The sequence below is a fragment of the Paraburkholderia haematera genome, from assembly GCF_905220975.1.
Classification (GTDB): domain Bacteria; phylum Pseudomonadota; class Gammaproteobacteria; order Burkholderiales; family Burkholderiaceae; genus Paraburkholderia; species Paraburkholderia haematera.
In genome coordinates, this window is record NZ_CAJNBK010000006.1 from 115,035 (window position 1) to 230,377 (window position 115,343).

General features: G+C 61.5%; 87 protein-coding genes and 1 pseudogene (2 of these 88 cut by a window edge). 50 read left to right on the forward strand and 38 right to left on the reverse strand.

What is annotated here, in order from left to right; all coding sequences use genetic code 11:
• A protein-coding gene (locus KHO23_RS13710; RefSeq protein WP_211611777.1) for a cupin domain-containing protein crosses the window boundary here: on the forward strand, positions 1-11 show its 3' end. Its footprint begins 424 nt before the window's first position; 11 of the gene's 435 nt are visible here — the last part of the coding sequence; its start codon lies beyond the left edge, outside the window; the stop codon is at positions 9-11.
• Positions 12-15: 4 nt separating this feature from the next.
• On the opposite strand, the gene KHO23_RS13715 is transcribed toward KHO23_RS13710, so the two are convergent.
• Positions 16-1,473 (reverse strand): polyhydroxyalkanoate depolymerase, encoded by a 1,458-nt coding sequence (locus tag KHO23_RS13715; RefSeq protein WP_211611778.1) that lies wholly within the window; start codon positions 1,471-1,473, stop codon positions 16-18.
• A gap of 219 nt (positions 1,474-1,692) precedes the next feature.
• On the opposite strand from KHO23_RS13715, the gene KHO23_RS13720 reads away from it, so the two are divergent.
• Positions 1,693-2,346, forward strand: coding sequence for a glutathione S-transferase family protein (locus tag KHO23_RS13720; RefSeq protein WP_211611779.1), 654 nt, complete (start codon positions 1,693-1,695; stop codon positions 2,344-2,346).
• Positions 2,347-2,406: 60 nt separating this feature from the next.
• Here the strand turns inward: KHO23_RS13720 and KHO23_RS13725 are convergent, their stop codons facing one another.
• The 3 genes from KHO23_RS13725 to KHO23_RS13735 all read right to left on the reverse strand — a co-directional run bounded on the left by KHO23_RS13725 (position 2,407) and on the right by KHO23_RS13735 (position 8,070).
• Positions 2,407-4,389, reverse strand: coding sequence for a methyl-accepting chemotaxis protein (locus KHO23_RS13725; RefSeq protein WP_211611780.1), 1,983 nt, complete (start codon positions 4,387-4,389; stop codon positions 2,407-2,409).
• 151 nt (positions 4,390-4,540) lie between these two features.
• The gene (locus KHO23_RS13730) at positions 4,541-7,165 is read right to left on the reverse strand and encodes a heavy metal translocating P-type ATPase (RefSeq protein ID WP_211611781.1); all 2,625 of its coding nucleotides are present in this window, start codon (positions 7,163-7,165) and stop codon (positions 4,541-4,543) included.
• 233 nt (positions 7,166-7,398) lie between these two features.
• The gene (locus KHO23_RS13735) at positions 7,399-8,070 is read right to left on the reverse strand and encodes an FMN-binding negative transcriptional regulator (protein ID WP_211611782.1); all 672 of its coding nucleotides are present in this window, start codon (positions 8,068-8,070) and stop codon (positions 7,399-7,401) included.
• 295 nt (positions 8,071-8,365) lie between these two features.
• Here KHO23_RS13735 and KHO23_RS13740 point away from each other — a divergent pair, with 295 nt between their 5' ends.
• Together KHO23_RS13740 and KHO23_RS13745 are read left to right on the forward strand one after the other, a co-directional pair.
• Positions 8,366-9,787: a DUF1254 domain-containing protein gene (locus KHO23_RS13740; RefSeq protein WP_211611783.1), complete on the forward strand. Its 1,422-nt coding sequence runs from the start codon at positions 8,366-8,368 to the stop codon at positions 9,785-9,787.
• A gap of 241 nt (positions 9,788-10,028) precedes the next feature.
• Positions 10,029-13,823: a DUF748 domain-containing protein gene (locus KHO23_RS13745; protein ID WP_211611784.1), complete on the forward strand. Its 3,795-nt coding sequence runs from the start codon at positions 10,029-10,031 to the stop codon at positions 13,821-13,823.
• Positions 13,824-13,878: 55 nt separating this feature from the next.
• On the opposite strand, the gene pdxR is transcribed toward KHO23_RS13745, so the two are convergent.
• Positions 13,879-15,432, reverse strand: coding sequence for a MocR-like pyridoxine biosynthesis transcription factor PdxR (pdxR, locus tag KHO23_RS13750; protein WP_211611785.1), 1,554 nt, complete (start codon positions 15,430-15,432; stop codon positions 13,879-13,881).
• A 130-nt stretch (positions 15,433-15,562) separates the two neighbouring features.
• Here pdxR and KHO23_RS13755 point away from each other — a divergent pair, with 130 nt between their 5' ends.
• The 7 genes from KHO23_RS13755 to KHO23_RS13785 all read left to right on the forward strand — a co-directional run bounded on the left by KHO23_RS13755 (position 15,563) and on the right by KHO23_RS13785 (position 22,982).
• Entirely contained in the window at positions 15,563-16,669 is a 1,107-nt protein-coding gene (locus KHO23_RS13755) for an ABC transporter ATP-binding protein (protein ID WP_211611786.1), read from the forward strand.
• A gap of 134 nt (positions 16,670-16,803) precedes the next feature.
• Complete coding sequence (locus tag KHO23_RS13760; RefSeq protein ID WP_211611965.1) at positions 16,804-17,853, forward strand: ABC transporter substrate-binding protein; 1,050 nt, start codon at positions 16,804-16,806, stop codon at positions 17,851-17,853.
• Positions 17,854-17,974: 121 nt separating this feature from the next.
• Entirely contained in the window at positions 17,975-19,252 is a 1,278-nt protein-coding gene (locus KHO23_RS13765) for an ABC transporter permease (protein WP_211611787.1), read from the forward strand.
• Positions 19,253-19,276: 24 nt separating this feature from the next.
• Positions 19,277-20,116 carry an ABC transporter permease gene (locus tag KHO23_RS13770; RefSeq protein ID WP_211611788.1) on the forward strand — a complete coding sequence of 280 codons (840 nt, stop codon included), beginning with the start codon at positions 19,277-19,279 and terminating at the stop codon, positions 20,114-20,116.
• A gap of 150 nt (positions 20,117-20,266) precedes the next feature.
• Entirely contained in the window at positions 20,267-21,322 is a 1,056-nt protein-coding gene (locus KHO23_RS13775; RefSeq protein ID WP_211611789.1) for an OmpA family protein, read from the forward strand.
• Between the two features lie 290 nt (positions 21,323-21,612).
• Positions 21,613-22,254 carry a response regulator transcription factor gene (locus KHO23_RS13780; RefSeq protein ID WP_211611790.1) on the forward strand — a complete coding sequence of 214 codons (642 nt, stop codon included), beginning with the start codon at positions 21,613-21,615 and terminating at the stop codon, positions 22,252-22,254.
• A complete protein-coding gene (locus KHO23_RS13785; RefSeq protein WP_236066836.1) occupies positions 22,251-22,982 on the forward strand; it encodes an Hpt domain-containing protein in 732 nt (243 codons plus the stop codon). The genes KHO23_RS13780 and KHO23_RS13785 overlap by 4 nt, the downstream gene beginning before the upstream one ends.
• A gap of 50 nt (positions 22,983-23,032) precedes the next feature.
• On the opposite strand, the gene KHO23_RS13790 is transcribed toward KHO23_RS13785, so the two are convergent.
• From KHO23_RS13790 to KHO23_RS13850, 13 genes are all read right to left on the reverse strand, one after another.
• Complete coding sequence (locus KHO23_RS13790; RefSeq protein ID WP_211611791.1) at positions 23,033-23,866, reverse strand: lytic transglycosylase domain-containing protein; 834 nt, start codon at positions 23,864-23,866, stop codon at positions 23,033-23,035.
• Between the two features lie 11 nt (positions 23,867-23,877).
• Entirely contained in the window at positions 23,878-24,618 is a 741-nt protein-coding gene (locus tag KHO23_RS13795) for a TadE/TadG family type IV pilus assembly protein (RefSeq protein ID WP_211611792.1), read from the reverse strand.
• Positions 24,619-24,707: 89 nt separating this feature from the next.
• A complete protein-coding gene (locus tag KHO23_RS13800; RefSeq protein ID WP_211611793.1) occupies positions 24,708-25,058 on the reverse strand; it encodes a DUF192 domain-containing protein in 351 nt (116 codons plus the stop codon).
• Positions 25,055-25,936: a type II secretion system F family protein gene (locus KHO23_RS13805; protein WP_211611794.1), complete on the reverse strand. Its 882-nt coding sequence runs from the start codon at positions 25,934-25,936 to the stop codon at positions 25,055-25,057. Before KHO23_RS13805 ends, KHO23_RS13800 begins: the two co-directional genes overlap by 4 nt.
• Positions 25,937-25,939: 3 nt before the next feature.
• Positions 25,940-26,788, reverse strand: coding sequence for a type II secretion system F family protein (locus KHO23_RS13810; protein ID WP_211611795.1), 849 nt, complete (start codon positions 26,786-26,788; stop codon positions 25,940-25,942).
• 10 nt (positions 26,789-26,798) lie between these two features.
• Positions 26,799-28,745: an ATPase, T2SS/T4P/T4SS family gene (locus KHO23_RS13815; RefSeq protein ID WP_211611796.1), complete on the reverse strand. Its 1,947-nt coding sequence runs from the start codon at positions 28,743-28,745 to the stop codon at positions 26,799-26,801.
• A gap of 22 nt (positions 28,746-28,767) precedes the next feature.
• Positions 28,768-30,444 carry a type II and III secretion system protein family protein gene (locus KHO23_RS13820; RefSeq protein ID WP_211611797.1) on the reverse strand — a complete coding sequence of 559 codons (1,677 nt, stop codon included), beginning with the start codon at positions 30,442-30,444 and terminating at the stop codon, positions 28,768-28,770.
• Between the two features lie 24 nt (positions 30,445-30,468).
• A complete protein-coding gene (gene cpaB / locus KHO23_RS13825) occupies positions 30,469-31,551 on the reverse strand; it encodes a Flp pilus assembly protein CpaB (RefSeq protein WP_211611798.1) in 1,083 nt (360 codons plus the stop codon).
• A gap of 20 nt (positions 31,552-31,571) precedes the next feature.
• Positions 31,572-31,784 carry a hypothetical protein gene (locus KHO23_RS13830; RefSeq protein WP_236066837.1) on the reverse strand — a complete coding sequence of 71 codons (213 nt, stop codon included), beginning with the start codon at positions 31,782-31,784 and terminating at the stop codon, positions 31,572-31,574.
• 1 nt (position 31,785) lies between these two features.
• Positions 31,786-32,439, reverse strand: coding sequence for a hypothetical protein (locus tag KHO23_RS13835; RefSeq protein WP_236066838.1), 654 nt, complete (start codon positions 32,437-32,439; stop codon positions 31,786-31,788).
• 56 nt (positions 32,440-32,495) lie between these two features.
• Positions 32,496-33,383, reverse strand: coding sequence for a hypothetical protein (locus tag KHO23_RS13840; protein ID WP_211611800.1), 888 nt, complete (start codon positions 33,381-33,383; stop codon positions 32,496-32,498).
• Positions 33,380-34,909: a pilus assembly protein TadG-related protein gene (locus KHO23_RS13845; protein ID WP_211611801.1), complete on the reverse strand. Its 1,530-nt coding sequence runs from the start codon at positions 34,907-34,909 to the stop codon at positions 33,380-33,382. The genes KHO23_RS13840 and KHO23_RS13845 overlap by 4 nt, the downstream gene beginning before the upstream one ends.
• Before the next feature lie 25 nt (positions 34,910-34,934).
• The gene (locus KHO23_RS13850; protein WP_211611802.1) at positions 34,935-35,216 is read right to left on the reverse strand and encodes a Flp family type IVb pilin; all 282 of its coding nucleotides are present in this window, start codon (positions 35,214-35,216) and stop codon (positions 34,935-34,937) included.
• A gap of 784 nt (positions 35,217-36,000) precedes the next feature.
• Here KHO23_RS13850 and KHO23_RS35660 point away from each other — a divergent pair.
• From KHO23_RS35660 to KHO23_RS13875, 6 genes and pseudogenes are all read left to right on the forward strand, one after another.
• Positions 36,001-36,099, forward strand: a pseudogene (locus tag KHO23_RS35660) (ESPR domain-containing protein); the annotation flags it as partial.
• Between the two features lie 324 nt (positions 36,100-36,423).
• A complete protein-coding gene (locus KHO23_RS13855; RefSeq protein ID WP_456238758.1) occupies positions 36,424-44,064 on the forward strand; it encodes a YadA-like family protein in 7,641 nt (2,546 codons plus the stop codon).
• Between the two features lie 96 nt (positions 44,065-44,160).
• Complete coding sequence (locus KHO23_RS13860; protein ID WP_211611804.1) at positions 44,161-45,294, forward strand: OmpA family protein; 1,134 nt, start codon at positions 44,161-44,163, stop codon at positions 45,292-45,294.
• A 484-nt stretch (positions 45,295-45,778) separates the two neighbouring features.
• Positions 45,779-46,387 (forward strand): response regulator transcription factor, encoded by a 609-nt coding sequence (locus KHO23_RS13865; RefSeq protein ID WP_211611805.1) that lies wholly within the window; start codon positions 45,779-45,781, stop codon positions 46,385-46,387.
• A 10-nt stretch (positions 46,388-46,397) separates the two neighbouring features.
• Complete coding sequence (locus KHO23_RS13870) at positions 46,398-46,709, forward strand: hypothetical protein (protein ID WP_211611806.1); 312 nt, start codon at positions 46,398-46,400, stop codon at positions 46,707-46,709.
• Between the two features lie 10 nt (positions 46,710-46,719).
• A complete protein-coding gene (locus tag KHO23_RS13875; RefSeq protein ID WP_211611807.1) occupies positions 46,720-47,073 on the forward strand; it encodes an Hpt domain-containing protein in 354 nt (117 codons plus the stop codon).
• Between the two features lie 1,207 nt (positions 47,074-48,280).
• Here the strand turns inward: KHO23_RS13875 and acnA are convergent.
• The 6 genes from acnA to KHO23_RS13905 form a co-directional block, all read right to left on the reverse strand.
• A complete protein-coding gene (gene acnA, locus KHO23_RS13880) occupies positions 48,281-50,998 on the reverse strand; it encodes an aconitate hydratase AcnA (protein ID WP_211611808.1) in 2,718 nt (905 codons plus the stop codon).
• 45 nt (positions 50,999-51,043) lie between these two features.
• The gene (locus tag KHO23_RS13885) at positions 51,044-52,495 is read right to left on the reverse strand and encodes a bifunctional 2-methylcitrate dehydratase/aconitate hydratase (RefSeq protein ID WP_211611809.1); all 1,452 of its coding nucleotides are present in this window, start codon (positions 52,493-52,495) and stop codon (positions 51,044-51,046) included.
• A gap of 25 nt (positions 52,496-52,520) precedes the next feature.
• Positions 52,521-53,018, reverse strand: coding sequence for a hypothetical protein (locus KHO23_RS13890; RefSeq protein WP_211611810.1), 498 nt, complete (start codon positions 53,016-53,018; stop codon positions 52,521-52,523).
• 105 nt (positions 53,019-53,123) lie between these two features.
• Positions 53,124-54,311 carry a bifunctional 2-methylcitrate synthase/citrate synthase gene (prpC, locus tag KHO23_RS13895; protein ID WP_211611811.1) on the reverse strand — a complete coding sequence of 396 codons (1,188 nt, stop codon included), beginning with the start codon at positions 54,309-54,311 and terminating at the stop codon, positions 53,124-53,126.
• Positions 54,312-54,471: 160 nt separating this feature from the next.
• Entirely contained in the window at positions 54,472-55,488 is a 1,017-nt protein-coding gene (locus KHO23_RS13900; RefSeq protein WP_211611812.1) for an HpcH/HpaI aldolase/citrate lyase family protein, read from the reverse strand.
• A gap of 273 nt (positions 55,489-55,761) precedes the next feature.
• Positions 55,762-56,745: a malate dehydrogenase gene (locus KHO23_RS13905; RefSeq protein WP_074289036.1), complete on the reverse strand. Its 984-nt coding sequence runs from the start codon at positions 56,743-56,745 to the stop codon at positions 55,762-55,764.
• A gap of 503 nt (positions 56,746-57,248) precedes the next feature.
• Between KHO23_RS13905 and KHO23_RS13910 the strand changes: the two genes are divergently transcribed.
• The 24 genes from KHO23_RS13910 to KHO23_RS14025 all read left to right on the forward strand — a co-directional run bounded on the left by KHO23_RS13910 (position 57,249) and on the right by KHO23_RS14025 (position 82,492).
• Entirely contained in the window at positions 57,249-58,049 is an 801-nt protein-coding gene (locus tag KHO23_RS13910; protein WP_211611813.1) for a GntR family transcriptional regulator, read from the forward strand.
• A gap of 156 nt (positions 58,050-58,205) precedes the next feature.
• Positions 58,206-58,622 carry a succinate dehydrogenase, cytochrome b556 subunit gene (gene sdhC / locus KHO23_RS13915; RefSeq protein WP_074289034.1) on the forward strand — a complete coding sequence of 139 codons (417 nt, stop codon included), beginning with the start codon at positions 58,206-58,208 and terminating at the stop codon, positions 58,620-58,622.
• A gap of 4 nt (positions 58,623-58,626) precedes the next feature.
• Positions 58,627-58,995, forward strand: a complete 369-nt coding sequence (gene sdhD / locus KHO23_RS13920; RefSeq protein WP_063498406.1) for a succinate dehydrogenase, hydrophobic membrane anchor protein — start codon at positions 58,627-58,629, stop codon at positions 58,993-58,995.
• A 4-nt stretch (positions 58,996-58,999) separates the two neighbouring features.
• Positions 59,000-60,775, forward strand: a complete 1,776-nt coding sequence (gene sdhA / locus KHO23_RS13925) for a succinate dehydrogenase flavoprotein subunit (protein WP_211611814.1) — start codon at positions 59,000-59,002, stop codon at positions 60,773-60,775.
• Positions 60,776-60,799: 24 nt separating this feature from the next.
• Positions 60,800-61,504, forward strand: a complete 705-nt coding sequence (locus KHO23_RS13930; protein ID WP_054034792.1) for a succinate dehydrogenase iron-sulfur subunit — start codon at positions 60,800-60,802, stop codon at positions 61,502-61,504.
• Positions 61,505-61,592: 88 nt separating this feature from the next.
• Positions 61,593-61,865 carry an FAD assembly factor SdhE gene (locus tag KHO23_RS13935; RefSeq protein ID WP_211611815.1) on the forward strand — a complete coding sequence of 91 codons (273 nt, stop codon included), beginning with the start codon at positions 61,593-61,595 and terminating at the stop codon, positions 61,863-61,865.
• A 92-nt stretch (positions 61,866-61,957) separates the two neighbouring features.
• On the forward strand, positions 61,958-63,259 hold the full coding sequence (gene gltA, locus KHO23_RS13940) for a citrate synthase (protein ID WP_211611816.1): 1,302 nt from the start codon (positions 61,958-61,960) through the stop codon (positions 63,257-63,259).
• A gap of 313 nt (positions 63,260-63,572) precedes the next feature.
• On the forward strand, positions 63,573-64,982 hold the full coding sequence (leuC, locus tag KHO23_RS13945) for a 3-isopropylmalate dehydratase large subunit (RefSeq protein ID WP_211611817.1): 1,410 nt from the start codon (positions 63,573-63,575) through the stop codon (positions 64,980-64,982).
• A 6-nt stretch (positions 64,983-64,988) separates the two neighbouring features.
• Complete coding sequence (locus tag KHO23_RS13950) at positions 64,989-65,147, forward strand: entericidin A/B family lipoprotein (protein ID WP_028196115.1); 159 nt, start codon at positions 64,989-64,991, stop codon at positions 65,145-65,147.
• 86 nt (positions 65,148-65,233) lie between these two features.
• Positions 65,234-65,887 carry a 3-isopropylmalate dehydratase small subunit gene (gene leuD / locus KHO23_RS13955; protein ID WP_211611818.1) on the forward strand — a complete coding sequence of 218 codons (654 nt, stop codon included), beginning with the start codon at positions 65,234-65,236 and terminating at the stop codon, positions 65,885-65,887.
• Between the two features lie 68 nt (positions 65,888-65,955).
• Positions 65,956-67,023, forward strand: coding sequence for a 3-isopropylmalate dehydrogenase (gene leuB, locus KHO23_RS13960; RefSeq protein ID WP_211611819.1), 1,068 nt, complete (start codon positions 65,956-65,958; stop codon positions 67,021-67,023).
• Positions 67,024-67,381: 358 nt separating this feature from the next.
• Positions 67,382-68,503 carry an aspartate-semialdehyde dehydrogenase gene (gene asd / locus KHO23_RS13965; protein ID WP_027805102.1) on the forward strand — a complete coding sequence of 374 codons (1,122 nt, stop codon included), beginning with the start codon at positions 67,382-67,384 and terminating at the stop codon, positions 68,501-68,503.
• Between the two features lie 139 nt (positions 68,504-68,642).
• Positions 68,643-70,883, forward strand: coding sequence for a FimV/HubP family polar landmark protein (locus KHO23_RS13970; protein ID WP_211611820.1), 2,241 nt, complete (start codon positions 68,643-68,645; stop codon positions 70,881-70,883).
• Positions 70,880-71,692, forward strand: a complete 813-nt coding sequence (gene truA, locus KHO23_RS13975) for a tRNA pseudouridine(38-40) synthase TruA (RefSeq protein WP_211611821.1) — start codon at positions 70,880-70,882, stop codon at positions 71,690-71,692. Before KHO23_RS13970 ends, truA begins: the two co-directional genes overlap by 4 nt.
• Entirely contained in the window at positions 71,689-72,402 is a 714-nt protein-coding gene (locus KHO23_RS13980) for a phosphoribosylanthranilate isomerase (protein ID WP_211611968.1), read from the forward strand. The genes truA and KHO23_RS13980 overlap by 4 nt, the downstream gene beginning before the upstream one ends.
• A 60-nt stretch (positions 72,403-72,462) precedes the next feature.
• Positions 72,463-73,656, forward strand: coding sequence for a tryptophan synthase subunit beta (trpB, locus tag KHO23_RS13985; RefSeq protein ID WP_211611822.1), 1,194 nt, complete (start codon positions 72,463-72,465; stop codon positions 73,654-73,656).
• Between the two features lie 11 nt (positions 73,657-73,667).
• The gene (locus KHO23_RS13990; protein ID WP_211611823.1) at positions 73,668-74,585 is read left to right on the forward strand and encodes a DNA-methyltransferase; all 918 of its coding nucleotides are present in this window, start codon (positions 73,668-73,670) and stop codon (positions 74,583-74,585) included.
• A gap of 31 nt (positions 74,586-74,616) precedes the next feature.
• Entirely contained in the window at positions 74,617-75,429 is an 813-nt protein-coding gene (trpA, locus tag KHO23_RS13995; protein WP_097394835.1) for a tryptophan synthase subunit alpha, read from the forward strand.
• 80 nt (positions 75,430-75,509) lie between these two features.
• Positions 75,510-76,382, forward strand: a complete 873-nt coding sequence (gene accD / locus KHO23_RS14000) for an acetyl-CoA carboxylase, carboxyltransferase subunit beta (protein ID WP_211611824.1) — start codon at positions 75,510-75,512, stop codon at positions 76,380-76,382.
• Positions 76,383-76,532: 150 nt separating this feature from the next.
• Positions 76,533-77,843, forward strand: a complete 1,311-nt coding sequence (gene folC, locus KHO23_RS14005) for a bifunctional tetrahydrofolate synthase/dihydrofolate synthase (RefSeq protein ID WP_211611825.1) — start codon at positions 76,533-76,535, stop codon at positions 77,841-77,843.
• A 29-nt stretch (positions 77,844-77,872) separates the two neighbouring features.
• Entirely contained in the window at positions 77,873-78,808 is a 936-nt protein-coding gene (locus KHO23_RS14010) for an SPOR domain-containing protein (RefSeq protein WP_211611826.1), read from the forward strand.
• Positions 78,809-78,815: 7 nt separating this feature from the next.
• Positions 78,816-79,310, forward strand: a complete 495-nt coding sequence (locus KHO23_RS14015) for a CvpA family protein (protein WP_211611827.1) — start codon at positions 78,816-78,818, stop codon at positions 79,308-79,310.
• A 146-nt stretch (positions 79,311-79,456) separates the two neighbouring features.
• The gene (purF, locus tag KHO23_RS14020; protein WP_211611828.1) at positions 79,457-81,007 is read left to right on the forward strand and encodes an amidophosphoribosyltransferase; all 1,551 of its coding nucleotides are present in this window, start codon (positions 79,457-79,459) and stop codon (positions 81,005-81,007) included.
• A gap of 294 nt (positions 81,008-81,301) precedes the next feature.
• Positions 81,302-82,492: an O-succinylhomoserine sulfhydrylase gene (locus KHO23_RS14025; RefSeq protein WP_211611829.1), complete on the forward strand. Its 1,191-nt coding sequence runs from the start codon at positions 81,302-81,304 to the stop codon at positions 82,490-82,492.
• 88 nt (positions 82,493-82,580) lie between these two features.
• Here KHO23_RS14025 and KHO23_RS14030 read toward each other — a convergent pair whose 3' ends face one another.
• Together KHO23_RS14030 and KHO23_RS14035 are read right to left on the reverse strand one after the other, a co-directional pair.
• Positions 82,581-83,369, reverse strand: coding sequence for an AraC family transcriptional regulator (locus KHO23_RS14030; protein WP_211611830.1), 789 nt, complete (start codon positions 83,367-83,369; stop codon positions 82,581-82,583).
• Positions 83,370-83,400: 31 nt separating this feature from the next.
• A complete protein-coding gene (locus KHO23_RS14035) occupies positions 83,401-83,742 on the reverse strand; it encodes an FKBP-type peptidyl-prolyl cis-trans isomerase (protein ID WP_211611831.1) in 342 nt (113 codons plus the stop codon).
• A 188-nt stretch (positions 83,743-83,930) separates the two neighbouring features.
• Here KHO23_RS14035 and KHO23_RS14040 point away from each other — a divergent pair, with 188 nt between their 5' ends.
• Together KHO23_RS14040 and KHO23_RS14045 are read left to right on the forward strand one after the other, a co-directional pair.
• A complete protein-coding gene (locus KHO23_RS14040) occupies positions 83,931-84,737 on the forward strand; it encodes a sensor histidine kinase (protein ID WP_211611832.1) in 807 nt (268 codons plus the stop codon).
• A 94-nt stretch (positions 84,738-84,831) separates the two neighbouring features.
• Positions 84,832-86,175 carry a hemolysin family protein gene (locus KHO23_RS14045; RefSeq protein WP_211611833.1) on the forward strand — a complete coding sequence of 448 codons (1,344 nt, stop codon included), beginning with the start codon at positions 84,832-84,834 and terminating at the stop codon, positions 86,173-86,175.
• A 44-nt stretch (positions 86,176-86,219) separates the two neighbouring features.
• Here the strand turns inward: KHO23_RS14045 and treY are convergent, their stop codons facing one another.
• The 8 genes from treY to KHO23_RS14085 form a co-directional block, all read right to left on the reverse strand.
• Positions 86,220-89,102 (reverse strand): malto-oligosyltrehalose synthase, encoded by a 2,883-nt coding sequence (gene treY / locus KHO23_RS14050; protein WP_211611834.1) that lies wholly within the window; start codon positions 89,100-89,102, stop codon positions 86,220-86,222.
• Positions 89,099-91,312, reverse strand: coding sequence for a 4-alpha-glucanotransferase (gene malQ, locus KHO23_RS14055; protein WP_211611835.1), 2,214 nt, complete (start codon positions 91,310-91,312; stop codon positions 89,099-89,101). The genes treY and malQ overlap by 4 nt, the downstream gene beginning before the upstream one ends.
• Entirely contained in the window at positions 91,309-93,228 is a 1,920-nt protein-coding gene (gene treZ, locus KHO23_RS14060; RefSeq protein WP_211611836.1) for a malto-oligosyltrehalose trehalohydrolase, read from the reverse strand. Before treZ ends, malQ begins: the two co-directional genes overlap by 4 nt.
• Positions 93,229-93,258: 30 nt before the next feature.
• Complete coding sequence (gene glgX, locus KHO23_RS14065) at positions 93,259-95,478, reverse strand: glycogen debranching protein GlgX (RefSeq protein WP_211611837.1); 2,220 nt, start codon at positions 95,476-95,478, stop codon at positions 93,259-93,261.
• A gap of 82 nt (positions 95,479-95,560) precedes the next feature.
• Positions 95,561-97,771 carry a 1,4-alpha-glucan branching protein GlgB gene (glgB, locus tag KHO23_RS14070; protein WP_211611838.1) on the reverse strand — a complete coding sequence of 737 codons (2,211 nt, stop codon included), beginning with the start codon at positions 97,769-97,771 and terminating at the stop codon, positions 95,561-95,563.
• Complete coding sequence (treS, locus tag KHO23_RS14075; RefSeq protein ID WP_211611839.1) at positions 97,764-101,225, reverse strand: maltose alpha-D-glucosyltransferase; 3,462 nt, start codon at positions 101,223-101,225, stop codon at positions 97,764-97,766. Before treS ends, glgB begins: the two co-directional genes overlap by 8 nt.
• A complete protein-coding gene (locus KHO23_RS14080; RefSeq protein WP_211611840.1) occupies positions 101,222-104,680 on the reverse strand; it encodes a maltotransferase domain-containing protein in 3,459 nt (1,152 codons plus the stop codon). Before KHO23_RS14080 ends, treS begins: the two co-directional genes overlap by 4 nt.
• A gap of 450 nt (positions 104,681-105,130) precedes the next feature.
• Positions 105,131-105,793: a DUF1345 domain-containing protein gene (locus tag KHO23_RS14085; RefSeq protein ID WP_211611841.1), complete on the reverse strand. Its 663-nt coding sequence runs from the start codon at positions 105,791-105,793 to the stop codon at positions 105,131-105,133.
• 356 nt (positions 105,794-106,149) lie between these two features.
• Here KHO23_RS14085 and KHO23_RS14090 point away from each other — a divergent pair, with 356 nt between their 5' ends.
• The 4 genes from KHO23_RS14090 to KHO23_RS14105 all read left to right on the forward strand — a co-directional run bounded on the left by KHO23_RS14090 (position 106,150) and on the right by KHO23_RS14105 (position 110,865).
• Positions 106,150-106,785, forward strand: coding sequence for a sugar dehydrogenase complex small subunit (locus KHO23_RS14090; RefSeq protein WP_211611842.1), 636 nt, complete (start codon positions 106,150-106,152; stop codon positions 106,783-106,785).
• Between the two features lie 109 nt (positions 106,786-106,894).
• Entirely contained in the window at positions 106,895-108,496 is a 1,602-nt protein-coding gene (locus KHO23_RS14095; protein WP_211611843.1) for a GMC family oxidoreductase, read from the forward strand.
• A 19-nt stretch (positions 108,497-108,515) separates the two neighbouring features.
• Positions 108,516-109,979, forward strand: coding sequence for a cytochrome c (locus KHO23_RS14100; protein WP_211611844.1), 1,464 nt, complete (start codon positions 108,516-108,518; stop codon positions 109,977-109,979).
• 148 nt (positions 109,980-110,127) lie between these two features.
• Positions 110,128-110,865: a metallophosphoesterase gene (locus KHO23_RS14105; protein WP_211611845.1), complete on the forward strand. Its 738-nt coding sequence runs from the start codon at positions 110,128-110,130 to the stop codon at positions 110,863-110,865.
• A gap of 13 nt (positions 110,866-110,878) precedes the next feature.
• Here the strand turns inward: KHO23_RS14105 and KHO23_RS14110 are convergent, their stop codons facing one another.
• Together KHO23_RS14110 and KHO23_RS14115 are read right to left on the reverse strand one after the other, a co-directional pair.
• Complete coding sequence (locus KHO23_RS14110) at positions 110,879-111,580, reverse strand: RES family NAD+ phosphorylase (protein WP_211611846.1); 702 nt, start codon at positions 111,578-111,580, stop codon at positions 110,879-110,881.
• Positions 111,577-112,014 carry an MbcA/ParS/Xre antitoxin family protein gene (locus KHO23_RS14115; RefSeq protein ID WP_328821975.1) on the reverse strand — a complete coding sequence of 146 codons (438 nt, stop codon included), beginning with the start codon at positions 112,012-112,014 and terminating at the stop codon, positions 111,577-111,579. Before KHO23_RS14115 ends, KHO23_RS14110 begins: the two co-directional genes overlap by 4 nt.
• A 169-nt stretch (positions 112,015-112,183) precedes the next feature.
• On the opposite strand from KHO23_RS14115, the gene KHO23_RS14120 reads away from it, so the two are divergent.
• Complete coding sequence (locus tag KHO23_RS14120) at positions 112,184-112,747, forward strand: hypothetical protein (protein WP_236066839.1); 564 nt, start codon at positions 112,184-112,186, stop codon at positions 112,745-112,747.
• A gap of 124 nt (positions 112,748-112,871) precedes the next feature.
• Here the strand turns inward: KHO23_RS14120 and KHO23_RS14125 are convergent, their stop codons facing one another.
• Positions 112,872-113,723, reverse strand: coding sequence for a LysR family transcriptional regulator (locus KHO23_RS14125; protein ID WP_211611848.1), 852 nt, complete (start codon positions 113,721-113,723; stop codon positions 112,872-112,874).
• Positions 113,724-113,823: 100 nt separating this feature from the next.
• Between KHO23_RS14125 and KHO23_RS14130 the strand changes: the two genes are divergently transcribed.
• Positions 113,824-114,207 carry a tautomerase family protein gene (locus KHO23_RS14130; protein WP_211611849.1) on the forward strand — a complete coding sequence of 128 codons (384 nt, stop codon included), beginning with the start codon at positions 113,824-113,826 and terminating at the stop codon, positions 114,205-114,207.
• Positions 114,208-114,299: 92 nt separating this feature from the next.
• The gene (locus KHO23_RS14135; RefSeq protein WP_211611850.1) at positions 114,300-115,136 is read left to right on the forward strand and encodes a TOBE domain-containing protein; all 837 of its coding nucleotides are present in this window, start codon (positions 114,300-114,302) and stop codon (positions 115,134-115,136) included.
• Here the strand turns inward: KHO23_RS14135 and KHO23_RS14140 are convergent.
• Positions 115,099-115,343: the final stretch of a sulfate/molybdate ABC transporter ATP-binding protein gene (locus tag KHO23_RS14140; RefSeq protein ID WP_211611851.1), read on the reverse strand. Its footprint extends 472 nt past the window's final position; only the last 245 of its 717 coding nucleotides appear in the window; its start codon lies off the right edge, out of view; its stop codon occupies positions 115,099-115,101. The two genes, KHO23_RS14135 and KHO23_RS14140, sit on opposite strands and share 38 nt — an antisense overlap.

Sequence of the window (115,343 nt, forward strand, 5' to 3'; positions counted from 1 at the left end):
CCGCGGCTTGACTCGCTATTGCGTCGCGGGTGGCCGTCGGCGCGGTGATCGTGACGCCTCCTGAGGCTTGGCGCCGGAGCTGGAACCGGCTTCGTTCGTCGCGGTAGTCGTCACGCCCGTATCGATCTCGACGTCGACCACCGCCGCCGCAGCCGGCGCTGCAGCGGTCACCTCAGAAGCCACCGCCGCAGCCACCGACATCGGCTGAATCGTGCGTGCCCGCGAACTGACCAGCACCGCCCGCGGCTCGTTATCGTAAATCACGGCTCGCACGCGCGGATAAATCTGCCGTTCCCACCGATGTCCGTTGAACACGCCATAGTGCCCCACACCGGTTTGCACATGATGCGTCTTCAGATACGGCCGCAGTTTGTCGCACATATCCTGCGCGGCGAGCGTCTGCCCGACTGCGCAGATATCGTCTTTTTCGCCTTCCACGGTCAGCAGCGCCGTACGGCGAATCTTTGAAGGCTCCACAAGCCGCCCCGCCACCTCGAGCTCATGCAGCGGCAGCGCGTGCCGCTGAAAAACCGTATCCACGGTTTCCAGATAGAAGTCGGCCGTCAGATCCATGGTCGCGAAGTATTCTTCGTAGAAAGTGCGGATTGCGTCGGCCTTCGCCGGATCGCCCTTGGCGCGCTCGTAATGCATGGTCTCGAACGAGTCGAGATGGCGGCCGAGGTTCATCGACATAAACGCCGTGAGCTGCACAAAGCCGGGATACACGCGACGATGCGCGCCCGCAAAACCGAACGGCACCGCGCCGATCAGGTTCTGCTCGAACCACTCGATCGGCTTGCTCTTCGCCAGTTCGTTGACGCGCGTCGGGTTGATGCGCGTGTCGAGCGGGCCCGCCATCAGCGTCATGCTGGCGGGCTGTGCGGGGTTGTCATCGGCGGCCATGAGGGCGACCGCGGCCAACGCGGCGACAGTCGGCTGACACACCGCCAGCAGATGCGTGCCGGGCCCGATCTTCTCGGTGAAGTCGATCAGGTGCCGCACGAATTCGTCGAAGCCGAAACGGCCCTGGCTTAGCGGCACGTCGCGCGGGTTGTGCCAATCGGTGATGTAGACGTCGTGCTCGGCCAGCATGGTGCGTACGGTGCCGCGCAGCAGGGTCGCGAAGTGGCCGGACATGGGCGCGATCACCAGCACGCGCGGCTGCGGTTGCGAAAGGGAGGCATCCTTACGGAAATGCAATAGCGAACAGAACGGTGTATGCGCTGCGACCTCCTCGACGATCCGGGCGGATTTGCCTTCCGTCACCACGCTTTCGATGTCGAATGGCGGCCTGACAGGCGTGAGTCCGGCGAGCGTCAGCAACTCGCAGGCCGCGCGAATCGAGCGTCCATGCGACGTCTCGCCAAACGCAGGCCACGCGTCGAGCGAATGATTCACCAGCGCAGCGCCGTGCCGCATCGGCAGCATCATGTCGGCGAAAGCCTGGTATGTGGGATATGCGAACAGGTTCATAACCTTCGCACGAGTGCAGGAAAGGAAGGAACCCGAATAGAGGCAAGTCATGTGCCAATCATGCGGTCGCACTGGCGCGGCCGTCCCTGCACGCTGGCATAGCATTTGCGCAAGTCATGGGAACGGGCCGAATTTGCCGCGCTTTGGTGCGCCCGCGCACGGCAACGTGCATGCGCAGCGTCAGGCGGCGGCGGAACGCCTCATCTGGAGGAGAATCGTATGGCGAATACCACGCTCACCATCAGCAGCAAGAATTATTCGTCGTGGTCGCTGCGCGGCTGGCTGCTGACGAAGTTCAGCGGCCTGCCGTTCGAAGAGATCGTGATGCCGATCGACGATCCCGCCGCGCGCGCCGAATTGCTGCTGCTGTCGCCGTCGATTCTGGTGCCGTGTCTCTTTCACGACGGCATCAAGATCTGGGATACCCTGGCGATTGCCGAATACCTGAACGAGGTGAAGCCGGGAGCGGAGCTGTTGCCGAAAGACATCCGCGCGCGAGCGCATTGCCGCTCGATTTGCGGTGAGATGCATTCGGGTTTTGCTTCGCTGCGCTCGGCATTGCCGATGAATCTGAAAGCGCATTTTCCGGGCTTCAAGGTGTGGGCGCGGGCGCAATCGGATATCGACCGCATTGTGACGATCTGGAGCGAGTGCCTGAAGCAGTACGGCGGGCCGTTTCTATTCGGCGAGCGTAGCGCGGCGGACGCGATGTATGCGCCGGTGGTGACGCGTTTCGTGACCTACGACGTCAAGCTGGATCCGGAGATTGTCGACTATGGGCAGCGCATCATGGCGTTGCCGGAAATGCAGCAGTGGATCGCGGACGCGCAGCAGGAAGTGGAAGAGATCGACGAGCTGGACGTGGAGTTTTGATGACGGGTTTTAATGACGGCGCACGACGCGGCGAGACCCGCCGCGCCGTTAAAAAACACTTTAATCCCGCCCCGCTTCCAGCTTGAACACGCTAACCACCTGCGCAAGCCGCGCCGCGTGATCGCGCAACTCGGCCGCTGCTTGTTCCGCCTCGCCGACAATCGTCGCATTCTGCTGGGTTGCCTCGCCGATCTGCGTGACGGCAAGGTTGACCTGCTCGATACCACCCGATTGCTCACGTGACGCAACGCTGATCTCCGCCATGATCGCGCGCACCTGGCCCACCTGGTGAACGATGCCCTGCATCGTCGAGCTGGCCTCTTCGGCGATCCGGAAGCCGTTCTGAACAGTCGCCGTGGAGGTGGCGATCAGGCCTTCGATCTCCTTCACCGAAGCCGCGCTGCGCTGTGCCAGCGCGCGTACTTCCGAGGCCACCACCGCAAAGCCCCGGCCGTGTTCGCCGGCGCGCGCCGCTTCGACGGCTGCATTCAACGCAAGAATATTGGTCTGGAACGCGATGCCTTCGATCACGCTGGTGATCTCGGCGATCTTCTGCGAGGAACGGCTGATCTCGCCCATCGTCGAGACCACGCGTTCGACGGCGCGACCGCCTTCGAGCGCGGCGTCCGCGGCATTCGTGACGAGCGTGTTGGCCTGCGCGGCATGGTCGGCGTTCTGCTGCACGGTCGACGTGATCTGTTCCATGCTGGCCGCGGTTTCTTCGAGGCTGCTCGCCTGCGTAGCGATACGCGCGGCAATGTTGCCGCTGCCGGCGGCGATCTTTTCGGTGCCTTCCGACATATCCGTCGACGCATTGCGCACTTGCGAAACAATGCGCGCGAGGCCTTCGCCGATGCCGTCGATCGACTGCATCAAGCGGCCGATTTCGTCGGCGCGCGCATTCGCACCGTTGCCGCTCTTTGCCACGCGCACGCTCAGATCGCCCGAGGCGAAGCGCTCGGACGCCTTGGCGGCTTCATCGAGCGGACGGCTCACCAGGCGGCGCACGGCGATCAGGAACACGATCGCGAACGCGCCGACCAGCGCGAAACCGATCACGAGGAATGTATTGCGTGTTGTGACGACGTCGGCCATCACTTCGTCGCGCGGTGCGACGCCGCCCACCAGCCATTGCCATTCCGGCACGGTGATGAAGGACACGAACTTGTCGCGCGCGTTGCGCTCGCCGAGCGTCGCGTCGGCGGAGCTGAATTCGAGCTGGCCTTCTTTCATGTCGAGCATTTGCTGATACGGCGCGTTCGCGTTGTCCGCGTTCTGGCCGGCGGCAGCAGGATGCACGATCAGCTTGCCGCGATCCGCGCCCTTCGAGGCGTTGACCACAAAGTAGTAGCCGCTGTCGCCGATTTTGAGTTTGCTGATGCCGTCTTCGACCGACTGGATTTCCTTGTCCACGTTCACGCCGACGAACAGCGCGCCGATCACGCGACCGCTCGCGTCCGTAATCGGCCGATATTGGGTAATCAGCCGTTTGCCGAAGAGCGCGGCAAGTCCCGTATAGGATTTGTTCGCGAGGATCAGCGCATACGCGGGCGCCTTGCGGTCGAGCAGCGTGCCGATCGCGCGCGAGCCGTCCTGTTTCTTCAGCGAAGTCGTCACGCGGACGAAATCGTCGCCGCTACGCGCGAACACGGTGGCCACCGCGCCGCTGCGTTCGAGAAACTGATCGGGGATCGAAAAGTCCATGTTCAGGACTTTGTCGCCGGCCTTGAAGGTCGGCGTGGCGACGCCGTTGACGTCGACTTTCTGGCTGTCGTCGAGCGTGTAGCTGGTGGGCAGGAAGCTCGCGAACAGCGACATCGAGCGATCGACTTCGGTCGACAGCGCCTTGTCGAACAGCGCGATCATGGCGGCGATCGAGCGGTCCTTATCGGCGATGCGTTCGAGCACCTGATCGCTGACCAGCTTGCCGGCGCTGCGCGTGAGCGCCCAGGTAAAGGCAGCGAAAATCAATGCCACCAGCACGCACGACAGCACGGCAAGCCGGGCGCCAACGCTGGCGCGGCGCAAAGAGAGAAGTTCCATGGACGCTCGGGGTAAAGAAGGACGTATGACGTGTAACCAATGCGAATGCATGGTTGACATCTACGTCATGATTACGGCCAATTTGCCCCTATCTTTAGCGCCTTAGAAAGCTTTGCGTAATATTGCGCCGAGTATCGTCGTCAACGCGTCGTCAACGCGCCGACACGCCGCGCCAGGTGCGCAGCAGGAGTGCATTGGTGACGACGCTGACGCTCGAAAACGCCATTGCGGCACCGGCCAGCATCGGGTTCAGCAAGCCGAAGGCGGCAAGCGGAATACCGATCAGGTTGTAGACGAACGCCCAGAACAGGTTCTGCTGGATCTTGCGCCAGGTCCTGCGCGAAATGTCGATCGCGTCGGCCACCAGCGCCGGATCGCCGCGCATCAACGTGATGCCGGCCGCCTGCATCGCGACGTCGGTGCCGGTCGCCATGGCGATGCCGATGTCGGCGGCGGCGAGCGCGGGGGCGTCGTTGATGCCGTCGCCCACCATCGCGACAATGCCGGCGCTGCGGATCTTCAGATCGCGAATCACGCGGGCTTTGTCGTCAGGCAGGACTTCGGCATGGAATTCGGCGATGCCGAGCGCCTCGGCGACGCTCGCCGCGCTGCCGTGGTTGTCGCCGGTGACGAGCACGCTTTTGACGCCCATTTGCGCGAGCCGTTCGACGGCCGCGCGGGCGGTCGGTTTGACGGTGTCGCCGAAGGCGATCAGCGCGAGCGCGGTGTGCGCAAGCGGTGTGCGCTCCATCAGCCACGAAACCGTGTTGCCGGCGGCTTCGAGCTGTTTTGCGCGCTCGGCGAGTTGTGGCGGCGATACGATGCCGAGTTCGTTGAGCCAGCGCGTGCTGCCGAGCGCCAGGGTGCGGCCATCCAGGTCGGCTTCTACGCCGCGGCCGGGCACCGCGCGTGCGGCGCTTGCTGTAGGTGTCGCAACCGGCGATTCCATCGCGACATTCGCCACCGCAACGGACGCTGAAGCTGCCCGCGCCTCAACACCGCCATTCGCCGGCGAGTCTTCAACCGCAGTGTCGTCTCGAAGCGTGCCCGCCTGCGCCGCTTCATACGCCTTGACCACTGCCCGCGCCAACGGATGATCGCTATGCCGTTGCACGGCCGCGGCGAGCGCTAATGCCTCGTCGCGTCCCATGCCGCCGATTGCCTCGAACGCCGTCACCGACGGTTGCCCGAGCGTCAGCGTGCCGGTTTTATCGAACGCGACGATCGTCACCCGATGCGCGGTTTCCAACGCCTCGGCGTCCTTGATCAGCACGCCGCGCCGCGCAGCAACGCCGGTGCCGGCCATGATGGCCGCAGGCGTCGCCAGTCCGAGCGCGCACGGGCACGCAATCACCAGCACGGCGACCGCATTCAGAATCGCGGTTTCACCGCCCGCGCCTGCAATCAGCCAGCCCACCAGCGTGAGCGCCGCAATCGCCAGGATCGCCGGCACGAAGATCTCGCTGACACGGTCGACCAGACGCTGGATCGGCGCCTTCTCGGCCTGCGCGCTTTCCACGAGGCGGATGATTCGTGCCAGGGTCGTTTCCGCGCCGATCGCGGTGGTTGTCACCGCAATCGCGCCTTCGCCGTTGATCGAACCGGCGGTAACCGGATCGGCGGCCTGCTTCGGCACCGGCAGGCTTTCGCCGGTAATCAGCGATTCGTCGATATGGGTGCGGCCTTCGAGTACCGCGCCGTCGACCGGCACGCGCTCGCCGGGACGCACGATCACTACCGTGCCGACCCGCACCTGCGCGAGCGGTACTTCCCGTTCGTCCGCGCCGACGCGGATGCGCGCACGGTCGGGGCGCAGCGCGTTAAGCGCGCGGATCGCATCCGTGGTCTGGCGCTTGGCGCGCGCTTCGAGCCATTTGCCGAAACGCACCAGCGTAATCACCACCGCCGACGCCTCGAAATACAGATGCGTCATGTCGCCTGGATGGGTTGCCAGTTCGTAGACGCTGATGCCATAAGCCGCCGACGTGCCGAGCGCCACCAGCAAGTCCATGTTCCCGGCGCCGGCCCGCACTGCACGGTAGGCCGCGCGATAGAAGCGCGCGCCGAACACGGCCTGCACGACGGTGGCAAGGCCGAATTGCAGCCACGGAGAAAGCATGGCGTGCAAGCCGAACCATTCCCCGACCATCGGTAGGATGAGCGGCAGCGTCAGCACAGCCGAAGCGAGCACGGCCGCCAGTTCACGGCGGGTCTGGTTGCGTTTGCTGTCGGCAGAGGCGGCCGTGTCGGAGACGGACGCCGGTGCGTCTGGCGGCACCATGAGCGTCGCCTCGTAGCCGGCTTTCTTGACCGCTGCGATGAGCGCGTCCGTGTCGGCTCCGGCGCTTGGGTCGGCTGGATGGACGGTCGCCGTTTCGGTCGCCAGATTCACCGACACGCTCGCGATGCCAGGCACCTTCGCGAGCGCCTTCTCCACGCGCATCGCGCACGAGGCGCAAGTCATCCCGCCGATCGCCAGTTCCGTGACGTGCGAAGTTTCCGCCGATGTGACGTCCGGGCGCGCCGACGGCGTGGCTTCGTAGCCCGCTTTGCGTACGGCGCTGGCGAGCGTTTCGGGGTCGACGGCAGCGTTGCTGTCGATGCTGGCTTTTTCAGTGGCGAGATTGACTGAGGCGCGCGTGACGCCCGGCACTTTCGCCAGCGCCTTTTCCACGCGCATCGCGCATGAGGCGCAGGTCATTCCGCCGATGTCGAGTTCGGTGGTTCTGGAGGGCAGGGCGTCCGCGGGACGCAGCGTTGTGGCAAGTTCGGTCATGGCAGGCAAGGCTCGTCGCGGCATTGGGCCGCATCATGAACCGAGTATTAACCTTCCCATGATGGGAAGGTCAAGGCTGTTTTTTGTAGCGCGTTGAAGCGCCGCCAACCGCGCCACCCTAATGCGTTGCCGAAAGCGCCCGGGATGTCCGCCAGTCGATCGGGTCCATGGCGCTAGCTGCGCAAACGGGGAACGGGCGCCTGAGTCGCGAGACGGTTGGCGAGCAAAAAAGCCTAGAACGCCGGCGGCGCGTCCAGCATCGCCTGGCCAACGGCCTTCTGTTCATCGGCGGTGCGGGCCAGCAGGGCTTCGGCCGCGCCGCGCCGGTCGGCGGCTTCCTTGTTCTGGCCGAGTTTCCATTTGCCGACCAGTCGTGTGACCTCGATCTCGAGACCGACGATCGCCCCCAGCATCTGGGCGATATAGTCGGCCGGCGCGTCTCCCATCTTCCAGGGCACCGCTTCGCCCGCTTCCATCTTGCGGGTTAGCCGCGCGACCAGGCCACGCACGAACGCCTCGTCGTCGCGCACGGTGATCCGGCCGTGCGCATGGACCACCATATAGTTGTAAGTCGGCACCTGGCGATGCGTCTCGTGCTTGCTCGGATACCAGGTCGGCGAAATATAGGCGGCGGGCCCCTGGAAAATGACGAGCGCTTCCGGGTTGGCGGCGACTTCCTGCCAGACTGGATTGGCACGAGCGACGTGGGCGCGGAGTATGCCGTGGGAATGCGCGGGCGCCGCGTCGCTCCCTCCGGGAACTGGCTGCGCGTCGAACTCGAATGGCAAATGGTTCGCGTCGAGCCCATTCGGCCCGTGCGTAATCAGCGCGCCGAACGGCTGCTCGGCGATCAGGCGGTGGAGAACCTCTGGACGATTCTCTTCAAAATGGGCTGGCATATACATAAAACGCTCCGGATACAGAAGGGCGGTGAGGAGTTGGAAAGGGCGGCCGGCCGGGCATGAACCCACGCGGGAGTGGCAAAAATCGTCAACCGTACTGTAAATGGTGTCCGCGGGCTCATTATCAGGCGCTATTCCTGCCTTTGCCCTTGCCTGGTGAGCAAGGATACGATACAACCCGATGTTGTCGGAACCGCGAGCCGCGGATTGGCTGCGCTGGGCTTAGGGAGGCCACGCAAACAGGTTCCGTCGCGCACCGACGTCTCCCTTAGGACCGCACGTTCTGCCACCTGAACGAATGATAAAAAATCGCCAAGAACTGTTTTCGCTTCACTGGACCTGCGCGTCGCTCGCAGGCCTCGCATTTCTGGCCGGTTGTGCGTCGACGCCTTCCACGACGCAAAAAACCACCGGCTGGATCAAGGATGAAGTCGCCGATTCATATGTATTCGGCTATCCGCTGGTGCTGATGGGCGTTGCGCGCGACGCGGCGGTCGGCACCGATCCGGGCCAGGCGCCGGTCAATACGCTGCGCCACGCGCAGGCCCTGCCGCCGATCGGCGCAGCCAATCCGCTGCAGCCGAGTCTCGACACGCTCGATTCGACCGGCTGGCTGGACGTCGGCAGCGAGCCGGTGATCGTGTCGCTGCCCGACTCGCACGGCCGCTACGTCGACGCCCGCGTGCTCGACATGTGGACCAATGTCGTCTGGTCGACCAGCTCGCAGTTCGCCACCCGCGCTGCGGGTATCAAGGCGCAAACGATTGCCTTCGTCGGCCCGGGCTGGCAGGGCGATTTGCCCAAGGGCGTGACGCGCGTCGCCGTGCCGACCCGCAACGCATGGGTGAGCGTGCGCATCCAGTCTAACGGCACCCGCGATCTGACGGCGGTGCGCAAGCTGCAGCACGCCATCCGTGTCGCGCCGCTGAGCGTCTACGCCGGCGACACGCGCTCGGCGCAGATTTCGCCGCCGCGCAGCAATGCCGCCGATGCCGCCGCCATGGCCGCTTCCGGCACACCGGCCGCGCGAGTTGCCGCGCTCGACGCGAACGGTTTCTTTAGCCGGCTCGCGCAGGCTTTGCCGGACAACCCGCCGATGCCGGCCGATCCGCACGCACTGAAAATCCTGTCTGACTTCGGCGTGACGCCCGGCGATCCGGTGAAGCTCCCGAACGCGCCGGAGGCGGTTGCCGCGGGTCTTGCCGACGGCCACGAGCGCGTCGTCACACCGCCGTCCAATCTGCTGAGCGGCAATGGCTGGAGCTGGTTCGGCGACGGCGTCGGCAACTACGGCCCCGACTACGCGATGCGTGCTTACGCCGCGGCCACTCAGCCGGGTATCGGCACCAAGGACGACGAAGTGCGCGCGGTCGTCACCCAGGACAGCGACGGTCATGCGCTCAACGGCGCAAACCGTTATGTGATCCATTTCGCGCCGAACCAGTTGCCACCGGTACGCGGCTTCTGGTCTATCACGGCGTACACGAAGGACGGCGCGTTAGGCGAAAGCGCGCCGGCGCGTCTGGCAGTTGGCGATCGCAACGGCGTGCGCCGCAATCGCGACGGTTCGCTCGACGTGACGGTGTCGTCGGTGCGCAGCAGGAGCGGCAACTGGCTGCCGGCGCCGCGCACCGATCTGCAACTGGTGCTGCGTCTGTACGCGCCGAAGCCGCAAGCGACTGACGGTAGCTGGCAACCGCCCGCCGTCGTGCGTCAGTAAATTGCGTCGGTGAAATGCATGCGTGGTGCTATGCGTCACGGCTGTGACAGCAATGCATGAGTGACGCATAAATCCACCCATGTCCGCCGCTTTGTGCCGGCGGACATGGGCTGCTGTAGCGTGCAACAATGTGTAAGCCACGGCTTACATTGCTATCCCGCGTAAGATTCACCACTTATACTGCCGCTTGCGGGATTTTCGTTTCGCGGCGGGCTTGCCGCCGCATTACCCAAGACCGAGCATGGCAAGCCTCAATAAAGCATCAATCGCCTCTTCCATGCAGACCATGCGCAACGTCGCGCAGTCACGCCGCACCCGGCGTGTCATCACGGGTCTGCTGATCTTCCTCGTATTGTTCGGTCTGCTGGGTTTTTTCGCGGCGCCGCCGTTGATTCGCCACATTGCCGAACAGCAACTCAGCAAGCAGCTCGACCGGCCTGCCACGATAGGCCGCATTGCGCTCAATCCCTACACGCTCAAACTCGAAGCCGATCGCGTGCATATCGGCGAGCGTGGCGGCGCGGGCGACTTCGTCGATATTTCGCGGCTTATCGTGCAGCCGTCATGGAGTTCGCTGTTTCGCGGCGCGCCGATCGTCGACGAAATACAACTCGATTCGCCGCGTTTTCATATTGTTCGCTACGATGCGCAGCGCTTCAATTTCACCGACCTGATCGAGAAATTCTCGAAGCAGCCGGCCACACCCAATAGCAAGCCGACACTCTTTTCAGTGTCGAACATTCGCCTCGAAAACGGCCAGATTACGTTCGACGACAAGCTGCTCGGCGTCATGCACGTGATCGATCAATGGAAGCTCGGCATTCCGTTCATCGCCACGCTGCCTTCGAAAACCGATATCTTCGTCGAGCCGTTGCTGCGCGCACGCATTGACGGCAGTCCGCTTGCTATCGACGGCAAGACCAAGCCGTTTGCCGCGTCGCGCGAATCGGAAGTGTCGCTGCGCTTCGACGGGCTCGACGTGCCGCGTCTCATGTCCTACGTGCCGACCAGGCTGCCCGTGATTGTGCAGAGCGGCAAGTTGTCCACCGATCTCAAGCTCAACTTCGTGATGTCCAACGACGCGCCTTCGCTGCGCGTGGCGGGCACGGTTGATTTGAACGACGTGGACATGCTCGATCAGGGCAAGGCGCCGTTCTTCGCCGCGCGCGCGGTGCATGTGGCTGCCGCGACGCTCGAGCCGCTGAAGAGCCTGTATCACTTCGACGACATCCGCATCGACGCACCCAGCGCCAATCTCGCTCGCGATAAAGAAGGTGTGTTGAGCGTCGAGAGAATGTTCGCGACTGCGCCTGCTGCGAAGGCGTCTGCCGTTGCGTCTGCCTCTGCGCCGGCTTCCGCGGCGGCCAAAAACGCGGCGAGCGCGCCGGCCGCGGCATCCGGTGCGGGCGTCACGGACAAGCCCGCTCAGCCTCTGGACCTGTCGATCAAGCGTTTCGCGCTCAATGACGGTACCTTGAATATTCACGACGAAGCTGCCTCACGACCGGTCGATCTCGGCCTGCAAAAACTGGCCGTCACGCTGACCGACTTCTCGACGCTCGCGACTGCTCCCGCGCAATACGCGCTCAATACCGACTTCAAGGATGCAGCCGGCTCGCTCGGCGTGGCCGGTGCATTCGGCCTGGTCACGAAGACTGCCAACGCAAAGCTCGATCTGAAGTCACTGCCATTGCCGCTGTTGCAGCCGTACCTCGACGCGACGACGGCGGCGCAAGTGGTCGACGGTGCGCTGTCCGCTAACGCGAACGTCGGCGCGAACTGGTCGAAGTCGCCAGCGGCTGTGATGGTCACCGATACGCAACTGGATCTGCAATCGCTCAAACTCGCGGCGCGCGGCAGCAAGGCGCCAGTCGTCTCGCTCGCGCAAGGCCAGGTGTCGATCAAGCAGGTGGACGTGGTGGGACGCACGGCCGATATCACCGGCGTCGATACGACCGGCCTGGTGGTCAACGCGCAGCGTCTGAAAGATGGCAGCATCGACCTCGCCGCGCTCGCCGGTCCGCATCAGGCCGAGCAGCAGCGCACGGCGATTCATGCGGTGAAGAAGGCGGAAGCAGAAGGGCCCGCCTGGCACTACAAGATCGGCGAACTGAACCTGAAAGACGCGACCGCCAATTTCACGGACAACACCACGCCGAGTCCCGTGAAACTGAGCGTGACGCCGCTACAACTGAAGGTGCAGCAGATCAGCGACGATCTGAGCAAGCCGCTGCCGGTCGATCTGCAAGCGACGCTCAACAAGAAAGGCACGCTCGGCGTAAAAGGCGCCGTCACGGCGGCACCGCTCAAGGTGGCCGTCAAGGTGAACGCGAACCGCCTGGATGCGGCGGCCTTCGAACCGTACTTCGGCAACAAGCTGAATGCGCTGATCGCGAGCGCGTTGCTCAACGCGAATGGCGATCTCGCGCTGAATCAGGCGAAGGCGTTGAAAGCGACGTACCGCGGCGACATGGCACTGGTCGACGTGCGGATGCTCGACAAGGCGACATCCGACCCGTTCGCGGGTTGGAGTTCGCTCGCGCTGACCAACCTGAAGGCCGATTACGACGAACACGGCACGGTGGTCGACGCGGGCCGCGTCACCTTCACGAAGTTCTATGGGCGTGTGCTGCTCGACGCGCAAGGCAAGTTGAATCTCAGCGAAGTGGTTGCGCACGAAAGCGGCGCCGCGCAATCGCTGACACGCGACAAAAGCGGCACGGAACCCGTGCCGTTGACGCCACAAGCTGCATCGGACGTATCGTTGGCTCAGGCGGCGTCCGCGCCGGTACCGGCGTCGTCTGCCACGCCCGCCACGGTCACGGCCGCAACGCCGCCGCAAAGTCCTGTCAAACTGCACTTTGGCCAGCTTGTGCTGCAACAGGGCCGCGTGACCTACACCGACAACTTCATCAAACCGAACTACACGGCGAACCTGGTCGGCATTCAGGGCACGGTCGGCGCGTTCGGCACGGAATCGACGACCTCTGCCCCCGTGGACATTGCCGCGAAGCTGGCGGCCAATGGACCGCTGTCGATTCGCGGCACGGTCAATCCGCTGATTGCAAAGCCGGCGCTCGATTTGACTGCGAGCGCGCACGATATCGAACTCACCAACCTCACGCCGTATTCGGCTAAATACGCCGGGTATCCGATCACCAAGGGCAAACTGAACGTCGATCTGCACTACAAGCTCGATAACGATCAGTTGAACGCCGACAACCACATTTTCATCGATCAACTCACGTTCGGCGATCACGTCGAGAACAATACGGCGACCAAGCTGCCGGTGCGTCTCGCGATCTCGCTGCTGAAAAATTCGCGCGGCGAAATCGACGTGAATCTGCCGGTGTCAGGTTCGTTGTCGAATCCGGAATTCAGCATTGGCGGCCTGATCTGGCATGCGGTGCTCAATCTGCTGCAGAAGGCCGTCACCGCGCCGTTCTCGCTGATCGCCAATGCCTTCGGCGGCAATGGCGAAGAATTAGGCTATGTCGAATTCGATCCGGGGTCGGCGAAACTGTCGGACGCTGCGGACAAGAAGCTCGACACCATCGTGAAAGCGCTCGCCGACAAGAGTTCGATCCGTATCGATCTGATTGGCCGCGTCGATCCGGCCGTCGACGAACCGGGCCTGCGGACGCAATACGTCGAACGCGAGGTTAAGCAGCAGAAGATCAAGGACGTGGTGGGCAATGGCGAGAGCGTGGATCTGTCGACTATTACCGTGGATCCGAAGGAATACGACAAATACCTGGCCAAGGCCTACAAGGCAGCCGACTTCAAGAAGCCGCGCAATTTTGTCGGCTTGACCAAGAGCCTGCCGGACGACGAGATGAAGGCCGCGATGGCCGCCAACGCTCCGATCGACGACGCCAGCTTGCGTCAGCTCGCGCAGCAACGGGCGCAAGCCGTGCAGCAATATCTCGAGGGCAAGATCGACAGCAGCCGAGTGTTTATCGTTGCGCCGAAGCTGACTGCAGACGGTATCAAGGACAAGGGCGCCACGACGCGGGTGGATTTCGGGTTGAAGTGATGTGGTGTGGTGTGGATGCACGCCGCCGCACGTTTCGTGTGTCGGCGGCATGCGTTCAGGCGGCGCGCGTCGGCGCCTTCTTCAATACCGTCTGCTCGATCACGCGCGCGAGCGTGTCGAATGCCGGGCCGATCTTTTCGTTCGCCACGCACGCGTATCCCAGCAACAGTCCGCGCCGTGCGGGCGTCTCGCTGCTGTAGTAGGCGGCGAGCGGCCGCACGATCACACCGGCGTCGTAAGCGGCGGCCGTTACCGCGCGATCGTTCGCATGATCGGGCAGGCCGAGCACCAGATGCAGGCCGGCCTCGTCGCCCATCACGGGAAGTTCGTCACCGAAACGCGCGGTGATCGCGTCGATCAGAATCTGCCGGCGCTCGCCGTATAACGCGCGCATACGGCGAACATGCGACGTGAGATGGCCGTCCATGATGAAGTCGGTCATCACGGCCTGCTGCATTAGTTGCCCCTCGCGATAAAGCTCGGCCACGCCCGTGCGGAACGTATCCACCAGATGCTCCGGCGCGATCATGTAGCCGATCCGCAAACCCGGAAACAGCATCTTCCCCAAGCTCCCCACGTAGATCACCTGGCCGGCGTCGTCGAGTCCTTGCAGCGACGCGAGCGGACGGCTGCCGTAGCGGAACTCGCTGTCGTAGTCATCCTCAATGATCCAGACGTTGTGCTGGCGTGCATACTCGAGCAGCGTGCGGCGGCGCGCGAGACTCATCACCATGCCGAGCGGATATTGGTGCGACGGCGTGACGAGCGCGAGGCGCGGAGGCTGTTGCAAATCCTGTTCGCGTGGGTTGAGGCCTTCGTCATCAACCGGCACGGGTACCAAGGTGATCCCCGACGATTGCAGCACGCTGCGCGCGCCCCAATAGCACGGCTCTTCCACCCACGCGCGATCGCCGACGTCGGTCAATAAACGCACCGCCAGATCGATCGACTGATGAATGCCCGTCGTGATGATGATCTGGTCCGGTGTGCAATTCACCGAGCGCGCGACCCGCAGGTAATCGGACAACGCGCGCCTTAAAGGCCGATAGCCGCCGCCGGGCGCATAGGTCAGTAGATCGGGATTGGCTTCTTTCCACAGCCTTGCCTGCAAGCGGCTCCATGTGCGCGCCGGGAATTCGGCGACGTCCGGCACGCCCGGCATGAACGCGCCCCACTGTTTGGCGGAGACGCCGGCCTGATCGATGAGCCTTCGCCCGCGCGTGGAGAGATCGCCCAGATCGCGTTTTGGCGGCTTTGAGGCCTCGGCAGCTTGATCGGCACCTTCCGCATCGACGCTCGCCACCGCCGGCTTCCTGCGCATATTCACGGCCGCCGTGTCCGGCCGCGTGTCGGCGACATAGGTGCCGCTGCCGGTGGTCGAGATCACATAGCCTTCGGCAGTCAACTGGTCGTAGACGTGCAGCACCGTGTTGCGCGCGATGCCGAGGTCCTCGGCGAGCATGCGCGAACTCGGCAGCTTGGTGCCGGGCGGCAACTGGCCGGTCAGGATGGCCTGCTGCATCAGCCGCAACGTCTGTCTGTAGACCGGTTCGGCGGCGGCGCGGTCGAGCCGTGCAGCAAGCCAATCCGACAAAATCACGGTGTCCAAGTGGTTCTATCCGGAATAATGAAATGGTTCCATATTGTAGAACCGTAAGAGACTATAGTGAGCCACGCAATAAATGCAATCCCGCTGTTTTGCAGGGGGAGCCGGCCGGACCGCAGAGGAGACTAGTGCGATGAAAACCGATGACGTGATCGTCAGCTTTCGAGGTGTACGCAAGACGTACGACGGCGAAACGCTGGTCGTCAAACAACTCGATCTGGATATCTATCAGGGTGAATTCCTGACGCTGCTCGGACCGTCCGGATCAGGGAAAACCACATGTCTGATGATGCTGGCGGGCTTCGAATTTCCCACCGGCGGCGAGATCTGGCTCGACGGCACGCTGCTCAATACCGTGCCGCCGCACAAGCGCAACATCGGCATGGTGTTTCAGAACTACGCGCTGTTTCCGCATTTGACGGTCGAGCAGAACGTCGCGTATCCGCTCACGGTGCGCAAACTCTCCGCCGAGGAGCGCGCGCACCGCACGAATAACGCGCTGAAGATGGTGCGCATGGAGAGCTTTGCAAAGCGTTATCCGGCGCAGCTTTCCGGCGGCCAGCAGCAACGTATTGCGTTGGCGCGGGCGCTCGTGTTCGAGCCGAAACTGGTGCTGATGGACGAGCCGCTTGGCGCACTCGACAAGCAGTTGCGCGAACACATGCAGTACGAACTTAAATCATTGCACGAAAAGCTTGGCGTCACCTTCGTGTACGTCACGCACGATCAGGGTGAGGCGCTGACCATGTCCGACCGCGTTGCCGTGTTCGATAAAGGCATCGTCCAGCAACTCGATACCGTGGACCGCCTGTACGAATCGCCGTGTAACGAGTTCGTCGCGAACTTCATCGGCGACAGCAACAAGCTGCGTGGCACGATCGCGAACGTCGACGGCGAGTACTGCGAGTTTCATCTGATTGACGGCACGCGCCTCACCGGCCGCAATATCGGTGGCGCGCGGGCGGGCACGCCGGCGGTCGCATGCATCCGGCCCGAGCGCATGAAGCTCGCTAACCTGGCGAATGGCGCCGCGCGGCCCGGTGCCAATGCGCTCGCCGGTGAAGCGCGCGGGCTGATCTATTTCGGCGACCACGTGCGGATGCGCTGCGGCCTGCCGGAGCAGGACGAGTGCTTCGTCAAGGTGCCGCTCGGTACTGACGCACTCGAAACCTTCGCACCCGGCGCGCCGGTCGCGCTGGAGTTCGCGCCCGAGCATCTGCGGGTGTTCGCAGGGGCGTGAAGGCGCTGTTGCAGGTAGTTCGACGTGAAGTGAGCAGCACATCGGCAGCACATCAGCAGCACATAAGAAGTCGCACCATACCTGGCTGAAGTTGAAAGCACACCACCAAAGGAGAGCAACACACCATGAGCACCATGAGCAAGATCGGGAAATCGCGCTGCGCCATCGCTGTCGGTGCTGTGGCGCTCGCGCTAGGCGCCGCGCAGGTCAATGCCGCTGAACTGACGGTCGTCAATTTCGGCGGCGCGAATGGCGACGCGCAAAAGGTCGCCTTCAACCAGCCGTTCGAAACGCAAACCAGCAACAAGGTGACCGCCGTCGAATACAACGGTGAGCAGGCCAAAGTGAAAGCGATGGTCGAAGCGAAGCATGTGAATTGGGACGTGGTGGAAGTTGAGTCGGGCGACATTGGCCGCGGCTGCGATGAAGGGCTGTACGAGAAGCTCGACTGGTCGAAGATCGGCAAGAAGTCGGATCTGATTCCTGAGGCGCCGCAAACGTGCGGCGTGGGTTTCTTCGTGTGGTCGACGGCGCTCGCGTATAACGCCGACAAGCTGAAAACCGCGCCGACCGGCTGGGCCGACTTCTGGGACGTGAAGAAATTCCCGGGCAAGCGCGCGATGCGCAAGGGCGCGCGTTACAACCTCGAATTCGCGCTGATGGCCGACGGTGTGGCACCGAAGGACGTCTACAAGGTGCTCGCCACCAAGGAAGGTCAGGACCGCGCGTTCAAGAAGCTCGACGAACTGAAGCCGAATATCCAGTGGTGGGAAGCGGGTGCGCAGCCGCCGCAATTCCTCGTTGCGGGTGACGTGGTGATGTCCACCGCGTACAACGGCCGGATCGACGCCGCGCAGAAGGAAGGCAAGAACCTTAAGGTTGTGTGGAACGGCAGCATTTACGACCTCGACTATTGGGCGATTCCGAAGGGCACGCCGAACAAGGCGCTGGCTGAGAAGTACATTGCCTATTCGATCTCGTCGAAGCCGCAGCAGGACTACGCGCACAACATCGCGTACGGTCCGGTGAACGTGGCGGCCATCAAGGCGCTCGATGCGAAGACGCTTGCCAATCTGCCGAACTCGCCGGCTAACGGCAAGAACGCGGTGCTGCAGAATCTTGCGTTCTGGACGGATCATGGCGATGAACTGGAGCAACGTTTTTCGTCGTGGGCTTCGAAGTAATTAGCTGGGTCTGAGGAGGCGCGGCTCGATTAAGTCGAGTTGCGCTTTGACGGAGTAACGCAAGGCGCGCGCATGTCGGTCCGACGTGCGCGCGGTACGACGCAAAAGCAGGAGACGAGGTGTGACTACGATGACGATCGCCGCCGATTCAACGCCTGAGTCGACTATTCGGCTCAAGCGAGAACTGAAAGCAGCGGAAGCGAAAAAGCGCGCAATGGCGCTGCTGCTGATCGCACCGCTCGCCATTTTTCTACTGCTGATTTTTGTCGTGCCTATTGGCGCGCTGCTGACGCGCGCCGCGCAAAATCCGGAAGTGGTGGGTGCCTTGCCACATACGCTGCAAGCATTGAGTGGTTGGGATCGCAAGACGCTGCCTCCCGATGCCGCCTACGCCGGATTGGCCGTTGACCTGACTGCGGTCGCCGATAGCGACGGCATGGGTGCGCTGGCACGCCGCCTGAACGTCGAAATTCCCGGCTACCGGTCTCTGGTAGCAAAATCGGCACACGCCATGCCGTTCGCCGACGACAACAGCAAGCCGCTTAACCTCACGCCTGCCCAGATCCACGCGAAGTTCGTCGAACTTGACGAGCGCTGGAACGACGTCGCGTATTGGCAGGCGATCGCAAAGAATTCAGGTGCGTATTCGCCGTTTTATCTATTGGCTTCTCTGGACCATAAGCAGGACGCGTTCGGCCATATTATTCCGACCGACCCCGACCAACAGATCTACCTCGCCGTATTCAGCCGTACGTTTGTGATCGGTGCAGCCGTCACGTTTTTCGCGCTCCTGCTCGGCTATCCGCTCGCTTACTGGATCTCGACGCTGTCCGACCGTCGCGCGAATCTGGTGATGATTCTTGTGCTGATTCCGTTCTGGACGTCGATCCTCGTGCGTGTCGCGGCGTGGATCGTGATTCTGCAAAGCGAGGGCCTGGTGAACAAAGCGCTGATCGCGAGTGGCCTGCTGCATGACCCGCTGTCGCTGCTGTTCAACCGCACCGGCGTGTACATCTCGATGACGCACATTCTGCTGCCGTTCATGATCCTGCCGCTGTACAGCGTGATGAAGTCCATCCCGCCGACGTATCAGCGCGCCGCGATTTCGCTCGGCAGCCATCCGTTTGCCGCGTTCTGGCGCGTGTACGTGCCGCAGACGTATCCGGGCATCGGCGCAGGCGCGCTGCTGGTGTTCATTCTGGCGATTGGTTACTACATCACGCCGGCCTTGCTCGGCGGGCCGGGCGATCAGATGGTCAGCTACTACGTCGCGTATTTCACCAACGTGACAATCAACTGGGGCATGGCGTGCGCGCTCGGCGGTTTGCTGCTCGCCGCTACGCTTGTGCTGTATGTCATCTACGGGCGCTTCACGCGTTCGTCATTGAGCCTCGGCTGATTGCCCGAACGGAGCCTACTCGCGATGAAACTTGCCAAGCCCTTGTTTGCGCCGCATACGTCTTTCGTTGAGCGCGTGTGGTACTTCACGCTGCGCGCGCTTGCCGTGCTCACGCTGCTGTATCTGATCCTGCCGGTGTTAGCGATCGTGCCGCTGTCGTTTTCGTCGAGCACGTTTCTGGTGTATCCGATTCCAGGTTGGTCGCTGCGCTGGTATGAAAACCTGATCGGCTCCGATGAATGGCGCATGGCAGCAAAGAATAGCTTTATCGTCGCGCCGTCGGCGACTGTGGTGGCGACTGTGCTCGGCACCTTGGCCGCGATCGGCCTGACTAAAGCCAACTTCCGTGGCAAGGCGCTGCTGATGGCAATCCTGATTTCGCCGATGATCGTGCCGGTGGTGGTGGTCGGTGTCGGCATGTATCTGTTCTTTGCGCCGCTTGGATTGGCGAATACGTATATCGGGCTGATTCTCGCGCATGCGTCGCTCGGAGTTCCGTTCGTTGTGACGACGGTGGCGGCGACGTTGCAGGGCTTCAACTACAACCTGGTGCGTGCGAGTTTGTCGCTGGGTGCGAATCCGGTGAAGACGTTTTTCCGCATCACGTTGCCGGTGATTGCGCCGGGTGTGATTTCGGGTGCGTTGTTTGCGTTCGCGACCTCGTTCGATGAGGTGGTCGTTACGCTGTTTCTGGCCGGCGCGGATCAGACGACGCTGCCGCGTCAGATGTTCACGGGTATTCGCGAGAACATCAGCCCGACTATTGCGGCGTTGGCCACGATTCTGATTGTGTTTTCCACCAGCCTGTTGCTCGCGTTGGAATGGTTGCGGGGAAGGAATGCGGCGCGGGCGGTGAAGGCGTAATTTTCGCACCGGGTGACAGCCGTTATGCAGCATGATTGTCAACGTGTAGATTTTCCGACGCGATTCTAAGAATGTTCCCATTCCGTCCCGGTCTGCGTCTCTTCATACTCGGAGCCTTCTTAAAGAAGATGCGCTCGACGCAGATAAGCGATGAATTTTCAGCTAACGGTGCTAGCTATTGCGCTGGCTTTGTCAGGCTGCACGGGTCATGCCGCGCGTGAGCGTCTCGGCATTGAAGATGCCACGGTCCTGAAGACGGGAATCGGCGCATCGCAAGACGAAGCAGCAGGCGCGGCGAACGCGCAATGGATCGGCGCATACGTCCCGATCGGCAACAGCCGCACTGCGCTGGCATCGTTGCAACAGCGGCTCGATCAATTGCCGGGCGACAAGACCGGCTACTTCCACGCAAAAGCACAATGCTGGATCGACGCCGCTCAGCAGGCACGGCAGGCCAACGATCACTGGGGCTTCGTTGAGGAAGCCATCGGCCAGGCTGCGGTGATCACAATGAGTCTCGAAAACGGCACGCCGTTGTCCGCTGCCAATCCAGTTTTGCGAACCGTGTCGACGGTGCGTCCTGATCTGTGGCAAATCGTTAATACCATCAAGGCCGACTCTGCCACCGCCCAATGTCCGGAGGCGCAACAGCCTCTCGCGTGTGCTGAAGTCGAATTGATTCAGGCTGGGCATGACGCATGGGCGCGTAATTTCGCCTCCGCTGAAAAGCGTTTACCGGAGATTCAGGGCAAGTTGCGCAAGTCGGCCGAGACAGCATTGCAATGCGTGCAAGCGAAGCAGGTGTCGGTAGCACCGATGCGAGCACAGCAAAATATCACGCTGCGAGCGGACTCCCTTTTCCGCTTCAATGGTGCTAACGAGGCAGCGATTTTGCCGGCCGGTAAGAAACACCTCGACGACGTGGTGACCGGGTTGAGCAAGGTTTCAGCTATTCGCGAACTGAAGATCACGGGCTACGCCGACCGCCTCGGCAGTGATGTGTATAACCAGAATCTGTCTTTGCAACGTGCACAGACTGTCATGCGTTATCTGCGCGGCCACGGTGTGACATTGCCGATAGTCGCGCTGGGTCAAGGCAGTGCGAATCAGGTGGTTACTTGTAAGCAAACAAAGCACGATGAACTGGTGAAATGTCTTGCGCCCAACCGGCGCGTGGAGATCCAGTTCCTGGTCGCCGGCTCGTAGCTTGCCTGTGTATCGGGAATGACGGTGGGTATCGACGGATGATGTCGTTGTTAAATCGGCCAACATGTCGACTACTCAACGTCATATCCCGGTGTTATCTCATGTCCCTTAATCTTTATTCCCCGTAATTAACAGCGAGAGGCTGGCAAGCCTACATCCGAAGATATTTGCGGCTGGAAATCTCCGATAGATGACGCAGCAGATTATTTCGTTCGATTGCGGATTCTTTGGAGTTGTTGCCAATGATCGTTGCCTTGGTAAGTGGAAAATTAATTAGGAATACAATATATATGTCTACAATTTTGATTATCGACGACCATCCAGCATTTCGACTGGTTATCAAGACGCAGCTCATGCAATTGCTTGGCATCGAAGAAGTAATCGAGGCCGACAATGGACAAACTGCTGTCGAATTGGCGCGTCAGTACACTCCAAAACTTGCAATACTTGATCTCGATATTCCGCGTATCAGTGGGCTTGATGTCATCCCGCGCCTTAAGCTGGCGCATCCGGGGATTCGCATGCTGGTGTTGTCAGGTCAGGATCCGGCCACGTTTGCGCCACGGGCAATGCGCTCCGGGGCGCAAGGCTTCGTCGCTAAGTCGCAGGAAATGAAGGAAATCATCCGCGGCGTGGAGGCCGTACTGGCCGGTTATACCGTGTTTCCCGTAAGCGCTGCGGTTAGTGGACTCTCGTCCAATTCGGATGGTGCGCAAGAGGAAGACAGACTTACCCTGTTATCGGATAAGGAACTCGTCATCTTGCAGATGCTTTCGAAAGGCATGTCGAACAAGATAATTGGTGACGCGCTGTTTATCAGCAACAAAACCGTGAGTAGCCACAAGACCCGTATCATGCAAAAGCTAGGGGTAAAGTCGCTCGTTGAACTGATCGATCTGGCGCGCCGCTGCCGGATCGCGTCGTCGCAGTGAGCGAGGATGTCACGGCTAAATCAATGCATCACGCCATTCTTGTAAGCACCGATTCCACATGGGGACAGGCGAGCGGCCTGAGTGCAATGCTGGCACGTCTTGGTTTCAAGCCATGCACAGACTCAGGTGAGAAATCGGGTCGGGCCGCATTGGCGCTGGTCCACTGTGCTGCGGAGGATCGAGGTGAGACTTCGGCCTTCTCTCATCCCGTGATGGGTCCGCATGGCCTGCGATTTGCAGTGGTGCCGGCCGACATCGGCCCGTCGACGCGTGCTGAACTAGCTGAAAAATTCGACTGTCTTCTGACCGCACCTGTCGATGAGGTTGCCTTATGTGAAGCGTTGGCTTTGCGACGATACATTGCGCTCGCCCCGGGCGAACGTGTATCGCTGCGCGCCAAAGTTCTTGAACTTGCCTGTGGCGACGATGCAACTGCAGTCTGCTTGCTGCGTCTGATTATCAACACCAATCGAACCACACTCGCGCAGCTGTGTGACAAGGTCAAGGCAGGTTCGTGGGAAGAGGTGTGTAGCGCAGCGCATCGGATCGTAGGGTCGGCACGGATGCTCGACTGCTTCGGGTTGATCGCTTTGCTGATGCGTCTGGAAGATGCCGCGCGGGAGCGTGAGGTTGCGTTGGCGACCGCGCTTCTGCCGCTGGTGGTCGATGCACTCGAAAGTCTCGACGTATCAATGCAGGAAGCACTCGAGGTTGCAGGGCAGCACTAAGTTGCGGTCACTTTGTCTTTGGTGGCACGTTTGTTTGCACGTTCGGTGATCTATCTGATCACCAAAAGACGTCCGCGAGAACCGTCAGCTATCGCCTGCCCGGATGCGATGTCAGTGGAAGACATGGCATCCCGATACCGCATATATCGTGCGATGACCTTGGGTACGTAGTTCATTGTCTCCGCATAGGGCGGAATCTGCCCACCGTATTTCTGCACCGCGCCCTCGCCGGCGTTGTAAGCGGCGAGTACGAGTTGCAGGTCTCCGAACTGGCGCATCAATTGCTTCAGATAACGCGCTCCCGCTGCAATGTTCTGGCGCGGATCGAACAGATTCGATGCGCCGTGTCGCGCACCCGTGCCCGGCATCAGTTGCATGAGTCCGGTGGCGCCTTTAGGTGAAACAGCCTGCGGATTGCCCCCCGACTCGACGTCGATTACCGCCATCAGTAGCGCGCCGTCCATATCGGTGGCGCGTGCGGCTTCGTTGATCACCGGCGCGAGTGCCATGACGCGAGAGGCGACCGAAGGGGAAGGGCCCAGCGCAGGGCCACTTGATTGAGGGTAGCCCGGCTGGATGACAACAGATAGTGGTTTCGAGTCGTCGTCTGCGGCATCCGGTTGCGGTGAGGCCGTGGGTGTTGTCGGCGAGACGGTATCGTCCGCACTCGTCATTCCTCCGACCATCATGGCCACGCTGGATGTACCGTGGACGCGCGCTACCGCCGCTTCGGCTGCCTCTGTGCAGGTCGGCAGGGAAATCGCCCCTGCTATCAGACCGACCAGGAGCGATCGATGAAGGCGTATGGCCGGAAGCACCTCCTTCTGACAGGAGCGAACTCGTTTCTCTACTGCATCCGGGAATGCCGACAGCCACTTTTTCATACAGCGTGCCATCAATTGCCCGTCGGATTTGGGGAGTCATTCGCCGCGGAAATCCTGAAGGGCGACTGCATGCGTACTATCGCCTCCGAATCCAGTGACAGCGGCCAGCGGCCCGTGGCGATGCCGTCCACGAGTTTGACTTTGCACAGCGCGTCGCCATTTTTTGGTGAACCGTAAGGATCTCTGACCAGGTTATCCGGCTCGCGCGTCAGAATGCCCATCGTGCCGATACTGCCGATCACGTTGACCGCGTAGTAGAGCACCTTGTTCACCAGCGGCACGTACATGTTGTAGCAGTAGTGCACATGAATCTTCAAGAGGTTCGCATCCTGAATGTTCATTTGAGAGGTGGGGCCTAGCGTGTTGGAATCGCGATACATCAACGAGTCGTTCGGGATCTCCATGATGGGATTGGATGGATCAAGATAGACGCGTGGTTGCGAAAAATCTCGCACGGCTTCTGTTGTGGGATTCAGCACGGTAATAACGCTGAAATTGACTGCGTCTGCCTGTGCCTTGGCCAGCGCTGCCGCTACTCCATCGGCGTCAGCATGGCGCGCGTAGATCGGCGTAAGACCGCGGGCGAGGCCTGCTTGCATCGCCTTCATCGAGCCGTTGTTGACCGCTCCCTCGCGGGCAGCCTCAAGCACGGCGACGTCTAACGTCGATTTCGCCTGATACAGCAGCACGAACTGCACGGTTGCAAATCCCACGAAAAGCAGTGCCGGCGCGATGATGATGAACTCCACCATTGACTGACCCGACTGTCTGAGTCTGCGGGCGCTTCGAGTCAATCTCGGGCGAAGCGACTTGAGGTTCTGCAACATGGAACGGGGGTGATTCACCGGATGGCCTCGAAATCAAGGGTATCGCCGCTTGCAAGACCGTGCAACCGTGCAGTGCCTGCAGGCATTTCCAGGGTTTGGGTCGCGCGGAGGTTAAACAACATACGTCGCTTCGACACGTTAGGGCGGATCGCGACGATACGCTGGTGCCGATCAAGAAAAAGCACGTCGATGGCAAAACGCATGCCGAACGTGTGCACGGATCCGCAACGCTTGAGAAGCAACGCTTCGTCGTGTGGAAGATGGTCGTGGTCAAGCAGTCCGCGCATGCGCTCACGCGTGGTTTGCGTGATCGACACCTTGACGCCAAGGTCGCGTCCGCGAACGTGAAGGCGGGTCAAAATCACAGCAGACCTTCCTGCACGAACTTCATTGCGATCGGGAAACCCAGCACGATGAAGGTGATCGGGAAAATGAAGACCAACAACGGGAACACCAGTTTCACCGGTGCTTCCATCGCCTGCTTCTCTGCTCGCTGGAAGCGTTCAGAGCGGCGTTGTTCAGATTGAAATCGCAACGATTTCGCAAGTCCGGAACCCATCCGTTCTGCCTGGACGACTGCGCCCACGAGATTCGTCACTTCCTTGATGCGCAGCCGGTCGTCCAGTCGACGCAGCGATTCGGTGCGGTTCAGGCCGGACTTCAAGTCGCGAAGCACATGTTCGAACTCCCAGCGCAGTGGACCATCCGGACCCTTTTCGACAGCCTTCTGCAGGGCGCCATTGATATTCAGCCCTGCTTCGACGGCAAGCGTCAGAAAGTCGAGATAGATTGGCAGGTGCTTCACAATCCGCGCAACACGGCGGCGCCGGACATCCCGCGTCCAGATACGCGGGTAGAAGTACCCGAGCATGGCCACTCCAACCAGCACCCAAAACGAGAACATGCCGAGTGCGAGCATCAGTAGGAGCGCGACAAGCGAAGCCACTACGGAGGCGATGATCGACAAGGACAGGAATTGACGCGCGTTCATCAGGAACACGAGCGACGTCAGCCGTAGTTGCAGATCAGTCTTCTCGACGAGTTTCGCACTGAATTTATCGCCGAAATGGAAGTCGACGAACTTGACGAGTGGCCAAAGTACCCGCAGCGACTTGGGTAACGGATCAAGAAAAGTACGGCTCTCTTCCGGCACGACGCCCGTCAATCCAGTAACGGACTTAAAAACGATGACCCCGAGGACAATCACGCCGAGACTGACGGCAAAAGCAATAAATAGCAGCATAGGTTACACGTCGATATTGGTGATCTTGGAGATGGAGACGTAGCCGAGGACTTCCATCACACCGATCACTGCCAAGGTGGCCCAGCCAACGGGTTCGCTAAAGAGCGGGGCCATCGCCTTGGGTTCCATGAAGCGCAGAACCAGCATCAGAAACAACGGCAGACACGTCATCACAATGCCTTGCATGCGGCCCTGCGACGTAAGCGCCTTGATCTTGCCTTCCATCTGCAGTTTTTCGCGCAGCGTACGTGCGACGGACTCGAGTGCCTCGGCGAGGTTTCCGCCCACCTCACGCGCGATAGTGACGGCGGCCGTTACCATCAAGAAGTCGGGAATGGGGATACGTTTCTCGACGTTGCGCATGGCGATATCAAGATCAATGCCCAGACGGATCTCTCGCATCAGCAGGTCGAATTCCTGCGAGATAGGTGCGGCGCTTTCTTGCACGACAGCTTCCAGTGCCGCAGGAAAACTGGCACCGGCCCGCAGCGCACCGGACATCATCAGCAAGGCGTCGGGCAATTGTTTCTCGACGGCCTCGATACGTTTCTTGCGCATCCGTGCCAGGTATTTCTTGGGCAACATCATCGCGAGCGGCACGGACGCCAGCGCGACCAGAATGTTATGGCTTAGCAGGAAAACAATAATCGGCAGTCCGACGATGGCCAGCATGCTCCACGCAGCCATCTTTTGCTGGTTCACGAACACGAATGCGTCGGCAAGTGACGATTCGATTTCACCTGCCATCTGGCGCGAACCGGCTTTGATAGTGGAGGTCCCCGTACGGATGGCCATCCAGATCAGGAAAACGCTGCCGAAGAACGCCAGCGCGAGAATGATGGGAAGACTCATGACCGCTCGCTCAATCTATTCGTGTGAAGATTTCTGTATTCACGGGGATCCGCCTGCGGATCAACTCCTGATAGAAGTCAGGAATGTAGGCTGTTGGCACAAACTTGCCCTGGATCTTGCCCTGCTCGCTGAACCCTTCTTCCTTGAAGACGAAAACGTCCTGAAGCGTGATGACGCCCGACTCCATGCCGCTGACTTCCGTCACGTGGGTGACGCGACGGGAGCCGCAGGAGAAACGGGACTGTTGCACGATAATGTCGACCGCCGAGCAGATCTGTTCACGAATAGCCTGGACGGGAAGGTCAAGACCAGCCATCAGCGTCATCACTTCGAGACGCGCGATACAGTCACGCGGCGTGTTCGCGTGCGCGGTGGTGAGCGAGCCGTCGTGCCCGGTGTTCATTGCCTGCAGCATGTCCAATGCTTCGCCGCCCCGGCATTCGCCGATGACGATCCGGTCAGGACGCATCCGCAGGCAGTTCTTCACGAGATCGCGGATGTGCACTGCACCCTTGCCTTCCATGTTGGCGGGGCGTGCTTCGAGCGAAACGAGATTAGGCTGCGAAAGTTGCAGTTCGGCCGCGTCTTCCACGGTGACAATCCGCTCGTTGTCAGGGATGTAGCTCGACAGCACATTCAGCAAGGTTGTTTTGCCCGAGCCAGTACCACCTGAAATAATAATGTTCGCGCCCTGTTCCACGGCGGTGTGCAGGAACTCGAGCATTTCCGGCGACAACGTGCCGAATTTGATCAGGTCCTCGCCTTGCAGCTTGCGTTTGGAGAACTTCCGGATGGTGATGCTTGGACCTTTCAGCGCAAGGGGCGGAATCACAGCGTTCACACGAGAGCCGTCCGCGAGACGTGCGTCGACCATCGGCGAGCTTTCGTCGATCCGGCGGCCGATCGGAGCAACGATCCGCTCAATCGCACCGAGCACAGCGCGGTCGTCGGTGAAGATCACTGGCGAACGGGTCAGTCGTCCGGACTGCTCGATGAAAATTTCGTTATGGCAGTTGACCATGATTTCCGTCACGCTCTCGTCCGCGATCAATTCTTCAAGCGGTCCGAGACCGATGATTTCATCAAAGATGCTTTTTTTCAGGATCTCAATTGGAATGTCGGGAGTCCGGAAACTGCTGTCGTGATTGAAAATTTCGTCGAGCGCGGTGCTGACAGTTTTGCGCAACTCGTCTTCTTCCATACGCGCGACGTTCAGGCGGCGCAGGTCAAGCGCGGCGATGACCTTCATATGCGCCAGCTTACGCAGTTCGATTCCGTGTGGACTATTGATTGGTGCCACAGGCAACTCTTCTGCTGCCGTTTTCTTCGCGTGCAGGGGTTGCATGCGCAGCGGGGCTTCGACAGGCGCTGGCCGTGGGGCAGGGGTGCTCTCGCGTGGCGCTGCCTGTTGAACGTTGAACTGCGGCGCGGCGAGCGGCGCAGCCGGTTCAGCCACGTGGGACGGCGCGACGGCTGACGTTTGCGATGCGGCGCTTGTCCCGTTCAATGACCAGGCGTCGGCAGCTGTCTCGCCAGGCGCGGAGGATGATTGCGCATGCGTTGGTATCGCTGTCGCCGTCTGCGAACCGTGTGATGCCGGTGGGCTGTTCTGTTGCGGCACGGATGCTGCCTGTGCCTGTGCCTGTTCCTGCGCCGCGCGCGCGGCGCTCACCGGACGCATGATCTTGAAGGTCGCCGTGCCAATTTCGATCTGGTCCACTTCCGTCAGGGGGCCATAGCGCGTGATTGGCGAGCCATTGACGAGTGTAGCCGCGATACCGCCTTGGTCCTCGATGTAGTACGCGTTGTGTTCCCTCACGATGCGAGCTTGTAGCTTGCCGACCAGCATGCCCTTAACCAGGATGTCACAGCTGGCGTCCTTGCCGATGGTGCAACCCTGATCGATCGCGAAAGCGCGTACTGGCGCGTTACGGGTGTGTACTTGCAAATTGAGCATCTAACTTCTCCACGAGGTCCGGTCAGTTGCCTGAGTTGCCAAGAACGCCGACCTGCGGCGGCAGCTTGCCGTTGCCGGCAGGTTGCGCTGCGTTGGACGGAGCGGGCGGCGCAATCGGCGGGTTCTGTGCAGCGTTCAACATGAGCAGCGCGTCCGCGACGCCCGGCGGCGGCGTACTCACTGACGGCTGCGGAGGTAGAGGTTGGGACGGCACGTCGTTGCCGGGTTGAGGCCGGGTCTGGCCTGGAACCGGCGTGTACGAGAACCCTTCTTCGACCGGCGCTTGCACGGGCCTACTGCGAACTGGCTCGGGAGGCAACGCAGGGGTTGGGCCGATGGGTTGACGCGGTGCCGGCGTAAGCGCCGCCTTCTCCTCATCGTCGAGCAACGGATTGGGATTGCCATATTCCTTGCGATATCGCTGATCCATTTTGTCCGCGCGCGCCAGCAGATCCGTGTTGGGCGCCAGGTCCGGATCGGAAATGAGCGGCGTCACAAAAATTACGAGATCGCTCTTCTTAGCGCGGAACTTGTCCGAACGAAACAATTGCCCGATGATCGGCAATTTGCCGAGGAACGGCATACCGACGCTGTCCGTGAGGGCATCCGCGCTGACCAGGCCAGAAATGGCGAGAGTTTCGCCGGGGCGCATCGAAATGTCCGAACTTGTGTTGCGAGTCAGGAAGCCAGGCATCCCGCCGTAGGTGACGCTAGGATCGATCTGGCTGATTTCGGTCGTCAGATGCGCGGAGATGATGTTGTTCGCATCGACAACGGGGATGATGTTCAGTTTGATGCCGTACGGCTTGTATTCGACATTGGTGGTGCCAAGTGCGCCGGACTGAGGAATCGGCACTTCGCCGCCCGCCAGGAAGCTTGCGGTGCCGCCGCTCTTCGTATTCAGTTCGGGTGCCGCGAGGATGTACGCGTCGCCGTTTTCAATGGCGAAGTTGATCTGCGAGGTGATGTTAGAGGCAATGCCCGCGAGGAAATAACTCGTGCCTGCCGTAACCGCTTTCGCGGCGCCCGTCGCGACGCTCGTGGCGCCGCCGATCTGCGGCCCCTTGAAGCTGCTGTCCCACGCAATGCCAAGGTTCTTCTGTGCGGTGCGCGTGACTTCCATGATCTGCACCTTGAAGTGGACGGTCTTCTTGAGCGCGTCTCCTTCATCGACCGTGGTGGTGTCGATTACGTTCTTCATGTCTTGGGTAGCGGACTTGACGATCGCTACCATGTCGCGATGCACGGTGCCCGACAACACGATATTGGAGCCGATGGAGTCGATGCGCAGGCCGGATACCGACTTCAGTACCGCGCGCAACTGGTCCACCGACGCATTGACTTCAGCCTTCGCGATACGCACTGTGGTCTGCAACGCAATACCTTTTTCGTTCCACACAACAAGGGACGTCATACCGTCCTGCTCGCCAAGCAGCATCAGGCTACCGTCGACCACATTCGCGGTAATCAGTTTGCCGTTGCCGATCGCGATCCGCTTGATGGTGCCGGGCAAATGCAGAATACGTACTTCGCCACGAAACATCTCGAGCACGCGGGTGCTGGCGGGCGCTTCGTCGTTGGCGGACGAGTAGGCGACTTGAGCGAGTGCAGCCGGAGCAGCGTCGCATAACAGAATGCCGATAAGAACGGACGGCAAGACCCGGCGGCGCAAATGCGTCGCATTGTGTGTGACTTTCATGATGTGAAACCTGTGCTCTGTACTTTAGTTCTGCTGTGACGCACTGGGCGCAACGGCTTTCTGCAGTTGTTGGGCGATTGCATTGGCCTGCTCATAGAGGCTTGGCCGGCGTGACGGCAAAGCTGCCGTTGGCTGCGCGGTATTGGCCGGTGCGGGCGCAGCAGTTGGTGTGTTCTGTGCCGTAGCGGACGGAAGGCCTTGGGGAACGATTACACCGCCAGTTGCTCCGCCGCCGGAAATGACTTCAACAACCGGACCGGTGGAATCCACCTTTTTCCGACCGGCGTCGATGAACACGTCGCTCTCTTTCACGAGCAACGGAACATCCGTACCCTTATCCTCAGAATTGCGCAGAATGAGGCGCAGACCGCCGATTTTTTGTGCAAGGGCGATCCGCGGTGCGTCCTCCACCGGAACCTGTAGCGTGACGGTGGTGTAGCCAATGCCTTCCTGTCGGCTCATCGCGCTGCTGTTGGCGTTGGCCTGGTCCTGCTCCTGAGCCTCGCCGGCGTCGCGCGGACGCATATCCTGTCCGGTGGCGAGAATCAGAACGTTCGGCATGATGAGTTGGGCCATCTTCGTGTCGTCGGAGCTCTGGCCTTGGTGGAAGACCTTGCCCACCCAATACACGTCTACCCGGTTACCTGGGCGGAGCATCAAAGCCGTTGAGTTGACCGTATCGATTTCGACGGTGACTGCGCGTTGCCCTTCAGCCAGGATGTCCGAAAAATCACGGCCCTTTAGCGCATCAATGTCGCCAGCGCGCAAAGGCAGACCACGGCGTACCGCTTTGACCAGATGCGAGCTGCGGTATTGCTGAAATGCGTCGGCGCGAATCATGTCGTCATAAACCAGATCGGGCGCAATCTCGCGAGAAACAAAGTCGCCGTTCGACAGCGGTGTGCCGATCGGTGAATCTTTTGCGGGCACAACGACCTCTATGCCGGCGCGCACGCGACGTGCGGCCATATCGGCTTTGAGCTTGTTCTCCCGATCAGTCAGGTAGGTATACAGAAGGAAAGTCAGGCCACCGGCGATCAACACAGCCAGGATCAGCAGTACCCATGAATTTCCAAGAAGCGAGCGAAGGTTAATTTTTTTAAGCATAACTATTTGACCTTGAAAGGTCAGGGAAGCGAGAGAGCGAAGCTATAAGCGCCAAACAAAGATCTGAAGGTGGCAGCGATAGAAGGGAAGAATGGCAAAGCCGGGTTTTCCCAGAACAACCCTATTGCCGCAATGAACACGAGAGCTGTGATGGTGATGTATTCCGCGTAGGCCTGACCGCGTTGCCGACTGAGCCGTACGACAGGTGTTTTCATAAGTCCCGGTTGTTTCATCTCAACGGCTCCTGATTGCATTGATGACCGCCACGGTCTTTCCATCGCGATCTGAAAAACTCGCGTCGACGCTATCCGCATCGCGCTGCATGACGAACGCCGTGCCTGCGACAGATCGCGCACCGCTGGATTGATAGTCAGGCTGACGGCCAACACTCGACCATCGCTGCGCTGCAAGCCTGTTGCGATATTGCAGCGCATTCCAGCGCGCGTCGCCTTGTAGATTGATCATCCACGTACGTCCGGTTTGACCGGGATCGCGACTTTCGATATCCGAGACGACCTTGCCGCCTTCAGGCAGCGGAATGGCTGCATCAGGAATACGATGGGTTACCTGTTCGTTGCCAACTCTGATCACGCTCATGAGTCCGCGCGTGCGGGATCCGTCCGGTTGTGGCGCGATGGTGAGCGTGTAAAGACACGGGCCGTCGAGAGCGCTGAGCAGCAGCCCCGAAGGGTTGTTCTGGCTCTTCGCGGGTACATTTTCGGCGGTCCAGAACTCGCGGAATGCCTTTGACACGTCGTCTGGCGTTCCGGCGTACTGTATGCCGACGATTGACGTCGCCACTCCATTCACGATCATGTCCCGGCCGATAGCCTGAACACTTTGCGGTTGCACTGGCTGCTTGTTGCACGCAGTGCCGGCCACCGCCACACCGGCGATCAACGCGCCGGCGAGGCAACCGCCGCGCGCAAGGTAATAGACTAGTTTCATTGACTCAAACGATTTGCGGGTACTACGTCTTGCTGAATAAGACCGAACTGGAGCGACGAGATCTCGGGCGCATATTTTTGAAGACCCAGATACCCGTAGGGCTGAACCAGCACGACATTCGCGGCCGGCACCGCCTGACTGAATACGGCCTTGGCGTTGTCCGAGCCGTCAGCCACCCATGCATTGGCCATCAGCACGTTCGTGTCGGAGAAAGTCAGGCCGCTGAAGGCGGGTAGTAAGTGATCCTTAGGCCAAAGCCGCTTCAATACATCGCTATCTCGTGCGATCGAAATGCTGAGAGTGCCGGATTGCAGCGTGCGTGTCGGCAGGTCTAGCTTCGACAGGTAGGTGCCGCCAGTGCCAGTACTGATCGTTCCGAAGGGCGTGACGGCGGCCCTTGCATTGCTGCTTGCGGGATTCTCGCTCGCAGTTGTGGTTGCAACGACATCGGCGGTTGAGGCGAGCAACGGATTGCCTCCGTAGTCGTCCCACATTGCGGGCCGGGAACCGAGCGACGGGCCATACTTTCGGTCGGTGCCGGAAACCGGGGAGCGGTCGCCCGCCATGACGCGTTGTATTACCTCTGACTTCAGTTCCTCATCCATCTTGTGCGCAGCTAAAGCAGCGCTGCCGTAGCTACTGGACCAGCCTTCCGTGGTGGACGGATCACTAATAAACCCCTTCTTGGGGACGGTGTCTGTCCACACGGTGCGTTCCCATGCGATGTAACGCGAGCCCATCAACGTTCGGTTACGGACGTCGTTGAACTTGCCAAGCATCGCAATGCCGAGCAATAGCACGCTCATCACCAGCGTCATTGAAATCAGGAATTCCGCCATGGCTTGACCAGACTGCGCGGATGTTCTTGGGGCGATTCGTTTCATTGCTGTTTGGCTTGAGTTGCTGTCGACATTTGGGTTGCCTGAGCAGCCTGACGTTCGCTGTCGCTGACTGGTGCGAGCGTGGCTTGCCAGTACGGACTGAACAGGCTCGGGTATTCGGTTTTGCGGTCGGCGCGCGCCCACTGGTTGGCGTTCACCAGGCCACCAATAATCGAACGACCGAAGGACGTTTCGTCAGGACGCACGAAATAGGCGTTAGCGCTCGACAATGCTCGCATCGCACCGCTGACAGCGTTGTCTTTCACTTCCATCCGACCGCCACCATGCAGCCCCACGGTTTTCACCAAGGTGTTGCTGTTGCGTGTCACTTCGATCGTGATTCGTGGCGCCTGGCTGGCGCGTTGTATGCCATTCACTTCCTGATAAGGCAGCAGGCCGCCGTTGGCGAAGTCAAGCGACGGGCCCGGACCAATTCTGAACTGTTCAGCCATGGCGTCCGGCACCTGCCAACCAGGCGTCTCGCTCCCTTGGTAGCCGAAATTGAAGTAGCCGCCGTAACCTTCCCAGTCTTGCCAGGCAGCAAAGGGAGGATGTGTCATGTAAGTGGTGACGTTACCGTTGGCGCTGCCGCCGAATCCTGCCTCGGCCTCGAGCGGGCCGATACAGGAAATGTTCACGTGCGCAGTACTTGCGTCGATGGATTCCCAACCGGTTTTGTCGTTACGTAACTGGGTACCACCGTCGTGTGTGACGTTGATCGTGAAGGTGCTGTTGGCACCGCATATCTTGTTGGCCGAGTCGTCGAGCTGCTGGAAATTCGGCGCGATACTTCGCACGGAGTTGCGATTCTTGATGAAACCGTCAAGCGTGCTCTGGTCCGTTACCACGTCAGCGAAATTGTCCTGCCCGAGACTTCCGGCAGGCGTGACGGTGGCCGTGTAGGAAGACCACGCCGCAAGTTGTGCCGCGTTACGGTCACTGATGAAGTATCCGGCTGTGACGCGCGTATCAGGCTGGTTCTGCTGCGCAATTGCGTCAGCAGTGTCTGGCACGGCGCTGAAGACAGCCGCGTGGTAGTTGGCCTGCGCATCGCTCAGCGCACGGTTAAGTGAGCCAATGCCTGCGGCTACACCGGGCAACAATGCGTCCAACGCTGCGCGCACCGGTGCAATGTCATTCTTTCCGATGCGTTTGGGCGTGTTCCATCTATCTGGATGATCCGCGATCCCATTGACGATGTCGTCGAGTTGCGATGTGCTGTAAGTCGAATCGAGTTCGTCAATCCAGGATTTCAGCGCAACTATCTGTGCCGCGGTGACCTGATTGGCGACCATTGCCCGGTTCGTATAGGCGGAGAAATTGTAGTCGCGTGCCTGCAGCACGGCTGCGCTGTACGCAGCGGCGTCGGCAGTGTTCTGGAGTTTGATTTTGGCGCTCGTCATCTGGAACGAGTTGAACGCCACGTAGAGGCCGATACAGCCAACCAGAAGAAACAATAGTGCAGGGACCAGCGCCTGCCCGCTAGCGCCGGCGACCCTGGCCCTGCCCTTACGGGCAGAGCTTTTCATGATGGATATCGTTAATCTGCAGAGATTAGTTGCCAGCGTTGTTGGCGTCGTTATACGTACCCATGTTCTTCGTCTTGTTGGCGTTGGTAGTCGCCGTATTCGCGTTGGTCTGCGCTGTCGTGATGTTGCCCTGAGCGTTTTGACCTGACATTTCCACCGCAAGACCGGCGGTCTGGTTACGCAGGGTTTGGCCGAACATCGAATACACGCCGATTGCCGATACGGCGATCAGGGCGACGATGATGATGTATTCCGTCATACCTTGACCGAGTTGCTTATTTTTGCGGCGAATTTGAGAAATTTTCATGATCTCTATTTCAAAAAAAGTTAATACAAAAGATTGAATGTTGCCTGGACACGGCTTTGCAAGCTTTGTTGTCTTGAACAGAAACAGAAATTAAACAATTCACTGCTCAAAACGCACGAGCAACAGTGCCGGGGCGAAGTATAGGAATGGAGTGACGTTGCAGGAGGGGGAAATTTCCGAACCTTTGCGGTGTAGTTCCCTATGTGGGGCTGCGCATCAAGCAATAGAGATTCGTTCCACTTTCCGCGAGAGCGGGTGACATGGACTGCTAGTCGACAGGGCGTTATTTAGGCGGGGTGGCTGTGTTGTCTGGCGATGCGTTTGTGCATGGAGAGGGGGCGAGTTGAAGGCCATGTGTCGTAACGTGAGTCGCTGTCGGAAACGGCTACAGCATGGTTCTCATAGTCGAGAACTGAGGCTAAGGTAGATCGTCATTAGTTAGATTTCCTGCGGAATGTAGTTGCCGACTCGATTTCGTTGCAACGGCACCACGACAGCAACGTATAACGTGGATTTCCAGCTACAGCCGAATTGGTCGGGATTCAAGCTGGCTGCTGACATTCAGTGTGCTGCTACTTCTCTCATGGTTATTCGGAAAATTCCCGCGAGCTTTTCGCTTTTCCTGATTTTTAGGGATAGAACCGCCAGTTAGATTTGCGACGCGTGAAAACTTTGGGTCGAGCCTTTAGGGTGAACGGCCAGTTTTTTGCGGTGACCGTTTTTCACGGTTTCTCAAATTGAACTGCAAGCGGGGCTCGCCCGTTATTTAGGGAATGCAACAAGAATGAACAAGGTATACAAATCGGTGTGGAACGCGGACGCGGGCACGTATGTGGCCGCAGCGGAAACGACTAAGGCCAAAGGAAAGAAAGCGCGCGGTGGTAGAAGTCTTTTAGCAGCGGGCGTGCTAGAAGCGGAGCGCGCTGGCAATCAGATATTGGAATCGAAAAGCAGTTTGAGCAGTAGGGGGATGACGGGAGTCCTGGGCGGCGCATTTGCAATTGCTGCAACAGGTTTAACGTTTAGCAGTCTGGCAAGCGCGGACGTTATGCCTGTCAACCCAGGTCCTTTCAGTCCTCTAGACGGGCAGGCTGGCGTGGAATTTTGCGCTTCTAGCAAAGCTTACGGTGTCAATACCTCTGGGTGTAGCATACCGGGTTCGATTGAGCAGGCACAAACGTCCACGACCCCTTATGTCGGAACTGGGGTGGACGGTTTCGGTCTGTTCGTCAGCTACGGCGACGGTTTCAGTAAGGTGAGTCAGCCAGCATTTGTTTATGGCACGAAGGCCGGGGATCTCGTTCTTCATGGCCAAAACGGCATTTCCATGCTGGACAACGTGCTCATGTATGGGAATCAGATCAAGAACCTAGGCGCGGGCGACGTGTCGCTTTCGAGTACAGATGGGGTTAATGGCGCGCAGCTGTATCAACGCACACGATATTTCAACGCAAATTCCCCGTCAGACGATCCGTCTACGGATGCTCGGGCGATGGGCGCCAGTTCAGTTGCTTCTGGACCGTCGTCGAAGGCGGTTGGAAGCAATTCCAGTGCTTACGGTGCTAACGCCGTTGCATTGGTGTCAAATTCAGTTGCACTGGGCGCCAACTCGGTTGCCAGCCGTAACGATAGCGTGTCAGTCGGCTATCTGACGGCGGATGGTAAATCGCAGTACACCAGGCAGATTACCAACGTGACGGCAGGCGCGGCGGGTACCGACGCAGTCAACGTTAACCAGCTGAACGCTGCCCTTGCCGGAATCACCGGTGGTAGTGGTGGTACTGTTCCCAACGCTGTGACGTATAACGACTCAGGAATGGGCCTGATCACGCTCAAGGGCTCGAGTGGTACGAAGATCACCAATCTGACTGCGGGCGACATCTCGTCGGCGTGGAGCACGGACGCGGTGAACGGTTCGCAGCTTTACCAGACGAACCAGAACGTCGCCAACGTAGCAGGTAATGTCACAAACGTGACCAACAACCTGAATAACGTCACGAACATTGTCAACAACATCGTAAACAACGGCATCGCAGGCTCGCCGCTCGTTGTGTTGTATGACACGTCGAGTCGCAACAGCTTGACGCTCGGTGGAGTAGGCAGCACGTCGCCAGTCAAGCTGACGAACGTAGCGCGAGGCGATATCTCGTCGGCCTCGAGCACGGACGCAGTGAACGGTGGCCAGTTGTATGACACGAACCGGAACGTAGCGAATGTGACGGGTGGCTTGATTGACCTGTCGGGTGGCGTGACGAACCTATCTCGCGATGTGGCAAACGTCACTAATACGGTGAACTTCATCACCAACGGTGGTGGCATCAAGTACTTCCACACCAATTCGACGCTGGCCGATTCGTCGGCAACCGGTACGGATTCGACAGCGATCGGTGGAGCATCGACGGCGACGGGCGTCAATTCGGTAGCGCTGGGCTCGAAGTCGATGGCGACTCGCGACAACTCGGTTGACGTCGGTTCACGCCAGATCACAGGCGTGGTAGCAGGCACGCAAAACACCGATGCAGTGAACGTGGCGCAGCTGAATGCGGCAATCGCTGGCGGGTCTGGTGGTGGCTCGCCTAACGCCGTTCTTTACGACGGCTCAGCGCACACCAAGATCACTCTCGGCGCCGTGGGTGCTCCCGCGCCAGTCGCACTGACGAACCTGGCAGCAGGTCAGGTCACGTCAAGCAGCACGGACGCAGTGAACGGCTCGCAGCTGTACAACACGGCAAACAGCGTTGCAGCAGCACTGGGTGGCGGCGCGAGCGTGACCGGCACTGGCACGGTCACGAATCCGAGCTACCAACTTAGTAGCGGGACGTACAGCGACGTCGGTCAGGCGCTCGCTGGCTTGGACGGCGAAATCGGGGCGATCAACACCAACGTCATCAACACCACTAAGTACATCAGCGTAGCGTCGACAGCAAGTGCTGCATCAGCAACCGGTATGGAGTCCGTAGCGATCGGCGGTGGAGCAAAGGCTTCGGGACAGAACTCGTTGTCGTTTGGTGTGGGTTCGAACACCTCGGCTAACAATTCGATCGCGATCGGTGCAAACTCGATCGCAAACGTCGACAACACGGTGTCCGTTGGTAAAAAGGGCAGCGAACGCAGAATCATGAATGTGGCTAATGGCGTGGCCACTACCGACGCAGTCACCTTCGGTCAGCTCAGCGCACTGCAGACAACTGTCACGCAGCTTGCGCAGCAATCGGGCGGTGTTAAGTCGATGCTTATGGTTGGAGCGGCGCCGCCTGTCACGAACTACATCGCAGTGAGCGCTAGCGTAACCCAAGGTACCGCGACGTCAACGGATGGTGCGATGGACGCCATGGCGATCGGGCCGACCGCGAAAGCGGGTGGCGCCAGCTCGTTGGCGGTCGGTAAGGGTGCGAGCACCTTCTACAAGGAGTCTACGGCTATCGGTGCCGGCGCAAATGCGGCGGCGGCCTACACCACCGTGATCGGTTCAGCCGCGTCGACCGGTACTTATGCCGACTATTCTGTTGCGGTCGGCTACAACGCTAACGTGGGCGGTACCAATGCACTCGCGATGGGATCGGCTGCCCAGGCTGACGCCACCAACGGCATTTCAATCGGTAACGAAGCGTTTGTTATTGGCGCTGCCGACAACGCGGTTGCCCTAGGCTACAATGCTACGGCCTCTGCTCTTAACTCCGTGGCACTTGGCGCAAATTCCGCCGCGGATCGGGCCAACACCGTTGCGGTGGGCAGCAGTTCAGCACAACGCCAAGTCGTCAACATGGCAGCCGGCACGGCGAATACCGACGCGGTGAACGTCAGCCAGTTGAAGGGCGTGACGGATGTGATTGGCGGTGGCACGGCCGTGAACGCTGACGGCACAATCAAGAAGCCCTCCTTTTCGGTGGGCGGTCAGACCTACACGGATGTCGGCTCGGCCATCGCTGCGGCGGCGTCCGGATCCGGCGGTTCGGCCAATTCAGTGCAGTACGACGACACGACGAAGAACACGATCACGCTGAAGGGCGCAAGCGGCTCGACGAAGATCTCGGGTCTCACGGCTGGTACTCTGTCCGCATCGAGCACGGACGCGGTCAATGGTTCGCAGTTGTACTCCACGAACCAGAACGTGGCGAACGTCACCGGTAATGTGATCAACATTACCAATACGGTGAACAACATCACCAACGGTAATGCTGGCGTCAAGTACTTCCATGTGAACTCGGGCATTGCTGATTCGACCGCGACGGGTTCGGATTCAATTGCTATTGGTCCGATGGCATCGGTCACGACCCAGCAAGGCATTGCGGTAGGCTACAAAGCTAGCGTGAGCGGGATGTACTCGGTTGCCATCGGCTCGAGTTCGGTTGCCGATCGTGATGGCACAGTGTCTGTTGGCTCGAGCACGTACCAGCGCCAGATCGTCAACATGGCAGCCGGCACGGCGAATACCGACGCGGTGAACGTCAGCCAGTTGAAGGGCGTGACGGATGTGATTGGCGGTGGCACGGCCGTGAACGCTGACGGCACAATCAAGAAGCCCTCCTTTTCGGTGGGCGGTCAGACCTACACGGATGTCGGCTCGGCCATCGCTGCGGCGGCGTCCGGATCCGGCGGTTCGGCCAATTCAGTGCAGTACGACGACACGACAAAGAACACGATCACGCTGAAGGGCGCAAGCGGCTCGACGAAGATCTCGGGTCTCACGGCTGGTACTCTGTCCGCATCGAGCACGGACGCGGTCAATGGTTCGCAGTTGTACTCCACGAACCAGAACGTGGCGAACGTCACCGGTAATGTGATCAACATTACCAATACGGTGAACAACATTACCAACGGTAATGCCGGCATTAAGTATTTCCACGTCAATTCGACGCTGCCCGATTCGTCGGCACCGGGTACGGATGCCGTGGCGATCGGCGGTAATGCTAAGGCGACGGCGAACAACTCGGTGGCGCTGGGTTCGAACTCGGTCGCCAGCCGCGCCAACACGGTCGACGTGGGTTCTCGCCAGATTACTGACGTTGCAGCGGGTACGCAATCCCTGGACGCGGTGAATCTCGCACAGCTCCAGGCGATGGGCGCAATCGTCGATTCCAGTGGCAACTTTAAGAACGCTTTTGTTTCGTATGACGACACGACGAAGAACACGATCACGCTGAAGGGTGCGAACGGATCGACGAAGATCACGGGTCTCACTGCCGGTGCGTTGTCGGCATCGAGCACGGACGCGGTCAACGGTACGCAGTTGTACTCGACGAACCAGAACGTGGCGAATATGGCCGGTAATGTGACAAACATTACCAACACGGTGAATAACATCACCAATGGTGGCGGAATCAAGTATTTCCACGCTAATTCGACGCTGCCCGATTCGGCTGCTACGGCTACGGATGCAGTGGCGATCGGCGGCAACGCGAAAGCGACGGCAGCCAACTCGGTGGCGCTGGGTGCGAACTCGACGACGGTGACCAACCTGAATGCTGCGGCGTACCTTTCGACAAGCGGCACGCTGTCTGGCACGGCGCCTGTAGGCGAAGTGTCGGTCGGTTCGGTGGGTAGTGAGCGCCGCTTGACGAACGTGGCGGCTGGTGCGGCATCGACCGATGCAGTGAACGTGAGCCAGTTGCAGGCAGCTGTGACTTCTGCTTCCAGCACGGCCTCGGCTAACGCGGTGCAGTATGACTCTTCGTCGCACAACAAGGTAACGCTGGGCGGTGCTAGCACGTCCCCGGCTGTGAAGTTGACGAACCTTGCCATCGGCACCGTTACCTCAACCAGCAGTGATGCGGTGAATGGTTCGCAGTTGTACAACACGGCAAACAGCGTGGCGGCTGCACTGGGCGGTGGTTCCGGCGTGAGCTCGACCGGTACGGTAACCAGTCCGACCTATAAGCTCAGCATGGGAACGTACGCCGATGTCGGCGCGGCACTGACCGGAATGGATGGTGTTGTCAGCTCGATCAACACGACTATCACCAACACCACGAAGTACATCAGCGTCGTGTCTACAGCGAGTGCGGCGATTGCATCTGGCGGTGAAGCTGTGGCGATTGGTGGCGGCGCAAAGGCTTCAGGGCTGAACTCATTGGCTTTTGGTTCGGGTTCGCTTGCGTCGGCTGACAACTCGATCGCACTGGGCGCAAACTCGGTCGCAAATGTGAGCGGCGTGATTTCTGTCGGGAAAAAGGGTAGCGAACGCAAGATCGTGAACGTGGCCAACGGCGTGTCGGCCACCGACGCTGTTACCTTCGGCCAGCTTCAGGCGTTGCAGACCACGGTCACCCAGCTTGCGGCGCAATCGAGTGGTGTTAAGTCGATGCTGCTTGGAGCCGGTCCGCTGCTTGGCGACGCGCTGCCAGTCACGAGCTATATCGCAGTAAGTCCTAACGTGACAGGCGGTACCGCAACGAGTACGGATGGCGCGATGGACGCCATGGCGATTGGGCCGACCGCGAAAGCGGCTGGCGTCAGTTCGTTGGCGATCGGCAAGGGTGCCAGCACGTTCCACGGTCAGTCTACGGCTATCGGTGCGGGCGCAAATGCGGTGGGTTCCTACACTACCGTGATCGGTTCAGCCGCGTCGACCGAGGACGGCGCGGATTATTCAGTTGCAATCGGTTACAACAGCAACGTGGGCGGCGTCAATTCGTTGGCAATGGGCTCGGCTGCTCAGACCGATACCTCTGGCAGCGTGGCAATTGGTAGCGACGCGTATGTGACGGGTGGTGAGAATTCAGTTGCTGTCGGCTTGGGTGCGACCGCTAGCGTGGCTAATTCCGTAGCGCTGGGCGCGAATTCGATAGCGGATCGTGCCAATACGGTTTCGGTCGGCGCAAAGGATGCGGAGCGTCAGATCGTCAACGTGAAGGCCGGCACGGCGGACACCGATGCGGTGAACGTCAAGCAATTGAATACCGCGATTGCCACTGTCTCAGGCGGCGGTGCACCTAATGCGGTGATCTACGACTCGGCGGCGCATGACAAGGTGACGTTTGGCAACGTGGGCACGCCGGTTGCGCTGACCAACGTGGCGGCAGGCCAGATTGTATCCAGCAGCAAGGATGCAGTGAACGGCGGGCAGTTGTATGACACAGCGAACAGCGTTGCGGCAGCACTGGGCGGCGGCTCGTCAGTGGGTACGGACGGCAAGGTTACCAAGCCGGCCTACGCACTTAACGGTAGCACCTACAACGACGTCGGCGCGGCACTGGCGGCAGTTGCAGCGGGTGGCAGCGGTGGTTCGGCCGATGCTGTGAAGTACGACACGACATCGCACAACAAGGTGACGTTGGGTGGTGCAGGTTCGTCGACACTGGTGACGGTGTCCAATGTGGCTGACGGTGTGGCCAACAACGACGCCGTGAACGTCAAGCAGTTGACGGAGCTGGGCGCGAAAATCGACAGCAACGGCAACGTGTCGGGTGCATTCGTCGCGTATGACGATAGTTCGAAGGGCAAGGTTACGTTGGGTGGCGTTGGTTCTACTACGCCGGTGAGCCTCACCAACATTGCAACGGGCCAAGTCACGCAGAGCAGCAAGGACGCGATCAACGGTTCGCAGTTGTACGGTACCGTGAGTAGCGTTGCTCAAGCACTGGGTGGTGGTTCCAGCGTGACGACGAATGGCACGCTTACGAAACCGAACTACACGGTTGGTGGCAACACGTACAGCGGCGTTGACGCAGCAGTGGCCGCATTGGACGCAAAGTCGAGCACCGGTTCGCCGGACGGGGTGGTTTATGACACGTCGGTGCACGACAAGCTGACGCTTGGCGGTGCCGGCTCGACGACGCCGGTGCAACTTTCGAACGTGGCTGACGCGAAGGTCGATAACGACGCAGTGAACTTCAAGCAATTGAAGGCAGCTGGTTTGACCGTCGATACGTCGGGTAACGTGACCAACTCGTTTGTCGCGTACGACAACCTTAGCAAGGATACGGTTACGTTCGGCGGTTTTGGTTCCACCACGCCGGTTCAGTTGAAGAACGTGGCTGTCGGTGATGCCCTGACCGATGCCGTCAACGTTGGCCAGATGCAGGCGTATGTCGCCAAGAACGCCGGTGGCGGTGGCACGGCAAACGCAGTGGCCTATGACGACACGAACAAGAACACCGTGACTCTCGGCGGCGCGGGTCATGCACCGGTGACGCTGACGAACGTGGCGGCGGGTTCAAATGGTACGGACGCGGTTAACTTCTCGCAGTTCTCGAGCCTCCAAAACCAGGTGAACAACATTTCCGGCGGTGGCGGCAGCACGACCTACGTCAACATCAACACGCCGAGTACGGGTGGTACGGCCGCGTCCGCGTCAGGTACGGATGCGATCGCGATCGGTAACGGTGCTATTGCATCGGGCACGGCAGCGATTGCAATCGGCAAGGACGCAGTGACGGCGGGTGACAACTCGGTTGCGATGGGTCAAGGTGCTTCGGCTCCGAACACCAACTCGGTCGCGCTGGGTTCGAATTCGACGACGGATCGCGACAACTCGGTATCGATGGGTTCCACCGGTCACGAGCGTCAGATCACCAACGTCGCAGCCGGTACGCAGGCAACCGATGCAGTCAACCTCGGCCAGTTGAACAACGCCATGGGCGGCATGCAGCAGTCGATCAACAACGTTGACCGCAGCGCGGCCAAGGGTATTGCATCGGCATCGGCGCTGAACATCGTCACGCCGTATCTGCCGGGCCGTACCACGCTGAACGCAGGTATTGCCAACTACCGTGGCTACCAGGCGCTTGGTCTGGGCGTGTCCCGCTGGAACGAAAAGGGCACGGTCAACTACAACCTTGGCGTGTCTTCTTCGGGCGGCAATAGCACCATCGTTCGCGCTGGTATCGGCATCGTCCTCGGCAACTAAGCAAAGGCCGCAAGGCCTTGAATAGAAGCTCGAGACGTTAGCTGTCTGGGTCGCACGGGAAGCTTCCGTGCGACCCTCTTTCCATGAGACACAGATATGAAGTATTCATTGATTGCCATCGCGCTGGCCGCGATGCTCGCGGGATGTTCGTCCTCCGCGATGCGCGATCGCCTGCAGATTCAGGACCCCACGGTCCTACAAACTGGTTTCAAGGCGTCGCAAGATGTAAACTCTGGCGCGGTCACGCCGCAGTGGATCGGAACCTATAGCAGCACGAAGAATGGTCCGATGCTGACCGCGGTTCAGACACGCTTGAACGCGCTGGGTGAGCGCAAGAACAACTATTTCGGCGATAAGGCCCAATGCTGGCTCAACGCCGCCAGCGATGAGCGCTCGCTTCACGACGGCTGGGGCTTTGTCGAGGAGGCATTGCACCAGGCCGATCATTTGACCACCGCACTCGAAACGGGTCAGGGACTCTCCGCTGATAATCCCGAGTTGCGAACCGCGTCGGTTATCCGGCCCGATCTGTGGAAGCAGATTCTTGCCGCGAAGACCTCGCAGCTTTTCCCGCAATGTCAGGAAGCGCAGCGTCTGACCGCCTGTTCCGAGGTCGAAATGATTCACGCTGGGCACGAAGCATGGACGCGTGATTTTGACGCGAGTCAGCGGATCGTTGATGGCGTAGAGAAGGGTATGCCCGGTATCGGAGCAGCCCTCGAAGCGTGCACGCCGCCGCCGGTGGCAGCGCCGGTCGTTTCGCCGATTCCCGAGAAGATGACGCTGCAGGCTGATGCAACCTTCAGATTCGATCGTTCGGATCTGGCCGGTATGTTGCCGAGCGGTAAGGCTAAGCTCAACGAACTGGTCCGTGGCCTGCGCCAAGTTGACGACGTAACGAGCATTCGCATTGAAGGCTATACGGACCGCCTCGGTAGCGACAGCTATAACCGTCAGTTGTCGGCAAAGCGCGCTGATACGGTGAAACGTTATCTGCAGAACGGTGGTGTTCGGACGCCGATGACGGCGCACGGTCGGGGTAAAGATGATCCGGTAGTGCAGTGTGACAACCGGAATCAGCAGGCGCTGATCGACTGTCTTGCGCCGAATCGTCGGGTGGAGTTGGATTTTGCGCGTAGCAGCGCGCCGATGTCTGCCGTGCATGAGACATCGCGACTACAACCGCAGCGACCGTTTCAGCAAAATCAGCAGGATCAGCAAGAGCAATAAGAAGGGCGGGAAATTCTAATTCGATGATTTTTTTGTGCGGTAGTAATGTAGTACACATCAATTGAAGTCGATGACTTCTTTCCGGCGCGCGAGAAAACGCGCGCGCCGCCACGAATCTTCTTTTCCAAGGAGCGCGAACAAGGTTCGCGCTCGCTTCTTATCCCATCTCCCTTTGTTCCGTTCTGAAGACTCGAGTGGACTATCCGTCTCTCAGCGCTCCTTTCCCGGAGAAATTAACCTAAAAAAGTAAGTACTTTGAATCTGAACTGCTGCTAATAGACGCAAGGCGATCGAAGGTAGTGCCTTTCGTGTAGGGGTTTCAAATTCATTCTGTGGGAAAAGTCGGACAAATATTGCGGAAGTATCGCCTGACGGCATAGAAGAAATGTTTCAAACATGTTGTTAGAATTTTCTTCTGTTTCTAGGGTGGCCTATTCGATGCGGTCTGTCGCCCATTTACTCATTTTCAATAATGGAGCGGCGTGTGAAAAGAATTGTGATTATTGACGACCACCCAATGATTCGGGGAACGGTGTCCGGCGTACTGAGTGCCGACCCAGAGCTGGAAGTCATCGGAGAATGCGGTGATGGTGAGGACGGGCTGGCGATGGTCCTCTCTGAGAATCCCGATCTGGTCATTCTCGATCTCGATTTGCCGAGCCTTGATGGTTTGGCCATGATCCGTCGTATTCGGGAACATAACGGTCAAATGTCAATTCTCGTGCTGTCCGCTAAACCGGAGCGCGTCATGGCTGGCTATACGCGCGTTGCCGGCGCAAATGGTTACGTGGGAAAAGGGCGGGAAATCGGTGAACTGATTACCGCCATAAAAACTGTTCTATACGGCTACGACTGCTTTCCGGCAGAGACAGCCAATTCAGCAACTGAAAATGGTTTACACCTCCTATCGGCGCGCGAAGTGGAGGTGCTGCAATATCTCGTGCGTGGTGTGAGCAACCGCGATATAGCAGCCCGGCTAATTTTGAGTGACAAGACGGTGAGCACGTACAAGAGCCGGATCCAGGAAAAGCTTGGGTTGACGTCGTTGGCCGGGCTGATCGAATTCGCATCGTTACACAGACTGGCCGACTGAGTTTTGCGCCATGAATAAAGTGGTTTTGTTTGGTTTTTCAGCGCACCGTCGTGGTCCAGTATCACGTATGGCTTGCACCGCACGCCTTGCTTCGATTCGATTTGCAACGGTATTCGGCGGACTCTGCGCGTTTGCTCTGCTGTGTGTGATCTCAATACGATCCAACGCTGCACCGCTGGCTGATAGCGTATCGCTCGTTGACAATTCGCGCCCCGCTCCGGCCATGATCGCCCATGACGCTCGGGAGCAGCAACCCATGCGGCAGGCCTGCAACCTGCAAGATGCGGAGGGAGAATCGGCCCGCCGTTGCCACACAACTTGAGGAAATCCTCGTGAGTACCTCGACTGAACCCTTCGACCACAACTATCTCAACGCGTTGTCGCGAGAGGGTATCGATCTCCCCACGTTCGTCCGCGGTTGGCGTTGTTCCATGGACGAAGATTTGGTGCGGCTGCACGGCTTGCGTGACCAGCACGACATTGAAGGTTTACGCGCATCACTGCACAGATTGAGTGGAACCGTCGGTCTCGTCGGTGCGCGCAGTTTGATGGAGGCGCTGCAGGGCGCGAGCGCCACTTTGCAACAATATGAAGCCGGCGCAATCGACGTGCTCGTAAAGCGCTCGAGGAACCTGATGATGCAACTCGACGAAGCGATCGGTCCCCACCGGAGCGCGGTACGATGAACCGACCGTTGGCCTTGATCGAAGGTGATCTTGCCATCCCGAAGCCGCTGCCATTCGACAGCTTGCCCCCGCCTTTTGGTTCGGGGCGGCGGGCGGCACATTCGCCATATGGGCTGGCACAGGGCGCCGCGCGGTTGGCACGACCCAGTCGGGTCTCCCAGGGTACGAAGCACATCCTGTTCTACAAGCTGCCGCCGAAACGCGTAGATTCGCATCGTTTCGATATGGCGATGGTAGAAGCGAAGCGCTATCTTGATAGCGGCAACGTTCTCCCGCGTTCATCGCGTTCGGATCACATACTCGGGGCGGCGATTTTCGCGGGTTGCAGCCTCGCGTTGGCATGGCTGCTTGTGACATGCACGGTGCGGGATGCCGGAAAAGCGAGGGAACTGACTGCGAAGCTTCCGTCAGTTCCTGCGCTCGACGGTACGCCCGCGGATCGTCCGCAACGGCCGGCGCCGTTGGCAGCGAAAGATAAGCAGGTGGTTCCGCAGAGTGTGGGCCCGGCTGCGAGCGCGGTGCCGGAGACAGCCATAGCAAACTCTACTGCGGCAGCGACGATACCTCGCTCAGGCTTGGCGACACGCAGTGTCGTCGTAGCTGTCGCACCGGCGAGTCCAGCGGCAAGTCACTCAGCGCCTACGCTGACGTCGGGGAGCCGTGCGAAGAACAATGACCGTACTCGGGCGGCGCCTCGAAACCAGCGGACGCTGCAATCGCAGGAAATCACGCCGCGGCTGACCGCGTTAGCGTCGACCCGCGAAGCAACGCGGAGTTACGCCGAAAAGGCGGGACACAAAGTTGCCGTCGCTCGCATGACTGCGACGAATGTCGACGATCGGCTCGCGTTAAGCAGCACCGCTGGTTCAGCCACGCGGCCCTCTGTGTCTAAGCAAGCTGAATGGCCCGGATCAAGCTCGTCGGCGCGAGATGGCGCGGTCGGCGACGCAGCGTGGGTCAACTGGGCCGTCCAGCAGTCGCGCACGCACGTCGCAACGCGTGCGTCAACGGCGGCGGACACCGACTGGAACACTCGCATGACTCAGCGTCGGGTCACAGACAACCCCGAGGCTTTCCGCGCAGGCGCCGGCACATCGCAAAAATAAAAAAAGCCCGACCAAAGTCGGGCTTCCAAAGTCGGCCGCGTCCTCCACAGGACGCGGCCCCTGCAAACAGCTCGCAGTTACAGCACGCGTTACCTAAACCCTTAAGCCGCCAGCAGCGAACGCAGCACGAACGGCAGAATCCCGCCGTGCTTGTAGTAGTCCACTTCGATCGGCGTATCGATACGCAGCAGCACGGCGACACGCTTCTCCTTACCGTCCTTGCCACGAATCACCAGCGTCACTTCCTGCTGCGGCTTGAAGTCAGCGCCAAGGCCTTCGATGTCATACGTTTCTTCGCCGGTGATACCGAGCGATTGCACGCTATCCGAGCCCTTGAACTGCAGCGGCAGAACGCCCATGCCCACCAGGTTCGAACGGTGAATGCGCTCGAAGCTGCGAGCAACCACAGCCTTCACGCCCAGCAATTGCGTACCCTTCGCAGCCCAGTCACGCGACGAGCCCGTACCGTACTCTTCACCCGCAAACACAACCGTCGGCGTGCCCGCGTCGATGTACTTCATCGCTGCGTCATAGATCGACTCTTGTTCGCCGCTCGGCTGGTGAATCGTCAGGCCGCCTTCCACGCGCGAGCCGTCTGCTTTCGCCGGGATCATCAGGTTCTTGATCCGGACGTTCGCGAACGTGCCGCGCATCATCACGTCGTGGTTGCCGCGGCGCGAGCCGTAGCTGTTGAAGTCGGCCTTCTGCACGCCGTTCGCCTTCAGCCACTTGCCTGCCGGCGAGTCTTCCTTGATCGAGCCTGCCGGGCTGATGTGGTCGGTCGTGACCGAGTCACCGAAAATGCCCAGTGCGCGTGCGTTCTTCACCGCGGCGATGCTGTCTGCCGGCGTCATCGAGAAGTCCTTGCCGAAGAACGGCGGCTCTGCGATGTAGGTCGACTTCGGCCAGTCGTAGACTTGACCTTCTTCGCCTTCGATCTTGCTCCACAGGTCGCCCTTCTTGGTCAGCGACGCGTAGTTCTTGCGGAACGCATCTGCGTCCAGCGCGAACTTGAGCAGGGCGTCGACTTCTTCGCTGGTCGGCCAGATGTCGCCCAGGTAGATGTCCTTGCCGCCCTTACCCTTGCCGACCGGTTCGGTCATCAGGTCACGCGTGATGTTGCCGGCGATCGCGTAAGCCACAACCAGCGGCGGCGAGGCCAGGAAGTTCGCGCGGATGTTCGGGTGAATACGTGCTTCGAAGTTACGGTTGCCCGACAGAACCGCTGCCGCGACGATGTCGTTCTTCGTGATCGCTTCGTTCAGTTCCGGCGTCAGGTCGCCCGCGTTACCGATACAGGTCGTGCAACCGTAAGCGGCCAGCGTGAAACCGAGCTTGTCGAGGTACTTCATCAAGTCGGTCTTCGTCAGGTATTCCGTGACGATACGCGATCCCGGAGCCAACGAGGTCTTGATGTGCGGAGCGACCGTCAGGCCGGCTTCAACCGCCTTCTTGGCCAGCAAACCAGCAGCCAGCAGCACGCTCGGGTTCGACGTGTTCGTGCACGACGTGATCGCAGCGATCAGGATGTCGCCGTTCTTCACATCGACGCCGTTGCTCGTCGTGTATTGCGCGTCCAGATCGGCTTCCTTCTTCGCAAAGCCGTTTTCTGCAACCGGCTTCGAGAACAGGTCGCTGAAGGTCGACTTCACGTGACCGATTTCGATACGGTCTTGCGGGCGCTTCGGACCTGCCAGCGACGGCGTCACCGTGCCGAGATCCAGCGTGACGACCTTGGTGTAGTCGATCTGGCCAGCCTTCGGAATACCGAACAGACCCTGCGCCTTGAAGTAGTTTTCGAAGGCGGAGATTTCTGCGTCAGTACGGCCCGTGCCCTTGAAGTAGTCGATGGTTTTTTCGTCGACCGGGAAGAAGCCCATGGTTGCGCCGTATTCCGGCGCCATGTTGCCGATCGTTGCGCGATCCGGCAGCGACAGCGACTTCGTGCCTTCGCCGAAGAACTCAACGAACTTGCCGACAACCTTTTCCTTGCGCAGCAGTTCGGTCACGGTCAGGACCAGGTCGGTCGCCGTCAGGCCTTCGCGCAGCTTGCCCTTCAGTTCGACGCCCACCACGTCCGGCGTCAGGAAGTACACCGGCTGGCCGAGCATGCCGGCTTCAGCTTCGATACCGCCCACGCCCCAGCCCACCACGCCAATACCGTTGATCATGGTGGTGTGGCTGTCGGTGCCGACCAGCGAATCCGGGTAGTAGACCGTGTCCGCGCCTTCTGCCTTCTTGTGCACGCCGCGTGCGAGGTATTCCAGGTTCACCTGGTGAACGATACCCACGCCCGGCGGCACGACCTTGAACGTGTCGAATGCTTGCATGCCCCACTTCATGAACTGGTAGCGCTCGTTATTGCGCTGGAATTCCAGTTTCATGTTCAGGTCGAGCGCGTTCTTTTCGCGGAAGTGATCGATCTGCACCGAGTGATCGACGACCAGATCGACCGGGACCAGCGGTTCGATCGACTTCGGATCCTTGCCCATGTGTTTCGCAACGCCGCGCATCGCAGCGATGTCGGCGAGCAGCGGCACGCCGGTAAAGTCTTGCAGCACAACGCGCGACACGACGAACGGGATTTCGTCGACGCGTGCAGCCGTCGGCTTCCAGTTCGCGAGTTGCTCGATGTGTTCTTCGGCGATCTTCTTGCCGTCGTAGTTACGCAGCACCGATTCCAGCACGATACGGATCGAAACCGGCAGGCGGTCGATCTTGATGTTCAATGCCTTGCCGAGTTGCGGCAGGGAGTAGAACTTGCCTTTGCCGGAACCGCTGTCGAATTCCTTGAGCGTTTTGTGGAGGTTGTGGGCCATGGTGTTTTCCTTGGTTTGATCGCGGAACTACGTTACTTAACTTGACTAGATGACGTACAGATCGACGTACTCATTGACCGGCATGGCTTCAAGCCTTACCTGATCCAGCGACACGTCGAGAATCGCCAGTTGTTGCTTGACCGGAAAGCGGCGCGCGAGGTTGGTCTTGAACTTCTCGACCAGCAACGGAATCCCGTCTTCGCGACGACGCTTATGACCGATCGGGTATTCGACTACAACTTCGTCGAACGTCGAACCGTCGTTGAATTCGATCGTCAGTGCATTGGCGATCGAACGCTTCTCCGGATCGTGGTAATCCTTCGTGAACTGCGCGTCTTCGACACATGCCATCTTGGCGCGCAGCACATCGATACGCCCATCCTGCGCGATCGAATCTTCATAGTCCGCGGCCGTCAGGCGGCCATGGATCAACGGCACGGCGATCATGTATTGAATGCAATGATCGCGGTCGGCCGGATCGTTCAGGGGGCCTTTCTTGTCGATGATGCGGAGCGCGGCTTCGTGGGTGCGAATCGTGATCTTGCTGATGTCTTCGATGCGCTTGCCTTGAGCAGCGAGCTGCGCGTGCAGCTTCATGGCCGCTTCCACTGCTGTCTGTGCGTGGAATTCTGCCGGAAATGAAATTTTGAAGAGCACGTTTTCCATCACGTACGAACCGTACGGACGCTGAAACTTGAACGCATTGCCCTTGAACAGGACATCGTAAAAGCCCCACGTCTTAGCGGTGAGCACCGACGGATAGCCCATCTCGCCGGTTTTCGCGATCAGCGCGAGCCGCACCGCGCGCGAAGTCGCATCGCCCGCCGCCCACGATTTGCGCGAGCCGGTATTCGGCGCGTGACGATACGTGCGCAATGCATGCCCATCGACAAATGCCTGCGAGACCGCGTTGATCAGCTCGTCGCGGGTCAAACCAATCAGTTCGCCGACCACTGCGGTGGAAGCCAGCTTCACCAGCAGTACGTGATCGAGCCCGACCTTGTTGAACGAGTTCTCGAGCGCGATACAGCCTTGAATTTCGTGCGCCTTGATCATGGCGATCAACACGTCTTTCATCGTCAGCGGCTGTTTGCCCGCTGCGATGGCGCTGCGCGAGAGCCAGTCGGCTGTCGCCAGAATCCCGCCGAGGTTATCCGACGGATGCCCCCATTCGGCGGCCAGCCAGGTGTCGTTGAAGTCCAGCCAGCGGATCATCGCGCCGATGTTGAAGGCGGCCTGAACCGGGTCCAGCTGGAACGACGTGCCCGGCACCTTCGCGCCGTTGGGGACGATCGTGCCCGGCACGATCGGTCCCATCAGCTTGGTGCAGGCCGGGTAGGTGAGCGCCTCGAGTCCGCAACCGAGCGTATCGATCAGGCAGTTACGCGCGGTGTCCAGCGCGAGCGTGCTGTCGATCGGGAAATCCAGCACGTAATCGACGATATCGACCAGGACGCGGTCCGGGGCGGGTCGTACGTTGGAAATCGGAGCGGACATCGAGGTGCTTTCCTGATGTAACGGATTAGTTCGTCTTGTTGATCGCGTTCGATTGCGTCGGAGCCGGTGCGCCTTGAATCATGGCTGCCGTCTTGCATTCGTCGGCCAGACGCGAGCTGTCTTTATCCGAGAACAACATCGCCTTCGTCGGGATCACGACCAGGTCCATACCCGTTGCGGCGTCGTGGAAACGGTCTGCGCCCGTGGTGGTCGCTTCGCGCGGCAGATTGTAGTTTTTGTTCGCCCAGTGAACCGTGACGATCTGGTCACGCTTCATGTCGCCCTTCAGGTCGAATGCCAGACCTTCGTTGCACGACCACTTTTCCGCACCTTCCGGTACCGGATCGACCTTCGCTTCCTTGGCCGGGTTCGGTTTGCGCTTGATCAGGCGTTTCGGCTGCGGCTTCTTCGGCACGGCCTTGGCAGCCGGCGTGGTGGTGGTTTGCGCAGCGGCTTCCGTCGCAACGGTCAGCATCGTCGTGGACAAAGCGCCGACTACAACGGCGATCAACAGCTTATTCATGGTGGAGAACCTTTCTATCTAATTTCAGTTAAACATTACGCGGGCTACCGGTCCCGGCATCCGCGAGGGTTGAACTGCACGCGCTTCGAAAGCGCACAGCGACCGCTATTTTCTCCTATTTAGCGGCGCGAACTTCAAATTCTCTGGACCGGTGTAATTGGCGCTCGGACGGATGATCTTGTTGTCGATCCGCTGCTCGATAATGTGCGCGCTCCAGCCAGCCGTGCGGGCGATCACGAACAGCGGCGTGAACATCGCCGTCGGCACGCCCATCATGTGATACGAAACCGCGCTGAACCAGTCGAGATTTGGAAACATCTTTTTCACATCTGCCATCACTGTTTCAAGTCGCTCGGCGATGTTGAACAGCTTCAGGTTGCCCGCTTCCTTCGAAAGCTTCTTCGCGACTTCCTTGATGACCTTGTTGCGCGGGTCGGAGATCGTGTACACCGGGTGACCGAAACCGATCACCACTTCCTTGTTTTCGACGCGACGGCGGATGTCGGCTTCGGCCTCATCGGGCGTCTGATAGCGTGACTGGATCTCGAACGCGACTTCGTTCGCGCCGCCGTGTTTCGGACCGCGCAATGCGCCGATCGCGCCGGTGATCGCCGAGTAGATGTCTGATCCCGTGCCCGCGATCACGCGGCCGGTGAACGTCGAGGCGTTGAATTCATGCTCGGCGTACAGGTTCAGCGACACATGCATCGCGTCGACCCATGCCTTCGACGGCGCCACGCCGTGCAGCAGGTGCAGGAAGTGGCCGCCGATCGAGTCGTCGTCGGTTTCGACCTCGATGCGCTTGCCGTTGTGCGAGTAGTGGTACCAGTACAGCAGCATCGAGCCGAGCGAGGCCATCAGCTTGTCGGCGATGTCGCGCGCACCCGGCAGGTTGTGGTCGTCTTTCTCCGGCAGCACGGTGCCGAGCACCGACACGCCGGTGCGCATCACATCCATGGGGTGGGCGGCGGCCGGAATCCATTCCAGCGCGGCCTTCACATTCGCGGGCAGGCCGCGCAGCGCCTTGAGCTTCGTCTTGTAGGCGCTCAGTTCGGCTTGCGTCGGCAGCTTTTCGTGGACCAGCAGATAAGCGATCTCTTCGAATTCGCACGCACCGGCGATGTCGAGAATGTCGTAGCCACGGTAGTGCAGGTCGTTGCCAGTCTTGCCGACCGTGCACAGCGCGGTGTTGCCCGCCGTCACGCCGGACAGGGCGACGGATTTCTTCGGTTTGAAACCGCTTTTAGATTCGTTCTCGCCTTGTGCACCGGCGGTTTGCGTCGTCTCGCTCATCTCCCGCAATCTCCTTTGTGCCTGCTCGATGCTTCTGATTGAACCGCGCATTCGACCTCTGTTTCCTGCTGCGCGAGGCGGTGCAGCGTTTCGCTCGCACGAGGCCATGCGCGGGCGCCGGCCAGCACTGTCACGCCGGCTGCTGCGTTGACTTTCGCGCTCATGATGCGGCTTGCCGGTTAGCGCCCACTTTCGTGAAGAGCGGCGCGGCGTCTTGCGGAACGGCGCGGCCGGTGGATTGCGCGCGACGCAGCACCGACCAGTAATAGCGATAGCTTGCCCGGTCGTGCAGCGTGTGGTGATGGCGCGTTGGTCCCCATTGCGCCGACTGCGCGGCCAGCAGAATTTCGGTAGCGGTGGCGATTTCTTCGTCGCGCGGGGCAAACGCGGCCACGATCGCCTCGATCTGCGCCGGGTGGATGCTCCACATGCGCGTGTAGCCGAACTCGTTGCGGGCGCGGGCGGCGTCGTTTGCAACCACGCTCATGTCGCGCACTTCGGTGCTGACGTTATGCGATGGCACCTTGCCGTACGCGTGGCAGGCCGCCGAAATCTCGAGCTTCGCGCGCCGCACCAGCGGGTGATCGAACTGACCGGGCGAGCGCATGGCGGTATCGGGAATCGCGCCGTCGTGTGCGGAAACGAAGTCCATCAGACCGAAGCTCAGCGCCTCGACGCCGGGCAGCGCGGCCAGATCGAACACGCGCGTCAACGCGCCATGCGTTTCGACCAGCAGTTGCACCGGTACCGGTTGCGCAATGCCGAGCTCACGCCGCGTAGCCTCGATGAACGCGACCATTTCGGCGGCATCGGGGACGTTGCGGATCTTTGGCAGAGTGATGTAAGCGGGCGCTCGCTTCGCGGCGCGCAGAATGAGGCGGACGTCGTCACGCCAATGCGCGTGATCGAAGTCGTGAATCCGCACGCCGACGCGGCCGAAGTGGTCATGCTCGCTACCCAGCAGCGACGCAACCAGCTGCGCGTGTTCGGCTTCCCGGCCGACCTGGGCGCCGTCTTCACAATCGAGCGTGATGTCGAACACCGGGCCGAGTTGCTGCTGCAATGCGAGTGATTTCAGCATCAGCTTCTCGCTGCCGGCGTAGTGATCGCAGGCAGGCAGCACAGCGGGCGGCACTTCGCCGTCAAACAGCACTTCGGCGGGTGTGAGGGCGCGCATCTTCGGCGTCAGGCGTGTGGATGGTCGTTAGGGGATCTGATGCGGATGCGCTCTGTTCGGCCATCATTGGGCAGCCGTACAAAAACGCGTTCGGATCAGATGCGAATGCTGGCGTTCGCACGCAAATTCGCACGTAAAAAACCGGAACCCGCCGCGATAAAGCCTGGGAGCGCCCCAGGCCTGTCGCTTCGCGCCAGGCCCCCCCAAGGGGGTGAGAAACCTTGGGGCGGCCCGGCGTTTTCTCACGAGTTCCGGTTCGTCTGCATCAGGCGCTTAGCCGAGCAGGTGTTGAACGCCTTCGCGTTCTTCGAGCAGCTCGTTCAGCGTGCCGTCCATCTTCTCGCGCGAGAACGCGTCGATTGCCAGACCTTCAACGCGCTTGTACTCGCCGTTCTCGCACGTAACCGGCACACCGTAGATGATGTCTTCCGGGATGCCATACGAACCGTCCGACGGGATACCCATCGTGACCCACTTGCCGTTCGTGCCGAGCACCCAGTCACGCACGTGGTCGATTGCGGCGTTAGCCGCCGACGCTGCCGACGACAGGCCGCGCGCTTCGATGATCGCGGCGCCGCGCTTGCCGACGGTCGGGATGAACGTGTTGCGGTTCCATTCTTCGTCGTTGATCAGCTTGGTCAGGTCTTGACCTTCAGCCGTTGCAACGCGGAAGTCCGGGTACATGGTCGGCGAGTGGTTGCCCCACACAGCCAGCTTTTCGATCGACGCGACCGGCTTGCCCGACTTGGCGGCCAGTTGTGACAGCGCGCGGTTGTGGTCGAGACGCAGCATGGCGGTGAAGTTCTTCTTCGGCAGATCCGGTGCCGACTTCATGGCGATGTAAGCATTCGTGTTGGCCGGGTTGCCGACCACCAGCACCTTCACGTCGCGGCTTGCGACTTCGTTCAGCGCCTTGCCCTGAACCGTGAAGATTTCGGCGTTTGCCGACAGCAGGTCTTTACGCTCCATGCCTTTCGAACGCGGACGTGCGCCGACCAGCAGGGCAACGTCTGCATCCTTGAATGCAACCTTCGGGTCGTCAGTGATCACGACACCCGACAGCAGCGGGAATGCGCAATCATCCAGTTCCATCACGACGCCTTTGACGGCGCCTTGCGCTTGCGGCAGGTCGAGCAGTTGCAGGATGACCGGCTGATCCTTGCCGAGCAGATCGCCATTGGCGATGCGGAACAGCAAGGAGTAAGCGATTTGACCTGCGGCGCCGGTGACGGCAACGCGCTTTGCGGGCTTAGCCATTGAGAAATCTCCAGGACGATGCGTTAGACGCTAGGGAAAACGCCATTCTATATGCGCGTTCAGCGAAGCGTTGTGAAACACGGCGGAATTCACTGTTCGCGTACAGCCTCGGAATATGCCGGGCCGTGCGGCGCGTTGCGGCAAAACCGCCATGCCGGAAACCTGTACTGCAGAGCGGGGAGCGGAACATCAGGCGCCGGGTAGCCACTGCACGGTGCGGGCTCCTGCAAACAGCGCGTTTCGGCAAGCGTCTGACCAACGAATGGCGGCGAATCGAAACCTGGACTGCGTGGGAACAGCATGGTGCAGAGTGGCTGCCGGTGCGTGGCGGCGCTGCATAACACAGTGCAAAACAGCCGCCGAAAACCCCGCAAACCCTTGCTCGACAGGGAGTGTAGGAGTCGTCTGGCACAAAGTCAACATTATCTTATGTCTTATATAAGACATATCTGTTGCGGGGAAAACCCTAGACGCGACCCAGCCCTTTATGATGAAATGCGCGGATGAATTCGAACCCGGCGAACACCACGAATCCGAGCGGCCAAACAGCTGCGGGAGAGGGTGTATCCGCTGCCGCTCCCGCTGCGTCGCCTACTTTCAGTCCTTTGTATCAGCAGATCAAGGGCTTGATTACGCAGAGTCTGGAAAACGGCGAATGGAAACCCGGCGAGATCATTCCTAGTGAAGTCGAATTGGCGGCAAGATACAAGGTCAGTCAGGGGACGGTGCGCAAAGCGATCGACGAGCTTGCCGCCGACAACCTGCTGGTGCGCCGCCAGGGCAAGGGTACTTTTGTTGCAACGCACAATGAAGACCGCGCCCAGTTTCGTTTTCTCAGGCTACTGGCCGATGACGGCGCGGAGCACCCGCACGTCAGCCGCCTGCTTGAATGCCGGCGCTTGCGTGCTTCGGCGGATATCGCCCGGCAACTCGATCTGAAGCCTGCCGATCCGGTGGTGCTGATCAAGCGTTTGCTGCAGTTCGACGGCGAAGTCACCGTACTCGACGAAATCTGGTTGCCCGGCGCGGTGTTCCGCGGGCTCACGCTTGAACGGCTGTCGGAGTATAAAGGTCCCCTCTACGCCATGTTCGAGACTGAATTCGGCACTCGCATGATCCGCGCAACGGAGAAGATCCGGGCGGTTGCGGCCGAGCCTTCAGTGGCTGACCTGTTGAATGTGCCGGCGGGTTTTCCGCTGCTCTCGGTCGAGCGCGTGTCCTATACATATGGAGACCGGCCGGTTGAGGTGCGCCGTGGTTGGTATGTCACAACCGGGTATTACTATCAGAACGATCTGAGCTGAATCGGATGAAAAAAGGCGTCGCGTCCCACGCGCGCGCCTGTTTGAAGGCGTCTTTATCGCGCGTGCTGTAACGGACCTGTCGTGGTTTTCGCTGCAGCGCGATATAAAAAGGCGCTAAAATTGCGGATTAGTGTGACTACATAGTAGGGGTCTAGCATGGCTGAAGCCGTAAAAAAACCGAGGCCGGAATTCCGGAACATCGGTATCGGGCAGATTTTGACGGCATACCGTCTCCCGCTAGCGGGGCGCGTGTCGATCTTGCACCGCTTAAGCGGTGGGCTGCTTTTTGTTTTTCTTCCGTTCCTGCTGTACCTCTTCGATCAGAGCCTGACTTCCGAACTCAGTTTCGAAGTCTTCAAGGGCTTCCTCTCCAACATCGTCGTCAAGCTCATCACGCTCGTTCTCGCGTGGGCCTTCCTGTTCCACTTCTGTGCAGGCGTGCGTCACCTGTTCATGGACACAAGCCACGGCCTCACGACTAAAGAGAAGGGCAAGCAAACCTCCATCGTGGTGCTGGTCGTGTCGTCGCTTCTGACGATTGCTTTTGCGCTCAAACTCTTCGGAGCATTCTAAAAAAATGGCAGCTAATAACCGAATCGGTCCGAAGCGTCTCGTCGTCGGCGCTCATTACGGCCTGCGTGACTGGCTTGCCCAGCGCATTACCGCCTGCATCATGGCGGTCTATACCGTCATCCTGCTCGCCTGGTTCTTCGGCGCGCGCGATTTCTCGTACGACGGCTGGGCCTCGATCTTCGCCACGCAATGGATGAAGCTCGCCACGTTTGTCACGCTGCTCTCGCTGTTCTATCACGCGTGGGTTGGTATCCGCGATATCTGGATGGACTATGTGAAGCCCGTTGGCATGCGCCTGTTTCTTCAGGCGCTGACGATCGTCTGGCTGCTCGCATGTGCGGGCTACGCTGCGCAGATTCTCTGGAGAGTGTAAAAGAATGGCTGCAATCAAGAATTCTCTGCCGCGTCGCAAATTTGACGTGGTTATCGTCGGCGCAGGCGGCTCGGGGATGCGCGCTTCGCTGCAACTCGCGCGCGCCGGTCTGTCGGTCTGCGTGCTATCCAAGGTGTTCCCGACGCGTTCGCACACGGTTGCTGCCCAGGGCGGCATCGGCGCATCGCTCGGCAACATGAGCGAAGACAACTGGCACTATCACTTCTACGACACGATCAAGGGTTCCGACTGGCTCGGCGACCAGGACGCGATCGAATTCATGTGTCGTGAAGCACCGCACGCTGTCTACGAACTCGAACACATGGGCATGCCGTTCGACCGCAATGCGGACGGCACGATCTATCAACGCCCGTTCGGCGGCCACACGGCCAACTACGGCGAAAAGCCGGTGCAACGCGCTTGCGCGGCCGCTGACCGTACCGGTCACGCGCTGCTGCACACGCTGTACCAGCAAAACGTTGCTGCCAAGACGCAGTTCTTCGTCGAGTGGATGGCGCTGGATCTGATCCGCGACGCCGAAGGCGACGTGCTCGGCGTGACCGCGCTGGAAATGGAAACCGGCGACGTCTATATCCTCGAAGGCAAGACCACGCTGTTCGCTACGGGCGGCGCGGGCCGGATCTTCGCGGCATCCACGAATGCGTTCATCAACACCGGTGACGGCCTGGGCATGGCTGCGCGTTCGGGCATCGCACTGCAAGACATGGAATTCTGGCAATTCCACCCCACCGGCGTGGCCGGCGCGGGCGTGCTGATTACCGAAGGCGTGCGCGGTGAAGGCGGCATTCTGCGTAACTCGAACGGCGAGCGTTTCATGGAACGCTACGCGCCGACGCTGAAGGATCTGGCGCCGCGCGACTTCGTCTCGCGTTCGATGGACCAGGAAATCAAGGAAGGCCGCGGCGTGGGTCCGAACAAGGATCACGTGCTGCTCGACCTGTCGCATATCGGCGCCGAGACGATCATGAAGCGTCTGCCGTCGATCCGCGAAATCGCGATGAAGTTCGCGAACGTCGATTGCATTAAAGAGCCGATTCCGGTTGTGCCGACCATTCACTATCAGATGGGCGGTATCCCGACGAACATCAACGGCCAGGTCGTTGGCACGTCGAAGGGTCACAAGGAAGTCGTCAACGGTTTCTATGCAGTGGGCGAATGCTCGTGCGTGTCGGTGCACGGCGCGAACCGTCTCGGCACGAACTCGCTGCTCGACCTGGTGGTGTTCGGCCGCGCGGCCGGCAACCACATTGTCAAGCACGTGAAGGAAATCAAGGAGCACAAGCCGCTGCCGGCCGACGCGGGCGAATTCTCGCTGGCTCGTCTGAACAAGCTGGACAAATCCACGTCGGGCGAATATTCGCAAGCCGTTGCAGCCGACATCCGCTCCACGATGCAGGCGCACGCCGGTGTGTTCCGCACGTCGAAGCTGCTGGCCGAAGGCGTCGAACGGATTCGCGAAGTAGCTGAACGCGTCGACAACATCTATCTGAAAGACAAGTCGAAGGTGTTCAACACGGCACGTATTGAAGCGCTGGAAGTGGAGAATCTGATCGAAGTGGCGCGTGCCACGATGATTTCTGCTGAAGCGCGTAAGGAAAGCCGCGGCGCGCACGCGCAAAACGACTTCGAACATCGCGACGACGAAAACTGGCTGCGCCATACGCTGTGGTTCAGCGAAGGCGATCGCCTCGACTACAAGCCGGTTCACATGCAACCGCTGACCGTCGAATCGGTGCCGCCGAAAGCGCGTACCTTCTAAGGCACAAGTCAAAGGAATTCAGAAATGGCCAAGCGTACATTTGAAATTTACCGCTACGACCCGGATAAGGACGCAGCGCCGCGCATGCAAACGTACGAGATCGAAATCGACTCGCACGAACGCATGCTGCTCGACGCGCTGCTCAAGCTGAAAGCGATGGACGAAACCTTGTCGTTCCGCCGTTCGTGCCGAGAAGGCGTGTGCGGTTCGGACGCGATGAACATCAACGGCAAGAACGGTCTGGCCTGCTTGCAGAACATGAACGACCTGCCGCAAAAGATCGTGTTGCGTCCGCTGCCGGGTCTGCCGGTCGTGCGCGACCTGATCTGCGACTTCACGCAGTTCTTCAACCAGTATCACTCGATCAAGCCGTACCTGATCAACGATACGCCGCCGCCGGAAAAAGAGCGTCTGCAGTCGCCGGAAGAACGCGACGAGCTCGACGGTCTGTACGAATGTATCCTGTGCGCTAGCTGCTCCACGTCGTGCCCGAGCTTCTGGTGGAATCCGGACAAGTTCGTCGGCCCGGCTGGCCTGTTGCAAGCCTATCGTTTCATCGCGGACAGCCGTGACGAAGCGACGGGTGAGCGCCTGGACAACCTGGAAGATCCGTACCGTCTGTTCCGTTGCCATACCATCATGAATTGCGTCGACGTTTGCCCGAAGGGTTTGAACCCGACCAAGGCGATTGGCAAGATCAAGGAATTGATGGTTCGCCGCGCAGTCTAGGATGAATGAGCAACCCCCACGCTCCCTATCGTTCGCTGCCCCCGAGGGGGCGGTCAGTACGCTTGGGGGCGGCCCGGCGCGTACTGACATGAACGAAACATCGCATCAGTCCGACCCTCTTCGCCGCGCGCGCCTTCGCTGGCGCGCGCGGCGCGGCTTGCTGGAAAACGATCTGATCTTTGAACGTTTTTTCAGCCGATATGAGCATGACCTCAGCGATGCCGACGTAGGCGCACTCACCCGCCTGCTCGAGCTGAGCGATAACGACCTGATGGACTTGCTGCTGGTCCGCAAGGAACCGGAAGGCGACCTTGGCGACCCGGATGTGATCCGGGTGCTGGAGCTGTTGCGGAATGCCTGAGCGCCGCTGACGTCTTGAGCGCCGCTTGCCCGTTGTTCCCAGGCGTGCAAATTATCGAAACCCTGTTTCCATACTTCGATTGAGGATGTGCTATGACCCCGTCAGATGTTAAAGCCACGCTATCGTTCAGCGACAATTCGCCGAGCGTTGAAATGCCGATTTACAAGGGCACTCTCGGCCCGGACGTGATCGACATCCGCAAACTGTACGGCCAGACTGGCAAGTTCACGTACGACCCGGGCTTCATGTCGACGGCGGCGTGCAATTCGGCAATCACCTACATCGACGGCGACAAGGGCGAGCTGTTGTACCGCGGCTACCCGATCGACGACCTCGCGCAAAACGCAGACTTCCTCGAAACCTGCTATCTGCTGCTGAAGGGCGAACTGCCGAACGCGCAGCAGAATGCGGAGTTCGTGGGCACGGTCACGAAGCACACGATGGTGCATGAGCAAATGCACTTCTTCTTCCGTGGCTTCCGCCGTGACGCGCACCCGATGGCGATTCTGGTTGCTGCAGTCGGCGCACTGTCGGCGTTCTATCACGACTCGCTCGACATCAACAATCCGCGTCACCGTGAAGTATCGGCTATTCGTATGATCGCGAAGCTGCCCACGCTGGTCGCGATGGCGTACAAGTACAGCATCGGCCAGCCGTTTGCGTACCCGAAGAACGACCTGTCGTACAGCGCGAACTTCATGCACATGATGTTCTCGAACCCGTGCGAAGAGTACAAGGTCAACGACGTGCTGGTGCGCGCACTCGACCGTATCCTGATCCTGCACGCTGACCACGAGCAGAATGCGTCGACCTCGACGGTTCGTCTGGCGGGTTCGTCGGGCGCTAACCCGTTCGCGTGTATCGCTGCTGGTATCGCCTGCTTGTGGGGCCCGGCGCACGGTGGTGCGAACGAAGCCGCACTGAACATGCTGGAAGAAATCGGCTCGGTCGACAACATTCCTGAGTTCATCAAGCAGGTGAAGGACAAGAACTCGGGCGTGAAGCTGATGGGCTTCGGTCACCGCGTCTACAAGAACTACGATCCGCGTGCCAAGCTGATGCGCGAAACCTGCCACGAAGTGCTGGAAGAATTGGGCCTGCACGACGACCCGCTGTTCAAGCTGGCCATGGCACTGGAAAAGATCGCGCTGGAAGACGAGTACTTCGTGTCGCGCAAGCTGTACCCGAATGTCGACTTCTACTCGGGCATCGTGCAGCGCGCGCTGGGCATCCCGACGTCGATGTTCACGTGTATCTTCGCGATGGCACGTACGGTCGGCTGGATTGCACAGTGGAACGAAATGATTGCCGATCCGGAACAGAAGATTGGCCGTCCGCGTCAGCTGTTCGTTGGCGATACGCCGCGTGTAGCGAAGCCGATTGGGCAACGCTAAGCGGTAGTCTGCCTCACGTTTTGCATGGCCCACTGGGTCGTGGAACGCCCGAGGCAGGATGGATTGAAAAACGCCCCGACGGGTTGACCGTTGGGGCGTTTTCTTTTGGCCGCGCGTAACATCCCGTCGTGCCGCTGTTCGAGCGCAGCGCCACGCCACACCATGCCGGGTAACGCCAATACAGGTATCGTCACTACCACCCAACTCCCTGTTTTTTATCGGTTTTTCCATGATTTCGTGGGCCAAAGCGCGGCTCTGCGTGGCATAATCGATCGAACACAGTCAGCCCGCAGTCATTACTACCCCGCATACCATGGCACAGACTCTCTACGACAAATTGTGGAACACACACGTGATCCACGCGGAAGAAGACGGTACGACGATTCTCTATATCGACCGTCACCTGCTGCACGAAGTCACCAGCCCTCAGGCGTTCGAAGGCCTGAAACTGGCTGAGCGTCCGGTGTGGCGTATCAGCGCGAATCTGGCGGTGTCGGACCACAACGTCCCCACCACGGATCGCAGCCACGGCATCGCTGATCCCGTCTCGAAGCTGCAGGTCGATACGCTCGACAGCAACTGCGACGCGTACGGCATCACGCAGTTCAAGATGAACGATCTGCGCCAGGGCATCGTGCACATCATCGGGCCGGAGCAGGGCGCCACGCTGCCGGGCATGACGATCGTCTGCGGCGACTCACACACGTCCACGCACGGCGCGTTCGGCGCGCTGGCACACGGCATTGGCACGTCGGAAGTCGAACACGTGCTGGCCACGCAAACGCTCTTGCAGAAGAAGAGCAAGAACATGCTGGTGAAGGTTGAAGGCCAGTTGCCGCGCGGCTGTACAGCGAAAGACATTGTGCTCGCCATCATTGGCAAGATCGGCACGGCAGGCGGCACCGGCTACGCAATCGAATTCGGCGGTTCGACGATTCGCGCGCTGTCCATGGAAGGCCGCATGACGGTCTGCAACATGGCGATCGAAGCAGGCGCGCGCGCCGGCATGGTCGCCGTAGACGACACCACCGTCGACTACCTGAAGGGCCGCCCGTTCTCGCCGGAAGGCGTCGAGTGGGATCACGCGGTTGAGTACTGGAAGCAGTTCAAGTCGGACGAAGGCGCGCAATTCGATCGCGTGGTCGAATTGAACGCCGCGGAAATCGTGCCGCAAGTCACATGGGGCACGTCGCCGGAAATGGTCACGGCAATCGACGGCCGCGTGCCGGATCCGGAACGCGAAAAAGACCCGGTCAAGCGCGACGCCATGGAACGCGCGCTGAAGTACATGGCGCTCGAACCGAACGCGCCGATCGAATCCATCAAGCCGGATAAAATCTTCATCGGGTCGTGCACCAACGCGCGCATTGAAGACATTCGCGCTGCGGCATACGTCGTGAAAAAGCTCGGCCGCCGCGTCGCGCCGAATATCCGTCTGGCCATGGTCGTGCCGGGTTCGGGTCTGGTGAAGGCGCAAGCGGAACGCGAAGGCCTCGACAAGGTCTTTACGGATGCCGGTTTCGAATGGCGTGAGCCCGGTTGCTCGATGTGTCTCGCGATGAACGCCGACCGGTTGGATCCGGGCGAGCGTTGTGCGTCCACGTCGAATCGTAATTTCGAAGGTCGTCAGGGCGCCGGTGGCCGTACCCACCTCGTGAGCCCCGCGATGGCTGCCGCAGCGGCTATCGAAGGGCATTTCGTCGATATTCGCAAGCTTGGATAAACACGCATGATGAAGAACATGAATCGCACCACTCTATTGCGCCGCTTCGCACTCGGTACCTTGGCCGGGCTCCTGCTCGGTCTGGCCGGCTGCAATACGGTGCACGGATTTGGCGAGGACATGTCGCACCTCGGCAATTCGATCAGCAATCACGCTGACAAATAAGCGATTTTTGATTTTTGCCGGCGATGCATGTGGCGGCCTTCCGGTCGCCACGGGCATCGCCCGGTCTTGAAACAGGCGCAAGCGTCATGGATAAATTCATCGTACACACCGGCGTCGTGGCGCCGCTCGATCGCGAGAACGTCGACACGGACGCGATCATTCCGAAGCAATTCCTGAAGTCGATCAAGCGCACGGGTTTCGGTCCGAACGCGTTCGACGAATGGCGTTACCTCGACCACGGCGAGCCGGGTCAAGACAACTCGAAGCGTCCGCTGAATCCGGATTTCGTGCTGAATCAGCCGCGCTATCAGGGCGCGTCGGTGCTGTTGGCGCGCAAGAACTTCGGTTGCGGCAGTTCGCGTGAGCATGCGCCGTGGGCGTTGGAGCAATCTGGCTTCCGCGCGATTATCGCGCCGAGTTTCGCCGATATCTTCTACAACAACTGTTTCAAGAACGGCCTGCTGCCGATCGTGCTGACCGAACAGCAAGTCGATCACCTGTTCAACGAAACCTACGCGTTCAACGGCTTCAAGCTGACCGTCGACCTGGAAGCGCAAGTCGTGCGCACGTCGGACGGTGGCGCCGAATATCCGTTCGAAGTGGCTGCGTTCCGCAAGTACTGCCTGTTGAATGGCTTCGACGATATCGGCCTGACGCTGCGTCATGCCGACAAAATTCGCCAGTTCGAAGCCGAGCGGATCGCAAAGCAGCCGTGGCTGAATCACCGTATCGTCGGATAAAGGCTGACAGGCCTGAGAGCCCGATGGCTCGCTGAATCATCTCGAAGAAAATCATCAAGGAAATTCGCATGAAGATCGCAGTCTTGCCGGGCGACGGCATCGGTCCCGAAATCGTCAAGGAGGCCGTGAAGGTCTTGAACGTGCTCGGCGAAAAGTTCGAACTCGAAGAGGCGCCGGTTGGCGGCGCCGGCTACGAAGCGAAGGGTCATCCGCTGCCCGATTCGACGCTGGCGCTGGCGAAAGAAGCCGACGCGATCCTGTTCGGCGCCGTCGGCGACTGGAAATACGACTCGCTCGAACGCGCGCTGCGCCCGGAGCAGGCGATTCTCGGTCTGCGCAAGCACCTGCAATTGTTCGCGAACTTCCGTCCGGCAATCTGCTATCCGCAACTGACGGGCGCTTCGTCGTTGAAGGAAGAGATCGTTTCGGGCCTCGACATCCTGATCGTGCGCGAACTGAACGGCGACATTTACTTCGGTGCGCCGCGCGGCGTGCGTTCGTCACCGGATGGGCTGTTCGAAGGCGCGAAAGAAGGCTTCGACACGATGCGTTATTCGGAACCCGAAGTGCGCCGCATCGCGCACGTCGCGTTTCAGGCCGCGCAAAAGCGCCAGAAGAAGCTGACAAGCGTGGACAAGGCCAATGTGCTCGAAACATCGCAGTTCTGGCGCGACGTGATGATCGACGTGTCGAAGGAGTATGCGGACGTCGAGTTGTCGCACATGTACGTCGACAACGCGGCCATGCAACTGGTCAAGGCGCCGAAGGCGTTCGACGTGGTCGTCACCGGCAACATGTTCGGCGACATTCTGTCGGACGAAGCCGCGATGCTCACGGGTTCGATCGGCATGCTGCCGTCGGCTTCGCTCGACAAGAACAACAAGGGCTTGTACGAGCCGTCGCACGGTTCGGCGCCGGATATCGCCGGCAAGGGCGTGGCGAATCCGCTGGCAACGATCCTGTCGGCCGCGATGATGCTGCGCTATTCGCTGAACAAGGCGGAACAGGCGGATCGCATCGAAAACGCCGTAAAGAACGTGCTGGAACAGGGCTTCCGGACGGGCGACATTCTGACGCCGGGTTGCAAGCAGGTCGGCACCGTGGCAATGGGCGACGCCGTGGTCGCCGCGCTGTAAGGCGCTTTGGGGCAGGCGGTAGTTCGGTTGCTAACCAGTCTTCAAAGCGGCCTTTAAAACGCGAATTGGCCTCGAAAGAGGCCGATTCGCGCGTAATACGGGCGATAGCGGCGGATGACGTCGCCAGATTCCGGTTTTCGTGTATATTGTAGCGATGGCGCATATAGCTCAAATCTCCTCGATTTCGAAACTGCACGGCAAAACGGCCCGTGTGGTTGAGCTCGCCATGACTACCACCAAAACGATTACCCCGAAAACGATCACGAAACGCTGATCGTCCGTCGTGCCCGCTCATCTTCCCCGCGCGGTCACTGCGGGCAAAGATGCGGGGAAGTTTCCATTCGAAGGGTATGAAGTCATGAACGTAGGTCTCGTAGGTTGGCGCGGTATGGTCGGCAGCGTCCTGATGCAACGTATGCAGCAGGAAGGCGATTTCGACTTGATCGAACCGGTGTTTTTCAGCACCAGCAACGCGGGCGGCAACGCGCCGTCGTTCGCCAAAAACGAGACCAAGCTCAAAGATGCGACAAGCATCGAGGACCTGAAGAAGTGCGAAGCGATCATCTCGTGCCAGGGCGGCGATTACACGAATGAAGTGTTCCCGAAGCTGCGCGCAGCGGGCTGGAACGGCTACTGGATCGACGCGGCTTCGTCGCTGCGCATGAAAGACGACGCGGTCATCATTCTCGATCCGGTCAACCTCGACGTGATCAAGAACGCGCTGGTCAAGGGGCAGAAGAATTTCATCGGCGGCAACTGCACGGTCAGCCTGATGCTGATGGCGCTGGGCGGTCTGTTCCGCGAAAACCTCGTCGACTGGATGACGGCCATGACGTATCAGGCCGCTTCGGGCGCGGGTGCGCAGAACATGCGCGAACTGCTGCAGCAAATGGGCACGCTGTACGGCGCCGCCAAGGAAGACCTGGCTGATCCGTCGTCGGCGATTCTGGACATCGACCGCCGCGTGCTGAGCGCAATGAACAGCGATCGTATGCCGACCGATAACTTCGGCGTACCGCTCGCCGGCTCGCTGATTCCGTGGATCGACAAGGATCTCGGTAACGGCATGTCGAAGGAAGAGTGGAAGGGCGGCGCGGAAACCAACAAGATCCTCGGCAAGCCGGCCATGGGCACGCCGGGTTCGATCCCGGTAGATGGTCTCTGCGTGCGGATCGGCGCAATGCGCTGCCACTCGCAGGCGCTGACCATCAAGCTGAACAAGGACGTGCCGCTGGATGAAGTGAACAGCATCCTCGCGTCGGGCAACGACTGGGTGAAGGTCGTGCCGAACGAGCGCGAAGCCTCGATGCGCGATCTGTCCCCGGCGGTGGTGACGGGCACGTTGACCGTGCCGGTCGGCCGGGTGCGCAAACTGGCGATGGGCGGCGAATATCTGTCGGCCTTCACGGTCGGCGATCAGCTGTTGTGGGGCGCGGCGGAACCGCTGCGTCGCATGCTTCGCATTGTGCTCGACAAGTAAAGTAAACTACGCGCTCACGACGCGTAGAAAACTTAAGAAGCGTCGCGCTTGCGCGGCGCTTTTTTCATTGTGTGCTCCGATTATCTTGTCTCTTTCCAACCGCAAAAAAGGGCTGCGCGCTGACGCGCCAGGGGTCCCGATGAACCTTCGACTCTCATCCCTTCGGGCTATGTTTATGCATCAAGGTACGGACCGGCTGACGGCCGCAGCTGGTTTGGCGCTCGCGCTGGCCTGCGCCGGCGTTGGCAGTGCGGTGGCCGCGCCCGGCGACGCCGCGAGCGCGCCGGATGGCGCCTCCGTTTCCTACGCCGCCGGGAGTCAATATACGGTGCGGCCCGGGCAATCGTTGAACGACGTGGCGATCGCCGTCACGCAATCGCACGACCGGGGAACGCTCGCACGCGCTTCGCGCGCGCTGTTCGATGCGAATCCGAATGCCTTCATGAGTCATGACCCGAGCCGGATGCGCGTAGGCGCGCTGCTGACGGTCCCGGCGCTGGATGCGTCGGGCGCCCCGGCGGCTTCTGCGCCGGTTGCAGGCTCTGCGTCTGTCGCGCCATCGGCCGCTGCAGCGACTGCTGCACCTGCCTCCGCGCCGAACGCGGCGGCAGCCGGTGCCGCGAGTGCCGCAGCGCCGGCCACGCCTGCGGTGTCGGGGACGGCCAGCTCAACGGCCGAAGCAAGTCCGGCGACACCAGGTAGCGCGACAGCGGCCAGCGCTGTCGCGACGGCGCCCGTAGCGGGCTCACAGGCTGCAGGCGCGTTGTCGGGCAGCCAGGCCCACGTCTGGTCGGGCGCGATCCAGCCCTCGGCCAGCGAGCCTGCGGAAGGCGCGTCGGTGGCGGCCACCGCACAGCCGGCGTCGCAACCGCGTGCGCAGGTGTCCAGCTTGCAGCAATTGCTTGCGCTGAAAAACCGTGTGCTGATGGAGTTGCAGAAACATGGCATCGGCGGTTCGCCGGTCGCGACGGTCAAGCCTGCGACGAGCGGTGCGCAGCCGGCTGCCGGCGTTTCGTCTGCGGCGGCCGGTTCCGGTCATGGCGGCGCTGCGATTTCCGCGTCGAACGACATCGGCATCTCGCAGACGAATTTGAGCGTGGCGGCGGCGGTCGGTGCGGCGTTGGTCGTGCTGCTGGGGGCTTGGCGTCTGCGTCGGCGTAAGCGCGCCAGGGTTGCCGCGGCTGAAGGCTCGTTGGCAAAGGACGCAGCGGCGGCTGCCGCGCGGGCGGCTGGGTCGCAGGATATCGATTCGACGCCGGAAGCGGTTCCTGTGCGTGAAGCGACGGACGTGGTGCCGGAACAGGCAGCCGCCGCACGCGCGGCCGAAGAACGTGCACAGGCGGAGCGTGGGGCAGCAGAACAGGCTGCGGCAGAACATGAAGCCGCTGCCCGCGAACCGCACGCAGACCGGCCTGCGCAAGATCGCAATGCGTCCCAGCACGCAGGGCAGGAAAGCCATGCGGCACCCGCGCCGTTCGAACCTGCGCAACCGGGCCCGGAAGTAGAGCCGGCCGCCCAAAGCGGGTTCACGTCGGAATCTCTTCCCGCCGCTCATCACGAAAATCTCGACGGAGCGACCACGGCTGCGAGCCTTGCTGCTGCCGCGGAACTTGGCGCTGAGGCATTGCCGCGCACGTCGCTTGAACCGGTCAACGACACCTTGCCGGAAGAGGTGCCTCCGCACCGCCTGCAATGGGACGACGAACCGGCATCGGGCGCGCGATTGGCAGAGCCGACGTACCAGCCGTCCTATGAGCCGCAACCGCAACCGCAATCGCAGTCGCAGTCACATCAGCAAATCGAAACGGCGACGCCCGGCGGCGCACCGGATTTCGAGCCGGTGGCACCCGTTGCGCCAATCCAGCCCGCGCTGTCCGTACCGACCGAGTTCCCGCGCGACGCCGTCGATGCATTCAGCAGTCTGGACATGCCCCTGCCGCCGCGCCTCGAATTGACCGACGCGGCAGCCGTGAGCGCACCCGGATCGCTGGCGACACAACCGGTTGCATCACCGGAAACCACCGCGCAGCAAGCCATTGCGCCGTACGATGCGGACGACGCCCCGCACATCGCCGATGAAATCGCTGCCGGCACTGCGGGCCATGCAGCCGTCGCGGGTCTGGGCGCGGCGGGCTTCGGCGCGTTGAAGCTCGATTTCGACCTCGAATTGCCGCCGAGTCCGGCTCAACCCTTGCCCGCCTTCACGCAGGCCGATCTCACCCGTATCGCCCGGAACAAGCTCGATCTGGCCGCGGAATACATCGACCTCGGCGATCTGTCCGGCGCACGCGTGCTCATCAACGAAGTGATCGAAGCGAACGATCCGGCCACGCGCACCGAGGCCCGCGCGCTGCTTTCGACGCTCGCGCCGTTGTCGTGAAGCGTATTGCGCTAGGCGTCCAGTACGACGGCTCGGCATTCTGCGGCTGGCAGTCGCAACTGCACGGCAAGACCGTGCAGGACGAACTCGAACGGGCGTTGCGCGAATTCGCGCAAACGCCCGTGCAAACCGTGGTGGCGGGCCGTACGGATACCGGCGTGCACGGCCTCGGCCAGGTCGTGCACTTCGATACCGAACTCGATCGCACGGACTTTTCATGGATTCGCGGCACCAACGCCTTCCTGCCGAAAACAATCGCCGTGCAATGGGCCAAGCCGATGCCCGACGAGTTTCACGCGCGTTTCTCGGCGTTCGAGCGGACTTATTACTACGTCCTGTACGTTCATCCGTTCCGCTCGCCGATGCAGGCTACTCGGGCCGGCTGGGTGCACACGCCGCTCGACGTCGACGCCATGCGGACCGCCGCCGCCCATCTGATCGGCGCGCACGATTTTTCCGCGTTTCGTTCGTCGCAATGCCAGGCGAAAACACCGGTCAAGCACCTCCATCAGATCGACATATTGCGACAGGGCGACTTCATTCATTTCCGTTTTCGGGCGAATGCGTTCCTGCACCATATGGTGCGTAATCTGATGGGCTGTCTCGTCAATATCGGACAGGGACGCCATCCGGCCGAATGGATGGTCGAGGTTCTCGCGAGCCGTGATCGCGACTGCGCCGCGCCGACTTTCATGCCTGACGGCCTGTACCTGGCGCAGGTGGGCTATCCTGAGCAATTCGCCGTGCCCGCGCCACAAATAGGCAGCGTGCCGTGGAGCACCGTATGGACCGAGCAAGCGCAAACATGAAATCAACCGAAAATCTGGCAGCCGAAGCTCCAGTGGACGCATCGCAACATGCCATGCCGCATCGCACGCGTATCAAGCTGTGCGGTCTGTCGAAACCGGAAGACGTGGCTCAGGCGATCGACCTCGGCGCCGACGCGATCGGCCTCGTGTTCTATCCACCGAGCCCGCGCTCGGTGAGCGTCGCGCAGGCCGTCGAGCTGGTGCATGACGTTCCGCCGTTCGTGTCGGTCGTCGGCTTGTTTGTGAACGCAACGCAGGACTGGATTCGCGAAGTTGTCTGCAATGTCGGGCTTACGCTGCTGCAGTTCCACGGCGACGAGACCCCGGAGCAGTGCGAATCCCTTGCCGGCATTGCGGGTTTGCCTTGGTTGCGCGCCTTGCGAATCGCGGCGGATACTCAACCGGCAGATTTGGTAAAATCAGCGCTTAACTATTCAGCAGCCAGCGCCCTTCTGTTCGACACCCATGTCGAAGGCTATGGCGGCGGCGGGAAGGTTTTCGATTGGTCACTTATTCCAGCAGAGCTCGCGCGTCGGGCCGTTTTGAGTGGTGGGTTGAACGCGCAAAACGTCAGTGACGCGATCCATCGCGTGCGCCCGTACGCGGTCGATGTCTCGAGCGGCATCGAAGTGCCGGGCGCCAGGGGCGTGAAAGATCACGCCCGGATGGCGGCGTTCGTGCGCGCAGTGCGCGCAGCGGACGCTGAATGATTCAGGCGGCGCGGTTTTTTCATGTCAAAACCGTGCGCCACACTGAGAAGAGTGATCACCATGTATAACTTGCCTGACGAAAGAGGCCATTTCGGCCCATATGGCGGCGTGTTCGTCGCTGAAACGCTGGTTCACGCACTTAACGAGCTGCGTGCCGCATATGAGAAATATCAGAAAGACCCGGAATTCGTCGCCGAATACGAGCGCGAACTAAAGCATTTCGTGGGTCGTCCGTCGCCGATTTATCACGCTCAACGCTGGAGCGAAATGCTCGGCGGCGCGCAGATTTTCCTCAAGCGCGAAGACCTGAATCACACCGGCGCGCACAAGATCAATAACGTGATCGGCCAGGCGCTGCTCGCCAAGCGCATGGGCAAGCCGCGCGTGATCGCAGAAACCGGCGCGGGCCAGCACGGCGTGGCGACCGCAACCATCGCGGCGCGCTTCGGCATGGAATGCGTGGTCTACATGGGCGAGGAGGACGTGCGCCGCCAGGCCGCGAACGTGTACCGGATGAAGTTGCTCGGCGCGACCGTCGTACCCGTGTCGTCCGGTTCGCGCACGCTGAAAGACGCGCTCAATGAAGCGATGCGCGACTGGGTGACCAACGTTGAAAACACCTTCTACATCATCGGCACGGTGGCGGGACCGCATCCGTATCCGATGATGGTGCGCGACTTCCAGCGCGTGATCGGCGACGAGTGCAAGGTGCAGATGCCTGAAATGGTTGGTCGCCAGCCGGACGCCGTGATTGCGTGCGTTGGCGGCGGTTCGAACGCAATGGGGATCTTTTACCCGTACATTGACGACACTTCGGTGCAGTTGATCGGCGTCGAGCCAGCGGGCGACGGGATCGAAACCGGCCGGCACGCAGCCTCGCTGATCGCCGGCACGCCGGGTGTGCTGCACGGCAACCGCACGTATCTCCTGCAGGACGAAAACGGTCAGATCATCGAAACACATTCGATCTCGGCCGGTCTGGACTATCCGGGCGTAGGTCCCGAGCATGCGTGGCTAAAAGACAGCAAGCGCGCGCAATACGTCAGCATCGACGACGAAGAAGCGCTCAAGGGGTTCCACGATTGCTGCCGCATCGAAGGCATTATTCCGGCGCTGGAATCCAGCCACGCGCTGGCCTATGCGGCGAAACTCGCGCCGACACTGCCCAAGGACAAAGTCCTTCTGGTCAATCTGTCGGGCCGCGGCGACAAGGACATGCATACGGTCGCTGAGCGATCGGGCATTCAGTTCTGAGCGCCGCGACGATGCGCGACGAGTTCGACGAGCCGCAACCGGCGCTTGAAACAAGCCCGGTCGCCGACGTAGTGGCGGCCGAGGCGCCTGCACTCCTGTTACCGCAGGTGCCCGCCGGCATCCGGCTGTTGAACCGCGATTTTCTGTCCGATGTGGCGAACATCCCCGACGGGTCGATCGACCTGATCCTTTGCGATCCGCCTTATGGGCTCGGCAAGGATTATGGCAACGACTCCGACATGCGCTCCGGCGAGGACTTCCTCGCCTGGACGCGTGGCTGGCTCGAGCTGGCTATTCCGAAGCTCAAGCCGTCGGGTTCGCTGTATATCTTCTGCACGTGGCAGTACGCGCCGGAAATCTTCAGCTTCCTGAAGACAAGACTCACGATGATCAACGAAATCATCTGGGACCGGCGCGTGCCGAGCATGGGCGGAACGGTGCGCCGTTTCACCTCGGTGCATGACAACATCGGCTTTTTCGCGGTGTCGAAAGACTATTTTTTCGATCTCGATCCCGTCCGCATCCCGTACGATGCCGTCACGAAGAAGGCGCGTTCGCGTAAATTGTTCGAAGGAAGCAAGTGGCTGGAGCTTGGCTATAATCCGAAGGACGTCTGGTCGGTATCGCGGCTGCATCGGCAACACGCCGAGCGCGTCGATCATCCGACCCAGAAGCCTCTGGAAATCGTCGAGCGGATGGTGCTGGCAAGTTGTCCCAAGGGCGGGCGCGTGCTCGACCCGTTTATGGGCAGCGGCACCACCGCAGTCGCTTGCGCCCGGCAGCAGCGCGAATTCGTCGGCTATGAGATCAATGAAAGTTACTGCGCAATAGCGCGCGAACGCGTTAGCTTGGCCGCGTCGTCGCCCACTGTCGCTCGCAAAACTCGCAAGCTCGCGGCCAAAGCTGAGCAGCAAACCGAGTCGCAATAAGCGCAGTAGCTTAAAAATCCGAGAATATTCCATGTCCCGTATCAAGAACACGTTTGCCGCGTTGTCCGCCCAGGGTAAAAAAGGCCTGATTCCGTTCATGACGGCCGGCGATCCGGATCCGGCGCGCACGGTCGAATTCATGCACGCGCTCGCTGCCGGCGGCGCCGATGTGATCGAACTTGGCGTGCCGTTTTCCGACCCGATGGCCGACGGCCCGGTGATTCAGCAATCGTCCGAACGCGCGTTGGCGCATGGCGTGTCGCTGCGCCACGTGCTGGCCGACGTGAAGCGCTTCCGCGAAACCGACGACAAGACGCCGGTGGTGCTGATGGGCTACGCCAATCCGATCGAGCGCATGGGCACCGAGGCTTTCGCCAAAGCGGCGAAGGAAGCTGGGGTGGACGGCGTGCTGGTTGTCGACTACCCGCCCGAAGAGTGTGTTAACTTCGCCGAACAGATGCGATCTGCCGGCATCGATCCGATCTTTTTGCTTGCGCCCACTTCGACGGATGAGCGTATCGCGGAAGTCGGCAAAATCGCTAGCGGCTACGTCTATTATGTGTCGTTGAAAGGCGTGACCGGCGCGGCAAATCTGGACGTTTCCAGCATCGCGAGTAAAATCCCGGCCATCAAGTCGCGCGTACCCCTGCCGGTGGGCGTCGGTTTCGGCATCCGTGACGCGCAAACAGCGCGTTCGGTGGCGGAAGTCTCCGATGCCGTCGTGATCGGCAGCCGTATCGTGCAATTGCTCGAACAGGCGGCTCCCGAAACCGCCGCCGAGACGCTCACGCGCTTCATCGCCGAAGTGCGCGAGGCGCTCGATAGCGTCGCGACTGCCCGATAACAGTTATTTTTGTCGTCTGTAGTGTGAACGGCGGGTTCATCCCGCCGTTTGCGCAACCGCTGACCCCAGAAGGATTCAATATGAGCTGGCTCGATAAGCTGCTGCCGCCGAAAATCAAACAAACCGACCCGAAGAGCCGCAAGGGGATTCCGGAAGGCCTGTGGATCAAGTGCCCGTCGTGCGAAGCCGTGCTTTACCGCAATGACGTCGAGGCCAATCTGCACGTTTGCCCGAAGTGCGACCATCACATGCGTATCGGCGCGCGTGAGCGGCTCGACGGCCTGCTCGATCCGGAAGGCCGCTATGAAATCGGCCAGGAAATCGTGCCGGTCGACGCGCTCAAGTTCAAAGACAGCCGCAAGTACCCGGATCGCCTGAAAGAGGCGATGGACGACACCGACGAAACCGACGCGATGGTCGTGATGGGCGGCGCCATCCACACGCTGCCGGTGGTGGTCGCGTGTTTCGAGTTCTCGTTCATGGGTGGCTCGATGGGTTCGGTGGTCGGCGAGCGTTTCGCGCGCGGCGCGCAGAACGCGCTCGAACAGAAAGTGCCGTTTATCTGCTTCACCGCTTCGGGCGGCGCGCGGATGCAGGAAAGTTTGCTCTCGCTGATGCAAATGGCGAAGACCACCGCGATGCTGACCAAGCTCGCCGAAGCCAAGCTGCCGTTCATTTCCGTGCTAACCGATCCGACCATGGGCGGCGTGTCGGCGAGTTTCGCGTTCCTCGGCGACGTGGTGATCGCCGAGCCGAAGGCGCTGATCGGTTTCGCCGGTCCGCGCGTGATCGAACAAACCGTGCGTGAAAAGCTGCCGGAAGGCTTCCAGCGCGCCGAGTTCCTGCTGACGAAGGGCGCGGTCGACATGATCGTCGACCGTCGCAAGCTGCGTGAAGAAATCGCGCAATTGATGGCGCTCCTGAGCCATCAGCCGGCGGACGCAGTCGCGTAAGCCTTCGCGTCACTGCCGTTGCGCGCCCCGACGGGCGCGGCAGCCGTCAGAAAAGCAGTAAAAAAACATAGCGCGCCGCGAGAGTCATCAAGCGGCGCGCTGTCATTTCCGGGATAATCACGGTCTCGCAACGCAGCACAGATTCATTCGATGACCACATTCCCCACCCTCGACGCGTGGCTCACGCACCTTGAATCCGCGCATCCGGTCGGCATCGACATGGGTTTGGCCCGTATCACCCAGGTGCGTGACGCGATGCAGTTGTCGTTCGCGTGCCCGATCATCACGGTCGGCGGCACGAACGGCAAGGGTTCGACCTGCGCGATCCTTGAATCGATTTTGCTGCGCGCGGGTTTCACGGTCGGCTGCCACACGTCGCCGCATCTGCTGTCGTTCAACGAGCGGGCACGCGTGAACGGTGAAATGGCGAGCGACGCAGATCTGCTGCCGCATTTCGAAGCCGTCGAAGCCGCGCGCCTGAGTCTCGGCGAACCGGTCACGCTGACTTACTTCGAATTCACTACGCTGGCGATCATGAGCCTGTTCGCTTCGCGCGGGCTGGACGCGGTGATCTTCGAAGTCGGCCTGGGCGGCCGCCTCGACGCGGTCAACATCCTCGACGCGGACTGCGCGATCATCACCAGCATCGATATCGACCACACCGAATATCTCGGCGACACGCGCGAGAAAATCGGCTTCGAAAAAGCCGGTATTTTCCGTCCGGGAAAGCCTGCGATCTGCGCCGATCCGGTGCCGCCGCAAACCCTGATCGATTACGCCGAAGAGATCGGCGCCGAACTGTGGCTATTCGGCCGCGATTTCCGTTATGAAGGGCAGGCAGGCAGCGAGCGCCAGCAATGGAGCTACGTGGGCCCGACCATGCGCCGTTCCTCGCTCGCCTATCCGGCGTTGCGCGGCGCGAATCAGTTGATCAACACGTCGGCGGCACTGGCCGGTCTTGAAGCGCTGCGCGACCGTTTGCCTGTGTCGGCGCAAGACATACGGCTCGGTCTCGCCAACGTCGAATTGCCGGGGCGCTTTCAGGTGTTGCCCGGCAAGCCGGCCATCGTGCTCGACGTCGGCCATAACCCGCACGCCGCGGCGGTCTTGACGCAAAACCTCGGCAATATGGGCTTTTTCCCGTACACGTACGCCGTGTTCGGCGCGATGCGCGACAAGGACATTGCCGGCGTATTGACGCACCTGAAAGGCGAAATCGACCACTGGTGCGTGACCGATCTGCCGACCCCGCGTGCGGCTTCTGCGGAACAACTCGAAGCGGCTTTGCGCGAGCAGGGTGTGAGCGACGGCAATGACAGCAGTGTGACGCGCTACGCAACACCGGCAGAAGCATTCCAAGACGCGCTAAAACGAGCGTCAGAGAATGATAGAATCGTGGTTTTCGGCAGTTTCTATACGGTAGCAGGCGTTATGGCCTACCGTAAATCGCAGCAACACTGAACGGGCGCCAGGCTCGAACCAAGCGATTCATGGGAATTTTCTCGTTCGGCAAGAAAGACGACGCGCCCAGCCGGCGCGGCGCAAACACCAGTTCCACCCGGGCCGCCCGTGGCGAGCGTGTGGAGCGGCGAACCCGCCGCACGGAGCGCACCGTGGATGCCGATGCGATGCTGCTCGACCCTACGTTGCCCGAAAAGCAGCGTGCGCGACGCAGGCTCGTCGGCGCGATCGCGCTGGTCGTCGCGGCGGTGGTGATCCTGCCCATGGTGCTGGATTCACATCCAAAGCCCGTCACAGACGACATCTCGATTGACATTCCAAGCCGTCCCGCGCCGAAGCTCGCCAAGACCGACGAAGACACGCAGGCGGGCGTAGCACCGGATAACCCAGCGCCCGACGCGGCACTTGCCGCTTCCGGCCTTGCGCCGACAACGGCAGCCACGCAAGGCCAGTCTGGCGCCGCTCAGCAGCAGAGCACGGCTACGAGCACAGCGCCCGCAGCCAAGCCGGCTGTGAAACCGCAAGCGCCCGCCGTCGCCGCCAATACGGCACCTGCAGCGCCCGCCGCGGTCGTCAAACCGGCCAAGCCAACCAACACGGCCAAACCGACCAACCCACCCGCCACGCAAAGCGTAGCGAACGCTCCAGCACCGGGCGAAGACAGCGCGAATACTGCCGCCGCAAGCGCGGACGCCAATTCCGGCACGCCGGCATCGCCGCCGGGCAGCCGCTTCGCCGTCCAGCTGGGCGCATTCGCGAACGACGCCAACGCGCGAAGTTGGGCCGCCAAGTTGAAAGCAGCGGGAGTGCCCGCATATACCGAACATCGGAAGCAGGCCGACGGCTCGACACTCACGCTATTGCGCGCCGGACCGTTCGCCGATCGTGCAGCGGCTAGCGCCGCGATTGCGAAGGTTCGTGAGGCCGGCTTGACGTCGGGCGCGAACAGCGGCGCTGCACAGTAAGCGAGCGATGTTCACTGCCTTCGACTACGCTGTAATGGCGGTGATCGGTTTGTCGGCCTTGCGCGGCACATGGCGCGGCTTTTTGTCTGAGATATTCGGGCTGATCGGCTGGATCGCGGCGTTTTTCATTGCTTGCCGCTTCGTCGGTTATGTCGTGCCGTTGATTCCCGCCACGTGGCCGGGCGGCGCGCTGACCCAGTGGCTCCTCGCGTTCGCGCTGGTGGTGATCGGCGTGGTGCTGGTGGCAAGCGTGCTGAACGCGTTGCTGAGCCGCATCGTGCAGGCAACCGGCTTGAGCGGCGTGGACCGCTCGCTCGGTTTGATGTTCGGCCTCGTACGCGGGGTCATTCTGGTGCTGATTCTGGTCGCCCTCGCAGGCTTGACCGAACTGCCCCAACAGGAATTCTGGCGCAACGCCTTGCTTCGGCCCTATGCGGTCGAGGGCGTGCACGTAATGAAACCGCTGCTTCCCGAGACGCTCGCTGCCTACGTCCGCGTGTGACGATCAGGTGAACGGTTAGAGGAGCGCAGCAGGACTCCGGCGCAATCCGGTTGCCTTTATGCACCACCGCGTACCGTTGCGTACCCTCGCGCAGCACCGCAGGCACCGGCCGCCGTTACGAATTTCGTACCTTTGAAGGACATGCCATGTGCGGCATCGTAGGCGTAGTTTCCCACTCTCCGGTCAATCAGCTGATCTATGACAGCCTGCTGCTTCTGCAGCACCGCGGTCAGGACGCCGCCGGCATCGCGACAGCGAACGGCAGCAACTTCCACATGCACAAGGCCAACGGCATGGTGCGCGACGTGTTCCGCACGCGCAACATGCGCAGCCTGCCCGGCACCACCGGTATCGGCCAGGTCCGTTACCCGACCGCCGGTTCGGCGTCGAGCGAAGAAGAAGCCCAGCCGTTCTACGTGAACGCGCCGTTCGGCATCATCCTCGCGCACAACGGCAATCTGACCAACTGGCAGCAACTGAAAGATGAGATGTTCCGCATCGATCGGCGCCACATCAATACCAACTCCGACACCGAAGTGATGCTCAACGTGCTCGCGCACGAATTGCAGCTCTCAAGTTCGAGCCTGCAGCTCGATCCGGCCGCGCTGTTCAACGCCGTGTCGGGCGTGCATCGCCGGGTGCGGGGTTCGTACGCGATCGTTTCGTTGATCGCCGGCTACGGCCTGCTCGGTTTCCGCGACCCGTTCGGCATTCGCCCGCTGTGTCTCGGCAAGCAGGAAACATCGGAAGGCGTCGAGTGGATCCTGGCGTCGGAATCGGTGGCGATTGAAGGCATCGGTTTCGAATTTGTGCGCGACATTGCGCCGGGCGAAGCGATTTTCATCGACCTCGAAGGCAATTTGCACTCGCAGCAATGCGCGACGAATCCGAGCTTGAACCCGTGCATTTTCGAACTCGTGTACCTCGCGCGTCCGGACTCGGTGCTCGACGGCGTGCCGGTCTACAACGTGCGTCTGCGCATGGGCGATTACCTCGCCGAAAAGATCAAGCGTGAATTGCCCGACGTCCCAATCGACGTCGTGATGCCGATTCCCGATTCGTCCCGTCCGGCCGCGATGCAGGTCGCGAAGAAACTGGGCGTCGAGTATCGCGAAGGCTTCTTCAAGAACCGCTACGTGGGCCGCACCTTCATCATGCCGGGCCAGGCGATGCGCAAGAAGTCGGTGCGCCAGAAGCTGAACGCGATGGGTATCGAGTTCAAGGGCAAGAACGTGCTGATCGTCGACGATTCGATCGTGCGCGGCACCACCTCGCACGAAATCGTGCAGATGGCGCGCGATGCCGGCGCGAACAAGGTGATCTTCGCTTCGGCAGCGCCGCCGGTGAAGTACCCGAACGTCTACGGCATCGATATGCCCACGCGCGGTGAGCTCGTCGCCCATGGCCGCACGGACGACGAAGTCGCGCGCATGATCGGCGCCGACCATCTCGTTTATCAGGACGTTGACGCCCTGAAGCAGGCGGTGCGCGACATCAACCCGGCGCTGAAGGAATTCGAAGCCTCGTGCTTCGACGGCAACTACGTGACCGGCGATATCACGACCGAGTATCTCGACCGCATCGAAACCGCGCGTCTCGCACCGGCTTCGCAATCGGATCGCGACGCCGCGAGCGAAGCGGCCGACGGCGGTGGTCCGGCGCGTTCGCAACTGCATCTGCAATTGTCGGTCGGTTGAGTGATAGCGCTCACGGTGTGGCCTGCTGCACGCCACGCCGCGAGCGTGTTAGCATGATGGCTTGCGTCGATTTGATCTCAGCTTGCGGACGCGGGGCAACCCAAAACAGCTAAAGCGACAGGTGGAAATACCGCAGTCATCCGCCTCCGCTCCAGCTTTCCCCCGCACATGAAGCCCGCTTATGCCGACGCAAAAGCGGGCTTTTTTGTTGCTGTCGTTTGGCGTTGTTGTGCTCGTTTCACGTGAGCCGTCGACGCCGAACCCAGCCATGGAACATTGGAAACCAGAACTAACATGGACGACTCACTGAACTTCGACACGCTGGCAGTCCGATCGGGCACCGTGCGCAGCGACTTCAACGAACATTCGGAAGCGATTTTCCTGACCTCGAGCTTCGTCTTCGCAAGTGCCGCGGACGCCGCCGAAAAATTCAAGAATTCCGAAGACAACTATACCTATTCGCGCTTCACGAACCCGACCGTCACGATGTTCCAGGACCGTCTGGCCGCGCTCGAAGGCGGCGAGGCGTGTATGGCGACGGCTTCGGGGATGGCCGCGATCATGTCGGTGGTGATGTCGACGCTGCAGGCCGGCGACCATCTGGTCAGCTCGCAAGCGCTGTTCGGTTCGACGCTCGGCATGTTCTCGCAGATCTTCAGCAAGTTCGGCATCACGACGACCTTCGTCGATCCGACTGATCTGGACGCGTGGAAAAACGCCGTGCGCCCGGAGACGAAAATGTTCTTCCTCGAAACGCCGTCGAATCCGCTGACCGAAGTCGCGGACATCGAAGCGATCAGCAAGATCGCGAAGGCGGCCAATGCGATATTCGTGGTCGACAACTGCTTCTGCAGCCCGGCGTTGCAACAGCCGCTGAAGCTCGGCGCGGATGTGGTGATGCATTCGGCCACCAAGTTCCTCGACGGCCAGGGACGTGTGCTTGGCGGTGCGCTGGTCGGCTCGAAGCAGTTCATTATGGAAAAGGTGTTCCCGTTCGTGCGCAGTGCCGGGCCGACGCTGTCCGCGTTCAATGCGTGGGTGCTGCTCAAGGGCATGGAAACGCTGACGCTGCGGGTTGAAAAGCAGTCGGCGAATGCGCTCGAAATCGCGCGCTGGCTAGAAAAGCATCCGGCCGTGAATCGCGTGTTCTATCCGGGCTTGGAATCGCATCCGCAGCATGCACTGGCCATGCGCCAGCAAAAGGCGGGCGGCGCGATCCTGTCGTTCGAGCTGAAGGGCGATACGCCTGAACAGATGCGCGCGAATGCCTGGCGCGTGATCGATAACACGAAGATCTGCTCGATTACCGGCAATCTCGGCGATACGCGTACCACTATCACGCATCCGGCCACCACTACGCATGCTCGCGTGACGCCCGAAGCGCGCGCGGCGGCGGGCATTAGCGAAGGCCTGATCCGGCTTGCGGTGGGTCTGGAAAACGCCGGCGATATCCGCGACGATCTGCAGCGCGGTCTGGCGGGTTGATCACGCCGGGCACTTGCAGAAGTGGAGTAGCAAAAGAGCAGGAAGAAACGCGGGCTGCCTTTTCAGGTGGCTCGCGAACGGCACGAACTCAATGGCGCAACGCGCGCCATTGACCGGGCGCCAGCCCGAAGCGCCGCGTGAATGCGTGGGTGTAGGCGCTCTGATCGCCAAAGCCGATTTCCAGCGCGATATCGCTGAGCGATAGACGTGGATCGGACAGCAAGCCAAGAGACGTATCGAGCCGCAGACGCTGCAAATAGCGATGGGGCGTTTCGCCGAAGGCCTCGATAAAAAGCTGATGAAAACGGCGCATGCCGAAACCGCAGTGCGCGGCAAGGTCGGCAATACGCAGTGGCTCCGAGAGATGCGCGCGCAGCCAGCGGTCGATGCGCGCAAAGTCGAGGCCGGCGCCGTATGCCTGTGCCCCGGCCACCGTGCCGGAGTCGGCGACCAACGCAGCACCCAATCGTGCGGCTGCATCCCATTGAAAACGCCGGGTATCCAGATCGTCGGCTTGTTCACCGCCTGCGCCGCCTGCGGCGTGCGCGGCAATCCGATAGACGAGCTGCGTGAGCGAGGCATCCACCGTCACTGCCCGCGCGCGGTCGAACAGACGTTCCGGCACGGCCAGCGAGGCGGCCGGCAAATCCAGCACCAGTTGCCGGTTCTCGCCGATGCCCGCGTAATCGTGCCGCGCCCCGGCCGGAATGAGCCAGGCTGAGCCGGCGTCGATCTGATGCGCGACGCCGTCTACCGCCATCACCATTGCACCGTCGAGTCCGAGCACGACCTGGTGAAAGTCGTGCACGTCCGACGCTTCGATCGCGCCGTACCGGCGCAACGAAACGCTAGGTGCGGTGACGGCGGGGTGACTCATTGGCGCGGCCCGATTGCAAAACAGCGAAAACTTAGACGCCGAGCAGTTCGACTTCGAACACGAGCGTTGCGTTCGGCGGAATCACGCCGCCTGCGCCACGCACGCCGTAGCCGAGTTGCGGCGGAATCGTCAGCTTGCGCGTGCCGCCGACCTTCATGCCTTGCACGCCTTCGTCCCAACCCTTGATGACCATGCCGCCGCCCAGCACGAACGCGAACGGGTCGTTGCGGTCCTTGCTCGAGTCGAACTTCTGGCCGTCGGTCAGCCAGCCCGTGTAGTGCACGCTGACGGTCTTGCCGGCAACCGCTTCGGCGCCGTTGCCTTCAACGATGTCTTCATATTTCAGGCCGGATTCGGTAGTCACAGTCGACATGTGTCGCTCCTTAGGTCACGTCATAAAAACCGACATTGTAGGCGTGTTGGCGTTGCGTCGCCGAGGATTCCCGGGTGGCATGCCGTTTGCGGCGACGTTAGCCATCCGGCCAGGCTGGTTGCGTCGGGCGGCATGCCTATAATGGGGTTCCGTTCAATATTTCATGTACCGCCTGAGAGGGCTCGATCGTGACAACGTCTTCCAACGGGACCGTCGGCGCAAATCCCGTTCTTTCCGGCTTTGCCGTCTCCGAACGCACCGCACATCTGCGCGCGGAGACCGCGCTGTTCATGCGCGACCACGTACTCTCGTTGGTGTCGCATGACCTGCGAGGCCCGCTGAACGCCATCCATAGCTGGGCGTACGTGCTCGAGCGCAAGCTCGATGCGAACGACCCCAACTCGCAGCGCGCCGTCACCGGAATTCGCAACGGCGTGGACCAGCAGGTGAAGCTGCTGGAGACGATTGTCGATGCCACGCGTGCCGGGACCAAATCGCTGCCGCTGGCTCATGCTTCGTTTCCGTTGCATCCGCTACTTGATGAAACCGTTGAAGAAGTCCGCTCCGGGTTGGCGCGCGCGCGCGGCGTCGAGGTCACGGTCGATTCGCAGCTCGCTACGGAGCAGCTCAACGGCGACCGTGAACGCCTGGCCGCCGCGCTATGGGTAATGCTCACGTTTGCCGTGGAGGCGGGCACGGAGGGTGCCGTCGTCACGCTGGCCACACGTGCGGATGCCACCAGGTGGTACGCCAGCGTCACCTTCAATCAGAGCGCCGCGGCACTGGACGACCCTTCGTTGCCGCATTTGCTGGAAGCCTTTGCCCGCAAACAGGCGCGCGAGCCGCGCGAAGCCAAACGGATCGCGTGGGTGTTCGCGCTGTGCAAGCGCGTTGCCGAAGCGCACAGCGGTAGCTTCGAACAAAGCGAGGCACCTGAGAGCGAAACTGTTACGCTCGCACTGCATGTGCCACTGACGGCGTCGACCCCAACGTGAGCGGCGGCCCCCGGCACGCGTTCCTGTACGCGATTAACTTTCATCTCGCTTTCGCCCTCTATACTGACAACTTTTGTTGCCGGAGCCCTTCGCTTTGATCCAGGTAGTCGCCCTTATCGGTGCATTGTTTCTCGTCGCCCTCAACGGTTTTTTCGTCGCCGCCGAATTCGGTCTGGTGAAGCTGCGGCAGACCCGCGTGCAGAGCCTTGCCGCCAAACACGGCATGCGTGGGCGTTTGCTGGCGAAGGTGCACGGACGGCTCGACGCGTATCTGTCCGCCTGTCAGCTCGGCATTACGCTGGCGTCGCTCGGACTCGGCTGGATCGGCGAGCCGGCGTTCGCGGAACTGCTCACGCCGGTCTTCAGTCTGCTGGGCGTGGAATCGGAGAAGCTGATTCACGGCATCTCGTTGTTCTTCGCGTTCTCGTGCATTTCGTTCCTGCATATCGTGGTGGGCGAACTGGCGCCGAAGTCGCTGGCGATTCGTGAAGCGGAAAAGGTTTCGTTGTGGGCTGCTACGCCGCTGTACGGTTTCTACTGGGCGATGTATCCGGCGATCTGGGTGCTCAACTCGAGCGCCAATGCCGTGTTGAAACTCGCCGGCCTCGACGCGGACCACGGCCACGACTCGCATTACTCGACGGACGAACTCAAGTTGATCCTGCGTGGCCGCCACGCCAATGTCGCGACCGGGCTTGGTGCGCCGGATGGCGCGTACAGCCAGGACGAATGGAACACGATTGCGCATTCGCTGGATTTCTCGCGCATGACCGTCTCGGACCTGATGCGTCCGTCCCATGAGATGGTCGGCATGCGGCGCGATGTGCCGTTGCGCGAAAACATGCAAGTGGTGGCGCGGCACCGCTTCAGCCGCTATCCGTTGTTCGAAGACGCGTCCGGCGAGCGCGTGGCCGGCATGATTCATTTGAAGGATTTGCTGCTGGCGAGGCATGCGGGCAGCACGCTCGACGACCTCTCCAAATACGCGCGGCCCGTGCAGTATGTGAAGCCGGACATGCCGGCGCTCGAACTGTTTCGCCGCTTCCGCAAGGGTGCGCCGCATTTCGCGCTAGTGGGTCATAAGAACTCGAAGCCGATCGGCTTTCTGACACTGGACAATCTGCTCGGCGCACTGGTTGGGCAAATCCACGACGAATTCCGCCAGGGCGACGCCGACTGGACGCGCATGGACGACGGCACGTTGATGGGTAAGGGCAGCTTGCCGGTGGTGTCGCTGGAACGTGCGCTCGGGATCGACATCGACGAAGGCAAGGCCGAATCGGTCGGCGGTCTCGTGATTCAGGCGCTCAACGATCTGCCTAGCGAAGGGCAGCGCGTCGAGTTCGATCGCTTCGACGTGGTGGTCAAGAAGATGAAGGGACCGCGCATCGTCCTCGTGCGCGTTTATCCGAAGATATTCGACGACGAAGGCGGTTAAAGCACAGGTACTTTAACCGCCTGCAACTCGCTAAAAATCGCGGATCAACTGCGTGGCACACCGTCCTCCACCAACACGGCGACAGGCATCGCACCCAACGCATCGCGCAGATAAAGCAAGCCGTTTTCATCGACTTTAGGCGCCGCCGGACTCAACCAGTCGAACAGCGCCCGCGCGGCCAGATCCGCAGGCATCGCGATTGCCGTATCGCCCCACTTATCCGGATCGACCATCGGCAGATCGCCGCTTTCGCCGCTTTCGCCACTATTACCGAGCAAGCCGGCAGCAAGCCGGCTCGCCACCACCACAGCCCACGCATTCCCATGCCGCCGCGCAAACGCGATCACATTCGACGCATGCGCACCGCGCACCTCGAGCGGCAGATAAGTACTCTGACTCAGCAACTCCGGCAAATGCGCGCGCAACGCCAGCACGCGCTGCACCACCGCGAGTTTCACCCGGCCATCGCGCCAGCTTGCCAGGAACTCCGAAGGCGGTGTCTGCACCAGCCACGCCTCACGCTTGGCAAAGTCGACGGGCCGGCGATTGTCAGGATCGACCAGACTGAAATCCCACAACTCAGTGCCCTGATAAAGATCGGGAATCCCAGGCGACGTGAGCCGCAACACCGTTTGCTGCAAGCTATTGAGCGCACCGGCGCGTCCAATTCGCGCGACGAAAGCGGACAACTCGCGCAGGAAACCGTCGCGCCGCTGCGGTGCCAGGATATCGAACAGGAAATCGCGGCAACCGGCCTCATAGGCTTCGTCGGGAGCGAGCCAGTTGGTCTGCAGCTTGGCTTCCCGCAGCGCTTTCAACTGCCATTGCGCGACCCGCTCGGCCAGTGCCTTGACGCCGGCTGCATCGTCCGGCTTTAGATCCGGTGGCCAGCAGCCCACCAGCGTCTGATACAGCATCGCCTCGGCGGCGGGGCCCGGCGCCCAATCGTAGCTGCTTGCGTCCTTGCCTGCGCTGCTGATCGGCTTACCGTCGACGGCGCGGCGAAGCGGCGCGTTCAGTGTCGACCACGCGCGCAACCTGACGCTCCATTCATCCGGGATTTCGCTCAACACGGCAAGCCGCGCGCGCACGTCTTCGCCACGCTTATGGTCATGCGTCGCCGTGGCGAGCATCGCGTGAGGAAAGCGCTGCGAGCGCGCGAGATTCGCCGCATGAAATTGCTCGACTGACAACGCAAACTCGCCCGGGTCCGAGCCGACCTCATTGCGCGACAGCAAACGTCCATAGCGATAGCACGCTGTATCTTCAATCGCCTTCGCCGCGACCGGCGCGGTCAATTGCGCAAACAGCGTCTGCGCGGTGCGGCGCGCGGAACCGGCATGACTCGGCGGCGCGCCATTCGGTCCCTGCTGCTGTGAAGGGGCGTTGCCCCGTGCGTTCGGCACGTCTTCGGCGCTGCCGCCGAGCCACGCATTCACGCGGTCGAGCACCCCATAGTCCGCGCGCGAAAGCGTCTGCCTCGCGCCTGCCAGCGCCTGCTCGAAATACGCGTTATCGGCGGCGCTGCGCAGCCCGTTTTGTGGATAGATCCGATACACCGGAAAATGCACGACCAGTTCGGTCAGCACGCGCCGCAGCGCAGTGAAGGTGAAATCGCGCGTCGTCAGCGAATCGCGGGCAATCCGATGCAACGCGCGCGCTGCACGATCCAGTTCCGCCGCGAGGTTCTCCGCGAGAATCTTCCGGCGCGCGGCCAGGGCTTCGTGGGCGAAGCGCGGGCTGCCGCCGGTGAGTTCGGCCCACGTCTGCGCAAGCGGCTCGGCGCCGGCCGGATCGTGCAGCAGCGCGCCCACGTCGTTCATGAAATCGTAGCCGGTGGTGCCGTCCACGGGCCAATCGTCGCGCAGCGGTTCGTCGCGTCCGAGAATTTTTTCGACGACCACATACGGCGCCGTGTCGCGCAATTCGGTGAGGCGCTGCCGCAGGCGCTGACAGTACTCACGCGGTTCGGCGAGACCGTCGATGTGGTCGATTCGCAAACCGTCCACCACGCCTTCCTGATACAGACGGAAAACCAGCGCATGCACGGCCTCGAACACTTCGGGCCGCTCCACGCGCACGCCCGCCAGCGTCGAGATGTCGAAGAAACGCCGCCAGTTCACCTCGTCCGAAGCGGTGCGCCACCATGCGAGGCGGAAGTGCTGCCGTTCGATCAGACGATGCAAACGGTCACGCGCTACCGGATCCGCGGGTGCATACGCTTGCAGCACCGACTCGATCGCCGCGGCGCCGTTTTGCGCGACGAACTCGCGCAGCATGTCGCGTCCTTCGGCGGCGCGCGGCTGGTCGGCCGGTTGCGTCGTCAGGCCCTGGAAACGTTCGGCCTGTGCGCTGAGATCGGCACGGTCGCCGCTTTGCAGAATCGTCGCGTAATCGATTGGGCACACCGGAAACACGTGCGGCCCGTAGCCGATATAAAAGCGCCCGCTGTCAGCCGCAAAACGCAGCGCAATCCGCCCTGCCGCGAGTTCCTCGCCGTAAGGTGCGCCGAGTGCCGGCACCAGCACCTTGCCGCGCAGGGCCGGATCGGGCGAGTGCCAGTCAACATCGAAATGGCGCGCATACGTGCTGTGCCGGCCCCATTCGAGGATGTCGAGCCACCACGCATTGCTTGGGCCGCTGACGCCCATATGATTCGGCACCACGTCGACGATCAACCCCATGTTGCGCGCGCGCAGTGCATCGACGAGGCGTTTCAGGCCAGCCTCGCCGCCGCATTCGGCGTTGACCTGGGCGTAGTCGGCGGTATCGTAGCCGTGCATCGAACCCGGCTCGGCAGTGGTGATAGGCGACGCGTACAGGTGGCTGATGCCGAGCGCGGCGAAGTAGTCGACATGCTTCGCGGCATCGTCGAAGGTAAAGCCCCGATGGAATTGGAGGCGGAGCGTGGAGCGCGGGACGGTCATGGCGTATCCGGGTCCGAAGAAGCGCTGGATGAGGAAGCAGGAACGGCCGTTGCGCCGCGGCGCGCGCGATCGACGGCCAGCAGGCGATCGCTGAAGGTGTCGTCCTGGAACAATTCGTCGATGGGCAAGCTCACGCGGCGGCGCCAGTTCGGATGCTCGTCGATCGAACCGGGCAGATTCGGCTGCTCGACGAGCGCGAGCAAATCTTCGAGCGGGAGTGTGACGAGCGGCCCGGGCGTAGCGGCGACGAAGGCGAGTGCCTCGTCCACGGGCGCCTTGTCGGGCGGCGGCGCTCCCACGTCCGGCACGGCGACGCCGGCGTCCTGAAACGCGCGCCAAAGCAGAGCGCGATCGGTGGCGCGTTCTGCCTGGGCCACTTCCTCCGCGTCGCGGCCGTCGGCGCGCGCCATCGTCTGACCGATCCGGTTGCGCCACGTGATGTCGCTGCCGCGCCACCAGCCCGCCACGGTCGGCAGATCATGGGTGGTCGTGGTGCCGACGGCGTTGCGGTCCCACGCGTGCGGCGGCTTGAAACCGTTGCCGCCTTCCGCGCCTTCGAACCACAGCACGCGAATGCCGGCGAGACCGTGTTCGTCGAGCCGCTCGCGAAAACCGTGCGGCACGGTGCCGAGGTCTTCGCCGATCACGATCGCGCGATGCCGCCACGATTCGAGCGCGATCAGCCGCAGCAGATCTTCGAGCGGATAGCGCAGATAGGCGCCGTTGCGCGCGCTTTCGCCTTCGGGCACGAGCCACAGGCGCCGCAAGCCGAGAATGTGATCGATGCGGATGCCGCCCGCATGCGCGAACGCCGCACGCAGCATGTCGATGAACGCGGAGAAGCCTTGCGTGCGCATCGCGCGCGGCGAGAAGGTAGTGAGCCCCCACGCCTGGCCGGCCTGGTTGAACAGATCGGGCGGTGCGCCCACTGAAATACCTTGCAGCATGTCGTCGCGATACGACCATGCATGGCTGCCGGCACTATCGCACCCGACGGCCAGGTCCGCGATCAGGCCGACGGCCATCCCGGCGTCGGTCGCGGCACGCTGCGCGTGCGACAAACCCTTGGCGGCGAGCCACTGCAAGAACAGATGAAAATCGACTTCATGCCGATGCGCTTCGGCAAAGGCCTCAACTTCGGGGCTGCGTGGATCGCGCAACGCTTCAGGCCAATCGCGCCAATGGCCATGACCGCCCTTTTGAGTCAACTGCACTGCCTGCAGCGCTTCGAAACGCGCGTGATCTTCGAGCGAACGGCCGGCCCGTTCGCAGAAGCCATGAAATTCGAGCGCACGCGGCGTGTCCTGCGTGCGTTCATGTGTGCAGAAGTTCTCGTACAGCATGCGTAAAACCTTCAGCTTCAGCACGACCGCGTTCGGCCAATCGATCAGCGGCAAGGCTTCGAGTGCGGACCATGTGCCGGTGCCCTGTGCGGCTTCGAGCGCGGTGCGCGCGGCGTCCGTGCCGAACACCGCAGCGGGATCGATATGCGTGACGTTCAGCCACAAACGCGACGACGGCGAATACGGACTGAAGCGATTCGGCTCGGCGCTGAACATCGCGTGTGTCGGGCTGACCGCGAGCGCGTGCGCGCCACGCCTGGCGCTTTCAATCGCCATCTGCGCGAGGGCCGTATAGTCGCCGATGCCGCCATCGCCCGTGCGGCGCAAGCCGTATAACTGTGCGGCAATGCCCCACAGCGGCGGCGCATGTGTCGTGTGTGCCGCGGCGCCGTCGTGCAGCGTGCGCCATGCGTCCGCGACGGTATAGCAGCGCGAAGGCGCCACGGCCAATGTCATGCGTTGCTCATTGATCACCAGCGTGTGATAGCCGGTTTCGTCGATCGGGGTGAGCAACGCTTCCTCGCCTTTCGGCGCCGTGAAGCGCCCGTCGATGATCGAGCCGCTTTCGAGTTCGATCCGGTAGTGACTGCCGGATTTGATCGCCGCGGCCGGTAGCGCGATGCCGCGCTCGACCTCCGCGGTCATCAGCTGCGGTAGTTTGCGGCCGGACAGTTCGGCGTCGAGCGTGGCCGCGCTGTGGCGGATTTGCGTGGCATTACCGCAAGGCAGCCCCATTCGTTCGAGCAGCACGCAGAGCGTGCTTTCCGGCACATGCTGCGTCGTATGGTGCGCATCCCGCCATTCGACCTCGAAGCCGGCGCGAGTGGCAAGGGTGTCGATCGTATCGGTCGGGCGTCGGGTACTCACGCGTGGTGCTCCTGTTGGCTCGCGATGCGCGCATCGTGGCCGATGGCATAGTCGCTGACGTCGCCGGTTACCCATGCGACAAACGCATACGGCGGCAACGTCCTGGCGTCGACCTGCTCGCGCACGCGCGGCGGCGTTTCGAAAATCACTTTGCCCGCAGGCAGATCGGGGAACGCCACGTTTTCCTTCGAGAGATTCAACGCGATCGACAAGGTTTCGCCGTCACCGAGTTTCCAGCGGCTGACTAGCGCATTGGCGTCGCCGCCGTTTGCGGCGGCCAGCACGGTCGAACCGAGCGCTTTGGAATGTTTCAGGCGCGGCGTGATCAGCTTCCCCCGCACGGCGAGCGCGGATTTATAGAAGTGCATCCAGTCGAGACGGTCTTTCGCGGTGTCATCCGCGGCGGTGCCTTGATCAGGCTCGGGCGGCGACGAGGCCGCAAAGGTTTTTACGTCGTTCGGATCGGGAATCTGCGCGCGACGCGTTTCGTCGCTGAACGCTGAAAAGCGTGCGAATTCGCGACGCCGTCCTTCGCGCACGGCGTCGGCGAGTTCGCCGGTGTAGTCGGTGAAAAACAGGAACGGCTGAGTCGAGCCGTATTCCTCCTCCATGAATAGCAGGGGAATTTGCGGCGAGAGCAGCAGCAAACCGGTGGCGGCGCGCAAGGCATCGTCCGAAGTCAGCTTGCGCAGACGCTCGCCCAATGCGCGATTGCCGATCTGATCGTGGTTCTGCAAGAACATCACGAATGACGTCGTCGGCAGATGCCGGCTCGGTTCGCCGCGCGGTGCGCCGTCGTGAATCGGCGACGGGTCGCCCTGATACGCGAAGCCTTCGGACAACACGCGCGCGAGGCGGCGGATCGGCTGATCTTTATAGGCGTGGTAATAGCCTTCGGTTTCGCCCGTCAGCAGAACATGCAGCGTGTTGTGCGCGTCGTCGTTCCATTGCGCGTCGAAATGCGTTTCCAGCAGGCTCGCACTGTTGTGCTCGTTTTCCAGCACCAGATGCACATGCCGTCCGTGCTGCACTTTTGCGCGGATATGGTCGGACAATTCGCGCAGCCACGCCGGATTGTCAATGGCATGCACCGCGTCGAAACGCAGACCGTCGATACGATATTCGTTGATCCAGTAGACGGCGTTGTCCGTGAAGAAGTCACTCACTTCACAGCGGTTGAAATCGATCGCGGGACCCCACGGCGTGTGCGTGTTCTCGCGGAAAAACGAGCGGGCGTACTCGTGCAGATAATTGCCGTCTGGGCCGAAGTGGTTATAGACCACATCGAGAAATACCATCAATCCGAGGCCGTGCGCGGCGTCGATCAATGCTTTCAGTTCTTCGGGCCGGCCGTACGCGGAATCGGGCGCATACGGCAGCACGCCGTCGTAGCCCCAGTTGTGCTTGCCGGGAAAGTCGTTCAACGGCATCAATTCAATCGCCGTTACGCCGAGCGCGACCAGCGCGGACAAACGTTTCTGTACGCCGGCATAACCACCCGTCGCGCCGACGTGCAACTCGTACAACACCGTTTCTTCCCACGGGCGGCCATGCCAGTTCGTATGTTCCCAACGATAGGCGCGCGGGTCGATCACTTCGCTCGGGCCGTGCACGTCCTGCGGCTGGAAGCGCGACGCAGGATCGGGCACGGCATGCTCGCCATCGAGCCGGAAGCGATACAGCGTGCCGGCGCCACAGTCGACGGTTGCTTCGAACCAGCCATTCCCGGTGGACGTCATGTCGTGCTCGCCCTGGGCCGGTCCGTTTTCGATGTCCACCTGTACCGTCCTGCACGAAGGCGCCCAGAAACGGAAGCGCGTACGCGGCTTCGCGCCCGTAGCGCCCAGCAACTGCGCGCTGAACGGCAGGCAGTGCGCGTGATGATGCGCGTGAGGATCAATGGGACTTTCGGACATGATTCATCACCATTCGGTTTTGCTTCTCGCCTACGTGGTCGGCGACGTATCGCCGCTCGGCGGATGCGCGCCCGGATCGGGCGGCAGGGCAGTCAACAGCCGCGGCCCGTACTGCGCGCCGGCCTTCCAGCCCGCCTGCCAATCCGCTTCGCCGACGGGTTGCGCCGCCAGTATCACGAGGCTGTGCGCGGCCACTTCGACCTCCGGCACCGCCAACCGGTGCGGCGCGCTTTCCGGCTCGGCCGTGTCGAGCAACACATGCCATTCCAGATGCGGCGCGGGCGGGGTGAAACGCAGCGTTTCCGCCGCGGCGTTGAGCATCATCAACAATACTTCCGTTTCGCCATTCAAGCCCGGACCCGCGCGACGCAGCGTGAACGCGCGGCCTTCCGGGTCCTGCCAGGCTTCGATGGTCAGCGGATCGCCGTGCTCGTCGAACCAGCCGACGTCGAACAGGCCCGGTAACACTTCGCGGTCGCCGAACAGAAAACGCGTTTCGCGTAGCAGCGGATGCTGTTTGCGCAGCGCGATCACGCGCGCGACGAACGCGGACATCTGGCGGCCGTCGAGCGATTCCGTGCGCTCCCAGTCGATCCATGATAGTTCGTTGTCCTGGCAGTACGCATTGTTGTTGCCATTCTGCGTACGCAGCGATTCGTCGCCTGCCAGCATCATGGGCGTGCCGAGCGCCACCAGCAGCGTGGCAATCAGCGAGCGGGCCACGCGCTTGCGGGTGTCGAGAATGGCCGGATCGTCGGTCGGGCCTTCCACACCCCAATTGCGACTGCAGTTTTCATTGTGGCCGTCGTTGTTGTCTTCGCGATTCGCTTCGTTATGCTTGTGCTCGTACGCGGTGACGTCGGCGAGCGTAAAGCCGTCATGTGACGTGACAAAGTTGACCGATGCCCATGGTTTCCTGAAACGACGGTTGAACAGATCGGCGGAACCGGTCAGGCGCGCGGCGAGATCGGGGCGCAGGCCCGCATCACCGCGCCAGAAGCGGCGCACTGTGTCGCGGAAACGGTCGTTCCATTCGGCGAACCCCGGCGGATGATTGCCGAGTTGATAACCGCCCGGCCCGATGTCCCACGGCTCGGAAATCAGCTTGCGTTGCGACAGGATCGGGTCCTGGCGCAAGGCGTCGAAGAAACCGGAGCCGGGATCGAAACCGTGTTGCTCGCGGCCGAGCGTCACGCCGAGATCGAACCGGAAGCCGTCGATATTGAACTTGGTCGACCAGTAGCGCAGCGAATCCATCACCATCTGCAGGACACGCGGATGCGGCAGGTTCACGGTATTGCCGCAGCCCGTGTCGTTGATATGGTGGCGTTCGTCGCCGGGAATCAGGCGGTAGTAGCTCGCATTGTCGAGGCCGCGCCATGAGACGGTCGGCCCCATCTCGTTGCCTTCGCAGGTGTGGTTGTAGACCACGTCGAGAATTACTTCGATGCCGGCCGCGTGCAACTGACGCACGGCGATGCGCATTTCATCGAGCCGGTGTGTGCTCAGATACGACGGCTCCGGTGCAAAAAATGCCGCGGTGTTGTAACCCCAGTAATTGCGCAGGCCGCGCTCCACCAGAAAGCGGTCGTTCAGAAACGCATGCACGGGCAGCAATTCGACGGCGGTCACGCCGAGCTTCAGCAAATGCTCGATGAATTCCGGCGAAGCCAGCGCGGCGAACGTGCCGCGTTCGTGCTGGCGCAAATCGGCGCGCAACATCGATATGCCGCGCACATGTGCTTCATAGATAACGGTTTCGCCCCACGGCACATTCGGGCGCTTATCGTGCGACCAGTCGAAGGCTTCGTCGATCACGACGCATTTCGGCATGGCCGGCGCCGAATCGCGGCGGTCGATCGACAGGTCGGCACGATTCGAATGCACGCGATAACCGAACAGTGCGTCGGACCAGCGAAACTGTCCGACCAGTTTGCGTGCATACGGATCGAGCAAGAGCTTGTGCGGATTGAAGCGATGCCCATGCTGCGGCTGATACGGCCCATGCGCGCGAAAGCCGTAGGCCGTGCCGGGGTGCGCGTTGGGCAAATAGCCGTGCCAGACTTCGTCGGTGCATTCGGGCAGCGTGAAGCGTCTGATCTCCTTGCGACCGGTGGGATCGAACAGGCAAAGTTCGATTTTCTGCGCATTCGCCGAGAACACCGCAAAGTTGACGCCGAGGCCATCCCAGCTGGCGCCGAGCGGATAGGGCGAGCCGGGCAGAAGCCGGTCGGGCAGTGCATGCGACATGATTCCCCTTCCTTGTTCTGTTTTATGAACGCTATCGTGGGACGTCATGCGGCGAGCGCGCGCTCGCCTTACAACACATCCATCAATCCGCGCGCAAAACAATCGTTGCCAAGGGCGGCAGCGTCAGCGCCGCGGAATGCGGCCAGCCGTGGCTCGCGATCGCGTCGGTATGGATCAGCCCGCCGTTGCCCATGTTCGAGCCGCCGTACACGCTGGCATCCGTATTCAGCACCTCCACCCAGCGGCCGCCACGCGGCATGCCGATCCGGTATCCGACTCGCGGCACCGGCGTCATATTGCATACGACGACGAGCTCGCGGCCTTCGCCATCGGCGCGGCGGTAGGCGTACACGCTGTTGCCGCTGTCGTCGCCGATCAGCCATTGGAAGCCGCCCGGCTCGCTGTCGAGCCGATGGAGCGCGGGCTCCTCGTTGTACAGGCGGTTCAGGTCGCGCACGAGCTTCTGCACGCCGTGATGGTCCGGATCATCGAGCAGATGCCAGTGCGGCGACGTGTCGTGATCGAACTCGGCCATCTGGCCGAATTCGCCGCCCATGAACAGCAGCTTCTTGCCCGGATGCGTCCACATGAAACCGAAGTACGCGCGCAGATTGGCGAACTTCTGCCAGCGGTCGCCGGGCATCTTGCCGAGCAGCGAGCCTTTGCCGTGCACCACCTCGTCGTGCGAGAGCGGCAGCACGAAGCGCTCGGAATACGCGTACACCATCCCGAACGTCATCATGTGGTGATGGTATTGGCGGTGGATAGGGTCCTCTTCCATGTAGTGCAGTGTGTCGTGCATCCAGCCCATGTTCCATTTGAACTGGAAGCCGAGGCCGCCGTCTTCGACGTGCGCCGTCACGCCTGGCCACGCGGTCGATTCTTCGGCGATCGTGATCGCGCCCGGCACGCCCGGCACATAGCCGACTTCATGATTCAGCCGTTTCAGGAACGCGATCGATTCGAGGTTTTCGCGCCCGCCGTAGATATTCGGCACCCACTCACCGGGCTCGCGCGAATAGTCGCGATACAGCATCGAGGCGACCGCATCCACCCGCAGGCCGTCGACGTGATAGCGCTTCAACCAGGCCAGACCCGAAGCCACCAGGAACGCGCTCACCTCGTTGCGGCCGAGGTTGTAGATCATCGTGTTCCAGTCCTGGTGATAGCCTTCGCGCGGATCGGCGTGCTCGTAGAGCGGCGTGCCGTCGAAGTCGACGAGGCCATGCGCGTCGTTCGGAAAGTGCGCCGGCACCCAATCGAGAATCACGCCGAGGCCGGCCTCGTGCGCCTTGTCGACGAACCTGGCGAACTGCTCGGGCTTGCCGAAGCGCGCGGACGGCGCGAACTGTCCGAGCGGCTGATAGCCCCATGAACCGCCGAACGGATGCTCGGCAATCGGCATGAATTCCACATGCGTGAAGCCCATGCTTTTCACGTAAGGAATCAGCCGCTCGGCGAGCTCTTCCCAGGTGAGGCCGCGCTGACCCTCTTCAGCGACACGCAGCCATGATTCGGCATGCACTTCGTAGATCGAGATCGGCACGCGCGGGGTTTGTCTGGCGGCGCGCGACTGAATCCAGTCGTGATCGGTCCATTCAAACTGTTCGATCTCGTCGACATGCGCGACCACCGAAGCGGTGCCCGGCGGCCTTTCCGTTTGCATCGCGCATGGATCGGCCTTTAGCGGCAGCGGATGGCCGTCGCGCGAGAGCAATTCGTACTTGTAGCGCGTGCCGTGCCCCACGCGCGGCACGAACAATTCCCATACACCGGCCTGATGACGCAGCCGCATCGGATGGCGGCGGCCATCCCACGAATTGAAGTCGCCTACCACCGACACGCGCCGCGCATTCGGCGCCCATACGGCAAAGCGCACGCCTGGCACGCCGGCTATTTCCATCGGGCGTGAGCCAAGGCACTCGAGCACCGCGTACGGGTCGCCGCCGGCGAGACGACTCAACGGCTCGTCGCCGAGAACGGGGCCGAACGAATACGTGTCCTCGATTTCCTGCACGGTGCCGTGCCAGTCGATGCGCAGGCGATAGGGCGCGGCCATGGTGACACGACCGGCGAACAGCCCCGGCCTGAGTTGCTCGAGCTCGCCGAGTGTGGAGCCATCCGCGCGGGAAATCGCGGTGACGTGTGAGGCGTTGGGCAACAGCGCGCGGACCACCGGACCGGTATCCGTCTGATGCATGCCGAGTTGCGAGAAAGGATCGGGGTGTCGCGCTTCAACGAGCGCGTCGATATCGAGCGGTTGGAGGCCGGCGGCCGGATCATGCTCACTCATAGTCGCCCTCGGCCGGGTTAGGCGATGCGGAGGCGTCGCGCGCCTCAGTGGATGGATCGTGCTGCGGGCTGCCGGTGTCGCCGAGCAACCGGCTGGTGAGCGCGGCAAGGCCGCGTACCGGCAAACTGAGCCACGTCGGACGATTGGCCGCTTCGTAACGGATTTCGTACGCGGCTTTCTCGATCAGAAACAGATCGAGCAAGGCCTGTTCGGCCTCGGGCGCCACCAGCGGCACGGGCGAATCTGCGATGGCCGCACGGTATTCCGCCAGGAACGTTTCGGTGGCGTGTGCGCGGAAACGCTCGAAGAGGATGCGCTTGCGATCGGCGGTTTGCTGCGGTGCGCTCTCCATGGTGGACTGCGCCGCGGCGCTCGCATACGACAGCGAGCGCATCAAACCGGCCACGTCGCGCAACGGGCTCGACTTCTGGCGCCGTTCCTCTAACGTACGCGCCGGCTCGCCTTCGAAGTCGATCAGATACGCGTCGCCTTGCGCGACCAGCACCTGGCCCAGATGGAAGTCGCCGTGAATGCGCGAGCGCAACGCACCCGCATTGCCCGCAACCAGTTTGTCGACGGCTTGAACAAGCGCCGCACGGCGGTCGATCAGACTTTGCGCCAATGCCTTGGTGTCCGGGTCGCTCATCTGCTCGATGCGCGGCGCGAGCAGATCGAGCGCGCTGGCGAGCATGGATTGCGTACCGTCGACCCACGCCTTCACCTGTTCGGCGCTGGCGGGTTCCGGCGCGAACGCCGGGTCGTCGGAAGGCGACGCGAGCACCACGTGCAATTCACCCAGCCGCTTGCCGATGATGCCGGCGAGCGTACTGTAGCCTTCCATGAGAATCGCCTCGTTGTCGCGGTCCGGTGATTGCCCGTCCGTGTCGACGGCGATAGCGAGTTCGTCCACCGAGCGGCGCAGGTAGTCGAGCGACCAGTTCCAGGCGTCGCCCTGATTGTCGATATAGCCTTGCAGGATCGCGAGTGTGTGCGGCACGCCTTCGGGATCGACGCGCACCACTTCACCATACAGCGGCGCGGTATTCGCGTAGCCGAGCTGGGTCAAATAGCGGCTGATTTCCGCTTCCGGATGAATGCCGCTCACCAGACGCCGTACCAGTTTTAGCACGGCGGCGTCGGCAATGATCAGCGAGCTGTTGCTTTGCTCGGCCGCCAGCCAGCGTATCTCGGGCCGCTCGTCGAGATGGTCGAGTTCGGAGAAACGCTCGGTGGGTATGAACCTGATTTCACTCTTCTGCACGGTCGGAATAACAGCGCGTTCACGCAGCTTGCGCAGTACGCCATGCGCGAAGATCGGCAGGGCGAACGCGTCGGTCAGGTGGCCGACGTTGCGGCCGCGGCGAACGCGTGCCAGCGCCAGCTGAAGGAACAGCGGCGTGGTGGTTTCGCCACCCCATGTGATGGCGATCGGCACCACGTAGCGTTCGGTGTGATTGCCGACGTCTGCTTCGATTTCGGTAAATGCGAAGCCGCCGTTCGGGATCGTGGTCAGCGCGGCGAGGCGCACGGCATGCATCTTCTGATCCTTCGATGCAAACCAGCGGCGCCGGCTTAGCCAGGAAGGCAGCACTTCGGATTCAAGTAGGCGGACGTTTTCCGGCGTCGGGCCGACCTGACCCTCGCGGATCACGATCGTGACGAATTCGGGCAGCGGTTCGGAATGCGCCTGCGCCCATGTCGGACGCTGGTCGCCCGAGCACAGCATGAACCACAGGAAACCGTACGGCGGGAAGGTCAGCAGATAGGTGAGTTGACCGATCGCGGGGAACACGGAATCCGCGGTCATTTCAACCGGCACCGAGCCGTTGAACTCGGAGAGATCGAGCTCGACCGCTTGCGGCGCGCGCGACAGATTCGCCACGCACAGGATCGGCGGTTCGTCCGGGATTTCGCGCAGATACGCGAGAATCTTGCGATTTTCCGGCTTCAGGAAACGGATGGTGCCGCGTCCGAACGTTTGTTTCGCGCGGCGCGTGGAGAGCATGCGCCGGGTCCAGTTCAACAGCGAATGCGGGTCGCGGCTTTGCGCTTCGACATTGACGGCGTCGAAGCCATACAACGAACCCATCACCGGTGGCAGCACCAGTTGTTCCGGATCGGCGCGCGAGAAACCACCGTTGCGGTCCGACGACCATTGCATCGGCGTGCGTACGCCGTCACGGTCGCCGAGGTGGATGTTGTCGCCCATGCCGAGCTCGTCGCCGTAATAGATCACGGGCGTGCCGGGCATCGAGAGCAGCAGCGAATTGATTAGCTCGATGCGGCGGCGGTCGCGCTCCATCAGCGGGGCAAGGCGGCGGCGAATGCCGAGGTTCAGGCGCGCGCGGCGATCGCTCGCATACGTGTTCCATAGATAATCGCGCTCGGAATCCGTCACCATTTCGAGCGTCAGCTCGTCGTGATTGCGCAGGAAAATCGCCCACTGGTTGGTTTCCGCGAGGTCCGGTGTTTGCCGCATGATGTCGGTGATCGGGAAGCGGTCTTCGCTCGCAATCGACATATAGATGCGCGGCATCAGCGGGAAGTGGAACGCCATGTGGCATTCGTCTTCGTCGCCGAAGTATTCCTTCACGTCTTCCGGCCACTGGTTCGCCTCGGCGAGCAGCATGCGGTTCGGATACTCGGCGTCGATGGTCGCGCGGATCTTCTTCAGTACTGCGTGTGTTTCGGGCAGGTTCTCGTTGTTGGTGCCTTCGCGTTCGACCAGGTACGGCACCGCGTCGAGCCGCAGCCCGTCGATACCCATGTCGAGCCAGAAGCGCATCACCTGCAGCACTTCCTTCAGCACGGCCGGATTGTCGAAGTTCAGATCGGGCTGATGCGAATAGAAGCGGTGCCAGAAATAGGCGCCCGCGACCGGATCATGTGTCCAGTTCGACGGCTCCGAATCGATGAAGATGATCCGCGTTTCCTGGTACTTCTGATCGGTATCGGACCACACGTAGTAGTTGCGATGATTCGACCCCGGCTTCGCGCGGCGGGCGCGCTGAAACCACGGGTGCTGATCCGACGTGTGGTTGATCACCAGCTCCGTAATCACGCGAATACCGCGTGCGTGCGCTTCCTGAATGAAGCGCTTCACGTCGGCAAGCTGGCCGTAGTCCGGATGCACATTGCGATAGTCGGCGATGTCGTAGCCGTCGTCGCGACGCGGCGAGGGATAGAACGGCAGCAGCCAGATCGCATTCACGCCAAGCTCGGCGATGTAATCGAGCTTCGCGATCAAGCCGGGGAAATCGCCCACACCGTCGTTGTTCGCGTCGAAGAACGACTTGATGTGCACCTGATAAATGATCGCGTCTTTGTACCAGAGCGGATCGTCGCTCAAGGCGGCGGGCTTGCCGCGCCGATGCGAGCGCGCTTTGACGGCGCTACCGGCGGCTGCGCCCGTATGGGCCTGCGACGTGGTTTGGGCTGGATCGTCACGCTTCATGTCGCACCTTCCGCTTCAGTGAAGATTGGGTTGCCGGCGTGGTCTGCGTGATAGTCGCTGTCGGCATCGTCCGGGCGGTCGGCGGGCAGGCCGCCGAGCGGCGCGATCCGCCAGATCGAAAACGGCTGCCCCGAACCGAGCCGGACGTGCTGCCAGCGGCCGTGCCACTCGAAACGCGCACCGGTCATCTGATCGGTCACTTCCAGCGCGCCATGGTCGTGCAGATTCCATCGTCTGAAAGTGTCCCACGACAATTCGATGTCCGCGCCCTGTTCGTTGAACGGGTCGAGATTGATCGCCACCAGGATGACGTTGTCGCGAGCGTCGGTCGCTTTTTCGAAGAACAGGATGTTGTCGTTGTGCGCGGTGAGGAACGTGAGGCCAAGATGCGTTTGCAAGGCCGGGTTGGCGCGGCGAATCCGGTTCAATGCACTGATCTCGCCCACGATATTGCCTGGCCGGTTCCAGTCCCACGCGCGCAGTTGATACTTTTCGGAGTCGAGATATTCCTCGCTGTTCGGCAACGCGGCGGCCTCGCACAATTCGAAACCGCTATACACGCCCCATAAACCGGCGAGCGTGGAGGCGAGCGCCGCTCGAATCAGAAACCCCGAACGCCCCGATGACTGCAAATGCCGCGGGTTGATGTCCGGCGTATTGACGAAGAAGTTCGGCCGGTAGAAATCACGCGCGCCGGTTTGCGTGAGTTCGGTCATGTACTCGATGAAATCGCGCTTGGACTCGCGCCACGTGAAATACGTGTACGACTGTGAGAACCCGATCTTGCCGAGGCGGTTCATCATGCGCGGCCGCGTGAAGGCTTCGGCCAGGAAGATCGTGTCGGGGTAGCGCGAGCGCACGTCGTCGATGACCCATTCCCAGAACGGCAGCGGCTTGGTGTGCGGATTGTCCACCCGGAAAATATGCACGCCGGCTTCGATCCAGAACAGGAAGACGTCGCGCAGCGCGAGCCACAAAGCGGGCTTGGCGTCGTGCGCATAGAAGTCGGGATTGACGATGTCCTGATACTTCTTCGGTGGATTTTCCGCGTAACGCAGCGTGCCGTCCGGACGCCAGGCGAACCACGTCGGATGGTCCTTCAGCCACGGGTGATCCGGCGAGCACTGGATCGCGAAGTCGAGCGCGATTTCGAGGCCGTGCGCGTGGGCGGCGGCCAGCATCTGCCTGAAGTCGTCGAGCGTGCCGAGTTCGGGATGCACGGCCGTGTGGCCGCCTTCGGCTGCGCCGATCGCATAGGGGCTGCCGACATCTCCCGGCTGCGCGTTCAGCGTGTTGTTGCGGCCTTTGCGGTTCGCTAGGCCGATCGGGTGGATCGGCGGGAAGTACAGCACGTCGAAACCCATGTCGCGGATGCGTGGCAGTTTCGTGACGACGTCGGCGAAGGTGCCGTGACGCGATTCGTCGTCGCTCATCGAACGCGGGAAGATCTCGTACCAGCTGGCAAAACGCGCGGCGGTCCGTTCGGCGTCGATTTTGTAGACGATCGGATCGCGGCTCAGGAACGGGCGATGGCGCGCGGCGCGCATCGCCTCCGCGGTGGCCGGTTCGAGCAGCAGCGCGAGCTTCGTTCCGGCGTCGGCCTTGGTGAAGCGTTTGACGATGTCTTCGAGCGACTTCGTCACCGTACCTTCCGAGCCCTCGGCGGTTTCCACTTCGGCGAGCACCAAAGCGAATAGATGCGCGGCTTCGTCGAGTTCGAGTTCGACGGTTTGGCCTGCTTTCAGCTTCTTCTCGATATGCTCGACCAGCGACGCAAAGTCGTCGCGCCATGCAATGACCGTGAATTCGTGACGGCCGAGGCGCTCCAGCGGAATGCGCGCTCTCCAGATATCGAGGCCGGCCGGCGGGGCCGGGCTCATCGGGACTTCGTGCCAGGCGGTTTCGTCCGCGGCGCGCCAGACAATGGCGGCGGCGATCTTGTCGTGGCCTTCCGCGAAGATCGCTGCGGTGATTTCGGCGTGCTCGCCCACCGTGCGCTTGGCGGGGAAGCGTCCATTGTCGACCGAGGGTGTCACGCTCTCGATCGCCACGCGCGGCGCGGCGATCGCTTCGAGCACGGTCTTGTGGCCGCTGTGCTTGCTGTTCGCCTTGTCGATCGGCGGCGCGAGACGGATCGGTTGATCGGCAACCCCGCGGAACCAACGGACCGCGCCGGGGGCGAGGGTGAAGGGCGTCAACCCGGCGGGCGTGGCATGCCCGGGCGCGTCGAGCGGGACGAAACGCGTGACATTGCCCGGCACGCCTGCGAGGAAGCGGGCCGGATCGACGCGCACAGGCGCGCCCAGTTCTGGATTGATGGCGATCAGGATGGCTTCGCCGGCGTCGCGCAGATCGGGCGTGTCGGCGCGCAGCAACACCGCAGCGGGCGCGCCGGGCCCGCTTAGCGGGCGCAATTCGCCGTTGGCGTGCAGCGTGGTCGTATTGCGCACCATCTCGTTCGCATGGCTGATCCGTTCCGAGAGATCGAAGGGTTTCGCCTGGCAGGCGCGGGCGAACTGCGCCGCATCGCCGCGTGTCTGTGACATCGGCTCGGCGATGCCGTACTCGAAGCCCATCGGCATCATCCAGCCGGTACCGGTCGACGCCGATGCGAGCAGCGCGCGCCGGTAGGCCCGCTCGACGATGGCGGCGTCGTGCGCATCGCTGAGATCGGCGGCGAGGCGGGTGCCGTAAGGCGCTTCGGGAAAGGCGATAGGGGGGGCGATACGAGCGAGCGCGGCATGCTCTTCCACCATCCAGCTGGCGCGGAAGTCCCACCAGCGCACCGACGAGAACACGCTGTCGAAGCCCGCGCCGTCGAGGCTGAGCAGATCGCCACGGGCGAGACCCGGCGTGGCGGCGAGGAAGCGCACATCGGGATGCTTTGCGCGAACCGCGTCGCCGAGTTGCCGCCAAACGGCGGCCGGCACGCGATGCGGCGAATCGAACCGGAAGCCGCCGACCCCCGCGCCGGCCAGTGCCAGCAGTTGCTGTGTCCACCAGCCGACCAGCGCCGCGCGGCTGCCTGCGTCGTTGAAGTTGGCATACGCGACGTTGTCTTCGTGATGCACATGGCGTGGATCGAGCCGCGCCTCGTCAGACTCGAATGAGTGGAACCAGCCGGTATGATCGGCGTACAACGCGCCATCGGCGGCCATCCGGTCGATCACCAGATCGACCAGCAAGGTCAGGCCGCTCTGACGGGCGGCCTGTGCCAGCGAGCGGATCGCCTCCGTGGCCGGTTGCGGAGTCTCGAACACCGGATGCAGCCGGCCATGGTTGCCGACCACCTGCCCGTGACCCGCCCGGCCAGGCTCGAAGACGCCGCCGATCAGTGCGTGATCGAAGCCCAGTCCGGCTGCATGAGCGAACTGCGCAGGCCATGCATTGAGCGGCCCGACGAGAAGTGAATGAAAAAAATAAATCCGTGGCGCGTACCCGTTTGGAGATTCCATCGGTCGTTTCCAGATTCGTCCTGCTGCGGTGTGGATGCAATGGACATGCGATCACAGCGCTCATTGGGCTTCCAGAGCCGGATACCGCGCGACGCGTGAAGCCAGGGCGCGTACTGGTCAATGTAGTGCAAAGATCGTCACGCCGCTGGCCAGTTGAGGGTGCTTTGACGCCAGACGTCGATGGCACGAGGCCGGCCAGCACTATTCGCAGGACGCAGCAAACGTTGTGCCAGTTGTGCCAGTGCGCTTTGGATTGAAGCGATGAGGAGGGGGAAGAGCGCCCTGCGGGAAGGGCTGAGGGAGGAAGGGCGGCGGGACGCCGAAGGCGGAGTTGCCCGTGAGCGCGGACGGCCCGCGTGTAAAACGGGCGGGCGTCGTCCGGCTTTTACACGGGGCGCAGAAAGGGCGGAGGGGCTACCGCAAAAAAACGACGTGGCTGGCTTGACGAGGTCAAGAGCCGAGCAAGCCCGCTGCGATGTTCACGCACAAGCCGAGCACGGCGACATTGAAGTAGAACGACAGGATCGACTGCGCGAGCGCCGCGCGGCGAATCGACCGCGAGCGCAGCACCACGTCTGAGGTTTGTGAGGCCACCGCAATGGTGAACGAGAAGTACAGGAAGTCCCAGTAGTTCGGCTGCAGCTTGTGGTCGGGAAACAGCAGGGCGGTCTCCGTTGCATCTGCGTCGTAGTAAAGGCGTGCGTAGTGCGACGTGAAAATGGTCGGGATCATGAACCATGCGCCGAACATCGTGAGGCCGGTCAACAGGTAGTGCCATGCGGTCGAGGCGCCGGCTGTGCCCTTCGCCGAGGCCAGTTCGAGCACGATCGCGGCAATACTGGCGATCGTCGCGATGCAGATCACGACCAGCACCACGCCCGCGTTTTCATCGTCGCGCCGCGCGAATTCGCGGACATGGCCTTCGTCGGCGGCGGCCATGTGTATCCAGATCAGCACGAGATAGCTCCACACCGCGGCATCCCAGCCGGCCAGAACACGCACCATGGGGCGCATGTGTTCGGGGAGCACCAGCGCGGCCACGAGACCGATGGCGAGGCCGATCAGCATGCGTGGTCGATTGCGAAGAACCTGCGGATAATATTTTGTGAGCATGAGATCTGGAGTGGAGGGCCGTCTGTGTCGCGGATTCTACTCGCGCATCGGGCGCCATTTGTCGAATGGGGGAATCACAGGCTATAGTCTTTCGCAACGGCCTTGCGCGCCGCTTTCAGTTGAAAGGCGATTGGCAGGCGGCACGCAGACGCTGTTTCACAAGGCTGTCATCAGCACAACGTAATGCGGCTTGCATCGGAATCATGCAGCCACACAAGACCGCTCAAGCGGCGCCAGACCAGGTTTGGGGTAGAGCAATCGACGTAATGCGCAATGTAACGCGCGAGCGGTATCGCGGCCGCGGCCGTGTTACCCGTTGAGAATGACTCACGATCGACTCACCATCTGGAGTCCCCATGACAGATGTTCCTGAGAACAATGACGCGCACCACGAAGTGACGCACCCGGCCGGGCTTTCGTCGTCAATGTCGTCTTCGCAGCCCCTTTCGCTTCAAGCTTCGCGTTCGTTTTCGTTCTCGGCCCCGCGCAGAGCATGGGTGCTCGGCGCATGCGCCACCGCCGCCGCGCTGGCATTTGCCGGCGCGGGCCGCTCGCTCTCGTGGATCGCTCCGGCGTTCGCCGATGCGCCCGCCGGCGGCGGACTCGATGCCTTCCTCGCGCTCTCGCAACGTCTGACCGGTCGCACGGGCTTCGACACCGTGCTCGGCAAACGTGTCTACGATGCCCTCGCCAAATCCGACAGCCAGTTCTCGCAGAACGTCGCCGCGCTCAACACGTGGTTGCAAGGTCATGGCGGTGTGCCGTCCGATACGGTCACGCAGGCATTACAGGCCGATCAGCCGGCGCTCGCCAAGTCCGTCGGCGCGATCATGCGCGCGTGGTATCTCGGTCTCGTGGGCGACATGCCGCATGTGGACGTGGTCGCTTATGAAAAAGCGCTGATGTTCGAGCCGGTCAAGGACGTGCTGACGATTCCGTCCTATTGCCGCGACGTGCCGTTCTATTGGACGCAGAAACCGGTAAGCGCCTGAACGACGTTCCTCGCGCGCGTGCCGTACCGTCATATCGCCTGATTGAGCCGTTCGACGAAACACCGGCACGCGTGCCCAGCAAGCAACGATAAGCCAGCAGAGGGCAACAATGGCAAACTCAAATTCCGCCGACATCGTCGTGGTCGGGTCGGGCGTGGCAGGTGGGCTGGTTGCACATCAGATGGCGCTGGCCGGCGCGTCGGTGATTCTGCTCGAGGCCGGGCCGCGCATTCCACGCTGGCAGATCGTCGAGAACTTTCGCAACTCGCCGGTCAAGTCCGACTTCGCGACGCCGTATCCCTCCACGGCGTACGCGCCGCATCCCGAGTACGCGCCCGCCAACAATTACCTGATCCAGAAGGGTGACTATCCGTACAACTCGCAGTATGTGCGGCTGGTCGGCGGCACGACGTGGCACTGGGCGGCCGCTGCGTGGCGGCTGTTGCCGTCCGACTTCCAGTTGCACAAGCTGTATGGCGTGGGACGCGATTGGCCTTATCCGTATGAAACGCTGGAGCCGTGGTATCTGGCGGCTGAAACGCAACTGGGCGTTTCCGGGCCGGACAGCACGGTCGATCTCGGTTCGCCGCGCTCCAAGCCTTATCCGATGAGCGCGTTGCCGCTGTCGTACATGGATCAGCGCTTTAGCGACGTGCTCAACGCACAGGGCTTCAAGGTGGTGCCCGAGCCGGTCGCGCGTAACAGCCGTCCGTACGATGCGCGGCCCACCTGCTGCGGCAACAACAACTGCATGCCGATCTGTCCGATCGCCGCGATGTACAACGGCGTGGTGCATGCGGAGAAGGCCGAGCAGGCCGGCGCGAAGCTGATTCCCGAAGCGGTCGTGTACCGCGTCGAAGCGGACAACAAAGGGCTTATCACGGCAGTCCACTACAAGGACCCGAACGGCAACAGCACGCGCGTGACCGGCAAGCTGTTCGTGCTCGCCGCGAACGGTATCGAAACGCCGAAGCTGATGCTGATGTCGAGCTCCGACAAATTCCCGCACGGCATCGGCAATAGCTCCGACCAGGTGGGCCGCAACCTGATGGACCATCCGGGCACGGGCGTCACCTTCCTCGCCAATGAGCCGCTGTGGCCCGGACGCGGGCCCATGGAAATGACCTCGATCGTCAACTTCCGCGACGGCGCGTTCCGCTCCGATTACGCCGCGAAAAAGCTGCATCTTTCGAACGGCGTGCCGACCATGGGCGTGACCGCCGATCTGCTGAAAAAAGGCCTCACCGGCGCCGAGCTCGACCGCCAGATTCGCGATCGCGCGGCACGCACGCTGAACATCAACAGCTTTCACGAGCATCTCGCGGAGCCGCAGAACCGTGTGGTGCCCTCGGCGGATCACAAGGATGCGCTCGGCATTCCGCAGCCCGAGATCTACTACTCGATCAACGACTACGTGAAGAAGAGCGCGGCCAACACGCATGAAGTGTATGCGCAGATCGCCGCGCTGTTCGGCGGCGCCGAGGTCTCGTTCGACGATACGTTCGCGCCGAACAATCACATCATGGGTACCACGATCATGGGCAGCGATCCTGGAGATTCGGTCGTCGACGCGGACTGCCGCACGCACGATCACTCGAATCTGTTCATCGCCAGCAGCGGTGTGATGCCGACTGCGGCCTCCGTGAATTGCACGCTGACGATCGCGGCCTTGTCGCTGAAACTGGCGGACAAGCTCAAGCGTGAAATCTGAGCCTGAACGGAGAGCCACAATGACGAAGAAAACCTCTCGCGTGCAGCCGGCCGATGCGCCGGTCCAGGGCGCGCCTCGTCGTCGCCTCCGGGTGACCGCGCTGGCGGCCGTCTTTTCGCTGTTTGCGCTGTATGTCGCCTGGCACGAAGCGCATGGGCCGACTGCGCGGCATAACGACGAGCTGCCGATCACGCAGGCCCGCGCGGACGACGCCTCGCAATCGGCCGATACAGCGGCCAATGCGGCGGCCACGCCAACGGCGGTAGCCGGCAGCGAACTCGTGAAACGCGGTGAATACCTCGCGCGCGCCGGCGATTGTGTTGCCTGCCACACGGCCGACAAGACACGCCCGTTCGCGGGCGGCCTGCCGATCAACACGCCGTTCGGCACGATCGTGACGCCGAACATCACGCCCGATCCAGACACCGGCATCGGCAAATGGAGCGACGCCGATTTTCTGCGCGCGATGCATGAAGGCATCGGCAAGAGCGGCGAGCGGCTGTATCCGGCCTTCCCCTATGCGGAATACACCAAGGTCACCGATCAGGACGTGCTCGCCATTCGCGCGTATCTGAACACGCTGACGCCGATCCACTACGCACCGCCGAGCAATACCCTGAAATTCCCCTTCAACCTGCGCTGGCTGATGGTGTTCTGGAATCTGTTCAATTTCGACGAAGGCCGTTTCGTCCCCGACCCGAAGCAAAGCGCCGAGTGGAATCGTGGCGCGTATCTGGTGGTAGGTCTCGCGCATTGCGAGGAGTGTCATACGCCGCGCAATTTCATGCAGGGCTTGAAGACAAGTTCGCGCTTCTCCGGCGCGGTACAGGCCGGCTGGCATGCGTACAACATCACGCCGGACAAGAACAGCGGCGTGGGCAACTGGAGCGACGACGAACTGGCCGCGTATCTGTCGACCGGCGTGTCGACCGGCGTGTCGACCGGCGCAGCGCCGGGCCGCGCCAACGCGGCGGGCCCAATGGCCGAGGTGGTAACCGACAGCACGCAGTATCTGACGCACGAGGACGTTGGCTCGATCGTCACGTATCTGCGCTCGGTGCCGCCGATCAACGGCGGCGAATCGCGTCCGCGCGACCAGTGGGGCAATCCCGCCGTCGACGACGTCACTGCGATGCGCGGCACCACGATCAATTCGGTGAACGGTGCGCAACTGTTCATCGCCAATTGCGCGACGTGCCATAACTGGACCGGTCAGGGCGTTGGCGCAAGTGCGGCGGGCGCGTATCCGTCGCTGATCCACAACTCGGCGGTTGGTGCGAGCGACGCCAACAATCTGGCGATGGTGATCCTGCACGGCGTGAGTCGTACGACAAAACAGGCTGACGTGCTGATGCCCGCATTCGGCACCCAGCTCACCGACGATCAGGTGGCGGCTATCACGAATTACGTGACCAAACAGTTCGGCAATCCACAGTCTACAGTGACGGTGGACCAGGTCGCCAAGCTGCGCGCGCAGCAATAATGACTGTGTCGACGGGGCGTTTCCCGGTAACTTCTGCTGGAGATATGCCGTTTTTGCGTTGTTTCTACGTAATTCCGTCGGTGCGGAGCGCCCGGAAAAGATCGGCAACGCGCATACGCGTTTGCGGATGCCGAACTATCATGAGCGAATGGCTTCCGTACTCGTTAACTCCGTCCAGCATCATCCGGCCAATCGGAGCGGCCGCGACTTTGTCGTAGGCGATTTGCATGGCTGTGTCGATGCGTTGCGCTATCTGCTGCGCGATGTCGCGTTCGACCCTGCGCGCGACCGGCTTTTTTCGGTCGGCGATCTGGTGGACCGCGGCGAACATTCCGAGGAGGCGTTGACCCTGCTCGACAAGCCGTGGTTTCACGCGGTGCTCGGCAATCACGAAGACACTTTGTGCGCGGTCGTCGACGGGCGCTTGCGGCGCCAATGGTGGTATGGAATCGGCGGCATATGGGCGGCGAATGTGTCCGACGAACGCTTGCAGGACTACGCCGAACGTCTGCGCACGCTGCCGCTCGTGCGTGTGGTCGGCAGCGGCAAGGAGCGCTTCAATATTCTGCACGCCGAATTCTTCGGCACGGACGCCGAGCTCGACGCCGGCAATTTTTCCGACGAAACGCGCCAGCGGTTGCTGTGGGGGCGCGATCTGGCCTTGGGCAATGGCGATCCGCAGCGGCAGCGCGGCCTTTCGCTGACCTATTGCGGCCATACGCCGATGCGTGACATCCAGCAGATCGGTTCGCAGATTTTCATCGACACCGGCGCGTTCGGGCCTGGCGGCAAGCTGACGATCGTTGAGCCCCGCGCGTTGCTGCGCTGGTCGATTACGGTTGAGGCGGCGCGGGAGAGCGGGGCGGCGGCGCTCGCGCTGCCCTGATTGTTTCTACTTGTTAGCCTACCTGATTGAGCTCGAACACGATGTCGATGCTCGTGCCGTTCCAGTTGTATTCCAGATACGCGGCGTGATGGCAGTCGTGCAGCAGCGTGGTTCTGAACGCGGCGAGGCACTCGCCTTCGTCATCCCGCACCGACGGATACACAATGCCCGGCGCACCAGCCTCGCGCACGGCATGGCCGAGCGATTGTCCGGCGAGATAGTCGTTGGGCGACAGCACCGCGAGATCGAGCGAACCGTCGCCGCGAATATCGACCACGTTGCCTTGCGCCACCACGGTGTAAAGCCGCATCTGCTGCCGCATGGGCGGCTCGGCGGTTGCTTCCAGAAATTTTCCTGTGTGATAGCGCGTCTCGGCGATAGCGGTTGCGCGCGAACGGGCGCAATAGAACACGCCGTACGTGCCGTCCGAGAAGCGGCTGCCGAGCGGATTCAGGTGCGTCAACGCCGCCATGATCGGTCCGTATCCCGGGCCGAAACGGCGCTCTTCGCGTGGCACGAGATCGAGTTCGCCGACTTCGGTGCGCAAGCGGTCGTTGGTCATTGCTTCGAGCGCGTAGAGGGCGTCGAAATCTTCAGGCGATGCGACCCGGTCGAACAGATTGACGGCCGGAAAGCGCGTCGGAATCACGCGATACGCGGGCGACCAGTCGAGCGGCGCGCTGCGCCAGCGGTCCTGCCAATGCGGTTGTGTCACGCCCAGCCGCCTCGCATCGCGTCGAGATACTGGCGCACGGCCACGAGGTCGCTAATATTGCCGGCCAGCATGCGGTCTAGCGCGCGGCGGCCGCCGAACGGCGCTGCGCTGTTGGGGCGCTTGATCCAGGTGTCGGCGGCGCTGGGTTGCGGCAGCAGGATTTGCAGCGCCTTGTAGATGCCGAGCAGCAGCGACAGGCGTTCCAGCGTGTCGCGCCCGAGACGGGCTGTTGCCGGGGCGGCTTTCCATTTGAAGTAGGTGGAGCGGCCCGGCGAGCCAAGCAACACGATCTGCTCTTCGGCGCTCAAGTCCCAGTCTCGCGCGATGTTGAAGAAGGCGCGCAGGCCCGCCGCCGACATTTCCGTGAGCGTGGGTTCCGAAACCGGGCGGCGGATCGGCGGTTCGGGCTGGGTGGCGCGGGCAGCGTGAGCCATGATCGGGTGAGTCCTTATCTGTACTTGAAGTTTATATTAGTCTATAAATGGATTTTTGCAAGAGAATATAATCCTGGCTCGTTATGAAGCCGAAAATCAGGAGAAGCAGGAGATGTGGGTTCGAGCAGTAGCAACAGCAGTTGCAGTGTGGTGTGTGTCTGGTGTGGCAATGGCTGCCGGTTATGCGGAAGTGTGGAATCCGCCCGAGTCGAGCGGGCATGCGGCGAAGCATGTAAAGAAAACGGGTGCCAATACGGGTGCTAATGCGGGTGCCCCCAAGGTTAAGTCTGCCGCTGGCGCGAAGGCGGGTTCGAAGCATGCGGCGAATGCCCAGCATGGCACGCAGCGGGTCGCGTCGGCGTCAAAGAACGGCGGCAGGCCGGCGGCGCATGGCAGCGTGAAGAAAGTTGCGGCAAGCAAGCCTACCCACGGCGGCGTGGTCAAGAGTTCGGGCAAGCCTAAGTCGAAGGCAGTTGTGGTGGTGCAAGGTAAAAAGCCGCAGGCACATATTGCCCAGGCGAAACCGGGTCAAGCCAGGATCATGCACGCTAACCTGGTTCAGGGTCATACAGCACCTCCCCACGTGGTCACGGTGGCGGCGAAAACCGGCGCGGCCAAGCCGGCTGTTGTCCATACGAGCGCGCCTGCCAAGGCTGCAAATGTAACGACGAGTCCCGCGGCCGCCAATCCCGCTACAGCCAGCAGCGGTTCGTTGCCGCCGATCCTCCACTAGGCTCAGGTCAGGGCGGCGCGTGATTGGGGGTGATAGACCTCAAGCAGCCTTTCGCGGACGGCCGCCTTTCTTGCCGTTCTCGCGGGCAGCCGCCTGGGTTTTTATGATGAAGCGTCCGAATGCCTCAGGCGCTTGCCAACCCATTCGTCACCAACCGCAACGTCTCCATCGACCGTTTATCCCGCACCCGCGAATGCAGCGTTACGCGCGATTCCGGCAGTTGAGGCAGACCCAGCCGGGCACCGACATCCACCAACCCTCGCGGCGCCACTCTGCGCGCCAGCGGCGACACGGCGAGACCGGCCGCGACCGCTGCGCCGACCGCCGCCACGCCGCCGCCAACGAACACTTCCTGCCAGGCAATCCCCGCCTGATTCAGCGTGTGCAGCGCGACGTCGCGCACGTTGCACGGCGGACTCAGCAGCGCCAACGCCAACGGCTCGCCGACGCGCGGCAACCATTCCGGCGTAGCAAGCCAGCCAAGCGGCTCGCTGAACAGCGCTTGCGCGTCGTCACGCGCCGGCTCGTCGGCGCCATAGCGAACGATCACCGCGTCGAGGCGCCGTTCGTCGAATTGCGCGAGCAGCGCCGCCGACGTGCCCATATGCAGTTCGACCACCAGACCCGGATCGTGCGCATTGAGCCGCGCAAGCAACTGCGGCAAGTTCGTACCCGCGACATGCTCGCTTAGCCCCAGCGTGAGTCGCCGGCGCTCCACCGACAGGGCACCCAGCGCTCGCTCATGTGCATTCAGCAGATCGCGGGCCGCGCCAAGGAACGCGTTGCCGTCCGCGGAAAGACGCACGACGCGCGGCGTGCGTTCCATCAACTGCTTGCCGAGGTGCGCCTCCAGCCGCTTGAGCTTCAGGCTGACAGCCGATTGCGTGGTGCCGAGCGCGTCGGCGGCTCGCGTGAAGCTGTGCAGATCGGCGACCAGCACGAAGGCGCGCACGGCATCGAGGTCGAGGACTTTCATTTCAGTTGAATATAGATGAAATAGCCAATGATGGCTGTTCATTATGACTGAGCGCGCCTAAGCTGTGTTTACCCAATCACTGCAACCAAGGAGTTTCATCATGCCGCTCACTCGAATTGCATTGCGCGCCGGCAAGCCGGTGGAATACCGGAAGGCGCTGACGGACAGTATTCAGCGTTCGCTGGTGGACACGTTCAATGTGCCGAAAGACGACATCTTCATGCTGATCACTGAGCACGAAGCTGGCAATTTTGTCTACGACAGGCAGTATCTGAACATCGAGCGCAGCGACGATTTCGTGGTGATTCAGATCACGGTGACCAATTCGCGCACACTCGAACAAAAGAAGGCGCTGTACAAGCGCCTGGCGGATGAACTGGCGGAGTCGCCGGGACTGCGACGAGAGGATGTGTTCATCAATCTCGTCGAGGTGCTGAAGGAGAACTGGTCGTTCGGAAACGGAATCGCTCAGTACGCGGTTTAAGGTCGGCGGCGCGGGATGTGGGCAGCCGTTGAGCGGCGCTGCGTCGCTATAATGATTCGCTGTCCTTTCCTCGCATATCGACCCTTGCCGCCATGACATCCGACCGCATCGATCCGTCTCACGAAACCCTTGAACTCGGCGGCTCCCTCTGGTTTAAGGCGGGCGCGCAAACCCTCGGCGGCGCCGCGCGCATCGCGCTGCTCGCGGCGATCGGCGAGACCGGCTCCATTACCAGCGCGGCGAAAGCCGTAGGCATGAGCTACAAGGGCGCGTGGGATGCCGTCGACACGATGAACAACCTCGCCGGCGAACCGCTCGTCGTGCGCTCGACCGGCGGCAAAGGCGGTGGCGGCACAACGCTCACGCCGCGCGCGGTGAAGCTGATCGAGACGTTTCGGGCGGTCGAACGCGAGCATCGGCGTTTTCTCGAACGCGCGGGCGCGGCGATCGAGGGCTTCGCGACGGACTGGGATCTGATTGGCCGCATCGGCGTGAAAACGAGCGCGCGCAATCAGCTTTATGGAACCGTGTCGGCGATCACGCGCGGAACAGTCAACGACGAAGTGTCGCTGACGCTGCCGGGCGGCCATACGATCGTCGCGGTCGTCACGCATGAAAGCACCGAGACGCTGGGGCTCGCGAAGGGAGAGGCGGCGTTCGCGTTGATCAAGGCGTCGTGGGTGGTGCTGCTCGTGGAGAACGAAAGCGGCGCGCCGCTGAAACTGTCCGCGCGCAATCAGTTGCGCGGCACCGTGCTGAGCGTGAAGCGCGGGGCGGTCAACGCGGAGGTGTCGTTGGTGCTGGACGGCGGCGCGGTGATCACCGCGGTCGTCACGAACGAAAGCGTCGATACGCTCGGCCTTATGGAAGGCGGAACCGCCGTCGCGGCATTCAAGGCGTCGAGCGTGATTCTTGGGGTGAAGGACTGAATACGTTACGGCTGTTTTCGCGCACGCAGCCATCGCTAACCTGCACGACCTGATCGCCGAAGGCGGCGACGTCGTCGGGATCGTGCGTGATCAAGACCATCGGAATATCGAGCCGCGTTTGCAGGTCTGACAGCTCGCGCCGCATACGCTGACGCAACGCGCTATCGAGCGCGGAAAACGGCTCGTCGAGCAACAGCAGCCGGGGTT

Bases quoted from the DNA above. Each gene is read 5' to 3' on its own strand.
- cpaB (WP_211611798.1), bottom strand. From the start codon at position 31,551: ATGCTTAAAAAAATTAACCTTCGCTCGCTTCTTGGAAATTCATGGGTA.
- KHO23_RS14025 (WP_211611829.1), top strand. From the start codon at position 81,302: ATGGACGACTCACTGAACTTCGACACGCTGGCAGTCCGATCGGGCACC.
- KHO23_RS14090 (WP_211611842.1), top strand. From the start codon at position 106,150: ATGACAGATGTTCCTGAGAACAATGACGCGCACCACGAAGTGACGCAC.
- KHO23_RS13905 (WP_074289036.1), bottom strand. From the start codon at position 56,745: ATGGCTAAGCCCGCAAAGCGCGTTGCCGTCACCGGCGCCGCAGGTCAA.
- KHO23_RS14030 (WP_211611830.1), bottom strand. From the start codon at position 83,369: ATGAGTCACCCCGCCGTCACCGCACCTAGCGTTTCGTTGCGCCGGTAC.
- KHO23_RS13870 (WP_211611806.1), top strand. From the start codon at position 46,398: ATGAATAAAGTGGTTTTGTTTGGTTTTTCAGCGCACCGTCGTGGTCCA.
- KHO23_RS13740 (WP_211611783.1), top strand. From the start codon at position 8,366: ATGATAAAAAATCGCCAAGAACTGTTTTCGCTTCACTGGACCTGCGCG.
- KHO23_RS13980 (WP_211611968.1), top strand. From the start codon at position 71,689: ATGAAATCAACCGAAAATCTGGCAGCCGAAGCTCCAGTGGACGCATCG.
- asd (WP_027805102.1), top strand. From the start codon at position 67,382: ATGAACGTAGGTCTCGTAGGTTGGCGCGGTATGGTCGGCAGCGTCCTG.
- trpA (WP_097394835.1), top strand. From the start codon at position 74,617: ATGTCCCGTATCAAGAACACGTTTGCCGCGTTGTCCGCCCAGGGTAAA.
- sdhC (WP_074289034.1), top strand. From the start codon at position 58,206: ATGGCTGAAGCCGTAAAAAAACCGAGGCCGGAATTCCGGAACATCGGT.
- KHO23_RS14105 (WP_211611845.1), top strand. From the start codon at position 110,128: ATGGCTTCCGTACTCGTTAACTCCGTCCAGCATCATCCGGCCAATCGG.
- KHO23_RS14115 (WP_328821975.1), bottom strand. From the start codon at position 112,014: ATGGCTCACGCTGCCCGCGCCACCCAGCCCGAACCGCCGATCCGCCGC.
- KHO23_RS13815 (WP_211611796.1), bottom strand. From the start codon at position 28,745: ATGCTCAATTTGCAAGTACACACCCGTAACGCGCCAGTACGCGCTTTC.
- folC (WP_211611825.1), top strand. From the start codon at position 76,533: ATGACCACATTCCCCACCCTCGACGCGTGGCTCACGCACCTTGAATCC.
- KHO23_RS13950 (WP_028196115.1), top strand. From the start codon at position 64,989: ATGATGAAGAACATGAATCGCACCACTCTATTGCGCCGCTTCGCACTC.
- KHO23_RS13885 (WP_211611809.1), bottom strand. From the start codon at position 52,495: ATGTCCGCTCCGATTTCCAACGTACGACCCGCCCCGGACCGCGTCCTG.
- KHO23_RS14085 (WP_211611841.1), bottom strand. From the start codon at position 105,793: ATGCTCACAAAATATTATCCGCAGGTTCTTCGCAATCGACCACGCATG.
- gltA (WP_211611816.1), top strand. From the start codon at position 61,958: ATGACCCCGTCAGATGTTAAAGCCACGCTATCGTTCAGCGACAATTCG.
- KHO23_RS13775 (WP_211611789.1), top strand. From the start codon at position 20,267: ATGAATTTTCAGCTAACGGTGCTAGCTATTGCGCTGGCTTTGTCAGGC.
- KHO23_RS13720 (WP_211611779.1), top strand. From the start codon at position 1,693: ATGGCGAATACCACGCTCACCATCAGCAGCAAGAATTATTCGTCGTGG.
- KHO23_RS14010 (WP_211611826.1), top strand. From the start codon at position 77,873: ATGGGAATTTTCTCGTTCGGCAAGAAAGACGACGCGCCCAGCCGGCGC.
- KHO23_RS14125 (WP_211611848.1), bottom strand. From the start codon at position 113,723: ATGAAAGTCCTCGACCTCGATGCCGTGCGCGCCTTCGTGCTGGTCGCC.
- KHO23_RS13845 (WP_211611801.1), bottom strand. From the start codon at position 34,909: ATGAAAAGCTCTGCCCGTAAGGGCAGGGCCAGGGTCGCCGGCGCTAGC.
- sdhD (WP_063498406.1), top strand. From the start codon at position 58,627: ATGGCAGCTAATAACCGAATCGGTCCGAAGCGTCTCGTCGTCGGCGCT.
- KHO23_RS13760 (WP_211611965.1), top strand. From the start codon at position 16,804: ATGAGCAAGATCGGGAAATCGCGCTGCGCCATCGCTGTCGGTGCTGTG.
- purF (WP_211611828.1), top strand. From the start codon at position 79,457: ATGTGCGGCATCGTAGGCGTAGTTTCCCACTCTCCGGTCAATCAGCTG.
- KHO23_RS14095 (WP_211611843.1), top strand. From the start codon at position 106,895: ATGGCAAACTCAAATTCCGCCGACATCGTCGTGGTCGGGTCGGGCGTG.
- KHO23_RS13935 (WP_211611815.1), top strand. From the start codon at position 61,593: ATGAACGAAACATCGCATCAGTCCGACCCTCTTCGCCGCGCGCGCCTT.
- KHO23_RS13970 (WP_211611820.1), top strand. From the start codon at position 68,643: ATGAACCTTCGACTCTCATCCCTTCGGGCTATGTTTATGCATCAAGGT.
- leuD (WP_211611818.1), top strand. From the start codon at position 65,234: ATGGATAAATTCATCGTACACACCGGCGTCGTGGCGCCGCTCGATCGC.
- KHO23_RS14100 (WP_211611844.1), top strand. From the start codon at position 108,516: ATGACGAAGAAAACCTCTCGCGTGCAGCCGGCCGATGCGCCGGTCCAG.
- KHO23_RS14080 (WP_211611840.1), bottom strand. From the start codon at position 104,680: ATGGAATCTCCAAACGGGTACGCGCCACGGATTTATTTTTTTCATTCA.
- KHO23_RS13930 (WP_054034792.1), top strand. From the start codon at position 60,800: ATGGCCAAGCGTACATTTGAAATTTACCGCTACGACCCGGATAAGGAC.
- KHO23_RS13730 (WP_211611781.1), bottom strand. From the start codon at position 7,165: ATGACCGAACTTGCCACAACGCTGCGTCCCGCGGACGCCCTGCCCTCC.
- KHO23_RS13725 (WP_211611780.1), bottom strand. From the start codon at position 4,389: ATGGAACTTCTCTCTTTGCGCCGCGCCAGCGTTGGCGCCCGGCTTGCC.
- KHO23_RS13745 (WP_211611784.1), top strand. From the start codon at position 10,029: ATGGCAAGCCTCAATAAAGCATCAATCGCCTCTTCCATGCAGACCATG.
- KHO23_RS14130 (WP_211611849.1), top strand. From the start codon at position 113,824: ATGCCGCTCACTCGAATTGCATTGCGCGCCGGCAAGCCGGTGGAATAC.
- treY (WP_211611834.1), bottom strand. From the start codon at position 89,102: ATGACCGTCCCGCGCTCCACGCTCCGCCTCCAATTCCATCGGGGCTTT.
- KHO23_RS13810 (WP_211611795.1), bottom strand. From the start codon at position 26,788: ATGAGTCTTCCCATCATTCTCGCGCTGGCGTTCTTCGGCAGCGTTTTC.
- glgB (WP_211611838.1), bottom strand. From the start codon at position 97,771: ATGAGTGAGCATGATCCGGCCGCCGGCCTCCAACCGCTCGATATCGAC.
- glgX (WP_211611837.1), bottom strand. From the start codon at position 95,478: ATGTCGCATGCACTGCCCGACCGGCTTCTGCCCGGCTCGCCCTATCCG.
- prpC (WP_211611811.1), bottom strand. From the start codon at position 54,311: ATGAGCGAGACGACGCAAACCGCCGGTGCACAAGGCGAGAACGAATCT.
- KHO23_RS13735 (WP_211611782.1), bottom strand. From the start codon at position 8,070: ATGTATATGCCAGCCCATTTTGAAGAGAATCGTCCAGAGGTTCTCCAC.
- KHO23_RS13805 (WP_211611794.1), bottom strand. From the start codon at position 25,936: ATGCTGCTATTTATTGCTTTTGCCGTCAGTCTCGGCGTGATTGTCCTC.
- acnA (WP_211611808.1), bottom strand. From the start codon at position 50,998: ATGGCCCACAACCTCCACAAAACGCTCAAGGAATTCGACAGCGGTTCC.
- leuB (WP_211611819.1), top strand. From the start codon at position 65,956: ATGAAGATCGCAGTCTTGCCGGGCGACGGCATCGGTCCCGAAATCGTC.
- KHO23_RS13830 (WP_236066837.1), bottom strand. From the start codon at position 31,784: ATGAAACAACCGGGACTTATGAAAACACCTGTCGTACGGCTCAGTCGG.
- KHO23_RS13910 (WP_211611813.1), top strand. From the start codon at position 57,249: ATGAATTCGAACCCGGCGAACACCACGAATCCGAGCGGCCAAACAGCT.
- KHO23_RS13715 (WP_211611778.1), bottom strand. From the start codon at position 1,473: ATGAACCTGTTCGCATATCCCACATACCAGGCTTTCGCCGACATGATG.
- KHO23_RS14015 (WP_211611827.1), top strand. From the start codon at position 78,816: ATGTTCACTGCCTTCGACTACGCTGTAATGGCGGTGATCGGTTTGTCG.
- KHO23_RS13860 (WP_211611804.1), top strand. From the start codon at position 44,161: ATGAAGTATTCATTGATTGCCATCGCGCTGGCCGCGATGCTCGCGGGA.
- KHO23_RS14120 (WP_236066839.1), top strand. From the start codon at position 112,184: ATGGCTGCCGGTTATGCGGAAGTGTGGAATCCGCCCGAGTCGAGCGGG.
- KHO23_RS13770 (WP_211611788.1), top strand. From the start codon at position 19,277: ATGAAACTTGCCAAGCCCTTGTTTGCGCCGCATACGTCTTTCGTTGAG.
- leuC (WP_211611817.1), top strand. From the start codon at position 63,573: ATGGCACAGACTCTCTACGACAAATTGTGGAACACACACGTGATCCAC.
- KHO23_RS13850 (WP_211611802.1), bottom strand. From the start codon at position 35,216: ATGAAAATTTCTCAAATTCGCCGCAAAAATAAGCAACTCGGTCAAGGT.
- sdhA (WP_211611814.1), top strand. From the start codon at position 59,000: ATGGCTGCAATCAAGAATTCTCTGCCGCGTCGCAAATTTGACGTGGTT.
- treZ (WP_211611836.1), bottom strand. From the start codon at position 93,228: ATGTCCGAAAGTCCCATTGATCCTCACGCGCATCATCACGCGCACTGC.
- KHO23_RS13780 (WP_211611790.1), top strand. From the start codon at position 21,613: ATGTCTACAATTTTGATTATCGACGACCATCCAGCATTTCGACTGGTT.
- KHO23_RS13890 (WP_211611810.1), bottom strand. From the start codon at position 53,018: ATGAATAAGCTGTTGATCGCCGTTGTAGTCGGCGCTTTGTCCACGACG.
- trpB (WP_211611822.1), top strand. From the start codon at position 72,463: ATGTATAACTTGCCTGACGAAAGAGGCCATTTCGGCCCATATGGCGGC.
- KHO23_RS13755 (WP_211611786.1), top strand. From the start codon at position 15,563: ATGAAAACCGATGACGTGATCGTCAGCTTTCGAGGTGTACGCAAGACG.
- KHO23_RS13900 (WP_211611812.1), bottom strand. From the start codon at position 55,488: ATGCGCGCCCTCACACCCGCCGAAGTGCTGTTTGACGGCGAAGTGCCG.
- KHO23_RS14135 (WP_211611850.1), top strand. From the start codon at position 114,300: ATGACATCCGACCGCATCGATCCGTCTCACGAAACCCTTGAACTCGGC.
- treS (WP_211611839.1), bottom strand. From the start codon at position 101,225: ATGAAGCGTGACGATCCAGCCCAAACCACGTCGCAGGCCCATACGGGC.
- KHO23_RS13840 (WP_211611800.1), bottom strand. From the start codon at position 33,383: ATGAAACGAATCGCCCCAAGAACATCCGCGCAGTCTGGTCAAGCCATG.
- KHO23_RS13795 (WP_211611792.1), bottom strand. From the start codon at position 24,618: ATGGTGGAGTTCATCATCATCGCGCCGGCACTGCTTTTCGTGGGATTT.
- KHO23_RS13790 (WP_211611791.1), bottom strand. From the start codon at position 23,866: ATGAAAAAGTGGCTGTCGGCATTCCCGGATGCAGTAGAGAAACGAGTT.
- KHO23_RS14035 (WP_211611831.1), bottom strand. From the start codon at position 83,742: ATGTCGACTGTGACTACCGAATCCGGCCTGAAATATGAAGACATCGTT.
- KHO23_RS13820 (WP_211611797.1), bottom strand. From the start codon at position 30,444: ATGAAAGTCACACACAATGCGACGCATTTGCGCCGCCGGGTCTTGCCG.
- accD (WP_211611824.1), top strand. From the start codon at position 75,510: ATGAGCTGGCTCGATAAGCTGCTGCCGCCGAAAATCAAACAAACCGAC.
- KHO23_RS13990 (WP_211611823.1), top strand. From the start codon at position 73,668: ATGCGCGACGAGTTCGACGAGCCGCAACCGGCGCTTGAAACAAGCCCG.